We start from the raw sequence: 115,343 nt of genomic DNA, 5'->3' as shown, positions 1-115,343 counted from the left end.
TAGGTTGCGGGCCTCGGACTGTCAAGGAACGCGGGTTTGACGCACATTGCGGTGCTTGCTTATTGTCGGGCGGTTGAGTAAAATCCGCGCCCTGAGATAAGGCATCCCTGTTTTGACAATGGCAAGGTCGATTTCGATAGGCGAAGTCACTTGCAGCCATGCCAGCCAATAACCATTCCTCTAAAGCGCTGGGTGAGCAGGATTACGGAGAAAGCAACATGTACGCAGTCATTGTTACCGGCGGCAAGCAATACAAGGTCGCTGAAGGCGAGTTCCTGAAAGTAGAGAAACTGGACGTTGAAACCGGCGCCAGCATTGAGTTTGACAAGGTGCTGCTGGTTGCAGACGGCGACGACGTCAAGATCGGTGCTCCGGTGGTTGAAGGTGCCAAGGTGACTGCAGAAGTCAGCGCGCACGGTCGTGGTGATAAAGTTCGCATCATCAAGTTCCGTCGCCGCAAGCACCACATGAAACGTCAGGGCCACCGTCAGTGGTACACCGAAATCAAGATCACCGGCATCTCTGCCTAAGCTGATTCAGGAGAGTAAAGACTCATGGCACACAAAAAAGCAGGCGGTTCCACACGTAACGGCCGCGATTCAGAATCCAAACGACTTGGTGTGAAAATGTACGGTGGTCAGGCCATCGTTCCGGGCAACATCATCGTTCGCCAGCGCGGCACCGAGTTCCATCCCGGCAAGAACGTTGGCATGGGCAAGGATCACACTCTGTTCGCCAAGGTTGAAGGTGTGGTCAAGTTTGAAGTCAAAGGTAAATTCGGTCGTCGTTACGTTAGTGTCGTAACTGCCTGATAAGCCCCAGCTTCTGAAAAGCCCTGTCTTGCGACGGGGCTTTTTTGTTTGTAGCGTATCTTTTCCAATAGCCCGTCCCGCCTGGGAAGGGGAGATAAATGAAATTTGTTGATGAGGTAGCCATTACGGTCAAGGCCGGTGATGGTGGTAATGGCTGTATGAGCTTCCGTCGCGAGAAGTTCATTCCCAAGGGTGGTCCGGATGGTGGTGACGGCGGTGACGGCGGCTCCATCTATCTTGAGGCTGATCCCAATCTGAACACGCTGGTTGACTACCGCTATACGCGTCGCTTCAATGCGCAGCGTGGCGAGAATGGTCGTGGCAGTGACTGTACTGGTGCCAAGGGTGAGGATATGGTGCTTCCGGTGCCGGTCGGCACTACGATCATCGATGCCGGCACCCAAGAGATCATTGGCGATCTGACCGAGGCTGGTCAGCGTCTGCTGGTGGCCCAGGGTGGTTTTCACGGTCTGGGCAACACCCGTTTCAAGTCCAGTGTGAACCGGGCGCCGCGCCAGACCACGCAGGGTTCGCTGGGCGAGCTGCGTGACCTGAAACTGGAGCTGAAGGTGCTCGCCGATGTGGGGCTGCTGGGCTTGCCGAATGCGGGTAAGAGTACCTTTATCCGCTCAGTCTCTGCGGCCAAGCCGAAGGTGGCTGATTATCCGTTCACTACCATGGTGCCGAACCTGGGAGTAGTTGATGTCGGGCAGTTACGCAGCTTTGTGATTGCGGATATCCCGGGCGTTATTGCCGGTGCTGCTGACGGTGCTGGTCTTGGTACGCGCTTCCTCAAGCACCTGTCGCGCACCCGCCTGTTGCTGCACCTGGTTGACATGGCGCCGCTGGATCAGTCCGATCCGGTGGAAGCGGTTGAAACCATCATCCATGAGCTGGGCAAGTTCAGTCCTTCGCTGACGCTGCGTGAGCGCTGGCTGGTGTTGAACAAGTGCGACCAGCTGCTGGAGGATGAGCAGCAAGCGATTCTGGATGATGTGGTCGAGCGTCTGGAGTGGGAAGGTCCGGTGTATGTCATTTCCGCCTCTGAGCGCATGGGTACCGCGGAGCTTGCCAAGGATGTGATGAACTGGCTGGATGAGCGTGAGCATCGCCTGGTTGAGGATGAAGAGTACGCCGAAGAGATGGCCGAGCTGGATCAGCGTATCGAGGACGAGGCGCGCGCGCATATTCAGGCGCTGGATGACCGTCGTGCGCTGCGCAAGCAGGGTATTTCGGCGGATGATCTGGATGATGACGACGACGAGGATGATGAGGACGGTCCGGAGATCTTCTACGTCCACTGATTGCTCTGCGTTGGCAGGTGATGAACTCCGCGGTGGCCGCCGCTGCCGCCGCGGTTTGTCTTTAGCATTTTGTTGATGGGATCAGCATGCGTGAAAAGGTAACCGGGGCCCGTCGCTGGGTGGTCAAGATTGGCAGTGCGCTGCTGACTGGCGACGGACGTGGTCTCGATCAGGCGGCGATGGCGGTATGGGTAGAGCAGTTGGCGGCATTGCGTGCTTCTGGTGCTCAGGTGGTGCTGGTGTCGTCCGGTGCGGTCGCGGCGGGTATGAGTCGGCTGGGTTGGCGCGAGCGGCCAAAGACGACGCATGATCTGCAGGCAGCGGCAGCCATTGGTCAGATGGGGCTGGTGCAGGCGTGGGAATCGAGCTTCCAGCGTCATGGTTTGTCTACTGCCCAGATTCTGCTTACCCATGACGACCTCTCTGATCGCAAGCGTTACCTCAATGCACGCAGCACCTTGCGCGCGCTGCTGGACCTGGGTGTTATTCCGGTTATCAATGAAAACGATACGGTGATCACGGATGAGATCCGCTTTGGTGATAACGACACGCTGGGTGCGCTGGTAACCAATCTGGTCGAGGCTGATCTGCTGGTTATTCTGACGGATCGTGATGGCTTGTTTACTGCTGATCCGCGCAGCAATCCGGGCGCCGAGCTGGTTTCGTCGGCGATGGCTGACGACCCGGCGCTGGATGCGATGGCGGGTGGCAGCTCTGGGGCGCTCGGTCGGGGTGGTATGGCAACCAAGCTGCGAGCGGCACGCCTGGCGGCCCGTTCCGGCGCTGCAACCGTTATTGTGGGTGGTCGTCTGGATCGGGTGATTGACCGCCTGCATGCTGGTGAGTCGCTGGGTACGTTGCTGTTGTCGGAAAAGGGTATGCTGGTGGCGCGCAAGCAGTGGTTGGCGGGGCATCTGCAGACGCGTGGCCGCTTGCTGCTGGACGCGGGTGCGGTTCGGGCTTTACGTTCGGGTAGAACCAGTTTGTTGCCTGTCGGTGTGACCGCCGTTGAGGGTGGTTTTCGGCGTGGCGAGATGGTGGTCTGCGTGGGGCCTGACGGGCGAGAGGTTGCGCGCGGGCTTGCCAACTACGCGGCGCAGGATGCGTCACGCATTGCTGGTAAATCGACTGATGAGATTGCTGGTATTCTCGGCTATATCGACGACCCGGAGATGGTGCACAAGGATAATCTCGTTCTGGTGTGATCTGTGCGGCCACGGCATGCCGTGGCCCCGCAAGGGTCAGGTCGTGTTGGTGTTTGATATGGCGCGGCTTGATGCGTAACCCATGTGTCCGGCTAGTACCCGCCACCCCGTCATTTCCGCGCAGGCGGGAATCCAGTGATGCGTTGGAGTACGTATGGATCCTCGCCTGCGCGAGGATGACCGTGGTGGCGGGGGTGTTTGTTGGTCACTTGTAGGGACGCGACATGTTGCGTCCGCAATATTGCATATTTTCTGCAGGCACAAAAAAAACCGGCCAAGGCCGGTTTTTTTATTCAGCAAGAACAGCGAATCAGGCGGCTTCAGCCATTGCCTTGATGTGCGCGTTCAGGCGGCTCTTGTGGCGAGCAGCCTTGTTCTTGTTGATGATGCCTTTGTCAGCCATACGGTCAATGACCGGAACAGCAGCGGTGTAGGCTGCCTTGGCTTTGTCGAGGTCCTTGGCGTCGATCGCCTTGACTACGTTTTTGATGTAGGTACGGACCATGGAGCGCAGGCTTGCATTGTGGTTGCGGCGCTTCTCGGCCTGCTTGGCGCGTTTCTTGGCTTGAGGTGAGTTGGCCACCGTCTTGCTCCTCAGAAAATCTGGATGAATTAGGTACAAACAAGGCCGCGTACTATGCCGCCGGTCTTGCGGATTGTCAAGCATGTGTGAGCTTGCTTGAACGGCTCTGTTGACCGGTGGTCACAGTGGCCGAAGTGGCGGCATTTTACACACGTGCAGCCTGACAAGGGCAAGTGCTCGCCGCTATCATGGCGCTTTTATTTTGGTGCGATATTACATGTCTCAACCTGCTGTCCCTGAACCTGCTGCACCAAAGGCCCCAAGTCTGCTTAGATCCGGCTTGGTTGTCAGTGTCATGACGCTGTTGTCGCGGGTGCTGGGCATGGTGCGAGATATTGTTGTCGCTGCCTATTTCGGCTCGCAGTCTGAAGCAGATGCCTTCTTCATCGCCTTCAAGATTCCCAACTTTCTGCGTCGATTGTTTGCCGAAGGTGCCTTTGCCCAGGCCTTTGTGCCGGTGTTGTCGGAGTATCGCACCAAGTGCACGCTGGCGGAGGTCAGGCAGCTGGTTGATCGAGTGACCGGTACGCTTGGGCTGACGCTGGCCGGGATCACCGCGCTTGGCGTCGCCGGCGCGCCCGTCATCATCACCCTGTTTGCTCCGGGCTTTCATGGGGATGACGCCAAGCTGGCGCTGGCGACCGACATGCTGCGCATCACCTTTCCCTATCTGTTTCTGATTTCGTTGACAGCACTGTGCGGGTCGATCCTCAACAGCTATGGCCGTTTTGCAGTGCCAGCCTTCACGCCGGTGCTGCTGAACGTCTGCATGATCGGTGCGACCCTGTTCCTGACACCCTATTTCGCACAACCGATTATGGCGCTGGCCTGGGGCGTGTTTATCGCGGGTGTTGCCCAGCTGCTGTTTCAGTTGCCGTTTCTGGCGCAGATCAAGTTGCTGCCGGTGCCGCGGCCCAATCGCCGTGATCCTGGCGTAAAGCGCATCATGACGCTGATGGTGCCGGCGCTGTTCGGCGTGTCGGTCAGCCAGATCAACCTGTTGCTCGATACTGTGCTGGCGTCCTTTCTGCAGACCGGCAGCATTTCCTGGCTGTATTACGCCGATCGGCTGTCGGAGCTGCCGCTGGGTGCATTCGGTATTGCCATCGGTACGGTCATTCTGCCGGCGCTGTCGCGCCAGCATGCCGGTGAGGACCTCAAGGCATTCGGTCGCACACTGGACTGGGCGGTGCGCATGGTGCTGCTGGTGGGCGTGCCGGCTGCGCTGGCGCTGCTGTTGCTGGCCGAGCCGCTGATTGCCACGCTGTTTCACTATGGCGCGATGACCGGCGATGACGTCAGCCAGTCAGCCGCTGCACTGCGAGCTTACTCCGTTGGTGTGATGACCTTCATGCTGATCAAGGTGCTGGCCCCCGGCTACTTTGCCCGCCAGGACACCAAAACACCGGTGCGTATCGCCATTATCTGCATGGTCTCCAATATGGGGCTCAACCTGCTGCTGATCTGGCCGCTGCAGCACGTGGGGCTGGCCTTGGCTACCTCGCTGTCAGCCCTGCTCAATGCCGGGTTGCTGTGGTGGGGGTTGCGCCGTGACGGTGTCTATCATGCGCAGCCAGGGTGGCCGCGATTTGCGTTGCGCCTGCTTGCCGCGACTGTCGCGATGGCTGCGCTGCTGTTGTGGCTGGTGCCAGCAACAGCAGATTGGCTGGCTTGGGGCTGGCAGCGCAAGGCCTGGGAGATGGCATTGCTGGTGGTCGGGGGGATGGTGGTCTACCTTGGCGTACTGTTTGCGCTGGGGTTGCGTCTGCGCGATCTGCGCGGCGCACGGGGTTGAACGGCATGACGAGCAACCCCGCAAGCCTGTATACTGCGGCGTTTCGATTTACCCACCACTGACGAGCATTATGGAACTGGTCCGCGGTTTACATAACCTGCGGCCCCGGCACCGGGGCTGCGTCGCCACTATCGGCAACTTTGATGGTGTACATGTTGGACATCAGGCTATTCTTTCGCGCCTGCGAGCGCATTCAGAACGTCTAGGTCTGCCCGGCTGCGTGGTGATCTTTGAACCGCAACCCCGCGAGTTCTTCGCACCCGATGCTGCGCCGCCCAGGCTGACCCGCTTGCGCGAGAAGCTGACGCTGCTGCAACAGAACGGGGTGGACCGGGTATTGTGCCTGGCGTTCAATCGCAGGCTGCGCGAGCTCAGCGCCGAGCAGTTTGTGCAGCAGGTGTTGATTGATGGCCTGGGTGTGCGTCACCTCGAGGTGGGTGACGACTTCCGCTTTGGCTGTGATCGTTCCGGCGATTTTGCCTTCTTGCAACAAAGTGGTCGCGCTCATGGCTTTACGGTCGAGGCGGCCAACACGGTTGCAGAGAGCGGCGAGCGGATCAGTAGCAGCCGCCTGCGCCAGGTGCTGGCCGACGGCGATTTTATTCTTGCCTCGCTGTTGCTTGGTCGCCCGTTCAGCATCACCGGGCGGGTGGTTTATGGGCAACAGCTGGGACGCACCATCGGTGCGCCGACCGCCAATATTCAGCTCAAGCGGGTGAATCCGCCGCTGCATGGCGTGTACCGCGTCAGCGTTGAGCTGGACGGCGTGGTGCGCAAGGGCGTGGCCAATATCGGCAAGCGCCCCTCGGTCAGTGGGGATGGCAAGGCGCACCTGGAGGTGCATCTGTTTGATTTTTCCGGCGATCTGTATGGTCGCCGGCTGACCGTCGTTTTTCACCAGAAGTTGCGGGACGAAAAGCGTTTCGACTCGCTGGACGCATTGCAGGCGGCGATCAAGGCCGATTTTGCTGCCGCCAGGGCCCAGTGGGGTCTGTAAATTTTTCGAGAGCCTGATAGAAAATGACCGACTACAAAGCGACATTGAATCTGCCCGCCACGGATTTCCCGATGAAGGCCGGGCTGCCGAACCGCGAACCGCAGACGCTCAAGCGTCTGGACGGCCTGTACCAGCGGATTCGGGAAGTCAGCCAGGGGCGGCCGCAGTTTGTCCTGCACGATGGCCCCCCGTACGCCAACGGCGTTATTCATATCGGTCATGCGCTCAACAAGATCATCAAGGACATGATCGTCCGCTCCAAGACCCTGTCGGGTTTTGATGCCCCCTATGTGCCGGGTTGGGACTGCCACGGTCTGCCGATTGAGCACAAGGTGGAAACGACCCACGGCAAGCATCTGCCGGCCGATCAGGTCCGCGCGCTCTGCCGCGAGTACGCGGGCGAGCAGGTTGCGCTGCAGAAGGCCGACTTCATTCGCTTGGGCGTGCTGGGTGACTGGGACAATCCCTATCTGACCATGAACTATGCCAACGAGGCGGGCGAGATTCGCGCGCTGGGCCGTATGGTCGAACAGGGCGTGGTGTTCAAGGGCCTCAAACCGGTCAACTGGTGCTTTGACTGTGGCTCGGCGCTGGCCGAGGCCGAGGTCGAGTATCAGGACAAGAAGTCCGACGCCATTGATGTTGCCTTCCCGGTCGAGGATGCCGACAAGCTGGCGGCAGCCTTCGGTCTGGATACGCTGCCCAAGCCGGCAGCCATGGTTATCTGGACCACAACTCCCTGGACCATTCCCGCCAACCAGGCGCTGAATGCCCATCCGGAATTCAATTACGCGCTGGTTGATACCGGTGAGCGCCTGCTGGTGCTGGCCGAGGATCTGGTTGCCGACTGTCTGGCGCGTTATGGCCTGGAAGGCGAGGTGATCGCCACTACCACCGGTGCGACGCTGGAGTTGATCAACTTCCGTCACCCGCTGTATGACCGTCTGTCGCCGGTTTACCTGGCTGACTATGTCGAGCTTGATGCCGGCACCGGTATCGTTCACTCCGCTCCGGCCTATGGTGAAGAGGACTTCCGTACCTGCAAGCAGTACGGCATGCACAACGATGACATTCTCAGCCCGGTGCAGAGCAACGGTGTCTACGTTCAGGACCTGCCGTTCTTCGGCGGCCAGTTTATCTGGAAGGCCAACCCGGCCATCGTTGCCAAGCTGGAGGAGGTGGGCGCGCTGCTCAAGCATCAGAGCATTCAGCACAGTTACATGCATTGCTGGCGCCACAAGACGCCGCTGATCTACCGCGCTACCGCCCAGTGGTTTGTCGGCATGGACGTGCCAGTCGCCGGTGGCGAGACTTTGCGCAAGCGCTCGCTCAAGGCCATTGAAGAGACTGACTTTGTCCCCGCTTGGGGCAAGCAGCGCCTGCACAACATGATCGCCGGTCGCCCGGACTGGTGTATCTCCCGTCAGCGTAACTGGGGCGTACCGATTCCGTTCTTCCTGCATCGCGAGTCGGGCGAACTGCATCCGCGCACCGTTGCGCTTATCGAGCAGGTTGCCCAGCGCGTAGAGCAGCAGGGTATCGATGCCTGGTTCAACCTGGATGCGGCCGAACTGCTGGGCGACGAAGCCGCCCAGTATGAAAAGATCAGCGATACCCTGGACGTCTGGTTCGACTCCGGCACCACCCACTGGCACGTGATGCGCGGCTCGCACCCGATGGGCCACGATCAGGGGCCACGCGCTGATCTGTACTTGGAAGGCTCTGACCAGCACCGCGGCTGGTTCCACTCGTCGCTGCTGACCGGTTGTGCGATCGACGGTCATGCACCTTATCGTGGCCTGCTGACCCATGGTTTCACGGTCGACGAGAAAGGCCGCAAGATGTCCAAGTCGCTGGGTAACACCATCGCGCCGCAGAAGGTCAACGATACCCTGGGTGCCGACATTCTGCGTCTGTGGGTGTCTTCGACCGATTACACCGCCGAGATTGCCGTCTCCGATCAGATCCTGCAGCGCAGCGCCGATGCCTATCGCCGTATCCGCAATACCGCGCGCTTCCTGCTGTCCAACCTAAGCGGCTTCGACCCGGCGACCGACGCGCTGCCGGCTGAGCAGATGCTGGATCTGGACCGTTGGGCAGTTGACCGTGCTCTGCTGCTGCAGCAGGAGATCGTCGAGGCCTACGAGACCTATCGCTTCTGGAACGTTTATCAGAAGGTACATAACTTCTGCGTGCAGGAGCTGGGTGGCTTCTATCTCGATATCATCAAGGACCGCCAGTACACCACACAGGCCAATAGCGTGGCGCGTCGTTCCTGCCAGACTGCGCTGTATCACATTGCCGAGGCGCTGGTACGCTGGGTTGCTCCGATCCTGTGCTTCACTGCTGAAGAGCTGTGGCAGTACCTACCGGGTGAGCGCAGTGACTCGGTCATGCTCAACACCTGGTACGAAGGGCTTGAGGCGCTTCCGGAAGGGCAGGCCCTGGGCCGTGAGTTCTGGGCTCAGGTAATGGGTGTGAAAGAAGCGGTCAACAAGGAAATGGAAAATCTGCGCAATGCCAAGGTGCTGCGCGGTAACTTGGAAGCCGAAGTTACCCTCTACGCCGACGACAGCTTGCGCGCTGCGCTGGCCCAGCTGGGCGACGAGCTACGCTTCGTGCTGATCACGTCGCAGGCCACTTTGGCACCGCTGGCCGAGGCGGGCGAGCAGGCGGTAGAGACCGACGTGGCTGGGCTGAAGCTGCAGATCGTCAAGTCTGGCGCTGCCAAGTGCGCGCGCTGCTGGCACCTGCGCGCCGACGTCGGTAGCCACGCCGCTCACCCGGATATCTGTGGTCGCTGCGTCGAGAATATCGAAGGCGCCGGTGAGGTACGCAAGCATGCCTGATGTCCGCAAGGGCAGTTTGATCTGGCTGGTGCTGTCGGTACTGGTCATCGTGCTCGACCAGCTGACCAAATGGGTGGCTGTGTCGGAGCTGCAGCTGTATCAGCAGGTGCCGATCATCGATGACCTGTTCAGCTTTACGCTGGCCTACAACACCGGTGCTGCATTCAGCTTTCTGGCTGACGCCAGTGGCTGGCAGCGCTGGCTGTTTGCCGTCATCGCAGTCGTTGTGAGCGTAGTGCTGTGTGTCTGGCTTGCGCGGCTGGATCGCAGCAAAAAGCTAGAAGCCATCGCGTTGGCACTGATTTTGGGTGGCGCCATCGGTAATCTGTATGACCGGGTGATTCACGGCAAGGTCACTGACTTCATTCTGGTGCACTGGCAGCAGAGCTGGTTCTTTCCGGCCTTCAATATTGCCGACAGCGCCATTACCGTTGGTGCGGCATTGCTGCTGTTCGACATGTTTTTCGGCAGGAAGCCGGAGCAAAATTGACCGTTGGTCCGCTTAAGCGGGCCCGGCTTTCCAGGCGAGATTCCCATGACAGAAACGCGTATTGGTCACGAGTCCGAAGTAACCCTGCACTTTACCCTCAAGCTGCCTAATGGCGACGTGGTCGACACCACAACCGACAAGCAGCCAGCGACATTCAAGGTCGGCGACGGTAGCCTGCTGCCTGGTTTCGAACAGGTGCTGTTCGGTCTCAAGGCCGGCGACTGCCGCAGTTTCGACATCGAGCCCGAGCGCGGCTTCGGGCCGGGCAACGAGCAGAACATCCAGGCCATTGCCCGCGATCAGTTTGACGAAATAGAGCTGGAGCCGGGTCTGCTGGTGATCTTTGCCGACGCCGCCGGCGGTGAGTTGCCCGGCGTGGTCAAGCAGGTGCATGATTCGGTAGTCGAGGTTGACTTCAATCATCCGCTGGCCGGCAAGGTCATCACCTTTGACGTCGAGATCGTCGACGTTCGCTGATCGCGCTACCGGTCAGTCCATTCTTTTGATACTCCAGCGAGGCTTTTCATGCAGATCAAACTGGCCAACCCCCGCGGCTTTTGCGCTGGCGTCGATCGAGCCATCGAGATCGTCAATCGCGCGCTGGAAGTGTTCGGTCCACCAATCTACGTGCGGCACGAGGTCGTCCATAACAAGTTTGTGGTCGAGGATCTGCGCAATCGCGGCGCGGTGTTTGTTGAAGAGATCGATCAGGTACCGGATGATGTGATCGTCATTTTCAGCGCCCATGGTGTATCCCAGGTGGTGCGCCAGGAGGCAGCGGATCGCGGCCTCAAAGTGTTCGATGCCACCTGTCCTCTGGTGACCAAGGTGCATATGGAAGTGAGCCGCTACAGCCGTGACGGACGCGAATGCATCCTCATCGGTCACGCTGGTCACCCTGAAGTTGAAGGCACCATGGGGCAGTACGACGCCAGCAACGGCGGCGCAATCTATCTGGTTGAGGATGAGGCAGATGTCGCGCGACTGGACGTCAAGGACCCGGAGCGTCTGGCCTTCGTAACCCAAACCACCTTGTCGATGGACGATACAGCGCGGGTGATTGACGCCCTTCGGGCGCGCTTCCCTGCGATTGACGGGCCGCGCAAGGATGACATCTGCTATGCCACTCAGAATCGTCAGGATGCGGTCAAGCAGTTGGCGAGTTCCTGTGATGTGGTGCTGGTGGTGGGTAGCCCAAACAGTTCCAACTCCAATCGTCTGCGTGAGCTTTCCGAGCGCATGGGTACGCCCGCCTATTTGATTGATGGTGCTGAAGAGATTCAGGCGAGCTGGCTTGAAGGTGTGCAAAATGTCGGCGTCACCGCTGGTGCATCAGCGCCTGATGTGTTGGTACGTCAGGTCATCGCGCACTTGCATGCACAGGGGGCTACGGGGGCTGAAGAGCTGGCCGGCAAGGAAGAGAACATCGTTTTCAGTATGCCGAAAGAGCTGCGGGTGGTACAGCTATAGGGGCGCGGCATGCCGCGCCCGCAGGCGTTGCACTGTCGTTGACTGAACGCTTACTGGCTGCTCGGCCACAGCCCCCTGATACCGGCAATGCCCTGTGCGCCAGCGTGGTGGGCGGTATTCAGCTCGGCCAGCGTCAGCCCACCCATCAGGTAGGTTGGTAGGCGGCAGCGCCTTAGCATGGCATGGGCGCTTTCCCAGCCGAGGGGTAGGGCGTCGGGATGAGTCTTCGTGGGTAAAACCGGCGACAGCGTTACAAAATCCACCTCCAGCATTTCCGCCATCTGCAGCTCTTCTGCATTGTGGCAGGAAGCCGCTAACCAGCGACCCTTTGGCAGCGGACGAACTGGTGTTGGCTGCTGGACAAGCTCGCGAAGCTGGGCGGCGGTCAGGTGCCAGCCAGTTTTGCTCTCGGTAGGGGGGCTTTCGCCTTTGAGCATGAAGGTCGCCTGCTCTCCCCAGCGTGCAAGCACCTGCTTGCTGAGTTCGTTGTACTGGTCAGCGTTGAGCTGGGTTTGACGCAGTTGAATTAGTTGAATGCCCGAGTCGATTGCACGTTCAATGCCACTGAATAGCTCGTGCTCGTTGCAGTCCGGGGTGATCAGATAGCGATCAGGCAGCTGTGCAGCCGTGACGATCGGCTGATTGGCAGCGGGAAAGCTGAATTGGGGCAGTTGGGATTCGCTCACCCACAGCACTGGCTGACCCTCGGCGCCGTGTGCCGAGCCCCTGAATGAGCTGACTTCCCATACATCCAGCTGAATATGCTTGTCGGGGTAGTCGTGATGCAGGTCGATCAGTGGGCGGGCGTCGTCAATTTCAATGCCCAGTTCTTCGCGCAGCTCACGCCGAAGCGCCTCATGACGTGATTCGCCCTTTTCAAGTTTGCCGCCGGGGAACTCCCATAGGCCGCCTTGATGCGCACTGTCCGGGCGCTTGGCAATTAGAATTCGGCGATCTGCGTCGCGAATGACTGCTGCCATGACGTGAATGCGGCGCATGCTCAGCGCTCCGGCAAGTCTTCGGAAAAGACGTCCTGCTCGTCGTCGGCGCGACCCTCGATGACGTGCTCCTCTGCCGCCCAGGCTCCAAGGTCGATCAATCGGCACCGGTGGCTGCAGAAAGGCCGCTCCGGGAAACTGTCGTCCCAGGTTACCGGCGCCTTGCAAGTGGGGCAGTTGACGGTGAGTGTCATGATTGTGTCTCCAGCAATTGAAGGTAACGCTGGTGAAGCGCGTCTACCTGCGCATGCAAGGCTGCCAGGTCGCTGCCGTTGGTCAGTACGTCGTGAGCGTGACGGAGGCGCTCCTCACGCTGTGCCTGAGCCTGCATGATGGCGCGTACCTGGGCTTCCGGCACGGCGTCGCGTTGTACCGTGCGACTCAGTTGCATGGTCTCGGGCACGTCGACGACGATTACGCGCTTGGTCAGTGCGTTCTGCCCCGATTCAACCAGCAACGGCGACACCAGTAGCGCGTATGGCGAGCTGGCGGACTTCAGATCGGTGATGATCTCGTCTCGAATCAGCGGATGGAGAAGTTGTTCCAGCCACTGGCGCTCCGCGGGCGCGGCAAAAACCTGTTCGCGCAGCGCTGCGCGGTTGAGGCTGCCGTCCTCCAGCAGAATGGCGTCACCGAAACGATCAACAATGTGTTGCAGAGCTGGCTTGCCGGGTTGAACTACGACGCGGGATTTTTCGTCAGCGTCGACGACGTGGATGCCGTGTGCGGTGGCAAAGCGATTAGCGGCAGCGGTTTTGCCGCTGCCGATACCGCCAGTCAGGCCAATGATCATCGGGTACTGCTCCTCGGGTTTGCTGCGCGGCCGGGTTAGAAGCTGAAGATGGGGATTGTCTCACCCCAGATCAGTGCTATCCAGCCGGCAATCGCCAGATAGGGCCCGAAGGGCAGAGGCGTGCTGTTGTCTGCTCCCCGTGTCTTGAGGATGATAATGCCGAGGATGGCGCCAACCAGTGAAGACAGCAGAATCGTCAGTGGCAAAATTTGCCAGCCGCCCCAGGCGCCCAGCATGGCGAGCAGCTTGAAGTCGCCATAGCCCATGCCTTCCTTGCCGGTAATCAGCTTGAATACCCAATAAACTGACCAGAGACTCAGATAACCTGCGATGGCTCCCCACAAAGCCGTATTGAGATCCGTGTAGAGCCCAAAGCTATTGGCAATCAGGCCGAGCCAGAGCAAGGGGAGTACCAGTGCATCCGGCAGTAGCTGGGTGTCGGCGTCGATCATGCTGAGGCTGATCAAGCCCCAGGTCAGCAGGATCATGCCACCTGCAGCCCAGTTGAAGCCGTACTGCCACGCAACCACCATTGAGAGGGCGGCGGTCAAGGCTTCCACCAGCGGGTAGCGGGCGCTGATCGGATGGCGGCACTGGCCGCAGCGGCCGCGGAGAATCAGGTAGCTGATGATTGGCAGGTTTTGCCAGGCCTTGATCTCGGTTTTGCAGTGCGGGCAGTGTGAGTGCGGCAACAGCAGATTATAGGTTTCCGCCGCAGGGTGTTCTGTGTCGGGTTCGAGTAGTTCGAGGGCCTGTTGACGCCATTCCCGCTCCATCATATGTGGCAGGCGGTGAATGACGACGTTGAGGAAGCTGCCGACAATCAGGCCCAGCAGGCCTGCGAGCAAAACAAAGGCCAGCGCATGGCTGGCCAGATAGTCAATGAGCGGCATGTGCTAAACGACGTTACCCAGCTGGAAGATCGGCAGGTACATGGCGACAATCAGGCCGCCGACGAGAATACCCAGCACCGACATGATCATCGGCTCCAGCAGAGTGGTCAGGTTGTCTACCTTGTTGTCTACCTCTGCCTCATAATAGTCGGCGACTTTTTCCAGCATGCCGTCCAGGTTACCGGACTCTTCGCCAATCCCGGTCATCTGGGTCGCCAGAGAGGGGAAAACTTTGGTGGCGCGCATGGAGAAGTTGAGCTGTGAGCCAGCTGACACGTCTTCTTTGATCTTCATTACCGCGTTGTAGAACACCACGTTACCGGAAGCACCGGCGACCGAATCCAGTGCATCCACCAGCGGTACACCCGCAGCAAAGGTCGTGGACAGGGTGCGTGCGTAACGGGCCACGGCAGCCTGATAAACGATATCGCCAACGATTGGTGCTTTTAAAAGTGTGCGGTCTTCGAAGTCCCGGAAGGGTTTTGATCGAAGGTGGGCTTGTGAGTAGATGTACCCAGTCGCGATTATTATTGCGAGCAATATGAACCACCATGACTGCAACCACTCAGATAGGCCGATCACAAATAACGTGAAAGCGGGTAACTCGGCGCCGAAGTTGGCAAAAACTTCCTGAAAGCTGGGTACTACTTTCAGCAACATGATGGCCGTCACGATGATCGCAACCACAACTACCGCGATCGGGTAGGTCATTGCCTTCTTGATTTTTGCTTTGAGAGCTTCTGTTTTCTCTTTGTAGGTCGCGATCCGGTCCAGCAGCGACTCCAGTCGACCAGATTGCTCGCCGGACTCAACCAGGTTGCAGAACAGATCGTCGAAGTATTTAGGGTGCTGTCGCAAAGAGTCCGCCAAGGTGTTACCGGCAGCAACATCGGTCTTGATCTCGGTGACCAGCTTGCCGACGCTCGGGTTTTCTGCGCCTTCGGCGATAATTTCGAAGGACTGGATAATGGGGACGCCGGATTCCATCATGGTCGCCAACTGGCGAGTGAAGAAAGCGATGTCCAGCGGTTTGATCGGCTTGGGGCGTTTTCCGAACAGCGCCGACTCGCGCTTGATTTTGGTAACCAGGATGCCCTGTTTGCGCAGCTGGGTCTTCACCAGCGCGGCATTTTCACCCTGCAGGACGCCATCGATTCTGGTGCCCTTGCGATCCTTGCCCTCCCATTTGAAGGGATACAATTTCTCTTCTTTTTTCTTTGCCTTCCTGGCGGGATTCTTCTTCAATGCGGCTTGTTGCGCCATGACTTAATCCTTGGTCACTCGGTTGACTTCCGCCAGGCTGGTGACACCCTCTGTTACTTTCATAAGGGCGGACTGGCGCAGGTTTCTGAAACCTTCACTCTGGGCTACGTCAGAGATCTGAATAGAGTTGCCGTCTTCCATGATGATGCGCTGCATCGCCGGGGTGATCTTGACGACCTCATAGATACCAACACGTCCTTTATAACCGTCTTTGCAGTTTTCGCAACCCACGGGCCCGTAAATTGTTAGGCCTGCATCAATTTTTTCTGGAGTGAAGCCCTCTTCAAGCAGTACTTCGCGAGGGACATCCATCTTGGTCTTACAGGTCTTGCACAGGCGACGCGCCAACCGCTGGGCGATGATCAGGTTTACGGAGGTGGCAATATTGAACGATGGTACGCCCATATTGCGCATGCGCGTCAGGGTTTCGGCTGCGCTGTTGGTGTGCAGCGTCGACATAACCATGTGGCCGGTCTGGGCGGCTTTGATTGCAATCTCGGCGGTTTCCAGGTCGCGGATCTCGCCCACCATGATGATATCGGGGTCCTGGCGCAGGAAGGCGCGCAGCGCCTGGGCAAAATCTAGGCCCTGCTTGGGGTTGACGTTGACTTGGTTAATGCCTTCAAGGTTGATTTCAACCGGATCCTCGGCGGTGGAGATATTTCGCTCCATGGTGTTGAGGATGTTCAGGCCGGTATACAGCGACACGGTTTTGCCTGAGCCGGTCGGGCCGGTCACCAGAATCATGCCCTGCGGTCTGGCCAAGGCTGCCAGATACATCTGCTTCTGGTCCTCCTCGTAACCCAAGGCGTCGATGCCCATCTTGGCGCTTTCCGAGTCGAGGATACGTAGCACCACTTTTTCACCCCATAGGGTTGGCAGCGTGTTAACCCGGAAGTCGATTGCCTTGTTCTTGGATATTTTCAGCTTGATGCGGCCATCCTGTGGCTTGCGTCGCTCGGCGAGGTCCATGGACGACATAACCTTCAGGCGCGCTGCAATCCGGACGCCTAGCTGTACCGGCGGTTTTGCGACTTCGTGCAACACCCCGTCAGTGCGGAACCGGACTCGATATGTCTTCTCATAGGGTTCGAAGTGCAAGTCAGATGAGCCCATGCGGACGGCGTCGAGCAGCATTTTGTTGACGAAGCGCACAATGGGGGCGTCGTCTGCCTCGGAGCCGCCGTCTGACTGGTTGTCGTCCTTAACCGCTTGTACATCTAGGTCATCAAGGTCTGCATCGGCCATGTCACCCAATCCACCGGTCGGGCTGTCCAGATACTTCTCTATGGCGTTGAGCAGTTTGTCATCTTCGACAATGACGGCATCGGTCATCAGGCCTGTGTGAAACTGAACGTCACTCAGTGCCTGCTGGTTGGTCGGGTCTGATATACCGAGGTACAGGCGCGATCCGCGCTTGAATAGCGGTAGAACGTTGTGCTGACGGACCAGCTTTTCACTGACCAACTCTTTGGGCTGGGCCTCTTTGTCCAGAGCACCCAGGTCGAAATAGGGGTAGCCGAACTCCTCGGCGCAGGTCATGGCGAGGGATTTGGCGTCGGCTAGCTTTTTCTGTACTAGGTGCGTGATGAGCGGAATTTTGTCCTGGTTTGCCTGCTGGCATGCCTTGGCAGCCACGTCAGCCTCGATGAGGCCTTCCTGCACGATTCGTCGTGCGAGCCCTGAAAGAGCGGGGGTTTCCATGTGGCGATAGTCCCAATCTGCAAAAACGTCAATGCTGCAGACTATAGTACAGACGACGCAGGGATTGAACTGTCCGCATCAGCCAGCTGTGCGCGGGTTGCCAGTATTTGCCCTGATTACCGGTATAAGTGCTAGGGGTGACAAAAAATGTCACTTTTTGTCGTACACCGTTCAGTTCGCGCGCCGGTCTGGCGACTGAGAGCCAGTGCACAGGCTGTAAAACAGTTCTTTGCATGTTGGTCTGATATTTGCTTTGATCCTGTCAGCCGCACGGCTATTACACTTAAAGGAGTACATCATGAAAGCTCAAAAGGGTTTTACCTTGATCGAACTGATGATCGTTGTTGCGATCATCGGTATTCTGGCTGCTATCGCACTGCCGGCTTATCAGGACTACACCAACCGCGCCAAGGTTTCTGAAATCGTTCTGGCTGCCAGCTCTGCTCGCACCTGCGTAACTGAAATCGTGCAGTCTGACGGCTTCTCCAGCCTGGATAGCTGCTCCACTGGCTTCGTTGCTACCCAGTACGTTTCTGCTATGACCGTTGCCGCAAATACTGGTGTTGTTACTGCAAATGGGGCTGGTTTTGGCGAGGCCGTAACTGTCACTCTTAAACCGTCTGACACCGGTCCCAACCGTATTGGCGAGTGGGTTTGCTCTGGTACTCCGGTCAAGTGGATGCCGGGCTCTTGCCGTTGATACTTGCTTAATAAAAAACCCCGGCGTGTCCCGCCGGGGTTTTTTGTTTTCAGCCAATACCAATAAGGATGTTTTTGTCGGTGAGAATCTCGATCAGACTGGCGTTGGTGCTGTTGTGCGCCGCTGCCGTGTTTTTACTGTATCTGCCGGCTACCTCCGGTGCGCTCTATTATGATGATTACTCCAACCTGCGAGGGTTGGATCAGATAACCGATTGGCACTCGGCTTGGCAGTTTATCTCTGGCGGGCAAGCCGGTCCTTTGGGCAGGCCGCTGGCGTTATTGAGCTTTTTACCCTTCAGCGCCGGATGGCCGGAGAACGCGCAAGCGATTTTGACGGCTAACGTTCTCCTGCATTGCGGCAACTTCATTCTCCTGCTGATTCTCGGGCATTCCATACTTGCACGGTGCCCTTCAGTGGACGCCAATCTACGGTTCAGGATTGCGCTAGGGGCGGCGTTGGTCTGGGCCGTGATGCCGTTGCTGGCATCTACCTCACTGATTGCTATTCAGCGCATGACCGGACTTGCCACCTTTTTTGGTCTGTTGGGCCTTATCGGCTTTGTGCGTGGTTACGCCTTAGCTGAGCAGCGCCCGTTGCTGGGTTACGTCTGGCAGATGGCGGCGCTGGGCGCTGGGACCCTGCTTTCGATTTTTTCCAAGGAAAGCGGTGCTCTATTCCCGGTGTTTGCGCTTATTATCGATTTCCTCCTACGCCCCGCAGTTGGGGGTGGGTATTCAGGCAAGGTGGCGCTGTTGCGTCGCGTAACGCTACTTTTGCCGTTGTTGTTTGTGATTGTTTATATCTCGCCACTGCGCATGGACTGGTTCCGGTTTAATGATTACCGGGGGTTAACGCCGTTTAACCGGTTCATGACCGAGCAGGTGGTGTTGTGGGAGTATTTACAGCGTGCCTTTTTGCCGCAGTCACCGACGGCCTTCGGCCCGTTCCACGATTATTACGCGGCCAAGCCGGTTGGTCTGCAAACCATTGCTGCAGCACTGGCCTGGTTGCTCGTGTTGGGCTTGGCCTTTGCCTGGAGGCACCGCTACAAATGGTTCGCGCTGGCTGTTTTTTGGTTTCTTGCCGGGCATTTGATCGAGTCTACGAGCGTTTTGCTGGAGCTGTATTTCGAGCACCGCAATTACATTGCCGTTTACGGTATCTGCCTCTTTCTTAGTGTCGGGGCTTTCACGGCCAAGGGGCGTTTGGCGGCGGTCGCACCCTATTTGCTGGGTGGTTACATCGTTCTGTTGTCGACAGTTCTGTTGGCCATGACTGTGCTCTGGGGGCAGCCGGGTAAGGCCGCAGAAAGCTGGAATGCTCGCCATCCAGGCTCCGCACGTGCCGCTTTACATGCGGTGTTTGTGGAGATGAATAGCGACTTCAAAGGGCTTGAAGAGTCGAACAACGAGTATATAAGTCGCGAGCGTCAGGCCTTCGCGATGAAAGTGCTGGACAGAACGAAGGCTGCCTGCCCTGATTGTCTGGACGTGCGAGTGCAGGCGCTTATGTACTCATGCTCGTTGACACCGCCTGAGGATACGCGAGCCCGGATGGTGGAGGTTCTGAACGTCGCGCGTCTAGGCAGAATCAACGTAGCCGTTGTCGATCAGTTGTTCAATCTGCAGGAGCTGATCAAGTCAAATGCGTGTGCGCCGTTGAATTACTCCGATTTGCTGGCGCTTATCGACGGTATGCGCGATAGCAGCAAAATGAATGTGCAGGTGTACGGTGCAAAAATCTATTTTGTCCGAGCTATTGCTGCGCAGGAGTTGGGTGACGTTCAGGAGGTTTGGGCCTCGCTGGCGGCGGCTGAAAAGATTGCCCCCGAGGCGCTGCCGGTGCTGCAATACCAAGTCTATTATGGGCTCGAGCAGGGTGACGTCGAGCGAGCGGCTCAGGCTTTGGCGCGCCGAGAAAAGCTTCCAGACGTCATTAGGCAGCTGCCCGAAGAACAACTATCTGCGATGCGCGAAGCGGTCGCCACCGCGATGAAGGAGACCCAGCAGTGAAAGCCAGTGTGGTCATGCCTGCCAAGAACGAGGCTGCGACAGTTGCAACGGTGGTCAGTGCCATTAGGGCGCGCTATCCAGACTTTGAAGTCATTGTGGTGGACGATGGATCCGCCGACCGCACTGCGGAGTTGGCTAGAGAAGCGGGAGCGAAGGTTGTGTCGCATCCCTATAGCAAGGGGAATGGTGCGGCAATTAAGTCAGGCGCTCGCGCCGCAGCCGGTGATGTGATCGTTTTCATGGATGCCGATGGGCAACACGACCCTGAGGATATTGCGCGCCTGCTTGCTCGCATTGGTGAGGGATACGACCTTGTTGTCGGTGCCCGGCAGCAAGGCTCTCAAGCCAGCGTTGGGCGAGGGTTGGCAAACGGTTTCTACAACAGATTGGCGACCTATATGACAGGTCACGAAGTCGAGGACCTGACCTCAGGCTTTCGCGCTGTGCGGGCCGATAAGTTCCGGGAGTTCCTGTACCTGCTACCTAACGGATTTTCCTACCCGACTACGTCAACTATGGCGTTTTTTCGAGCTGGTTATTCAGTCGCATACGAGCCGATCCACGCCGCTCAGCGTGTTGGTAAAAGCCATATCAAGCCATTGAAGGATGGTGTGCGATTTCTGTTGATTATATTCAAGATTGGTACCTTGTATTCACCGTTGAAGTTGTTTGCACCAGTATCTATGTTGGCATTTTTCATCGCTACACTCTGGTATGGCTACACTCTGGTTATGGAAGGGCGGTTCACGAATATGAGTGCACTTCTTTACACTGGTAGCGTGATGGTCTTTTTGATGGGGCTTATTTCTGAGCAGATCACCGCGTTAATGTATAAAGAAAGTCGTTGACGTTTCGCGTGCTGAAGGGAACGATAGCTCGTTCAACTATTCGTACGGCGATAGTGCTGGGAGGGCGCTTGTTTGTGCAAGCCGCCACTTTGCTGTTGCTTGTATCTGTTCTCGGTCCTGAAGAATTTGGTCTATATGCTGGCGTTGGTGCTACAGCAGTTTTGGTGGGCACTCTCGCGACTTTTGGTACCCATTTGACGTTGTTGCGTGATGTTTCACGCAACTTATCTGCTGATTCATTGCTATCCAGGACCTTAGGCACCACTTTATTCTGTTCCCTAGCTCTTTTTGCTGTATACGTGCCACTGGTTCATCTTTATTTGCCGGCGTTAAGTGATATAGGTTGGCTGGTATTGGGTTTTGGTATTTCAGAAATATTATTGCAGCCATTTATCTTGGTTGCTGCGATGGAGTTACATGGGCGAGGTAAGGTCGCCAGCTCTCAGCTCTTACTGATGCAGCCGTTGTTTATCCGTCTTTTGTCAATTTTTATCATATGGAATTTACAGCTTGATAATGGCTTGGCTTGGTATTTGCCGTGCCATATCTTGGCCACATTGTTTCCGTTGGCGTTTGTTGTTGCTTTAGCTTCGGCCCCCCAGTGGCGAACACCTTGGAATTGGACTCTGGTAAAGCGACCGGAGTGGCGACAACTCAGTGGCTATGCATTGATGAGCACTAGCGCGAATGGGTTGGCTGAGTTGGATAAGGTGGCTGCAACGCGTTTTCTTTCCAGTGAGGCTGCAGGAATTTACTCTGCTGGTTCAAGAATTGTTGGATCGCTTGTAATCCCGGTTATTGCATTAGTCTTGGCTGCAATGCCCAGGTTGTTTAGGGCAGAGGCCCAATCAGTGCGAAAGTTGCATTTTTGGCTTTTCATATCTGCAGGGTTGTACGGTCTGACTGCTGCAGTAGGTATAGCAGTTATTTCCCCGTGGATAGAGTCTCTGCTAGGAGACGCGTACAAGGGGATCGGGGGGGTTGTGTACCTGCTCTCATTTTCTGTACCTGCAGTGAGTTTGCGTGCCACGGCTATGAATGTACTCACTACCCTCGAGAGGCCATGGTTACGAATTACGCTCGAAATTGTCGGGTGGTGTTGTATCTTTGTGTTCGCATTTTTTCTTTTTCAACAAGGTGTAAGTTCGGGGATGGCTATTGCCATCGTGGTAACAGAGTGGTTGCTGGCCGCGGTAGCTGTTTTTTCTGTCATAACTATCTCTACGTGCTCATCAGAACTATACGGGGCGGATATAAATGAATAGGTCTCCACTGCCGCGGCAGGCTCATCTAGATTTTCTTGATAAGGTTCGAGTGTTTGAGCTGCATAAGGCAATGAAGTTCTTTCCTTCAGTTGGTTTGGGTGAGAAAGTTTACCAGATCATGGAGTTGGGTTCAGGTACTGGTAAGCAAGCGAAAATCCTATCTGATGCTGGTTATGAAGTAGTTGCTCTGGATGTGGATAGTAGTAGTTATCGTTCTGTTAGGTGCTTTGATGTTGTTGAATATGATGGTAAAAGCATTCCTTTACCTTCGCTATCTCAAGATGTGGTTTTTAGCTCTAATGTACTCGAGCATGTTGTTGATCTTGATGACGTGTTGAGTGAAACTTGTCGAGTGTTGAGGGATGGTGGTGTTTGTGTTCACCTTATTCCAACGCCTTCCTGCCGATTTTGGACATTATTCGCTCACTATCTTTGGTTTGCTCGGCGTATTCTTCAACGTGTTATTCTTTCAAAAGGCAATGCTAATGCTCTTGATTTTCCTCGTGCACCAACTACTTTTAAAAGCTTGATATGGACGTTGTTTCCGCCAAAGCATGGGGAGCGGGGTAATACGATATCCGAGATGTACTACTATTCAACTCGGTTTTGGGTTGGAAAGTTTGAGTCCTCAGGGTTTGAAGTTGATGTGCTCGAATCAAATGATCTTTTTTACACAATGGCTAATTCCCTAGGGTCTTATCTAAGTATTTCATCGCGACAGTTTTTATCTAGGCTATTCGGTAGTGCGTGTCGTGTTTATGTTCTTAAGAAAAAGGCTCGAATTGATGGCTGAGAATCTATTTTTGCACTTTCTCAAATTTTTGCGCAATTCGGGAAGTTTATTATCTCTAGGAGGGCGTTTTACCTTGCCGCAGTCTTTGCTTAGAAGGCTGTTTCGTTACTCAACTGCTAATGTCTGTGTTGATGATTTTGATGGTGGGTTGAAGGTTTGGCTTAGTCTTTCCGAGCACATGCAGCGCCGAATTTTTTGGATGGGTTACTATAGTAATGACATCATTAGGCTGTTGGACTGCATATTGAAGCCAGGTATGGTTGTCGTCGATGTAGGAGCAAATATTGGCGAGATATCAATGGTGGCCGCTCGCCGGGTAGGCGTTTCCGGTAAGGTTGTTTCTTTTGAGCCGGTGACAGCTATAGCCAATCAGCTAACTGATCATGTAAACATCAATAATCTTTCTCAGATAATAGTTGTGAGAAAGGCTTTAGGGCATTTTGCTCGCGAACATATTCCGATTTATGCATCCTGCGGACAAAACGTGTCTGATGAGAATCATGGCCTCGCAAGCTTGTACGGTGAAGGTCAAGGCTCCTCTGTAATCGACTATGTGACGATGACGACATTAGACAGTACTCTGTCAGAGCTTACGATTGATCGTATTGATCTGTTGAAAATCGATATTGAAGGAGGGGAGTTACCTTGCCTCAAAGGTGCTGAACAGCTTTTGCGCCGTTGTCACCCGATGATTATTGTCGAGGTTCAGGGGTTCTCCGCTAAGAAGGCCGGTTGGAGTGTAGATGAGTTGTTCTCCTATCTTGAAGGATTCGGTTATGAGTTTTTTACTATTGGTAAAAAAGGAAGGTTGGCGCGACTTAGTCCTACAGCAGTGACTGAGTTTCAGAACGTATTTTGCCGTATTCCAAGGCAGCAAGTTGAATAGGGTTTCGGTCTATTGTATCTTGCCCCGTTTCGAAGTTGGGGGGCTTGAGCGCGTTCATATGAGTATCCTGCCAAATTTAAGCGAGGCTGGTTATACTTCCTATATCGTTTCGAGAACTTTAGATCCAAATGCGCGTTCGTTAATTGATGAAAGAATAAAGTTTTGTTTGCTAGGTGGAGGGCGATTGGCTTTCCTCTTCAAGCTATTTTTTCTTCTCCGGAAAGAGCAATGCGATGTAATTATTTCCAGCGCCAATGATATCGGATGCTTTGCTCTTCTTCTTCGTGGATTGTTTTTTTCTAGCTCTAAGGTTGTCTGGTCTCAGCATCTTTCTATCTCTGGTCCCTTGAAAGCGTCGCGGGGATTTAAACGAGCACGACTTGTCTTGGAACGATGGCTGATGCGCCGGCTTCTTTTAAGAGCGGATGCTGTAATTGCGGTATCCGCAGCTGTAGCTGAAGATATTAGCCATTCTGTAGTTGCTCATCCCAACCTTCAGGTAATTCACAACCCGGTGGTCTCCGATGGTTTTGCTGAACGCTGTGGCGCCGAGGTTGAGTGGCCTTGGCCGGATTACTCTGTACCTACGGTGATCTTTGTCGGACGTTTGGCGCCAGTTAAACGGGTTGATTTGCTGATAGAGGCGTTTTCCAAGGTTAAGAGTTCAATGGCTGCGCGTCTGCTTATACTGGGCGAGGGGCCGGAGGCGAGCAAGCTGAAACTACTCGCTCGTGAACATGGCCTGACCGGAGTCTGCTCCTTTGTCGGTCATCAGGATGACGCGTTGCCCTGGATCCAGCGATCAGATCTGCTGGTGTTGTGCTCCGAGTCTGAGGGATTTGGTTTGGTATTGGTTGAGGCGATGGCTTGTGGGGTGCAGGTGGTATCAACTGATTGTCCTGATGGCCCATCCGAAGTTCTTGCCGGGGGGCGCTTCGGTCGTTTGGTACCTACAAACGATGTTGGTTCGTTGGCTCAAGCTATAGAGCAAAGTTTGAACGCGCCATTAGTGGATAGGGAGGAATTGCAGACACGTGCTGCTGACTTCAGTGTCGAGCGTGCGGTTTCCCAGTACCTTGAGGTACTGGAAGCGGTGGTGAGGCAGTGACGTGAATATTCTGTTCGTATGCAAGCGTTATTACACCGGAAAGGACGTTATTCGTGACCAATTCGGTCGCTTGTACGAGATCCCCAGACAGCTCTCGGCGCTAGGCCATCAGGTAACAGTCCTCTGTCTTGATTACCGCGGCAATAAGCCTGTAGAGAGCGTTGGCCAAACGTTGGGCGGGCATGGCGTTCGGTGGCTCGTTGTGTCCTTACGCGATGTATTGCGTATGAGGGTTCAGGCTATACACAAACAGCTGAAAGGCCTTGGGCTGGATGTTGTGGTTGGCTCATCGGATATCCCCTGCCTATGGCTGTCGCGACTGCTTGCCCGTCGTGAGCGTATGCCCTATGTCATTGATCTTTATGATAACTACGAGAGTTTTGGGCAGGCACGTATTCCCGGGTTTCGCTATGCCTTGAGGCTAAGTATCAGAGATGCAAGCGGTGTACTCGCCGTCAGTGGGCCATTGAAAGAAAAGGTCGTGATGGATTTTGCGCCCAAGGCTCCTGTGGTGGTCTTGAATAACGGTATATCGAGGTCTGTTTTTTGTGAGGGCGACCGCCTGAAGGCGCGAAATGCGTTTGGGTTGCCTTTGGGAGCTCGCTTGATCGGAACTGCGGGCAATCTGTCAGCGATGAAGGGGCTCGATACGCTTTATGCAGCCTGGCCCGCGCTGGAGTCCGTTGCTGATGATTTGTATCTGGTGCTCGCCGGAAAGGTAGACCGTCAGCTACCGGTCCCTTCCAGCGCGCGAGTGATTTATCTCGGCGAACTCGCAGAGCATCAGGTCGCAGAGCTGTTCAGGGCTTTGGATCTTGGGATCATCCTTGCGCACGACTCAGAGTTCGGACGCTATTGCTTTCCCCAAAAGTTGTTTGAAATGGTGGGGTGTGGTTTGCCTGTGGTTGCGGCCAGAGTGGGCGCGATTGCCGAGACGCTGCAGGCCTTTCCCGAGCTTCTCTTTACTCCGGGGGATGCGGATAGCCTGCGTTTGGCTGTGACGTCCCAACTAGCGGGGGAGCATCATGTTCCTGTCGCAGTTGATGAATGGCCTGACCTTGTGAAGCGCATTGATCAACTGATTTCGCAAGTGGTGTAGCCAGGGGGCATTGACTAATCCAGGCTCAGTCCTCGTTTAAGGACAGGAGAGTTTGTTCCCTTACCTGTCGGTTTTTAATGACCTGTGGACGCCCGCCCCGAAATGCCCCCAGGCAAAGCCGGCTGCAAAGTCGGCAATCGCTTGGCGCTGCTGGTCCTGCTGCAAAAGCTGCACGGTGTGTTGTGTTAATTCCTCATAACGCAAACTTTCGGCTAAAAGACCAGACTTTCCGTGCTGCACCGCATCAATGATCCCTCCCGTAGCGAACGCGGCCGTCGGCAACCCATGCGCAGCCGCTTCAATAGCTACCATCCCAAAGCCCTCAGGATCATCCGGAATGTGGCGGACAGGGAATACATGCACGTCAGCTGCTTCATAGGCCGTGGCCAGTTCAGTCGGATCGGTAATAACGCCAAGGAAGATGACATTTGCACTAACACCAGCCTTTGCTGCGGTCGCCTGGATGCTTTCGACGGTCTGAATGCCCGCACCGAGGGAGTTTCTGGGCGTTTCCCCGACCACCACCAGCATTGCATCGGGTTCTGCGTTTACAACTGCGGGTAGGCCCAAATCAACAAATTCGCGCAGCCCTTTTCTGGTAGTAAGGCGGCCAACAGAGAGCAGGATTTTTTTCCCCGTTAGGCGGTGTTTTTCCCTGAATGCGGCGATGCGCTCGGCGGGCTGCGGCGCTACAGGGATGCTGACGCCTGGGAACACGATACTGAGTTGCGCCTCGTTCACGCCTGCCGCCAACGCCAGCTGTTTTGTGGGGGTGCTATTGACGATGACGTGATCCAGCCGCTTGAACGTGGGGCGCCATAGTCTGCGATAGAAAGCATGGTCCACGGTGATGTCGAAGCCATGCAGGTAAGCGGCAGACTTGGCTCCGGCGAGCTTGCCAAGGATCCATGCTATGGGCGCGGTTAGCCCACTGCCGGCAAGAATGGCGTCGGGCCGCCACCGAAGGGTAGCCCACAGGCCTTTGATAAACGCAACTATTAGAAACAGCGGCAGAGGCTTAAGTGGCGCTTCAGTAATCTGGACGTTGTCGGGCTTTTGGGCGGCCGAGCCGCGTGGCCCAACGACTCGCACCTCTGCGTATTTGGACAACTCATCCGCCATGTGCCAGTTCAGCCGCTCCATTCCGCCCACCAGGGGGGGGAGGTTGCGGGTGATGATGAGTATTCGGCGTCGCGGAGTATCCAAGTGTGGTGTCGCTCTGTAGTCGTGTTAGGCCAGGGGGCTGATGCTGTGCATTGAGCGCTACGGCACGCCCAGTGCGTCTCTCATGTTGTCTGCCAAGCTCAATGCAAAACTGGCCGTGAGGTGCTGATTGTCTCTGAAGACGATTAGGTCGCCGCTAATCGCATTGCATCGCTGGCCCGGGCAAACCGCGTCGTTTAGGTCAACCAAGGCTGTATTGAGTAATGAGTCGACTGCTCGCTGCAAGCCCTTTATGGCACTCGATCGCCGTTTATCGTCGGCAGGACTGCTGCATGTATCTTTGCTAGACGCCTGGACCCGAGCTACGCCGCCATGCTCCATCAAGCAGGTTACGCCATTGAAGCCAAGCGCGTAGGTTGGTGCAATTATTGCGATCCGTTTTGCTGACGTGATCTGTTCTTCAACTATTCGTGTGGTTCCCTCTGTCCATTGTTCCTCGGTCAGGTCATAGGTACCTGCAGACCCAATCAACAACAGGTCAGGTTCGAGCTTGTTCAGGTAGGCGGCAGCGGTCTTTTTCCACTCGCTGCACTCACTGTAAATACGGCCAATGCGTCGGTAAAAAATGGGTTGATCAACGATCGGGCAGCCAGATTTTGTGATGACTTCTAGGCGCCATTCGCCACTGTCCAAGTGTAATGCCTGTTTGATTGCAGGAAGCCACTGTAGCCCAATACTGTCGCCCCACACTGCTGCAACTTTAGGGGCACCTCTTGATCCAGCATGGCAGGCTTTCAGGTCCGCCGATTTGTACCAGTCATCACAGCCAAGGCGATATATCCCAGGCTTGTCTGTGCGTGCAGCGATTAGCTCAGGCGATGTCTCGGCTACGATTCTGTCTGACGCTGTGCTATGCCAATTCATTAGCTGCACATTGATCAGTACGATAACAACAAGGCTGGCAACAATTTGCCACTTGGGGCTGATTCTTGCGTTTTGATATTGCCGAATGGGGTTTTCAACCAGTCGGTAAGATAGATGGGCAAGAAGGAGCGCAGTTAATACGAGAGCTGCCTGGGTATAGAGTGTCTTCTCTGTCAGCAGGTGCTGGCCGATAACGAGTACAGGCCAGTGCCACAGGTAGAGTGAATACGATATGTCGCCAATGTACTTTAGTGGGCCGCGCGCGAGCGGCGTTGCTGCCATGCACTGGGAGCCCGGTGATACCGCAAGCAGGCAGAGCGATGTTGCCAGGGTGGGTATAAGGCTGATCCAGTCTGGATAACGTGTGTTTTCACCGATTAACACCGCGCTGACGAGAATGGCGGCAAGCCCTATGACAAGCTGTATCGTAGTGGCGACGGACGAGGGCGATACTAACCGTCTTGCCAGCAGCCAAGTGATTGCGCCTAAACCAAATTGCCAGATGCGTGCAGGCATTAGATAGAAAGCTTGGACCGGGTTGCTGTGGGCAAGCCACATGCATAGGACCAAGCTTAGCAGGGTTATGGCCAGCAGCAGAGGCAGGCGGTATTTACTCGCAAGGCTGCAGACCAGCATGACCATCAGGGGCCAAAGCAGATAGAACTGTTCTTCCACTCCGAGCGACCAGGTGTGGAGAAAGGCATTCGCCAGAGAAGTACTCTCGAAATAGTTCTGTTCGGCAAAGATGAAGTAAAAATTACTGACCCAGGCTGCGGCGCTTGCTGCGGCGGATGCTTGGGCGGGGTGTTCGGTGACGGGCGTTAAGGCAAATATCGCCGCTGCCGAGACGATCAGCATGAGCATCAGTGCGGGCATCAGCCGTTTTAGTCGGCGGGCATAAAAGCGTGATAACGACAGTCCTCCTTCCTTCTCAATTTCAGTGATCAGCAGGCCCGTGATCAGATATCCGGAGATGACAAAAAAGACGTCCACTCCGATAAACCCGCCGTACAGGAAGGGGACTCCGGTGTGCGCAGCCAAAACCAGCAGAATGGCGACAGCTCTGAGGCCCTGGATGCTTGGGTTATACGGCAGTTGCTTGATTTGCTGACTCAAGGTGCGTCCTTGCAGCTGGGTTGGCTGATATTCGGTTTGGCGTGAAAGACCCGTTCAATAATTTCATGTTGCCGTTGGTGTCTACCGTTCGCGTTCAGGCATTAACCACATTCTCCCCGTGCAGGCGGCCGCGAGTGTCGACGATCACGGCGGCATGCTGTTGCAGGGCGTTGTAGTCGAAGGCGTCGTGGTCGGTGGCGAGGACGAGACAGTCGTAGTCGGCCATGGTTTCGGCGGTCAGGGTGACTGATTTCAGGTCGAAATGGTAATCCCGTTTGTGCGGGAAGCTGGGTACGTGTGGATCTGCATAGGCGACGATGGCGCCTTTGTCCTGCAGCAGTGACATGATTTCCACTGCGGGTGATTCCCGGGTGTCGTCGATGTTCTTTTTGTAGGCGAGGCCCAGCACGAGGATGCGGCTGCCGTTGATGGCTTTGCTTTTGCTGTTGAGGGCGTCAGCGACTTTCTGCACTACCCAGTGCGGCATGTAGTGGTTTATCTCGCCTGCCAGCTCGATAAACCGAGTGTTGACGCCGTATTCCTTGGCCTTCCAGGTCAGGTAGAACGGGTCAATCGGGATGCAGTGGCCGCCGAGGCCCGGGCCAGGGGTATAGGGCACGAAGCCGAACGGTTTGGTGGCGGCGGCCTTGATGACTTCGTGGATGTCGATGCCCATGCGGTCGGCGACAATTTTCATTTCATTGACCAGGCCGATGTTGACGGCGCGGTGGATATTTTCCAGCAGCTTGGTCATTTCGGCTGCGCGTGTGGTGCTGACGGGCACGAGGCGATCGATGGCTTTTGCATAGAGGGCAGTGCCGAGTTCAAGGCATTGTGGTGTCATGCCGCCAATAACCTTGGGAATCTGCGCGGTGGTGAAGTGCGCGTTGCCCGGGTCTTCACGTTCGGGGGAGTAGACCAGCGCGCAGTCGAGGCCGGGGGTGAAGCCGCCTTCTGCGAGTCGGGGCGCGAGAAGTTCGTCGGTGGTGCCCGGCCAGGTGGTGCTCTCCAGGCTCATCAGTTGCCCCGCCTTGAAGTAGGGCAGTATGGCGTCGACGGTATTGGTGACGTAGCTGAGGTCGGGCTGATGGTGGCTGTCCAGCGGGGTCGGGACGCAGATGATCTGGGCGTCGACCTCGCGGGTGAGGGCAAAGTCGGTAGTGGCGACGAATCCAGCGGCCCTGGCGCGCTCGATTTCGCTGGCCGTTATGCGCTCGATGTAACTTTGGCCGCTATTGAGACTGGTGACCTTGGCAGGGTCGATATCAAAGCCGATGACCCGAATGCCAACCTCGGCAAAGCGCAGGGCCAGTGGCAGGCCGACGTAGCCCAGCCCGTAGATGCCAACGACGCACTGGCCTGACTGAATGCGGCTGAGTAGGCCGTCCATTGCGCTACTGGTTTGGGGGGAGGTGGGCATTCTGTGAGCGGTCCCTGTTCTCGGATATTAGGTGGCGATGATTGCAAATGCCCGAAGTGCGGGCAAGGCTGATGTGCGGCGCTGTGCTGTCGGTCACTGGCCGGTTGGCAGCAAGCCCCGCAGCACTATCTCCCCTTTTTGCCACAACATCCATTCACCCGACTGATATGCCTCCCATTGCTCATTGCTGGTCAGGGGTTCGGTGGCGATGACGGTGACGATGTCGTTGGCGGTGGTGTGCTGCTTGAAGTCGACCTCCAGTTCCAGGTCGCTGAGCTGTGCCGGGCCGAAGGGCGCGCGGCGGGTGATCCAGTGGAGTTTACTGGTGCAGAGGGTGAACAGCCATTCGCCGTTGCTGAGCATCAGGTTGCACACCCCGAGCGGCAGGAGTGGGGCGCAGCATTCGCTTAGGGTTTGAGTCAGTTCATCCAGTCTGGGCGGGGCGCTGTAGCGGCTTGCCAGGGTGTTGAGCAGGTGGCAGAAGATACGCTCGCTGTCGGTATCGCCTACGGCGCTATAGGGGCCGGCGGCGGGATGAAAACCGGCAAGCTGGCCGTTGTGGGCGAAGGCCCAGTAGTGGCCCCATAGTTCGCGGGTGAATGGGTGGGTATTGGCGAGGCTGACGCCACCGACGTTGGCCTGCCGGATGTGGCAGATGACGTTTTCGGACTTGATCGGGTATTGCTCAATCAGTCGGGCAATGGCAGAGCTGTGACAGGGGGAGGCGTCGTGGAAGCAGCGCAGGCCCTTGCCTTCGTAGAAGGCAACGCCCCAGCCGTCCTTGTGCGGCCCGATTTCACCACCGCGGCGCATCAGGCCGGCAAAGCTGAAGCAGATGTCGGTGGGTACATTGGCGCTCATGCCGAGCAGCTCACACATATGCTGGCTCCTGATGGTGTTGGTAGGTGGTGATGATAGCGCGGGGCGGATGTGAAACGAAAACGATCGGCGCGCGGCTGGTGATGCTTGCCGAATCCAGCAGTTCCTGTGAGCCTACGCTGGGCGTTGCCTGGCAGGCAACGAAGTCTGCTGCCGTTAAGTCCAACCCGCTGGGGCAATAATCAGGCGGGCGTCGTTATTTGAGGGGCACAGCTGGGTGACGGGGTTTCGCTTGATGGCTTTCGAACGATTCCAGCATGGCGGCCGCCAAGAGGCTGTTTGCCGCCGCGAGTTTAACCCTGGTTTTGCAGCGAGATGAGCATCAATGTCGGGACGGTGCCTACATTCTTGGTGTGGTAAGGCTGGCAAGGGAATGGGGCTGCCTTCCAAGCGGCCCCAGACAGGACGCTATTTGCCTTGTGTTTTCATGATCATCCCTGTTTCCGGCCTGATTAGCCCGTTCAGGGTATCCAGGTAGGCCTGCTTCATTGCCTCGCCGCCTTCGACGGTTCTTATCTCCATCCAGCTCCCGACTGACGCAGCCAAGGGTGACCAAAGCGTGGCAAAGCGGCCCATCAACTGGACTGTGCCGATGTCCTTGCTGCGCTGCGCCCAGTAGCCGGGGGCGAAAAACACCTCCGGTCTGGCACCGGGAAGGTTTTTCTCGCTCTGCCGCTGATCCCAATGCGCAGCGCCTACCAATGCACTGTATTTCAGTTTCTCTTGCAGCCGCTGATGGACCGCAGCGAGCACTGCGCCGTTGCCAGCAAAGTCGATCAGCACGCTTGGAGTGTCGGCGTTCAGCTCATCCAGTTGGTCATAGGTGATGGTTTGGTCATAGTAGCCAAGGCCAGTGACGAAGCCAGCGTTGGCTGCCGAGGTCAGCGCAACGATCTGCAGCGGTTTGCCGCCTCGGCTTGAGCGCTGGTGGTTGAGCATGAAGGCCAGGCCAAGGGCGGTCTTGCTGGAGGCGCTGGTAAGAATGATCTGCCGGGCGCCGAAATAGTCGTTTTCGTTAAGAAAGTCATCCAGCAGAAATGACGTTAGCAACAACGGCCGCAGCAGCATCTGCAGCGCTTCCAGTTCCGGGCGATAGGCAGGGTCGGCGGCGGTGAACTGATACTGGTTGTAGGCCAGAGCAAGGTGGCTGCGATGGCTGGCGATGTCGGTGAAGCTGCTGGCGGTAATGTCGCCCGGTTGTACACGCAGTTGCTCGGCCATCGGCAGGTAGCCGTACACCCGGGCGCCTTCCTTGATAGCGGGGTGGCGGCTGGCGCTGACATCGGCGAAGCCCCAGACCGGTACCTGGCCCCAGAAGGCCTCGGCCGGGAAGAAGTCCCAGTAGCCGAATCGGTCGCCCAGCGTTGCGTAGGTAATGTTGTTTGCAGTGAACGCGAAGTGGTCAATGTCCAGCAGCACCTCGCCGTCCTGCAGGTCCTGCTCTTGCAGTCTGGGCACCTCCTGCAGCGTGCACTCGTGGATGTTGCCTTTGTTAACCAGCAGGCGGGTGCAAGTGGTGGTCATGGTCTGGTCCCCAGGCTGTGATGTCAGAGGCTAGCTTGCCGTGATTGCACCGCGCTGTCAGCGTTCAATCATTGTTCAAATGCCGCCTGATAAGAGGGCACGATTGGAGTGGTTGCCGATGTCCTGCACTGCAATGAACACTTTTGTGTTTTGCCTCATTCCTTATTTTTTCTTGCTTCCCTTTTGAATGGATGCGTCTGGCGCGCGGGTCTCAAGATTATTGGGATATGACGGCAGGGAAATGGCTGTATTTTCCTGTGACTTATTGGTCATAAAATTGCATTATCCTGTTTTGAATCAATTAAAATCGCTTTCTTTTTGCATATAAAATCGGGGCGATTTTACTTTTTGATTCGTCTGTTGGTGCTCCGGATCAAGGCCTGACTTGTGAAGTACGTGGCGCATACACCCAATCGGTATGAGGACCTCTACCATGAAACAGCTGACCCCGATGGACTCCCACTTCTTCTATTTCGAGGCGCCGAACCAGCCGATGATGATCGGTAGCCTCTGGCTGTGTGATCAGAGCACGGCGCCGGGTGGATTGGTGCGGCACAAGGATATTCTTCAGTACGTTTCGGATCGCTTGAATACAACGTCTTACTTTCGTCGCCGACTGGAAACCGCTCCTTTCCAGCTTGACGACCCTTACTGGCTGGATGACGAGAACTTCGATCTGGAGTATCACGTGCGTCATGTTGGTCTGCCGCAGCCTGGCGACTGGCGGCAACTCTGCATCTTCACCGCACGGACCATGTCGCGCAGTGTCGATATGGAACGCGCGCCGTGGGAGATCTACATTATTGAAGGCGTGAACAACGTACCGGGCATTCCTCCGAACAGCTTTGCGGTGCTGATTCGATTCCACCACGCCTACGTTGATGGCAAGGCCAGTCTTGAGCTGACCACCGCGATGATGGAAGAGACAGCCGACCACGAATATGGGCGGCGTGATCGGGTTGAAGTGGCCGAGCGTGCGCCGACCCGGCTGGAAATGTGGTCGCGCACCACACCGCGGATGATGGGGCAGGCCTGGCGCAGCATGCGCGCCGGGCTGACCGCCGGGCGAAAAGGGGTGGAGCTGGTCAGACGTCTGCGTGCCGAGGCCAAGCCGGAGCAGCGCCGGGTACCGCGCACCATCTTCAATGTGCAGATCTCACCACATCGTTCGTACGGTGCGCTGACCTGGAACATTCCTGAACTCAAGCGTATGCGTCAGCTATGCCCAGGGGCCACGCTGAACGACGTGGTTATTGCCATCATTGCCGGAGGCATGCGCCGCTATCTATCGCACCACAACCAACTGCCTGCCAACGAATCGCTGGTATCGATGTGCCCGGTGTCGGTCCGGCCTAACGAAGCGGTGAAGGATTGTGGCAATCTGATTTCGGCGATGTTTATCGGCATCGGAACCGATATTGACGATGCCCACGAGCGTCTCTCGGCGGTGCGTCGCCGAACCGCGCGGGGCGTGCCGCTGGCCCGCGACGTTCTGTGTGATCTCAACAACGCGGTCGGAGATATGGTGCCGCCTTACGTTCGTGCGCTGGGCGCGTGGATTCAGAACAAGTCCAAACTGGTTAGTGCGGTGCCGTTGGTGAACACTCTGATTACCAATGTGCCCGGGATTCCCGGTCTGCTGCCCCGCTATTTTGCCGGGGCCCGCATCGTCAATGTGTTTCCGCTGGCGCCGGTCAGCGACGGGATGGCTATCAGCCACTGCCTGACCGGTATCTACGATGATCTCAATGTCGGTGTACTGGCGGACCGCAACATTGTCTCCGACATGGACTTCTACATCAGCTGCATTCAGGCCTCCACCGAAGAATACCGCGCGTTGTTGGCCGACCTGGAAAAAACTGCAGCCGCTGCGGCTCCCGGGCGCATCGAGGCACCGCGGCCGGCGACCAACGATGAGGCAACGACAGAAAAAACGGCCGAAAAGGCTGCGCCAGTGGCAGCCGGTGCGCGGAAGAAGGCCGCAGCCAAGACAGCTGAACCCGCCGCTGCTGAAGGGAAGCAAGCCAAGTCCGCTGGCGCTGCCTGACGCTGCAACGTAACTATTGGTAAGGCGCCTGTGGGCGCCATGGGAGTTGAATATGGTAGCCAATCTCTTTCAGCGTGGCAGAAGCAAGGCGCTGCTGCAGTCGATGGAAAAGGCAGAAAGCTACGAGCAGTGGAGCGAGCTGGCTGCAGCCTGGGATCACGAGGAAGGGCTGGACGAGTGGAAGCAGGATGACGCCTGCGAAAGCTACGACTACCGTTCAATTCGTCAGCGCCTGGACGTGTTGCGGGATTTGCGCTTTCGCAAGGATTATCATCAGTTGCTGTTCGTACTCAACGAGGGTGTTCATGGCAACCTGGGCGGCATGGGCAAGCCGTCGCTATATAACAAGGCGCGGCTGGGAACGAAAAACCTCATCACCCGTTATATCGATGAGTTGTGTGGTGCACTGAACGACCTGAACGAGGTGGACGACAACGTCATTTCGCTGGCCGAGAAGCAGGATTTCTTTCTGCGTGCCAGCCATTGCAATGGTCGGACCGCCTTGATGCTGAGTGGTGGCGCGGTGCTCGGCTTCTTCCACGCCGGGGTTTTGAAGGCGCTGTTCGAGCAGGGTTTGCTGCCGGAGATCATTTCGGGCAGCAGCGCGGGTTCGATTCTCGCTGCAACGGCGTGCACCCACGTTGATGAGGAGTTGCGCGAGCGTCTTGCCATCGACAATCTGCATCACGAGATCGAAGAAACCAGTGCCATTCGCCCGTCGCTCAGCCTGTTCGGTGGCGGTCGGGCGATGGATGCTGACAACCTGCGTGATTACCTCAGCAAGATCATCCCGGATTTGACCTTCCAGGAGGCCTTTGAGCTGACCGGCCGCAAGCTCAATATTACGGTCACCGGGCTCTCTACCCAGCAGGCGCCGCGGCTGCTCAATGCTATTACTTCACCCAACGTGCTGATTCGCACCGCCGTCATGGCGTCGTGTGCGATCTACGGTGTCTACCCGCCGGTGACGCTGATGTGTCGCAACGCGGCAGGCGAGACGGTGCCTTATCTGCCCGGCATGAAGTGGATCGACGGTTCATTCGCCGATGACCTGCCGGCCAAGCGCCTGGCGCGGCTGTATGGCGTCAACCATTTCATTTCCAGCATGACCAATCCGGCGGCGCTGGCCATTACCCCGGACCCTGATGCGCCGCGCAGTCGTTTGCGTAATCTGGCGCACTTCCAGGCGCGCTTCCTCAAACTGGGCGCAGCCGAGGCCATGCGTTTCAGTCGCGACAATATCCGTATCAAGTCTCCGGTAATCAGTTTGATGCAGCATCTGACCTATGGGGTATTGGCACAGGAATACACCGCGGACATCAACATCTTCCTGCGTAACCGCTGGGATCATCCGCTGCGCTTGCTGGCGCCGCCGAGCCGCGAGGCTATGCACCGGCTGATTCATGAGGGCGAACGCTCGACCTGGGAGAAGATCGAGATGGTGCGCAACTGCACGGCAGTCAGCCGTACGCTGGACCATATCCTGCACACCCGTGAATGGGAGAAGTAGCGGCTGCAGGTTTCAGAAACGAAGTCTGATCCGGTCGGGTGTGTGAAGGAGGGGGCAGACGAGCAGCTCATTGCCCCTTCCGTGTTGCGCGTCGGGCAGTGGGCCCCTGCCTGCGCCATGGCCTCGGTGCCTTTTCATTCGCCCTGGCAATGCGCACAATGCTCACATTGCCCAGCCACGAATTGAAACACCATGACACCTGACGAAATGCCGCTGACTGGCCGCCGTATTGCCCTGCCGGAGAGCCGCGAACTCGACTTGTTTGCCGATATGCTGACCAAGCGCGGGGCTGAGGTAGTGCGCTGCCCGCTGGTCTCAATCCACGATGCGCCGGATCCGCAGCCGGTGCTGGCCTGGATGCGCGAGCTGATTGCCAATCCCTTTGATCAATTGATCTTGCTGACCGGCGAAGGGTTGCGTCGGATGCTGGCGCTGGCTGCGCGTCAGGGCGGTAGCCTGCATGATGAATTTGTTGCAGCGCTGGGGGCGACCCCCAAACTGACCCGCGGGCCAAAGCCGGGGGCTGCGCTGCGCAAGGCAGGCTTGCGCCCGGATCGGGTTGCGGTTGCGCCGACCACTGAAGGCGTGATCGAAACGCTGAAAGGCCAGAACTTGAAGGGTCTGCGCATTGGCGTTCAACTTTACGGAACTGATCCGAATCGGCGACTGGTCGACTTTTTGACCGATGCGGGCGCCAGCGTCAGCACGGTTGCGCCTTATATCTATGCGGACGATGTCGAGGATGCGCAGGTTGATCAACTGATTGACACCCTGCTGGCGATCGACGTCGATGCGATTGCCTTTACCAGTGCTACCCAGGTACGGCGCCTGCTGCAGATTGCCCGGCGGCGGGAACAGGGCGAACCCGCACTGTTGGCCGCGCTGGCGCAGATCAAGGTGGCGGCGGTCGGCCCGGTGGTCGCTGATGAGCTGCGTGCTCGCGGTATCCAGGTCGACCTGATGCCGGAAAGCAGCTTCTTTATGAAGCCACTGGTGCGTGAGCTGGTGAAGGTGCTGGGCTGACCGCGCCGGCCATGGCGGGCCAATGGTCTTTCCACGGCTGTGCCGTTTCCAGCTGGGTAGCCAACTGCAGTAACAGTGCTTCACCGCCGCTGGGGGCACAGAATTGAACGCCGAGGGGCAGGCCGTCGGCGGTCCAGTGCAGCGGCACACTCATGGCGGGTGTGCCGGTCAGGTTGGCCAACTGGGTGAAGGGCACGTAGGTCAGGTTATCTAGCGCCATGCCTTCAATCATCGTGTCCAGCCAGCCGCGTCTGGCCATGAATGACAGCAGTCCGCTGTCGAGCATCAGGCGCAGAATTTGCTGTTGTCTGCTTGGTAGTTCGGCCTGTTCGTGACGGATTGGCGGGTGCGCCAGCGTCGGTGTCAGATACAGGTCGTAGCGCTGGTAGAAGGTGCCCAGCGCTTGGCCGAACTGGTTCCAGTCGCGATGACGACTGACGTATTCGCCGCTGCTCTGGGCTCGACCGAGCGCCGCAAGGATTCGGGTCAGCAGCTCAAACTCACCCTCGCTTGCACCCATATCCCGAGCTTGCTGCAGGGTGGCGGCTACCTGACCGAAATACAGACTGAGGTAGCTGCGAGCGAGTGCATGGCCATCGTACTCGGGCTGAGCTTCCTCTACGTCGTGGCCCAGTGAGTGCAGCAGTGCGATAGTACGTTGCACTGCTTCGATGGCCTCGGGGTGAACGGGCCGGTCTACCGGAGAGCGGGTGCTAAAACCGATGCGCAGCCTGCCCGGCTCACGTTTGGCCAAGGTGCGGAAGTCCTGCTCCGGGGCCGCAATGATAAATGGATCGCCCGGGTTGCCGCCGGCCATCAGGTCCAACGAAAGTGCGGCGTCACGCACGCTGCGTGAGAGCACCAGATCGCTTGAGGCACCTTCCCATATCTCGGCATAGGCAGGCCCTGGAGAGACGCGACCGCGACTTGGGCGCAGACCGAACAGGCCGCAGCAGGCAGCGGGGATGCGGATCGAACCGCCGCCGTCGTTGGCACCGGCCAGCGGTACCAGACCTGCTGCCACTGCGGCTGCCGAGCCGCCGCTGGAGCCGCCCGGAGTGTGTTCGGGGTTCCACGGGTTGCGAGTCAGGCCGAACGCCTTGGGGTCGGTGACCCCTTTTAGGGCGAGTTCCGGGGTGTTGGTCTTGCCGATAATCACGGCACCGGCATCAAGCAGGCGGCGGACAATGTGGGAGTGCTGGGTGGCCGGTAGCCGATTGAACGCCTGATTACCGTTGCTGGTAGGCAGTCCGGCGTAGTCCTGTACCGCGTCCTTGATAAGAATGGGGACGCCGGCCAGCGGGCCACTCAGCGGCTGTTTGATGCGTTCGCGGGCGATGTCGTACATCGGCCGACAGATGGCGTTGATCGACGGATTGAGTTGCTCGCAGCGACTGATAGCGATATCCAACAACTCTGTTGCGCTGGTGTCGCCCTGACTGACCATGTTAGCCAGGCCGGTGGCGTCGTTGTTGAGGTACTGCTGCTGATCGATCGGCATCGCACGTCCCTGTTCTTGTTGTTTTGAGCTTTTGCTCTATTTAAGCCCGAAGCCGGCGACTGGCGTCAAGTCGGGGCACCTCGACACTTGTCAGCAGATGTTGGCGGGGCAACAATGCAGCCTTGTCTGAATCCGCGAGCCCAAGGAAGCTGGATGACCAACGAATCCGCAGCGCTACGTCTTACCCCGGACCAACTCACCGCCCCCATCGATCTCGACAGTCTTGGCTTTACCACCACCGATGACCTTGAACCTTTCCGCGGCATTCTTGGCCAGGAACGCGCCGTAGAGGCACTGCAATTCGGCGTGGCAATGCATCGCCCAGGGTATAACGTGTTTGTCATGGGCGATCCCGGAACCGGCCGCTTCTCCTACGTGCAGCGCTATCTGCGTACCGAGGCCAAGCGCCAGATCACGCCGCAGGACTATGTCTACGTCAACAATTTCGATGATCCGCGAGAGCCCTGGGTGATCAGCCTGACGCCGGGCTCGGCGGGTGAGCTGATCGAAACCATCGACCGCTTTATCGACAACCTGCTGGCGACCTTTCCGGCGGTCTTTGAGCATCCCGCCTATCAGCAGAAAAAGAGCGCCATTGATCGCGCCTTCAACCAGCGTTATGACCGCGCGCTGGATTCGGTTGAGCGCCGAGCCCACGATAAGAGCATTGCTCTGTACCGTGATTCACAGAACATCGCCTTTACGCCAATGAAAGAGGGTAAGGCGCTGGACGAGGCCGATTTCGCCCAGTTGCCGGAGGAAGAGCGCGAACGCTTCCACAGCGATATCTCGGAGCTGGAAGAGGTGCTCAATCAGGAACTGGCGAGTTTGCCGCAGTGGAAGCGCGAGTCCAGCAACCAGTTGCGCGAGCTTAATGAGGAAACCATCACCGAGGCACTGCAGCCGTTGTTGGAACCGCTGCTGGAGCAGTACAGCGGGAATCAGGCGATCTGCGACTATCTGCAGGCGATGCGTCAGAATCTGTTGAAAACCGTGATCGATCAGTTGGTTGAGGAGCGTCAGCTGGAGGCGCGACCGGACGCTTTCAAGAAGCAGCTATTGATAGAGCAGTACAGTCCAAGTCTGGTCGTTGGTCACCATACAAATGGCGGCGCGCCGGTGGTGCACGAACCGCACCCGTCTTATGACAACCTGTTCGGCCGGATCGAGTATACGCCGGAGCAGGGCGCCTTGATCACCAGCTACCGGCATATCCGCTCAGGCGCCTTGCATCGTGCCAACGGCGGCTTTCTGCTGCTGGAAGCAGAAAAACTGCTGGGTGAGCCCTTCGTCTGGGATGCACTCAAGCGTGCGCTGCACTCGCGTCAGCTGAAGATGGAATCACCCTGGGCCGATATGGGCCGGCTGGCAACGGTCAGCCTGACGCCGCAGGTCATTCCGCTGGATGTGAAGGTGGTGATCATCGGCTCACGCCAAGTTTATTATGCGCTGCAGGATCTGGATCCGGACTTTCAGGAGATGTTCCGCGTACTGGTCGACTTTGATGAAGACCTCGCGCGCACGCCAGAAAGCATTGAGGGAATGGCGCAGTTGTTGAAGACCCGGACCTCGGAAGAAGGGCTGGCGCCGCTCACGGCAGCTGCTGTCGCCCGGGTGCTGACCTACAGTACCCGATTGGCCGAGCACCAGAAGCGCTTGTCGGCGCGCATCAGCGACATCTTCCAGTTGGTCGCTGAAGCAGATTTTACCCGCCAGCTGGCCGGCGACCCGGTTACGGATACGGCGCATATTGAACGCGCGCTGCGCGCCAAGGAAACTCGCACAGGGCGAGTCAGTGCGCGTATTCACGAAGATATGCTGTCGGGCGTGATTCTGATCGACACCGATGGCGCTGCGGTGGGCAAGTGTAACGGTCTGACCGTGCTGGAAGTTGGTGACTCGGTGTTTGGTCTGCCGGCGCGAATCAGCGCCACCGTCTACCCTGGCGGCAGTGGCATTGTCGATATCGAACGTGAGGTAAACCTCGGCCAACCGATCCACTCCAAGGGCGTGATGATTCTGACGGGTTTCCTGGGCAGCCGATATGCTCAGAAGCATCCGCTGGAGATCTCGGCCAGTATCGCGCTGGAGCAGTCCTACGGCTATGTCGATGGTGACAGTGCCTCGCTCGGCGAGGTCTGTACGCTGATTTCCGCATTGTCACGCACACCACTCAAGCAGTGCTTTGCGATTACCGGTTCGATCAACCAGTTTGGTGAAGTGCAGGCGGTCGGCGGGGTCAATGAGAAGATCGAAGGATTCTTCCGCCTGTGCCAGGCCCGTGGTCTGACCGGAGCGCAGGGGGTTATCATTCCGCGCTCCAATGTGCCGAACCTGATGCTTGGTGAAGAAGTGTTGCAGGCCGTGCGGGCAGGCCAGTTCTCGGTCTACGGCGTATCGCGAGTTGATGAGGCGCTGGCGCTGCTCGCCGGAGAGCCGGCGGGCGATATGAATGACGAGGGCGACTTCGCCGAAGGCAGCATCAACGCGCGGGTGGTCGCACGGTTGGCCGAGATTGCCGAGCGTGACCGCGAAGAAGAGGAGGCCGACACCGAGTCGGCTGACGACGCCCAAGGCTGAGCCGTGCGCCATTCCCGTTGGCGCCTTGAAACATAAGCGCCAACGGCATCTGTCTACAGGGTTATCCACAGGTCTTGCTGCGACACACTGTCGCAAATAGGCGGTGGATAACACAATAAGGTCTTGACTGTAGCCGCTGTATCTGACCTTTCAGCAATCTTGCCTGCTTCTGGAAGGTGCATGGTTGCTGGTCTGCAGGCGAAGTGATGGCACATCGTAAGCAATCTTGGCAACTGAGCAAAATTTGTGCGGAGCGCATGAGCGCCCGTGCTGACAGGGTCGCAGTGAGTTATCAGTTCACTGCTCACAGAGTTATCCACAGTTACTGTGAACAATCGCTGTGCCCCAAAACTGAGTCTATGTAAATTGAGGTAATGCGCTTCATGGAACGCCTTCTGGAAAACATGATGTATTCGGCGCGCTGGATTCTGGCGCCCATTTATTTCGGTCTGTCTCTGGCGCTGCTGGCGCTGGCGGTGAAGTTCTTTCAGGAGCTGATTCATCTGGCGCCGCACTTGCTTGAGACCAAGGAAGCTGACTTGATTCTGGTCGTGCTGTCGCTGGTCGACATGGCGCTGGTAGGCGGGCTGCTGGTGATGGTGATGATTTCGGGCTACGAGAACTTCGTGTCTCAGCTCGATATCGACGAGGGCAAGGAAAAGCTCAGCTGGCTGGGCAAGATGGACTCGGGCTCGCTGAAGATGAAGGTGGCCGCTTCTATTGTGGCGATCTCATCTATTCACCTGCTCAAGGTGTTTATGAATGCGGTCAATATCGATAACGACAAGCTCATGTGGTACGTGCTGATCCACCTGACCTTCGTTGTCTCGGCCTTCGCCATGGGACTGCTGGACAAGCTCGCCAAGGACAAGCGCCACGCTGATTGACAGCGTTGTACATTTCGGTTGGATTTTGCGTTGTGATGTATAGTCTCTGTATAAGTTTTTGGAGGCGTACGCATGACTCTGGAACAATTGCAGTTGGCCGCAGAGCAGGGACGTCTGCAGCGCCTGGCGCTACTTTCGCACGAAGGCAGTCTCTATCTGGTTGAGATCCAGGTGGATGGTCAGCGTGCGTTGCTGCACGGCGATGGTCTACCAGTACCCCGGCACTTTCGCTCTCTTGAGGACGTGCGCCGGGCTCTGGCCGATGTGCCCTGGCCGACGATTGAGCTGGTTCATCTGAATGTGGCTGATGAGGCTGGTGCCACCGGCCCGGTAGCCGGGTCGGCGGATGCGGCCGCTATGCGCCTTACTGTGCCATTGCACCCATGAGTGTGCGCAACCTGATTCTGCTGCTGGGTGATCAGCTCGACCCCGCGATCAGCAGTCTCGCTGGTGCTGATCCGGTCAGCGACCACATTCTCCTGATCGAAGCGGATGAAGAGGGACGCTACGTGCCCCACCATCCGCAGAAGATTGTCTTCATTCTTTCTGCCATGCGGCATTTCGCCGAGAACCTGCGTTCAAGGGGATTCTCTGTTGTCTACATTCGCCTGGACGACCCGGCCAATACGGGTTCGCTGGACGGCGAATTGGCGCGCGCACGCGCTCGGTTGGCCCCTGAGCGCATTCTGCTGACCGAGCCGGGTGAATGGCGGTTGCTTGAGCGCTTTCGTCAGCGTCAGGACGACTGGCCCGAGCTGGAGCTATGTCCGGATACGCGTTTTTTCTGCAGCAGTGAACGCTTCGCTCGCTGGGCAGAGGGGCGCAAGCAGTTGCGCATGGAGTATTTCTATCGAGAAATGCGCCGGGAAAGCGGGCTGCTGATGACGGCTGAGGGACAGCCTGAAGGGGGGAGCTGGAACTACGATGAGGACAATCGCAAACCGCTGCCAACGGGGCATGCGGTACCGGACCAACCGCATTTCCCTGCGGACGCGATTACCCAGGCGGTGTGTGCATTGGTGGCAACGCGCTTTACCGACCACTACGGCGCTCTCGACGGTTTTGACTACCCGGTAACCCATGCCGAAGCAGAGCAACTCTGGCAGTGCTTTCGCCGTCAGGCGCTGGCACAGTTTGGTGATTTTCAGGACGCCATGGCGGTCGACCAGCGCTGGCTGTTTCATGCGCGCATTGCCGCGGCGCTGAATATCGGCCTGCTGGACCCGCGCCGGGTCTGCCTGGATGTGCAGGCAGACTGGCAGGCCGGGGTGATTCCATTGAATGCCGCCGAGGGGTTTATTCGCCAGATACTCGGCTGGCGTGAGTATGTGCGCGGCATCTACTGGCTGATGATGCCGGACTATGCCGAGCGCAACACGTTCGGCAATCAACGTGCGTTACCCGAGTTCTACTGGACTGGTCAGACCCGCATGCGCTGCATGCAGCAGGCCATTGGTCAGACCCTTGAGCATGCCTATGCACACCACATCCAGCGGCTGATGGTGACGGGCAACTTCGCCTTGTTGGCGGGCATTGAACCAAAGCAGATCTGCGACTGGTATCTGGCGGTGTATATGGATGCCTTTGACTGGGTCGAGCTGCCCAATACGTTGGGCATGGTGATGCATGCCGATGGCGGCTTTCTTGGCTCCAAGCCCTATTGTGCCAGTGGTCAGTACATCAAGCGAATGTCCAACTATTGCAGCGGGTGTAGCTACAAGGTGAGCGAGCAGACGGGCGCTAGGGCGTGCCCGTTCAATGCACTGTATTGGCATTTCATCATGCGTCATCGCGATCAGCTCAGCAGCAACCCGCGCATGGGGCTGGTGTACCGCAATCTGCAGCGCATGCCGGAGGCGAAGCAGCAGGCGCTTTGGGACTGGGGTGAGCATCTGTTGGTTCGGTTGGACGCTGGCGAGGCGTTATGAGGCGCAAGGGCGATTTGCCGCAGAAGGTCTGCGCGGTCTGTGGTCGCCCCTTCAGCTGGCGGCGCAAATGGGCCGCATGCTGGGATGAGGTGCGTTACTGCTCGGAACGCTGCCGACGAACGCGCCGCAACTGATGCTCAGCTGGCGGCTAGCACCACGAACTTGGGCGCCGCGGCCACTTGCTCAACCGTGCCAACGTAGCGCTTCAGCGTCTGGGGATAGCCCAGATGGCGATTGCCGACGATCAGCAGCTGGCCGCCCGGCGCCAGTGCGTGGCGGCTCTGGCGAAACAGCCGTCGGGCGATCTGGTCGCCGACCACCTGTTGCTGGTGGAACGGCGGGTTGCAGAGGATCAGGTCTGCGCAGCCAGCTTCGGCCTCGCTCAGCCCGTCGCTGACGATAAAGCACGCGCTGCGTCCGGGGAAGGCGGCGCGGAAGTTGTTTTGTGCCGACGCCACCGCCGCCCATGACTCGTCGACGAAGGTCAGTTGCACATCTGGATTGCGCTGGGCAGCCATCAAGCCGAGCGCGCCATTGCCACAGCCCAGGTCGATCACGCGAGCGTTGCCTTGGTCGGCCGGAATGCAGGGCAGTAGCACGCGGGTGCCGATATCCAGTTTCTCGCGGGAGAATACGCCGGGGCGGTTGCTCAGCTGCAGCGAAGTCCCTTCCAGTGGGTAGCTGCTGGTCAGGTCGGCAATTCGTGGTTGCAGCGCTGGATCATGCCGGCACTGCAACAGGCGCGCCTTTTTCCAGCCAAGCGAGGCCTGATATGGGCCGATGTGTGCTGCCAGCAGGTCACCAGCGCTGGGTGGCAGATGTTTGATCATGCTGCCGCCCAGCAGCAATGCATTGTCCGCGAGTTGCGGACGCAGGCGCTGCAGTTGGTCTTGCAGCAGGCTGAGACTCTTCGGAATGCGCAGCAGCACCTGTTGGTACTGGCCGTCTGGGGTTTGCGTGCTGTTAAAGAAGCGCACGTTGGCTGGGTCGAGGCCGTTTACAGCGAGGTTGTCCTGCAGGGCACGCCAGCTCATCCACGAATCACCCCAGCTGTGCACCTCAATATTTGCCGATGCCAGCGCGGTGGCGAGGGTGCCGAAGCTGTCGTTGATGATCAACACCGGCTGGTTGCTCGCGGGTTCCTCCTGAAGGCGTTGCAGCAGGTACAGGTCGGCCGCGTCGAAGGCCTGCAGGGAGGCATCGCGGGAAGCGGGGTAGCGCTGTAATTGCAGCGTGCCGTAGGACGTATCGCAGGAAAGCATGGTGGGCCAGAGCGGTTGAAAGTGCCGCGCAGTATAGCATCGCGCGGTACTGTGACAGCGAGGTGCCGCGCGATTTAGAGTAGGGCTCAGCCTTGCTTCTGCTCCTTGAGCAGGTCACGGATCTCGCCGAGCAGGACTTCTTCTTTCGAGGGGGCAGGTGGAGCCGCAGGCGCAGCGTCTTCTTTCTTCTTCATGCTGTTCATGACTTTTACGGCAATGAAAACTGCGTTGGCGATGATCATGAAGTCGACCACGCTCTGAATAAACAGGCCGTAACTAGTGGCCACTTCAGTCGCCTCACCTTCAGCTTCCTTCAGCACAATAGACAGGTCGGTACAGTTCACGCCTCTAATCAACACACCCAACGGTGGCATGACCACATTTATTGACGAAGGAGGAAACGACCTTGCCGAAAGCGGCGCCAATAATGCTACCCACGGCCATGTCGACAACATTACCGCGCATGGCAAAAGCCTTGAATTCATCCAGTAATTTCATTGCGTATTTACCGAATGGCGCCGACATGGCGTGAGCTGGTCATAGCGCCGCGTTCATGCCAGACCAACTATTTCAACTCTTCATCCAGTGCTTCACAGAGAATACGCAGGGCCTGGATTCGGGCATGCCGTTTGTCCTCTGCGGGAATAAGATGCCAGGGGGCCGAACGGGTAGAGGTGTGCTCGACCATGTCGTTCATTGCCTGAACGTAGGCGGGCCAGCGCTTGCGGTTGCGCCAATCCTCGTCCGTCAGTTTGTAGCGCTTGACCGGGGATTGCTCGCGGTCCTTGAAACGCTTGAGCTGCTCCTCTTCGGTGATAGCCAGCCAGAACTTGATTAACAGGGTGCCGCTGTCAGTCAGTTGCTGTTCGAAGTCGTTGATTTCGGCGTATGCGCGCTGCCATTCGGCGTCGGCGGCGAAGCCTTCGACACGTTCTACCAGCACCCGGCCGTAGTAACTGCGATCAAACACAACGACGTTGCCCGGCGCGGGAATGCGGCGCCAGAAGCGCCACAGATAGGGCATGCGCCGTTCTTCATCGCTGGGTGCTCTGGTGCCGTGTACGCGCAGGATACGCGGGTCAAGGCACTGGGTGATGCGACGGATGGTGCCACCCTTGCCAGCGGCATCGCTACCTTCAAAGACCAGCATCAGGCTGCGTCGGGCAAAGCGCGGGTGCTGTATCAAATCGCGCAGGCGGTTTTGCCAGTGTTCCAACTGCTGCTGGTAATCGTCTTTGGACAGTTGCAGGCTGTAATCCAGCTGGGCGAGGTAGTCGCGCTGGGCCGGTTGCCAGCCGTAGATCGGTCGCGGTTTGGGTGTATTTTTGAGGCGTTCGCGCATGGCTTCCAGCACGATCTGACCAATGCGCTGATCGCGTTCATGCGGGTCCGCTGCCGGAACCCGTATCCAGGGCGACTCGTTGCTGGAGGTTAGCTCGGTCATCAGGCGGGCGCTCTCGCGGACCTTCTCGTAGTCTGCCGCACTGAAGTCGCCCCACTCGCGCATCGCCACCGTTTGCCTGAGCAGGCTTGGGTCAATGCGCTGGCGTGCGCCGCGTTCGTCATCGGTCAGATGCAGCCAGACTTTCACCAAGATGATGCCCTCGTCGTTGAGCATCCGTTCGAAATGCAGGATTTCCTGCATCTGTGCGGTAAAACGGTTGATGCTGATCTGCCCGCGGCTCAGTTTCATCAGTGGCTGGTGATACCAGGAACCTAGATAAAATCCCAGCTCGCCGGTGGGTGGTAGGGTGCGCCAGTAACGCCACATGCGTGGCATGCGCTTGTCGACCCCTTTTGGCAGGCCAAAGGCCCGGGTGTTGAGATAGCGGTTATCGAGCCATTCATAGAAGCTGTGAATGACCTCGGCCTTGCCGGCGAAGTCATTCCCGCTGATCAGTACCAGCACCGAGCCGCGTTCAAGGGTGCGGAGTTCAAACTGGGTTTCAAGCAGCTCTTCGCGCAGCGCTTCACGTTCGGCTTTGCGTTTCTTGTTTGTATCCTTGCTGTTACTCATCGGCGATGGCGGTCCAGTTGATATCGGGTACATGCTCAAAGGCGGGGCGGGCCAACAGGTAGCCCTGGATCAGATAGATGCCGATAGAGCGCAGGAAGGCTAGCTCCTCGGAGGTTTCTACTCCTTCGGCGATGACCTCGATGTTCAGGGTTTGGCAGACGCCCAGAATGCCACGCACGATGGCCTGGCGCACCGGGTCGCGATCAATGTTACGCAGTAGCGCCATATCCAGCTTGATGATGTCTGGCTGAAATTCCGCCAACAGGTTCAGCCCGGAGTAGCCTGCACCAAAGTCATCAATTGCTGTCTTGAACCCCCGGCGGGTGTATTCGCCGAGAATGCTCTTGAGGTGAGCGTGGTCGGTAACCTGTTCCCCTTCTGTCACCTCGAACAGCAGCCGCTCCGGCGGAAAATTGTGGCGCTTGGCTGCTTCCAGGGTGGCCCTGATACAGGTTGCCGGCTCGTAGACGGCGTTGGGCAGGAAATTGATGCTGACATAGCCGGGTATGTCCAGGCGCGCTGCCAGCTCAACCGCCTTGACCCGACAGGCCTGATCAAATTGATACCGGTTCTCGTCTGTCACCTGTGCCAGAATGGCGGCCGCGCCACTGCCGTCAGTACCTCGCACCAGCGCCTCGCAGGCGAAGATCTCGCGACTGCGCACGTCGATGATGGGCTGAAACGCCATGCTGAACTCAAAATCGAGCGGGGGGCGGTCGGTGCAGGCCCGGCAGGGCGGCGGTGTTTGTGGCTCGGTGGTCATTTTTTGGATCCTTGCGCCTCTGGACCGCCAGTATAGAAGATAATGTTCTCCTGATATCAAGCGGCATGCACGGTGCCGCTCCCTGAGGTTGATTGAACGCATATGGCTAAACAGAAGCGCGTATACGGCTGCACCGAGTGTGGCGCCACCTTTTCCAAATGGGCCGGGCAGTGCCCGGAGTGCCAGGCCTGGAACAGCATGGTTGAGACCGTGGTGGACACCACGCCTACCGGTGGCAGCCCGTCGCGTACGAGCAACTGGACCGGCCAGCAAGCCGCGGTGAAGACGCTGGCTGAGGTCACCACTGAGGAGATGCCCCGCCAACCCAGTGGTTCTTCCGAACTGGATCGGGTATTGGGCGGCGGCCTGGTCGCCGGCTCTGTCGTGCTGATCGGCGGTGATCCCGGGATTGGCAAGTCGACTATTCTGCTGCAGACCCTGTGCCGCCTGGCGCAGGGCATGCCCGCGCTTTATGTGACCGGTGAGGAGTCGCAGCAGCAGGTAGCGATGCGCGCGCGCCGGCTCGGCTTGCCGGAAGATCAGCTAAAGGTGATGACCGAGACCTGCATTGAGAGCATCGTCGCCACTGCACGGCAGGAACAGCCGAGGGTCATGGTGGTCGACTCGATCCAGACCATTTTTACCGAACAACTGCAGTCGGCTCCCGGCGGCGTTGCCCAGGTGCGCGAAAGTGCAGCCTTGCTGGTGCGTTACGCCAAGCAGAGTGGAGCGGCAATCTTTCTGGTCGGTCACGTGACCAAGGAAGGGTCGCTGGCCGGGCCGCGGGTGCTTGAGCACATGGTTGATACGGTGCTGTATTTCGAGGGTGAGGCCGACGGCCGTTACCGTATGCTGCGGGCGGTCAAGAACCGTTTTGGCGCGGTCAACGAGCTAGGGGTGTTCGCCATGACCGACAAGGGCCTGAAGGAAGTGGCCAACCCGTCCGCGATTTTCCTCTCCCGTTACGACGCGCCGATCCCCGGCAGTGTGGTGATGGCCACCTGGGAGGGCTCGCGGCCGATGCTGGTGGAAGTGCAGGCGCTGGTCGACACCAGTCATCTGGGTAACCCGCGGCGGGTGACGTTGGGTCTGGATCAGAACCGGTTGGCGATGCTGCTGGCCGTACTGCACCGCCACGGCGGCGTTGCTACCTATGACCAGGATGTCTTTGTCAACGTGGTCGGTGGCGTCAAGGTGCTGGAGACGGCAGCCGATCTGGCGCTGCTGGCCGCAGTCATGTCGAGCCTGCGCAACCGGCCGCTGCCGATGGATCTGATGGTATTTGGTGAGTTGGGGCTGTCGGGTGAAATTCGCCCGGTGCCAAGCGGACAGGAACGCTTGAAAGAAGCCGCCAAACACGGCTTTACCCGCGCCATCGTGCCTAAGGCCAATGCGCCCAAGGAAGCACCTAAAGGAATGCAGGTGATTGCCGTGACCCGGCTGGATCAGGCGCTGGCGGCGATATTTGAGTAGCAGCGGCAGAGCCGCTGTACAGCTGCAAGCTGCAAGCGAAAAGCAAAACCTCCGGGGCTAGTCGCTGGGGGGGAGTTGGGAGGCACTCTCAGCTTGAAGCTTGCCGCTGCGGCGCGTGGCGCCGCCTAAAGCAAAGCCGCCAGCTCCCGCTCCAGCATCGTCTCGTCACCCAGATTTAGGGCAACCAGCCGACGCAGGTGGCTGATTGAGTCCAGATCAATGTGTTCGCACTGAAAGCCGAGCAGGTTTTCCTCGGCGTGAGCGAGGGTGACTTCCATGCGAATCTGACTGCCTTCGGACAGTTCGATAATCGCAATAAAAGGCGTCTGCGCGCGCGCCGGGTCCCAGCTTTCGGGCTGCATGACCAGCAGGCCACGCAGGGATATGTCGATCAATTGTGCTGCGACGCACCAGCCGTCCTGTTGCAGCATGGTCTGGGCATCGAACGGAATGCGGCTGAAGCGCCGTCTGTCATCGTGCATCCGATGGCTCCCGGGTGTCGTGGTCATCGATGCCCTCACTATAGCGCTTTTTGTTGCTTACACCACGCCCTGGGCTAGCATTGCGTCGGCTACTTTGACGAAGCCGGCGATGTTGGCGCCCTTGACGTAGTTGATGTGGCCGTCTTCTTCCTTGCCGTAGTATTCGCAGGCTGAGTGGATCGATTGCATGATGCAGTGCAGTTTTTCGTCCACTTCGCCGGCGCTCCAGTGTAGGCGCATGGCGTTCTGGCTCATTTCCAGACCGCTCACGGCAACACCACCCGCGTTGGCGGCTTTGCCCGGCGCAAACAGAATCCGATGCTCCTGAAACAGGTCGACCGCCTCCAGGGTGCACGGCATGTTGGCGCCCTCGGCGATGGCAATGCAGCCGTTCTCGATCAGGTGGCGAGCGTCCTCGGCGTCCAACTCGTTCTGGGTTGCGCAGGGCAGGGCAATGTCGCAGGACAAATGCCAAGGGCGCTGACCGACGATGAATTCGCAGCCATCACCATGCAGCGATTCCAGGCGTCCACGCTGCTCGTTTTTCAGCGTCATCAGTGCGTCCCACTGGGCCTGCGTCATGCCGTCTGGATAGTACAGGGTGCCACCGGAGTCTGAGACAGAGATAACCCGTCCGCCCAGCTCCAGAACTTTCTGTGCGGCGTACTGAGCGACGTTCCCGGAGCCGGAAATGGCCACCCGCTTGCCGTCAATTTGTTGGTCACGCTGCTTGAGCATCTGTTCAGCAAAGTACACGCAGCCATACCCGGTGGCTTCGGGGCGGATCAGGCTGCCGCCATAACTGATGCCCTTGCCGGTCAGGACCGAGGTGAACTCATTGCGCAAGCGCTTGTACTGGCCATACATGAAACCGATCTCGCGGGCACCGACGCCGATGTCGCCGGCAGGGATATCCAGGTCGGCACCGATATGCCGTGACAGCTCGGTCATGAACGACTGGCAGAAACGCATGATCTCGCCGTTGCTCTTGCCTTTGGGGTCGAAGTCGGCGCCGCCCTTGCCGCCGCCCATTGGCAGTGAGGTCAGAGCGTTCTTGAATACCTGCTCGAACGCCAGGAATTTGAGTACGCCAAGGTTGACCGATGGATGAAACCGCAGGCCGCCCTTGTAAGGGCCAATTGCACTGTTCATCTGGATTCGGTAGCCACGATTGACGCGTACCTGGCCGTGATCGTCGACCCAAGGTACGCGGAACATGATGACGCGCTCAGGCTCAATCAGTCGCTCGATGATGCCGTTGTTCAGGTATTTGGGGTTGGCCTCAAGGAAGGGCCATAGACTGCCAAGTACCTCTTCGGCAGCTTGATGGAATTCCGGCTGGTCCGGATCGCGGCGCTTGAGGTGGGCGAGGCAACTGTCGAGGGTATCGGTCATCGGTGCGGGCTATCCTTGAAATCGAGCGAAAGGCGTCGAATCTAGCAAAGCGCGCTTTGCACATAAATGATGCATTGCGTCATTTTGGTGCAATATGTAACAAGGCGTAAAAAATAGGCGCAAAAAAGCGGCCCGAGGGCCGCCTTTTCAACTGCCTAGTATCAGGCGAGCTTCTTGTAGCGTACGCGGTGCGGCTGGGCTGCAGCGTCACCCAGACGTTTCTTACGATCAGCTTCGTACTCGGTGTAGTTGCCTTCGAAGAAGGTCACCTGCGAATCGTCTTCATACGCCAGGATGTGGGTAGCGATGCGGTCGAGGAACCAGCGATCGTGGGAGATCACGATGGCGGAGCCGGGGAAGTCCAGCAGCGCCTCTTCCAGTGCACGCAGGGTCTCGACGTCAAGGTCGTTGGACGGTTCGTCGAGCAGCAGCACGTTGGCGCCCTGTTTGAGTGTCAGGGCCAGATGCAGGCGGCCACGCTCACCACCGGAGAGATCCTTGACGAACTTCTGCTGGTCGGAGCCCTTGAAGTTGAAACGGCCGACGTAACCGCGAGAAGGCATTTCGTAGTTGCCGACCTTGATCAGGTCGAAGCCATCGGAAACCTGCTCCCAGACGGTTTTGTTGCCGTCCAGATCATCGCGGCTCTGGTCGACACTGGCGATCTGAACGGTGTCGCCGATATCGATGCTGCCGCTGTCCGGTTGTTCCTTGCCGGTGATCATGCGGAACAAGGTTGATTTACCTGCGCCGTTACCACCGATCACGCCGATAATAGCGCCCTTGGGCACGGCAAATGACAGGTTGTCGATCAGTACACGGTCACCAAATCCTTTGCTTACACCGTTGAACTCGATGACCTTGTCGCCCAGGCGCGGGCCCGCCGGGATGTAGATCTCGTTGGTCTCGCTGCGCTTCTGGAATTCCTGCGATTGCAGTTCCTCAAAGCGCTGCAGGCGAGCCTTGGATTTGGCCTGCCGGCCTTTGGCGCCCTGGCGAACCCACTCCAGCTCTGCCTTCATGGCCTTGGCGTGGGAGGCCTCCTGCTTGGCTTCAGTTGCCAGGCGAGCCGCCTTGGATTCCAGCCACTGGGAGTAGTTGCCTTCGAACGGAATGCCCTGACCGCGGTCCAGTTCGAGGATCCAGCCAGCGACGTTGTCGAGGAAGTAGCGGTCGTGGGTAATCGCTACCACGGTCCCGGGGAAATCGTGCAGGAACTGCTCCAGCCAGGCGACGGAGTCGGCGTCCAGATGGTTGGTCGGTTCGTCTAGCAGCAGCATGTCGGGAGCGGACAGCAGCAGGCGGCAGAGTGCCACACGGCGCTTCTCGCCGCCGGACAGGTGTTCAATCTTGGCGTCCCACGCTGGCAGACGCAGGGCATCGGCGGCCACTTCCAACTGACGCTCGAGATTGTGGCCGTCGGCGGCCTGCAGGATGGCTTCGAGCTTGCCTTGCTCGGCGGCCAGCGCATCGAAGTCGGCGTCGGGCTCGGCGTAGGCGGCGTAGACTTCGTCCAACCGGGCTTGGGCATCCTTGATTTCGCTGACTGCTTCTTCAACGATGTCACGTACGGTTTTGCTGTTATCAAGTTCCGGTTCTTGCGGCAGATAACCTACTTTGATACCCGGCATCGGCCGGGCTTCACCTTCGATCTCGGTGTCTACGCCGGCCATGATGCGCAGCAGGGTGGATTTACCGGCCCCGTTGAGACCCAGTACACCAATTTTGGCGCCGGGGAAGAAAGACAGGGAGATATCCTTGAGAATTTGGCGCTTCGGGGGGACGACTTTCCCGACCCGATGCATGCTATAAACATATTGAGCCATGGTGGCAGAACCTGTTGAATGGGAGTGTGCGAAAAGGGCTTCGCCAGAGGGGCGAAATGTGGTGGCAAGGCTAGCCCAACTGACCTGCGAGGGCAAACCGTTTGCGTAGTGCCCGACGCCTGCTGCCACTGCGCCAGATGGTATTTTTGCTGACCGCAAACCGACAAGTGATACGCCTTGAAGAAGAATAAAAACGAATCTACGCCCGAGCAGCAAGCGCCTGCCGCAGTACCGGTCACCCTGCAACCTGCGGTCAATCGCCTGGGTATTGCGATGTTTGCGGTAGCCAGCGGTTTGCTTATGGCGCTGCTTGGCTGGCAGACCTATCTCGACTTTCACATGCTTAAACGGCAGCACCAGACGCTGGTGGAAGAGGCGGTCTGGCTTACTGCTGACCAGATGGAACTCAATCTGGCAACCACTTCTCTTGCCTTGACGGCGCTACTCGACAGCCTGGAAGACCAGCCCGCAAACACGGTTGCGATGGCGGCGCAGGCGCTGTTGCCCGGCGTCTACGATGTTCATCGTGTGGACCCGGGGCAGCCGCCGACAAGCAGTCGGGAGCCCTGGGCGCAAAGTGTGCGCCGCCTGCAGATCAGTGGGGAAGCTTTTGCCCTGGTATCGGATACCGAGCGTAACCTGTTGTTCTGGACATTGAGCAGTCAGCAAGACGGTCGTTATTGGGTTCTCCGCCTGGATGAACGCGTGTTGTCGGCACTGGTATCGGCCCGCCGTGGGCGCGGCTATCTCTGGTTGCTGGAAGACACCGGGCAAGGGCGGGTACTGGCACGCCAGCAGCAGGATAGACTGGCATTTCTGGGTGGTGCCGCGATGACCACCGGGGAGCGTGAGCGCGTGGTGGTGAGTGCGCCTGTCTCTGGCACGCTTTGGCAGGTGCGAGGGCTGGTTGAGCCGCATTACTACGGCCGTCAGTTGGCACCGCTGTTGCTGCGTAAGGTGCTGCTCTTTTGCGGCTGCCTGCTGATCCTGCTGGCGGCGCTCTGGTTCATGGGGCGGCAGGCTCGGGTCAATCGCTTGATGCAGGTGGATCAGGATCGCTCGACTCGCAGTCTGCTGGATACCGAGCGGCGTTACCGGGATATTTTCCAGGGCGTGGACATGGCGCTTTGCCTGGTTGATTTGGTCGACATCAAGCAGGCTCTGATGCGTGAGGGGATCTTTAACGCAGAACAGCTGGACCGCTGGTTGCTGGACAACCCGCAGCGGCACGCTGAGCTGCTGAAGACAATCCGTATCCTGGAAGCCAATCAGGTTGCGCTGGAGTTGCTGGGACTGCCAGATGTGGCGTCGCTTGAACGGGTGCTGCAGGGCGACAGGCATCTGCGCCCCGGCGGTGGGCGTTACCGGCTGTTGAGGGCGCTGGTCAATGGGGAAGAGCGCTTTGAGCTGGAAACGCCACTGCGCCGCGCCGACGGCAGCACCATCTACGTCTGGGTCGTCATGCGCTTACCGAATAGCACGGACGCGCTGCATGCGGTGCCCATGAGCATCACCGATCTCAGCCAGCGTCGGGCGACGGAGCTGACCCTGCGCCAGAGCCGCGAGTTCTGGGCGGAGGTGGTCCGCTCGGTGCCTGATCTGATTTATATCCGCGATGGCAAGTGGATGGGCGCAGGTGACTTTCTGTTCAGCAACCGAACGCTGGCTGAGCTGCTCGGCTATAGCGCGGAAGAAGAGTCGAGCATGGGCGCCGATTACCGGACCCGGCTGTTGCACCCGGATGATCTTGAATACATGCAGACCAACCGTCGGTTGCAACTGACTCTGGGCGACGATCAGGTTCTGGAGTGGCGGATTCGCTGGCATCACCGAACCGATGGTTGGCGCTGGTTCAGCGTGCGCTCCAAGGTGTTCAAGCGCTCGCCCGATGGCCGGGTGTCTCAGGTGATCGGCTTTGTCCGTGATATTCATGAACAGACACTGGCGAATGAGCTGATCCAGCGCTCCGAGGCGCGTTACCGGCAGTTGACAGAAAGCATCAGTGACATCGTCTGGTCTACGGACAGTGATTTTAGAACCGACTACATAAGCCCCTCGGTTCAGCGCCTGCTTGGCTACAGCCCGGAATTCATGCTCAGCAAGGCGTATGTTGAAACGCTGGCGGACGAGCGTTTTCTTGAGTTCATGGAGCGCATTCGCGAGGAGTTGCGCGATCAGGTTCATGTGCCCGAGCGTGCGGCAGCCCTGCGTGAGCATGGCTATCAGCGGCAGGTGACCTTTGATGGTATTAAGGCAGATGGGCGCAAGTGTCCGCTGGAGGTGCGTATCACCCTGATGTGGTCAGCGCAGGGACGCTTCCTCGGGTTGCTTGGGCTGGCCCGTGACATCAGCGAGCAGCGGCGGACGGAAAACCGGCTGCGCATGGCGGCCACGGTGTTCGAAAACACCACAGGCGGTATTCTGGTCACCGATCCGGCTGGATACATAGTGCAGGTCAACGAGAACTTCTCGCGGATTACCGGCTATCTGCCGGAGCAGGTGATCGATCAGACCCCCTCCATGTTGGTGTCGCAGGGGTATGAGTCGCAATTTTCCAGCTCTGTTCTGACAACATTGCAGGCTCAGGGGCACTGGGAAGGGGAGGTATGGCAACGCCGCGCTTCAGGTGAGGTATTTCCCAGTTGGGCGGGGATTACCGCAGTGCATGACAACGATGGTGATCTGGTCAGCTATGTTTGCTTTTTTGTCGACATCAGCGAGCGCAAGGCCTCGGAGGAGCGGATTCAAAGCCTGGCCTATTACGATGTGCTGACCGGTCTGGCCAATCGAACGTTGTTTCAGGACCGGTTGCAGGCTTCCCTGCAGCTGGCTGCCCGCAAGGGAGAGTGGGTTGCGGTGCTCTTCCTTGATCTGGACCGCTTCAAGCCGATCAACGATAGCCTGGGTCACGCGGCTGGTGATCAGGTGCTCAAGGAGGTGGCGCAGCGTCTGCGCGCCTGCGTGCGCGAGAGCGACACGGTTGCGCGCATGGGCGGGGATGAGTTCACCATGCTGTTGACCGGGTTGGCCAATCGGGAGGTTGCGCTCTCAACTGCCATGCATGTGGCTGAAAAGGTACTGAATGCGCTGGCGGGTGCCTTCGTGCTGCAGGGCCGCGATTTCTTTGTTACCGCAAGCCTTGGTGTTGCGCTTTATCCCCAGGACGGCGCTGAAAGCAGCATTCTGCTGAAAAATGCCGATACTGCGATGTATCACGCCAAGGGGGCAGGCAAGGCCACTTTCCAGTTTTACCAGCGTGACATGAATGCCAAGGCGCTTGAGCGGCTGGCACTGGAGAACGATTTGCGCCGCGCGGTACAGGATCAGGCTTTTGAACTGGTTTATCAGCCGCAGTTCAGTTGCCGTGACGGCCAGTTGACCGGGGCCGAGGCGTTGTTGCGTTGGCGCGATCCGGAGCGCGGTACGGTGTCGCCTGCAGAGTTTATTCCCATTGCTGAGGAGTTGGGACTGATCCGCGGGCTGGGTGAGTGGGTACTGGATGAGGCTTGCCGACAGGTTTCCAGCTGGCGGGCCAAGGGGCTGCAGTTACCGCGTCTTGCGGTCAACCTGTCGGCTATGCAATTTGAAGACGGTACGCTGGCGGTGCAGATTGCTGCTGTACTGGAGCGGCACGGCCTAGCGCCAGAGGCGCTGGAGCTTGAGCTGACCGAGAGCATCCTGCTGCGCAACATTGATGAGACCATGCGCACGCTGGAAGAGCTGAAGCAGCGCGGCATGCAGATCGCCATTGACGATTTTGGTACGGGGTACTCTGCGTTGAATTACCTGCGCGATTTCCCGATTGATACGCTGAAGATTGACCGCGGCTTCATTCAGACCATGCTGCCCGGTAGTCGCGATGCGCTGCTGGCTCAGGCGATCGTGGCGATGGGGCGCAGTTTGCAGTTGCGGGTAATCGCCGAGGGTATCGAAACCGAAGAGCAGTACCAGTTGGTCAGCAGTTTTGGGTGTGACGAGGTGCAGGGTTACCACCTCGGGCGGCCGGTCGCTGCGGAGGAGTTCGAGCGGCGCTGGCTGTGGCGAACTGAATGAATGCTTTTTGTCGCTTCCTGAACGCTTTTCAAGTGCCAGTCTGTGACGCTTGCGTTAAAATGCGTCCTCTTTTTTCATCAGAACGACCTAGCAGGGGGCCGTTACATGTTTAGCCGTTCCAACGATATTGCCACATTCGATGCCGATCTGTGGGCTGCCATGGAGCAGGAAGCCGTGCGTCAGGAAGAGCACATCGAACTGATTGCCTCGGAGAACTACACCAGCCCGGCAGTCATGCAGGCGCAGGGCTCCGTACTGACCAACAAGTACGCTGAAGGCTATCCGGGCAAGCGCTACTACGGTGGTTGCGAGTACGTTGATGTTGTGGAACAGCTGGCCATTGATCGTGCCAAGGAACTGTTCGGTGCCGACTATGCCAACGTTCAGCCGCACGCAGGCTCGCAAGCCAACTCCGCCGTGTATCTGGCGCTGTTGCAGGCTGGCGACACCATTCTGGGCATGAGCCTGGCGCACGGCGGTCACCTGACCCACGGCGCGTCGGTTTCGTCCTCCGGCAAGCTGTACAACGCGGTTCAGTACGGCATCAACGATCAGGGCCTGATCGACTATGACGAGGTTGAGCGTCTGGCGGTTGAGCACAAGCCGAAGATGATCGTGGCCGGTTTCAGTGCCTATTCTCAGGTGCTGGATTTTGCCCGCTTCCGCGCTATCGCCGATAAGGTCGGCGCCTATCTGTTTGTTGATATGGCCCACGTTGCCGGTCTGGTTGCTGCGGGTGTCTACCCGAACCCGGTGCCGTTCGCTGATGTGGTTACCACCACCACCCACAAGACCCTGCGCGGCCCGCGTGGCGGCCTGATCCTGGCTCGTGCCAACGAAGAGATCGAGAAAAAGCTGAACTCGGCGGTTTTCCCTGGAGCCCAGGGCGGCCCGCTGGAGCACGTCATCGCGGCCAAAGCGATCTGCTTCAAGGAAGCATTGCAGCCTGAGTTCAAGGCTTATCAGCAGCAGGTTGTGAAGAACGCCCAGGCGATGGCCAAGGTGTTCATCGAGCGTGGTTTCGATGTGGTATCCGGTGGTACCCAGAACCATCTGTTCTTGCTGTCACTGATCAAGCAGGATATTACCGGCAAGGACGCTGACGCTGCTCTGGGGCGCGCGTTTATCACCGTGAACAAAAACAGTGTGCCGAATGACCCGCGTTCTCCATTTGTGACCTCTGGTCTGCGCATTGGTACGCCGGCGGTCACTACCCGTGGTTTTGTTGAAGCGGACTGCGAAGCGCTGGCTGGCTGGATCTGCGACATTCTCGACAACATGGGTGATGAATCCGTGATTGATCGGGTACGTGAGCAGGTCAAGGCCATCTGCGCGCGGCTGCCGGTATACGGCGCCTGATAGCAGTAAGTACTAAAAAAAGCCCACGACCGCTGTCGTGGGTTTTTTTTTGTCCGTAGTACGTGGCATTCTGGTGACAAGAGTAGCCGCAGTTGGTGTCCGGCATGGCTGCGCGGGCAGCAGAGGGTGATGTGCATAGAATAAGAATAACGACCAGAGTGTTTCTGCGATCGCTGTGGCTGCTGGTGCTGCTGGCGTCATCCGACATCAGTGCGCAGCAGCTGCCACCGCTGAAAGTCGTGCTGCTTGCTTACCCGGGTTACGCGGAATACGACGCCCAGGGACAGGTTGTTGGTCGGACGGTGGATCTGCTGGATCGGCTGTTCGAGCGCGCCGAGTTGGATTATGAGATTGAGCTGTTACCTATTGCCCGTGTCCGGCGCGGACTGGTCTCGGGGGACGTCGACCTCTGGCTTGGGCTCAATAACCAGGTCGGGCTGGAGGCATACGCCATTCAGAGTCTTTCCAGCTTCGGGTCTGTGCCCATTCACCTTTATTACCGTCCTGGCGAACCCGCGCCTACCTGGCCTGACAGTCTTCAGGGCAAGGCGTTGATCCTGATTACCAACTACAACTACAGCTTGCCGGTGTCGCGTGTGCTGCAGGACCCGCGGCTGGCCATTGAACTGCGTTCGAGCAGTTCTCACGTTGGCGCAATACGGATGTTGATGCGCAACCGCGGGGACTATCTGCTCGACTATCGGGGGCAGACGGCATCGGCCATGGCTGAGCTGAACCTGGATCAACTGCCTTACATCGTCGTTGATGATCCGCCGATGCGCTTGTTTGCGTCACGCAGCAGGCCGGATGCGGCGGTGCTTATCAATAGGCTCGACGGCGCTTTCGACTCGCTGGTTGCTGAAGGGGTCAACATGACTATCTCGCGGCAGTAGGTCGCAGGGCGGAAAGCGAGCACTTGCGCTGGCTGCTGGCAGTTGCTTGAATAGCGCCGACACTTGGTGGCTGAAGCTGAGTCTGGGCGAGCCGCCAGGGAATCATGTAGACAGGGACGGCAGTGATATGCGTGAGTTGTTCAAGGTGGTTTTCAGGGGGCAGCAGACCGGCGAGTTTGAGGGGACGCAGCTCAAGCAGAACCTGTTGCAGCTGGGCTTTGGCAGCAAACAGGTCGAGACGCTGCTGGCGGGGCGGTCGGTAACCATCAAGTCAGGATTGACCGCAGCGCTGGCCGAGCGGTACCGCCAGCGTTTGCATGATGCTGGCCTGGTGACGGAAATCCTCCCGGATGGCTCCGCGGTTAAAGCGACCACGCCACAACCTTCGCCTGCATCGCCGGGTCAGCAGGCGGAGGACAACGGAGGCGAGCCGGCAAGCGGCGGCATCGACACAACCCATCCCGCACCTCCGTCTCCGGCTCCCGAGCGGCGCCTGTCGCAGTTGCAGTTTACCGGTACCGGTAGCGAGTACTTTGGCATCTGGATCGTCAACATCCTGCTGTTGGTGGTAACCTTTGGTTTCTATGCGCCTTGGGCCAAGGTACGCAATCTGCAGTATTTTTATGGGCACACCGTGCTCGAAGCAGGCAGCTTTCAGTACCTTGCCGATCCCTGGGTGATATTTCGTGGTCGCTTGGTGGCGCTGGTGGCGGTGATCATCTGGTCGGTGGCGTCCAGTTTCTTTCCGCTGGTCGCCAGCGTGCTGGTGCTACTCTTCCTGCCGCTGATACCCTGGATCATCACGCGTTCGCTGAAGTTTCACGCGATTAACAGCGCCTATCGCAATATCCGTTTTGACTTTGCGGGCTCATATTGGCAAGCCTTTCAGGTGGTCTATCTGTGGCCGCTGGTGGGGATTCTGAGTCTCGGTCTGTTGCTGCCGCTTGCCGCCCAGCGCTGGTATAGCTTCCTGGTCAACAATACCCGCTTCGGCACCAGTGCGTTTCAGCTGTCGTTGACGGTGGGACAGGTCTACCTGTTCTTCCTGCGCATGATCCTGGTGTTTGTCGGCTTTGCCTTGCTCGGCGGTCTGGCCTCGATGCTCCACTCGGCGCTCGGCATGATTGGGGTGGTCCTGGCGTATCTGGCCCTGTTTGGTTACATGATGGCTGGCGTTACCAACCTGGTGACCAATGCGACTCGGCTCGATCAACATGGGTTTGTCTCTACCCTCGGCAAGCGCCGCATGGTCTGGATCTTTGTGACCAACTCCATACTGATTGCCCTGACCATGGGCTTCTATACGGCCTGGGCCAAGGTGCGCATGGCACGTTATCGAGCCAGCTGTACGCAGATGGAGATCGCTGGCGACCTGGACGGTTTTGTTGCAGGTGAAGCCCAACGCGCCGGTGCTGTCGGCATGGAGTTGGGGGATGCCTTTGATGTCGGTTTCTCCTTCGGCTGACCCTGTGGTGCGCGGGCGCTTCTTCGACGGTGAGTCGAGTGGCGCCCTGGCCGCTTCTGCCCGCGTGCGGGAGGGTGAGCTGAGGCTTGAGCTCGCTGACGGTCGTGTTGAGTGCTTTGCCGGCAAGGACGTGCGCCTGGGGCTGCAGGTGGGGAGTGCCCACAGCTATCTGCATCTGGGGGAGCGGGCTGCGCTGGAATCGGCCGACGTAGCCGGGCTGCAGGCCATTGCCGCCAGTCTCAAGGCAGCCGACGGCGGCACGGTCTGGTTGCGGCGGCTGGAGCTGAATATTCCGCTGGTGCTGGTATCGCTGGTCGTTGTCCTGGCAATGCTGCTGGGCGGTGTGGTCTGGGGTGTGCCGTGGCTGTCAGAGCGGGTGGCGTACCTGGTCCCGGTGACGCTGGAGGAGCGTGCTGGCGATGAGGGCATGAGTACCCTGGATCAGTTCTGGACTGCGCCCAGTGCCCTCAGCGAAGAGCGTCAGCAGGCGTTGCTGGGGATGATGCAGCCCTATTTAGTAGCGCTGGAGGAGCGTTATCCGGAGCACCGCTTGAAAGTGCACTTTCGTGCCAGCGAGTCGCTGGGCGCCAACGCTTTTGCGTTGCCTGGTGGCAATCTGGTGTTTACCGACAAGATGATTGCGTTGGCTCAACATGACGAGGAGCTGATCGCCGTGCTGGCCCATGAAGTGGGGCACGCGGTGCATCGCCACAGTATGCGTAACCTTGTGCAGGGGTCGTTGCTGGTGTTCGTTATGGTGTCGTTGACGGGGGATGTGTCGGCGGCGTCGGACCTGGTCACAGGCGTACCGGCTTTGCTGGCGACCTTGAGTTATCAGCGGGGGATGGAGCAGGAAGCGGACGACTTTGCGCTGGCATTTATGCAGGAGCAGAAAATTTCACCGCAACGCTTTGCCGATATCATGCTCAGGCTGGACCCGCCCTCCGAGGAAGAGGGCGAGCTGGATGAGCTGAGTGGTTTTCTCTCAACCCATCCACCCACACCAGAGCGAATCGAGCGCTTTCAAACCGGTTACTAGACCAGTTGGAGGGTGCTCAGTGTGCGCTGACGTACCTGCTTGAGCAGTTCGGCATCCTTGACCAGAGACTGTCCATAGGATGGAACCAGGGTCTTCATGCGTGCTTGCCACTCGGGGCTGGCGATGCGGTCTTTAAAGCAGCGCTCAAGCACGTCGATCATGGCCTGTACCGCCGTTGAAGCGCCTGGCGAGGCGCCGAGCAGCGCTGCCAGTGTGCCGTCTTTGGCGGCGACGATCTCGGTACCGAATTCCAGCTTGCCGTGACCCTTGGCGTCCTTCTTGATGATCTGTACGCGCATGCCGGCATTCTGCAGTTTCCAGTTCTTCTCTTGGGCATCCGGGAAGAAGTTGCGCAATGACGCAACGCGATCCTTGTGGGACTGGAACGACTCGGCGATCAGGTACTTGGTCAGGTCCATGTTGTCCCGGCCGACCGCCATCATCGGTGCGACGTTGTACGGTTTGACCGAGGAGAACAGATCAAATATCGAGCCTTTTTTCAGGAACTTGGTGGTGAAGCCGGCGAACGGGCCAAACAGCAGTGCAGGTTGGCCATTGATGATACGGGTATCCAGATGAGGAACCGACATGGGTGGGGCGCCGACCGGAGCCTTGCCGTAGACCTTGGAGCTGTGGCGCTTGACCACCTCCTGATCCTGGCAGACCAGCCATTGGCCGCTGACCGGGAAGCCGCCGTAGCCTTGGCTTTCGTCGATGTTTGATTTCTGCAGTAGCGGCAACGAACCACCACCGGCGCCGAGGAAAACAAACTTGGCGCAGAGTTCTGCCTCCTTGCCAGTTTTTTCATCTTCAACTATGACACGCCAGTGGCCTCGTTTGCTCTTGCGCAGGCTTTTGACCGAGTGACTCAGGCGCAGATCAAACCCATCCTGCTGTTCCAGATGAGCAATCATGCGACGGGTGAGTGAGCCAAAGTCCACGTCCGAACCGTGATCAATGCGGGTAGCGGCAATCGGCTGACTGGTGTCGCGACTGGACATGATCAGCGGCATCCATTCGCGTAGCTGATCCGGCGACTCGCTGTACTGCATCTCGGCGAACAGGTGGTGCTGGCTCAGCAGTTCATGCCGCTTGCGCAGGAACGCAACGTCTTTCTCTCCCCAGACGAAGCTCTGGTGGGGGGTGGCGTTGATGAAGTCAGAGGGGTTCTGGATGATGCCCTGTTCTACCAGGTAGCTCCAGAACTGCAGGGTTACTTCGAAAGATGCATTGATGGCTAGGGCGCGTTCGATCGCGACATTGCCATTCTGGTCTTCGGGAGTGTAGTTCAGCTCACAGTAGCCGGCGTGTCCGGTACCAGCGTTATTCCAGCCGTCGGTGCTTTCGTGAGCCACGTGGTCCAGACGCTCGACCAGGGTAATGGTCATGGCGGGATCCAACTGTTTGAGCAACATTCCCAGCGTAGCGCTCATGACACCACCACCGACCAGCAATACATCTACGTTCGTTGCTGTCATTTACATGTCGCCTCTTTGGTAAAAATCAAGGAGCCTCTTGAGCTCTCCAGTGATCATACTGGCCAATGTCGGGGCGGCTAGCAAACGGGCTTGATCCCGACTGTCGCTTTTGGCTGTGTCGAGAGCGCGGCAAGCAATGTGTGCTGTCTGCTCCGAACGCCCCGGCACGTGGGTATCAGTTGTTGGCTGATGAGAAAGCGGCGGCACTTCGTGTGGAACTGCCTGCCGGGGCTCAATGGTCTGACGGTGATCGGCCATTGGAGTAGTTCAGAGAGGGGGTATCATACCGGTTTCTGCAGGGCGGGGACAGAAGCATAATTCGGCTTATGCTGCCTTTGTAGCGGCTTTTTTGGCCGACTTTGGTCTAAATCAGGCCAATTGTGCGGTAGTCTTTTGCGCGCCGCGACGACGGCGGTTGCTGTATGCCGTTTTAATCAGAAACGACCTGATATCAGGTCGGCGAGGGGACGAGTGGATGCATGATGTAGTGCTGGTTGGGGGCGGGGTAATGGGGTGTCTGAGTGCGCTTGAGCTGCTGCATGCGGGCTGCCGGGTAACGCTGCTGGAGCGTGGCGAGCTGGGGCGCGAGGCATCCTGGGCTGGCGGCGGTATTGTTTCTCCTCTCTATCCCTGGCGCTATTGCGAAGCGGTCAGCGCGCTTGCTGACTGGTCTCAGGGCTATTATCCCCCCCTGGCTGACACCTTGCTGGCGCAGACCGGACTGGATCCGGAGGTACATGACTGCGGACTGCTGTGGCTGGATCACGACGAGCAGGATCAGGCACTGGGGTGGGCTGCAGCCCATGACAAGCCGCTGCAGCGGGTTGATACCGATTTTATCTACCGGCAGGTGCCGCAGTTGGCCAGCGGTTACAGCGGTGCGCTTTGGCAAGCCGGTCTTGCCAATGTTCGTAACCCGCGACTGATGCAGTCCTTGCGTGCACGCTTGAGCCAGTTTGAACACTTTGTACTGCATGAGCACTGTGCGGTCGACTCGCTGTTGCAAGAGGGTGATGCGGTGGTTGGTGTGCAGTGCCCTGCCGGACGCATCGAAGCTGATGCGGTTGTGCTTTGTGCTGGTGCCTGGAGTGGTGACTGGTTGGGGCAGGCTGGGCTTTCCCTGCCGGTCGAGCCGGTCAAGGGGCAGATGCTGTTGTACAAGATGGCGCCGGGCTGGCTGCCGTCGATGGTCATGGCGCAGGGGCGTTACGCCATTCCCCGACGTGATGGTCATATCCTGATCGGTAGCACGTTGGAGTACGAAGGCTACGACAAGCGCACTACCGAGCAGGCGCTGGCGTCGCTGCAGGCAAGCGCAGAGGCTCTGCTGCCGGACCTGGCGCGGCAGTCACCGGTTGCTCAATGGGCAGGTTTGCGCCCTGGGTCGCCGGACGGTGTGCCCTATATCGGCCCGGTGTCCTCTCTGCCAGGCTTGTGGCTGAACGCCGGGCATTTCCGCAACGGTCTTGTGCTGGCGCCGGCGTCCTGCCGGCTGTTGGTCGATCTGATGCTGGACAGAACGCCGGAGATCGACCCTGCGCCCTATCTGCCGGACGCGCGCCTGCGTTAGCAGGCGCTCCAGGGCTCAGTCGTCGAGGCCGAGCTTTTTCAAGCGGTAGCGCAGTGAGCGGAAGGTGAGACCCAGGCGCTTGGCTGCTGCGGTCTTGTTCCAGCGGGTTTCTTCCAGCGCCTGGGTAATCGCCTGGCGTTCGATGTTGTCCAGGTAGTCCTCCAGATGGTCGATCTGGCTAAAGTCGGGCGCATCGTCCTGGGAAGCACTCGGGCACGCGCTTAGCCACAGGTCGTGAGCATCAATCTGCTGGCCTTCGCAAAGGGTGAAGGCGCGCTCAAGTGCGTTTTCCAGTTCGCGCACGTTGCCTGGGAAACGGTAGTTGAGCAAGCGCTCCATCCCGGCCTCGGTGACCTCTGGTACAGGCTGGTTGGCGCGTTCGGCCAGTCTGCCAAGGATACTTTGGACCAGTAGCGGCAGGTCCTCGCGACGGGCCCTGAGTGGCGGTACCTGCAGTTCGATGACGTTGATCCGGTAGAACAGATCCTGGCGGAAGCGGCCCTGAGCTACTTCGTTGGCGAGATCCTTGTGGGTGGCGCACAGCAGGCGCACGTCGACGGCTTCTTCGCGCTGGCTGCCGACGGCGCGGATGGCTTTCTCCTGAATGGCACGCAGCAACTTGACCTGCATGGCCATTGGCAGGTCGGCTACCTCGTCAAGAAACAGCGTACCGTGGTTGGCGGCCTGGAACAGACCGGGTTTGTCTGCCACTGCGCCAGAGAAGCTGCCCTTGCGGTGACCGAAGAACTCACTTTCCATCAGCTCGGAGGGAATGGCACCACAGTTGACCGGCACAAACGGCTGTTCGGCGCGGGGGCTGAGTGCATGGATACGGCGGGCGACCAGTTCCTTGCCGCTGCCGGATTCGCCGCTGATATACAAAGGCGCCTGGCTGCGAGCGAGTTTGCTGATCTGGTTGCGCAGCCGCTCGATCGGTGGTGATATCCCCAATATAGGGTCCCGGTCCCGTGGATCGGCGTCAGCTTGCGCGGTGTTGAGGCGCAGTGCGGTTGAAACCAGCTCTCGCAAGCGGGTCAGGTCCACCGGCTTGGTCAAAAAGTCGAACGCGCCAGCTTTGAGCGCGTTGATTGCCGTATCCAGGCTGCCATAGGCGGTGATCATCGCCACCGGCGTGCTGGTGAAATGCTGCTGAATATGGCGCACGATGCTCATGCCGTCGCCGTCCGGCAGTCGCATGTCCGTCAGGCACAAGTCAAAGTGCTGGGACTGCAGCAGTGTCATGGCCTCGCGCAGCGTGCTGGCGCTGCGCGTCTGTAATGACATGCGGCCAAGCGTCAGCTCCAGCAGTTCGAGAATATCCGGCTCGTCGTCGATGATCAGCACGGTGGGTTGCGTCATGGCTTGCTGCTTGACTCCTGTCCTTCAGTTCCGGGCATCATACCAGTCGTTTCGGGTGTGCAAAGGTAATGCGCATGCAGCAGCCGTGAGGCTGCACGCGTTCGCATTCCAGTCTGGCCTGGTTGCTCTCGCAGAGTTCGCGGGAAATATACAGGCCCAATCCGGTCCCGGTCGCTTCGGTGGTGTAGAAGGGTTCGAAAATGTGACCCAGGTGTTCTTCTGCCACTCCCGGGCCGTAATCGATCACTTCAAGTACCGGCAATTGGGTGTCTGCGCGGACGTAGAGCTTCAGTTCGATGGTGCGTGGGCGGCCGGCTTCTCCGCTGTAACGCAGGGCGTTATTGCACAGGTTGTTGAGCACCTGGGTCATCTGATTCGGATCCATCCGGGTCAGGATGCCCTCTTTCTCTATTTCACAGTCGATGGTATCGGTGGCCGGGTGGGATGCTCGGAAGTCGGTCATAAAACTCGATACCCACAGGGCCAGGTCCACCAGCTGGGGTTCGCTTGGGCGGCGTCTGGACAGTTCCAGCACGGTTTCAATCACCCGGTTCATGCGCTGCGAGTGTTGCTGGATGATTTCGGTCAGGCGCAGATCCTGGCGGGTCAGCTGGTCGGACTCGGCTAGCAGCTGGGCCGCATGACTGATGGCGCCGAGCGGGTTACGTATTTCATGGGCAATACTCGCGGTCAGTCGTCCCAGTGACGCCAGTTTCAGCTGTTGCGCTTGCTGGGCGACCTGGGTGTTGTCGTCGAGGAAGACCAGGATGTTGTCCTGCGCCTTGCTGCCCAGCGGTTTGAAGTTGGCCATCAGTTCGGTGCTACCACTGAAGCTGTGGAACGAGGTGGCGCGCAGCGAGGGGTTGCGCTGCCATTGGCGCAGGCGCTGGTCCAGCTCGGGAGCGACCCGGTCTAGCAGCTCATCCGGTGGGACGTCTCGGTTGAGCATTTGCGCACACGCCTCGTTGCTGGTCAGGATCCGGTTGTCTGCGCTGACCACCATGATGCCGGTACGCATGCGCTGAATGATCAACTGGTTCAGTTGCTCCAGCCGGGCCAGGCTGGCGGCCTGCTGCTTGGCCAAAATCTCTGACAGGTAGAGGCGGCGACTGACGCGCTGAACGAACAGGGCAACAGCAAAATAGATAGCCCCCAGTACCCCGGCCTGCAGGTAGTTCTGCCCGATGTACGGATGGGTCAGGCTGAGGAAAAACGTCAGGTAGATCAATACCAGGCTGGACAATGCCGGCAACACCAGGCCAATGCGCCCGTGCAGCAGGACGTTGCCGATGGCAACCGGGATGATCAGCAGGTTGCCAAAGCCGCTGCCGATACCGCCGGCGGCGTAGAAGATGATGCCAAGCAGGGAAATGTCGAGAATGGCCAGCACAAACAGGTGGATGTCGCGCCGTCCCTTGTGCAGCGACAGCGCAATCAGCACATTGATGAAGAGATAGATCCAGCTGGCCTTGGCATAGACATCGGGGTTGCTCAGCGAAAGCACACCCTCGCGCAGGTCTGAGCTGGTGAGCAGGGTCAGGCCGAACCCGAGAATCACTCGATACAGATTGTACAGCCGCAGGATCCGCGGACGTTGTGAATCGATTCGCTCAGCTGTTGCCGTGTTCATCTCGGTGTTCCGCGCAGCAGTACCATTGATCGCCGGCGCGCAGGGCGCGTGACTGGGGCAGGTGAACCTGACATTGCGCACAGCGAACCATGACCGGAGCATCGGTTTGTGGCTGCTGTGAGGAGTGTTGCGGTGTCCGTTGCTGTTGCAGAGCGCGCCAGAAACGCAGGGCTGCCCATACCAGGGCAGCCAGAATTATCAGTTTGATCAGTCCCATGGTATCGCTGTGTTCCGTGCAGGGGGTTCCAGTGTAGCCCAAGGCCGTAGTGCACCAAAGCATGTTGCGATTGCGAGGCACAGGCGCTTGCCGGACAATAGGCGCATCTTGAGTCAGGAGAAGCGACATGACGGCAACCTTGCGCATCGTGATGGCCCAGCTGAATATGCGGGTGGGCGACATCCCGGGCAATCTGGAGCGGATCATCGAGGCATCCAGGCACGCCCGCGACGAGCTGGGTGCCCGGGTTATCGTATTTCCGGAACTGTCGCTGTGCGGCTATCCACCAGAGGACCTGCTGCTACGCTCCAGCATGCAGGCACGCATCAGCCGGGCACTGGACAGGCTCTGCGCCGAGGTGCACGGCATCTACGTCGTGGTGGGGTATCCGTGGCAGGACGGTGCGCTCTGCTACAACATGGCGGCTGTTATCGCCGACGGCCGCATTCTGGCTTCCTACGCCAAACAGCAGTTACCCAATTACCGGGTATTTGACGAGAAACGTTATTTCACCGAAGGGCAGGATGCCTGCTGCCTGGAAATCGATGGTCTGTCTGTGGCGATCACCGTCTGTGAAGATATTTGGCATCCGCAGCCGATGGCGCAGGCGCGTGACGCAGGGGCCCGGCTGATGCTGAACCTGAACGCTTCGCCATTTCACATGGACAAGCAGCGTGAGCGCGAAGCCATGCTGGCCGAGCGCGCCGCCGAGGGGGCTATGCCGATCATCTATGTCAACCAGGTCGGTGGGCAGGATGAGCTGGTGTTTGATGGCGGTTCGGTTGCGGTTGATACGGACGGCCAGATTGCCTGTCGGGTGGCGCCCTTCTGCGAGGGGCTATACCCGGTTGATGTGCAGTTTGACGCTGCGCAGGTTCGCCTGCGTCAGGGCGCGCTGGCGGCAATGCCTGAGGTCGAAGCCAGTGTCTATCAGGCGCTGGTTACCGGGGTGCGTGACTACGTCAACAAGAACCGCTTCAAGGGTGTGGTTCTTGGCCTGTCTGGCGGTATCGATTCGGCTCTGACGCTGGCGGTTGCTGTCGACGCGCTCGGTGCCGAGCGGGTGGAGGCGGTAATGATGCCGTATCACTACACCTCCGGCATGAGTCTGGAAGATGCCGAGGCTCAGGCGCGCACCATGCATGTGACCTACCGGGTGCTGCCGATCGCGCCGATGGTCGAAGCGTTTATGCAGACGCTGGAGCCGGTGTTTGAAGGGTTGCCGCGCGACACCACCGAAGAGAACCTACAGGCACGCTGTCGCGGCACGCTGCTGATGGCGCTGTCGAACAAGACTGGCTCGTTGGTACTGACTACTGGCAACAAAAGTGAGATGGCGGTGGGTTATGCCACGCTGTATGGCGATATGGCGGGTGGTTTTGATGTGCTCAAGGATGTACCCAAGACCCTGGTGTTCCGTCTGGCCGAATACCGCAACACGCTGGGCGCGGTTATTCCGCAGCGGGTAATCGACCGTCCGCCGTCCGCCGAACTAGCGCCTGATCAGAAAGACGAAGACTCGCTGCCGCCGTATCCGGTGCTGGACGAGATTCTGCGTCTGTATATCGAACACGACCTGTCGGCCAGCGCTATCATTGCCGCCGGCTTTGACGAGGACCAGGTCAAGCGCGTGGTGCGACTGGTGGATTTGAACGAATACAAACGCCGTCAGGCTGCGGTAGGGGCGCGAGTAACCCAGCGTGGCTTCGGTCGTGATCGTCGTTACCCTATTACTTCAGGGTGGGCGATGGAGGACTAGCCGGCCTTGGGCCGGCAGCGGCAAGCTTCAAGCTGCAAGCGTAAACCGGCGGGAGGTTTGGTCGGCTGAGAGGGTAATCAGACGTTGTCGCTACACCCCCCCCGCCTGAACTAGAGCACGTAGGCCGATTTGGCGCGGGTTTTACTTGCAGCTTGTGGCTTGAAGCTTGCGGCTCGCCCACAAAAAAGCCCGCCATGGTGAATGCCGTGGCGGGCTTTTTTGTGGGGCGAAGCTCAGTCGAGCAGGCCGAAGGTGATGCGGCTCCAGAAACTGCGGTGTGGCTCGCCAGTGGTGTTGGCGCGAATCTCGCGTGGCAGCGCAGCCACAGCGTCTTGATACTGACGCTCCATCTCGCGCTCCATCTGGGTCTGTGCCATCCGCGGCGGCGGAGCGGTAACAGCGTCGATGACGCCGACGGACGCAGCTTCCAGCCAGTCCATGTCGGCCACAGCGGGCTCGACGTGATGCTTGAACTTACCGTCGACCAGTGCTGGGTGTTCGGGGTAGTTGAGCTTCAGGGTTTCCAGCGCGCTGTCGGCCAGGTCGTGCATGGCAAGGCGGCTGTAACCCGCGACCATGAGGGCCAGGCCGTCTCCCACCGAGGGGGTCTGCTGGTAGTTTTCCACCACATAGCGGCCGCGGTTGGCGGCGGCTAGATAGGCGCCACGCCTGAGATAGTAATGGCCAACGTGCACGTCGTAGGCAGCCAGCAAATTACGCAGATAGATCATGCGTGCGCGGGCATCAGGGGCGTACTGGCTGTTCGGGTAGCGGTTGATCAACTGGGCGAAGTCGTTGAACGAGTCACGTGCTGCACCCGGATCGCGACGGGTCATGTCGAGCGGCAGGAAACGCTCAAGAATGCCCTGGTCACGGGTAAAGGATGCGAGGCCGCGAATGTAGTAGGCATAGTCAACGTTCGGGTGGGTCGGGTGCAGACGGATGAAACGGTCGGCGGACGCCGTGGCAGCCTCCGGCTCGTAATTCTGATAGTAGGCGTAGATCAGTTCCAGCTGAGCCTGCTCGGCGTAGCGGCCGAACGGATAGCGGGCCTCAAGGGCGCGCAGGGTTTCGACTGCGGAACCGAAGTTTTCTGCGTCCAGATCGGTCTGGGCCTTGCGATACAGCTCCGACTCGCTGAGCGACTCGTCAATCACCGGTGCGTTAGAAGAGCACGCGGCCAGCAGTGCCAGTACTCCGACCAGCAGCAGATGTTTCATCGACATATCATGACATCCGAATGGTTGGCGTGCGCTGTTTCCAGTGCGGCCGTCCTGTTATAGTTTGGGCCTTTGCAGCCTTGTCCGGACTTCCCGGACCAGCCGTATTTAACCACAGCGTCCGGTCGATTCCAAAAGGGATTGCGGCCGGTTCCGGCGCACGACGCCTTCCAGTGAGTTCCCCATGTCAGATCGTATTCGTTTGTCCGCACAGGTCAGCCCGGAGTCGGGTGGTCAACGCCTAGACCAGGTGGCCGCCCAATTGTTCCCAGACTACTCCCGCTCTCGCCTGCAGGGCTGGATCAAGGATGGCAGCCTGCTGGTCGATGGTGAGCGCAAGCGCACCCGCGACATACTGCTGGGCGGCGAACAGCTGGAACTGGATGCTGAGCGTGAAGTGCAGGGCGAGTGGCAGGCCGAAGCCATCGATCTGGATATCATTTATGAAGACGACGCGCTGCTGGTAATCAACAAGCCCGCCGGTCTGGTTGTGCATCCAGCTGCCGGCCATCAAGACGGCACCCTGCTAAATGCCTTGCTGCATCATGCACCTGAGCTGTCCAAGGTGCCGCGTGCCGGCATCGTCCACCGGCTCGATAAGGACACAACCGGTTTGATGGTGGTTGCCAAGACCATTGAGGCACAGACCGATCTGGTTGCCCAGCTGCAGGCGCGTACGGTCAGCCGTGAATACGAATGCGTGGTGGTGGGCGTGATGACCTCCGGCGGCAAGGTTGACCAGCCGATTGCTCGACACGGCACCCAGCGGCAGAAAATGGCGGTGGTCGCCGGCGGCAAGACGGCCATCAGTCATTACCGGGTGATCAATCGTTTCCGTGCGCACACTCACGTCAAGGTCAAGCTGGAGACGGGTCGCACGCACCAGATCCGGGTGCACATGAGCTACATCCACTTTCCGCTGGTCGGTGATCCGGTCTACGGCGGCCGTCTGCGTATTCCGCCGGGGGCCAGCCCGGAATTGATCAAGGAGCTGCGCGAGTTTCCGCGTCAGGCGCTGCATGCGCGCCGGCTTGAGCTGGAGCATCCGGCCGACGGCCGGCATATGAGCTGGCAAGTGCCCCTGCCGGAAGACATGCAGCATTTGCTGGCGCTACTGCGTGAGGACGGTGAGATCGGCGAATGAGCACCCTCTGGTTGACCGCCGACTGGCCCGCGCCAGTCAATGTCCGCACCTGCATCACCACGCGTCTGGGTGGTTGCAGCCAGGGCGTATGGAAGGGATTCAACCTTGGCGATCATGTGGGGGACGACCCGGTCCATGTTGCGGCCAATCGCGCCGAGCTGGAACGCGTTCTGTGCTGCCGCCCGGCCTGGTTGACTCAGGTGCATGGCACCGAGGTGTGTAAGGCCAACCCTGCCCAAGTGCTGGAGGCCGACGCCAGTTGGACGGATCAGCCGGGCATCGCCTGCACTATCATGACCGCCGACTGTCTACCCGCGTTGTTCTGCACCCGTGACGGGCAGCGCGTAGCGGCCGCGCACGCGGGTTGGCGCGGCCTGCTCGACGGAGTGCTGGAACAGACGGTCGCGACACTTGGCGGCTCGCCTGCTGACGTGCTGGTCTGGCTTGGTCCGGCCATCGGTCCGGCGGCGTTCGAAGTGGGCGCCGAGGTGCGCGATGCGTTCATCAAGGTTGATCCGCAGGCTGCTGCTGCGTTTGTGCCGTCCGAACGCGATGGCCACTGGTTGGCGGATATCTATCAACTGGCGCGCCAGCGCCTTGCAGCGTCAGATGTTACGTCGGTTTATGGTGGTGGCGAATGCACCTTTTCCGATGCCGAGCGCTTCTATTCCTACCGTCGTGACGGGCAGACGGGGCGGCTTGCGTCCTTGATTTGGCTTACTGAGTGACAAAAAATTGACCCCAATCATCATGGGGTCACTTGAAAGCGCAATAATCGACCTCATAACTGTGTCATCGCAGATGAATACGCCCGCTTCGAACTGTTCGGCCGGGCTCAGACTAGAGGACTTTTATTCATGCGCATTGACCGTATGACCAGCAAGCTTCAGGTCGCCCTGTCCGACGCACAATCCATGGCCGTCGGCCGCGACCATTCCCAGATCGACCCGCTGCACCTGGTGCTGGCATTGATCGAGCAGCAGCATGGCTCAATCAAGCCGCTGCTGATGCAGGTCGGCTTCGATATTGCCGCCCTGCGCGCAGCCCTTAGCGAGGCCATCGATAAACTGGCGACCGTCAGCAATCCGACCGGTGACGTCAGCCTGTCCACCGAGCTGGCGCGGCTGCTCAACCAGGCTGACCGGCTGGCGCAGAAGCAGGGCGACCAATTCATCTCCAGCGAACTCGTGCTGCTGGCGGCGATGGACGACAACACCACTGCAGGCAAAATTCTGCTGGGGCAGGGCGTGTCCAAGAAGGCGCTGGAAAACGCCATCAACAACCTGCGCGGCGGCGAGTCGGTCAACGACCCGAATGCCGAAGAGTCACGTCAGGCGCTGGACAAGTACACCGTCGACCTGACCAAGCGGGCCGAAGAGGGCAAGCTGGACCCGGTGATCGGCCGTGACGACGAGATTCGCCGTACCGTGCAGGTGCTGCAGCGTCGTACCAAGAACAACCCGGTGCTGATCGGCGAGCCCGGCGTGGGCAAGACCGCCATTGTTGAGGGACTGGCCCAACGCATCGTCAACGGTGAAGTGCCGGATGGCCTGAAAGACAAGCGCCTGCTGTCACTCGATATGGGGGCGCTGATCGCCGGTGCCAAGTTCCGTGGCGAGTTTGAAGAGCGCCTGAAGGCGGTGCTGAACGAGCTCTCCAAGCAGGAAGGTCGCGTCATTCTGTTTATCGACGAGCTACACACCATGGTTGGCGCTGGCAAGGCCGAAGGCTCCATGGATGCGGGCAACATGCTCAAGCCGGCGCTAGCGCGCGGCGAGCTACACTGCGTCGGCGCAACCACGCTGGACGAATACCGCCAGTACATCGAAAAGGATGCCGCACTGGAGCGCCGCTTCCAGAAAGTGCTGGTTGATGAGCCGTCGGAAGAGGACACCATCGCGATTCTGCGGGGCCTGAAGGAGCGCTACGAGCTGCACCACAAGATCACCATCACCGATGGCGCGATCATTGCCGCAGCCAAGCTGTCGCACCGCTACATCACCGACCGTCAGCTGCCGGACAAGGCCATCGACCTGATTGACGAAGCGGCCAGCCGTATTCGCATGGAGATCGACTCCAAGCCGGAAGCACTGGACCGTCTGGAGCGTCGCCTGATTCAGCTCAAGGTGGAACGCGAGGCGCTGAAGAAGGAAGACGACGACGCGGCGCTCAAGCGGCTGGAGAAGTTGAAGGAAGACATCGCCAAGCTCGAGCGCGAGTACGCTGATCTGGAAGAAATCTGGAAGGCTGAGAAGGCTGATGTGCAGGGTTCTGCGCAGATTCAGGAGAAGATCGAGCAGGCCAAGGCCGAGCTGGATCAGGCCCGTCGCAAGGGCGATCTGAACCGCATGGCCGAGCTGCAGTACGGCGTGATCCCGGATCTGGAGCGCAGCCAGCAGATGGCCGAGCAGCACACCAAGCCGGAAAACCAGTTGCTGCGCAACAAGGTAACCGACGAGGAGATTGCCGAGGTCGTCTCCAAGTGGACCGGGATTCCGGTGGCCAAGATGCTCGAAGGCGAGCGTGACAAGCTGCTGCGTATGGAAGAAGCCCTGCATAAGCGGGTTATCGGCCAGAACGAAGCGGTGGTGGCGGTTTCCAACGCGGTGCGCCGTTCGCGGGCCGGTCTGGCCGACCCGAACCGTCCCAGTGGCTCGTTCATGTTCCTTGGCCCGACCGGTGTCGGTAAAACCGAGCTGTGCAAGGCGCTGGCCGAGTTTCTGTTCGATACCGAAGACGCCATGGTGCGGATCGACATGTCCGAGTTCATGGAGAAGCATTCGGTGGCTCGTCTGATCGGTGCGCCTCCGGGCTATGTCGGCTATGAAGAAGGCGGTTATCTGACCGAAGCGGTACGTCGCAAGCCGTACTCGGTGATCCTGATGGATGAGGTCGAAAAGGCGCATCCGGATGTGTTCAACGTGCTGCTGCAGGTGCTGGAAGACGGTCGTCTGACCGACAGCCAGGGCCGCACCGTCGACTTCCGCAACACCGTGGTGGTGATGACCTCCAACCTGGGTTCCGCGCAGATTCAGGAGCTGGTGGGTGATCGCGAGGCGCAGCATGCGGCGGTGATGGACGCCCTGACCCAGCACTTCCGGCCGGAGTTTATCAACCGGGTTGACGAGGTGGTTGTGTTCGAGCCGCTCGGCAAGGATCAGATCGCCGGTATCGCTGATATCCAGCTCAGCCGTTTGCGTCAGCGTCTGGCCGAACGCGAACTGGATCTGCAGCTCAGCGATGAGGCTCTGGAGAAGCTGATCTCGGTTGGCTACGACCCGGTGTATGGCGCGCGGCCGCTCAAGCGCGCGATCCAGCGCTGGATCGAAAACCCGCTGGCCCAGCGTATCCTGGCTGGCGACTTTGCCCCGGGCGTGACTATTCACGCCAAGGTCGAAGGCGACGAGTTTGTGTTTACGGCCTGATTGATGTTGTGGCGATGAAAAACCCCGCACGGGAAACCGTGCGGGGTTTTTGTTTGTGTGTTGATTTGTTTGGTGCCCTGCATTGTTCAAGTCTGCTTTTCGCCTCTACGGCGAGCAGGGGGAAATGCTTGGCCATTTCCCCCTGCACCCCCTAGGCCACCCCGGCTACGCGGCCCTTCGGGTTCGCTGCGTTGCTCGGCCTGACGGGGAGGCCTCGCCGGCCACCCGAAAACTCGGGGCTACGCCCCTCAGACATCCTACGGCTCTTTTTCCCGCCAGCCCTGCGCTACTCGCCCGCGTAAACGGGGATCCGGGTCCGCGCCGAATTCGCCGTCCAGTGGCAGAATCTGCAGCTTCCTTGTTAGTGAACAGAAAAAAGCCCCGGGAATATCCGAGGCCTTTTCTTACCGCTCGATCCAACGCTTACAGCAACATCGTGCGAATATCCCCCAACAACTCACCCAGACGTCTGGTGAACTGCGCGGCCGCTGCGCCGTTGATGGCGCGGTGGTCGTAGGAGAGGGACAGTGGCAGCATCAACTGCGGCTGGAAGCTGGCGCCATCCCAGACCGGCTGCATGGTCGCCTTGGAGACGCCAAGAATCGCCACTTCCGGGCTGTTGACGATCGGCGTGAAGTAGGTGCCGCCGATGTGGCCCAGGCTGGAGATGGTGAAGCAGGCGCCCTGCATGGCGTCGGCTCCGAGCTTTTTGTTGCGCGCCTTGTCGGCGAGCTCGGCCGCTTCGGCAGCCAGCTGCAGCAGACTCTTTTTGTCGACATCACGGATAACCGGCACCAGCAGGCCGTCCGGGGTGTCGACGGCGAAGCCGATGTGCACGTACTTCTTCTGAATCAGCTGCTTGCCATTGGCCGCCAACGAGACATTGAAGTTCGGCTGCTCACGCAGCAGATGGGCACAGGCCTTGAGCAGGAACGGCAGTACGGTCAGCTTGACGCCGGCCTTTTCGGCTGCCGCTTTTTGCTCCTTGCGGAAGGCTTCCAGCGCGCTGATATCGGCCAGGTCGAACTGGGTGACATGCGGCACGTTGAGCCAGCTGCGGTGCAGGTTGCTGGCGCCGACCTGCTGCAGGCGGGTCATGTCGACGGTTTCGATCTCGCCAAAACGGGAGAAGTCGACTTCCGGTACCGCAGGGATACCGCTGCCGCCAGCCGCGCCGGCTGGTGCTGCCTTGCGCTGTTGCATGACCGCCTGCACGTGCTTCTGCACATCTTCCTTGAGGATGCGCTCGCGCGGGCCAGTCGGCTTGACCTCGGTCAGATCAATACCGAACTCGCGGGCCAGCATGCGTACGGCCGGACCGGCATGGACCTTGGCGCCTTCGCGGCTGGGGCCACCGACGGGCGGCGGGCTGGCTGGCTTGGAATCGGCCTTGCTGGCTGCGGAGGCTTGCTGCTTGTCTTCGCGTTGCTCACTCTGCTGCGCGGCGGGCTGTGCCTCTTCGCTGGCCGAGCTATCGCCGCCCTTGACCTGCATGTACATGATCACGTCGCCGGTCTTGACGTCCTGTTCCAGCTTGACGTCGATCGACTCGATCACGCCAGAGAGGGGCGCGGGCAGCTCCATGCTGGCCTTGTCCGACTCCAGCACCAGCAGCGACTGGTCGGCTTCGACCTGATCGCCCTTGCTGACCAGAATTTCGATGACGCGGGCGCTGTCGGTGCCCAGATCCGGCACCTTGACGGCTTCGCTGCGGCTGCTGGCGCTGGCGGCAGGCTTGCTGTCTTCGGTTTTCGGCTCTTGCTTCTGCGCAGCCTCGGGCTCGGTTTTGGCGGGCTTTTCGTCGCTGTTGGCCTGCTTGGGTTGTTCGTCGCCCTCGACCTCCAGTTCGATCAGCGGGTCGCCTTCTTTCAGGCTGTCGCCCAGCTTGAACTTGATGGCTTTGACCTTGCCAGCCTTGGGCGAGGGGATTTCCATGCTTGCCTTGTCGGACTCGACAACGGCCAGCGATTGTTCGGCTTCTACCTGATCACCTTCCTTGATCAGAATTTCAATGACCTCGCCTTCACCACCGAGGTCGGGCACCTTGATGAGTTCACTCATGGCGTCGCTCCTCAGCAGTCCAGCGGGTTGGTTTTGTCAGCGTCCAGGCCAAAGGCCTTGAGCGCATCAGTCAGCACCTTGGGCTTGAGCTTGCCCTGTTCGACTAGCGCACTGAGAGCGGTGTAGGCCACCCAGTAGCGATCCACTTCAAAGAAATAGCGCAGCTTGCGGCGGCTGTCACTGCGGCCGAAGCCGTCGGTGCCGAGCACCTTGTAGGGTGCAGGAACCCACTGGCGAATCTGGTCGGCGTACAGCTTCATGTAGTCGGTAGCAGCGATGACCGGGCCTTGACGCTTGTCCAGACACTGCTCAACGAAGCTGGTCTTGGCCTTGCGGGTCGGGTGCAGACGGTTGTCGCGTTCGACCGCCAGGCCGTCTCGGCGCAGCTCGTTGAAGCTGGTGACGCTCCAGATGTCGGCGCTGACGCCGAAGTCTTCCTTGAGGATAGCGGCGGCTTCGCGTACTTCGCGCAAAATGGTGCCGGAGCCCATCAGTTGCACGTGCAGGTCACCCGGCTTGCCGGTGGAGTCGAGCAGGTACATGCCGCGCATGATGCCGTCTTCGACCCCTTTGCCCTTGGGCATGGCCGGTTGGGCGTAGGCTTCGTTCATGACAGTGAGGTAGTAGTAGACGTTCTCCTGCTCGTCCATCATGCGGCGCGCGCCTTCGCGGATGATCACCGCCAGCTCGTAGCCGTAGGTCGGGTCGTAGCTGCGGCAGTTGGGGATGGTTGACGCCAGCAAGTGGCTGTGACCGTCCTCGTGCTGCAGGCCCTCACCGTTTAGGGTGGTGCGGCCGGCGGTGCCGCCGATCAAGAAGCCCTTGGCGCGGCTGTCGCCGGCGGCCCAGGCCAGATCGCCGATACGCTGGAAGCCGAACATCGAATAGAAGATGTAGAACGGCAGCATTGGTTGGTTATGGGTGCTGTAAGCGGTACCGGCTGCAATCCAGCTGGACATGGCGCCAGCCTCGTTGATGCCTTCCTCGAGGATCTGGCCTTTCTTGTCCTCGCGGTAGAACATCACCTGATCCTTGTCGACCGGCTCATACAGCTGGCCGACTGAGGAGTAGATGCCGAGCTGGCGGAACATGCCTTCCATGCCGAAGGTGCGGGCTTCGTCCGGCACGATCGGCACGATGCGCGGGCCGAGTTCCTTGTCCTTGACCAGTTGTGACAGGATGCGCACGAAGGCCATGGTGGTCGAAATTTCGCGGTCGCCGGTGCCGTCCAGGATTGCTTTCAGGGTGTCTAGCGGCGGAACAGGAATGCGCTTGCTCTCGACGCGGCGCTGGGGCATGTAGCCGCCCAGGGCTTCGCGGCGGGCGTGCAGGTACTTGTATTCGGCGCTGCCTTCCTCGGGGCGGAAGAACGGCAGTTTCTCCAGTTCATCGTCGTTGACCGGGATGTCGAAGCGGTCGCGGAATTTCTTCAGACTCTCGATATCGACTTTCTTGGTGTTGTGCGCAGTGTTCTGGCCCTGGCCGGCGCCAGTGCCGTAGCCCTTGATGGTCTTGGCCAGAATGACCGATGGCTGGCCTTCATGGTTGACTGCGTCATGGTAGGCTGCATAGACCTTGTACGGGTCGTGGCCGCCACGGTTGAGCTTCCAGATTTCCTCGTCGGAGAGGTCCTTGACCATCTCCTGGAGTTCGGGGCGGGTGCCGAAGAAGTGCTCGCGCACGAACGCCCCGTCCTTGGCCTTGTAGTTCTGGTAGTCGCCGTCGACGGCTTCTTCCATGCGCTGCTGCAGCAGGCCGTTGTCGTCCTTGGCGAACAGCGGGTCCCACATGCGGCCCCAGATGACCTTGATGACGTTCCAGTCGGCCCCGCGGAAACTGCCTTCGAGTTCCTGGATGATCTTGCCGTTGCCGCGCACCGGGCCGTCCAGACGCTGCAGGTTACAGTTGATTACGAAGATCAGGTTGTCGAGCTTTTCGCGGCCGGCCAGGGAGATGGCGCCCAAGGTTTCCGGCTCATCGGTCTCACCGTCACCAACAAAGCACCAGACCTTCTGTTTGCCGGGTTCGATGTAGCCGCGGTGCTCCAGATACTTCATGAAGCGGGCCTGGTAGATGGCCTGAATCGGACCCAGGCCCATGGATACGGTCGGGAACTGCCAGAAGTCAGGCATCAGCCACGGGTGCGGGTAGGAGGACAAGCCTTTGCCGTCGACCTCCTGGCGGAAATTTTCCATCTGCTCTTCGCTGATGCGGCCTTCCATGAAGGCGCGGGCGTAGATGCCGGGGGAGGCGTGACCCTGGAAGAACACCAGGTCGCCGCCGTGCTCCTCGGTTGGCGCCTTGAAGAAGTAGTTGAAGCCGATGTCGTACAGTGTCGCGCTGGAGGCGAAGGTGGAAATGTGGCCACCCAGGTCCGGGTCCTGCTGGTTGGTACGCATGACCATGGCCAGCGCATTCCAGCGTACCAGCGAGCGAATGCGACGTTCCATGAACAGGTCGCCGGGCATGCGTGCTTCGTGGGTCACCGGAATGGTGTTGCGATACGGCGTGGTAATGGCGTAGGGCAGTGGTGTGCCAGTTCGACTGGCTAGCTCGCTGAGACGCGTCATCAGATAGTGCGCGCGGTCTTCACCCTCGTTGTCGAGGACGGACTCCAGCGCATCGAGCCATTCCTGGGTTTCGAGCGGATCAATATCGTCGTGCTTCATTATGGTCTCCAGACCTTGTGGGCCTTGCAAGTGCCGGAAGCGGTCGTCAGCCTGCCGATCAACGCGGTTGCGACCAAAGCTTGCCAAACACCTGTGGGTGTTGTGACAGGGTGGGGTGGAATTGGTTCTGTAGTTTTACTACATAAAGTCGGCTTTATCCAGTCGTTTAATAGTCTAATTTGTAGTCGAACTACATTTAGACTATATGGTCATTCGCCACCGCTTCCCCGTCGGCAGCCGTCATGGCAAGCTGCTGTTTCGGTTCATGAACAGGATAGACCATGCCCTCCACACTGCCCTCGCTGCCATCCTCTCTTCAGGCACTCCGTGATCACCATTTGGCGCAGTGGCTTGCTGCTCTGGAGCAGGCCGGCCTTGCCGAGCGCAGGGCGGAGCTCGGTGAGGTTTTTGAAGCAGAGCTGGCGCAGGTGCTGGCGGCCAGTGACTTCGTGGCAGAACAGCTGCGCCGTGATCCTGCGCTGGCCTGGCGGCTGATCGAAGACGGGCGTTTGACCCGGTCTTTGGCAGCGGGTGAGCTGCGGACGCTGTTGCAGCAGGCGCTAGTCGATACTGGCAGCGAGGAGCAACTGGCACAGCGTCTGCGTCGTTTCCGCCAGTGGCAGCAGGTGCGCATTATCTGGCGTGACCTGACCCGCCGGGCCGCATTGCAGGAAACCACCCGGGACCTCTCGGATATGGCCGATGCCTGCATAGACGAGGCGTATCGGTGGTTGTATCAGCTGTGCTGTACCAGCTTCGGTGAGCCGGTCAACGCCGAAGGTGTGCCACAGCACATGGTGGTGCTGGGGATGGGCAAGCTGGGCGCGGTCGAGCTTAACCTGTCGTCCGATATCGATCTGATCTTTGCCTATCCCGAGGCAGGGGAGACCCGCGGCGGACGTCGCAGCCTGTCGAATCAGGAGTTCTTTATTCGCCTTGGTCAGAAATTGATCAAGGCGCTGGATGCGCCGACGGTCGATGGCTTCGTGTTTCGCGTCGACATGCGCCTGCGCCCCTACGGAGACAGCGGTGCGCTGGTGTTCAGCTTTGATGCGCTAGAACAGTATTACCAGAGCCAGGGGCGCGACTGGGAACGCTACGCCATGATCAAGGCGCGGGTCGTGGCCGGTGACCAGGCGGCTGGTGCCGAGCTGCTGGCGATGCTGCGGCCGTTTGTCTATCGCCGTTATCTCGACTTTGCTGCCATTGATGCCCTGCGTTCCCTTAAGCAGATGATTCAGCGTGAGGTGCAGCGCAAGGGGCTGCAGGACAACGTCAAGCTTGGCTCCGGTGGTATTCGCGAGGTGGAGTTTATTGGTCAGGCGTTCCAGCTGATCCATGGTGGCCGCGATCGCAGCCTGCAACAGCGGCCGATTCTCGGTGTGCTGCAGACCTTGGCTGATAACAACTATCTGCCCGCCGAGGCGGTGCAGGAGCTGACGGATGCCTACTGCTTTCTGCGTGACACCGAACACGCCCTGCAGGCCATTGATGATCGGCAGACGCAGATGCTGCCGACCGACCCTCAGGGCCAGGCGCGCATCGCCTGGATGCTGGGTTTTGCCGACTGGGAAGCTTTTCGGCAGCGGCTGGATGCTGAACGCGGGCGAGTCGCTCGGCACTTTGCTGGAGTAATTGCGGATCCCGATGAGGATGAGGAAGAGCCGCTATCGGCGCAGAGCGACTGGGTGCCGGTGTGGGATGGCACGCTGGACGAGCCGCAGGTGCTGGAGCAACTGATCGCCGCCGGGTACGCCGATGCACCTGGCGCCTGGAAGCGGTTGCAGGATCTGCAGGGCTCGGCGCGGGTCCGCGCTATGCAGCGCGCTGGTCGCGAACGGCTGGACATTTTCATGCCGCGACTGCTGTCGATGGCCTGCGAACAGGACAATCCCGACCTGGCGTTGCAACGGGTGCTGCCCTTGGTCGAGGCGGTTGCACGTCGCTCCGCCTACCTGGTCTTGCTGACCGAAAATCCGGGTGCTCTGCGCGAACTGTTGGTGCTGTGCGCCGCCAGCCCCTGGATCGCCGAACAGATTGCCCGCTACCCGGTAGTGCTGGATGAGCTGCTGAACGCCGGGCGACTGTACCGGCCGCCGGTCGCAGAGGAACTGGCCGACGAGCTGCGTCAGCAGTTGCTGCGTATCCCCGAGGACGACCTTGAGCAGCAGATGGAAACCCTGCGTTACTTCAAGCGTGCGCATGTGTTGCGCATTGCTGCCTCGGAAATCGCGGGCACCTTGCCGCTGATGAAGGTAAGTGATTACCTGACCTGGATGGCGGAGGCGATTCTGCAGCAGGTGCTGGTGTTGGCCTGGCGCGAGATGGTTGCCCGTCACGGCCGCCCGGCGCGAGCCGATGGTTCGCGCTGCGATCTGGATTTCATCATCGTTGGCTACGGCAAGGTCGGCGGCATCGAGCTTGGACACGGCTCCGATCTGGATCTGGTGTTTATCCACGACGGTGATCCGCAGGCCGATACCGACGGCGAGCGGCCTATCGAGGGCAGCAAGTTCTTTACCCGGCTGGGGCAGCGGGTGATTCACATGCTCAACACCCAGACCGTTTCCGGTGCATTGTACGAAGTGGACATGCGGCTGCGGCCGTCCGGCGATTCGGGGCTGCTGGTCAGCTCTCTGGCGTCGTTTTCGCGTTATCAGTTGGAAGAGGCCTGGACTTGGGAGCATCAGGCGCTGGTGCGAGCGCGCGCACTGGTCGGCTGTGAACGACTCACCGAGCGCTTCCAGGTGTTGCGAGCACAGGTGTTGGGGCGTCAGCGCGACGAGCGACAACTGCTGCGCGAGGTCAGCGATATGCGCCAGAAGATGCGCGACAACCTCGGTACCAAGGCAACAAGGGCCGGTACAACCGAGGACGCCTTCACCGCGGCGCAATTGTTTGATCTCAAGCAGGACGCAGGTGGTATCGTTGACATCGAATTTATGGTGCAATATGCGGTTCTTGCCTGGTCGTGCCGGTACCCCGAATTACTGCGCTACACCGACAACATCAGGATTCTTGATGAGCTGCAAAACGCCGGTCTGATCGCCGGTGAGGATGTCACCAGCCTGCAGGAGGCTTACAAAGCCTACCGGGCTGCAGCTCATCGCCTGGCTCTACAGAATCAGCCGGGCAAAGTAAGCGGCGACCAGTTTCATGATTTCCGACACGGGGTCATCAAGCTCTGGCAGCAGGTGCTGCCTCCCCAGGAGCCGATCCCCGATACGCGGTTATGATCGGCTAGGGCGCGCTCAGGCAGAAACCAAGAACGCAAGACTGATTGAATAGATACGTATGGAGCTGGCTGCTATGTCGATGGCCGATCGTGATGGTCTAATCTGGTTTGATGGTGAAATGATTCCCTGGCGTGAAGCCAATGTTCACGTGCTCACGCACTCGCTGCACTACGGCATGGGTGTTTTCGAAGGCGTCCGCGCCTACAAGACGCCGGATGGCACCGCCATCTTCCGTCTGGATGCGCACACTGATCGCTTGTTCGATTCTGCCCACATCATGGGTATGAAGATTCCCTTTACCAAGGAACAGCTGAACGAGGCGCAGCGCGCCGTGGTTCGCGAGAACAACCTGGAAACCGCCTATATTCGTCCGCTGGTATTTTACGGATCCGAAGGCATGGGCATCCGCGCTGACAACCTGAAGGTACATGTTGTCATCGCTGCGTGGCACTGGGGCGCCTATATGGGCGAAGAAGCGCTGGAACGCGGCATCAAGATCCGCACCAGTTCCTTTACCCGTCACCACGTCAACATCACCATGACGCGTGCCAAGGCCAGCGGTGCCTACATGAACTCCATGCTGGCGCTGCAGGAAGCGGTCTCCGCTGGTGCTGACGAAGCACTGTTGCTGGATCCGGAAGGCTATGTTGCCGAAGGTTCGGGTGAGAACGTGTTCATCGTCAAGAACGGCACTATCTACACCCCGGAAGTGACTGCCTGTCTGAACGGTATCACCCGCGCAACCGTGCTGGCGCTGGCGTCGAAGTTCAATATCCCGGTTGTCGAGAAGCGCATCACCCGTGACGAGGTCTACATCGCTGATGAAGCCTTCTTCACCGGCACCGCCGCTGAAGTCACGCCGATTCGCGAGCTGGACGGTCGTCAGATCGGTGCTGGTCGTCGCGGTCCGATCACTGAAAAACTGCAAAAGGCGTACTTCGATCTGGTCACTGGCCAGACCGCAGAGCACGCCGAATGGCGGACGCTGGTCGGTTGATAGCCGCAAGCGGCAAGCCTCACGCGGCAAGCAGTCATGCGCCGTTCGGGGTTTGTCGCTTGAAGCTTGACGCGTGAAGCTTATGAATATCCTGATTATCGGTCCCAGCTGGGTCGGCGACATGGTGATGGCGCAGACGCTGTTCACCTGTCTGAAGCAACGCCACGGCGACGACTGCATGATCGATGTGCTAGCGCCCGACTGGAGCCGGCCAATTCTCGAACGTATGCCGGAAGTCCGCAGCGCGCTGAGCTTTCCGCTCGGTCATGGCGCGCTGGAACTCGCTACCCGGCGGCGTATTGGTCGCAGCCTAGCTGGTCAGTATGACCAAGCCATCCTGCTGCCCAATTCCCTCAAGTCAGCGCTGGTTCCGTTCTTTGCCCAGATTCCGCTGCGCACCGGTTGGCGTGGCGAAATGCGCTATGGCCTGCTCAACGACGTGCGCAAGCTGAACAAGGACGCCTACCCGCTGATGATCGAGCGCTTTATGGCGCTGGCCTATGAGCCGGGTGCCGAGCTGCCGAAACCCTACCCACGCCCGTCGCTGCAAATTGATCCGGCATCGCGCGATGCGGCATTGGCGCATTTTGGCCTAGAACGTGATCGTCCGGTGCTGGCGCTGTGCCCGGGTGCCGAATTTGGCGAGGCCAAGCGCTGGCCGTCGGAGCACTATGCTGCCGTGGCCGAAGCGCGCATTCGGCAGGGCTGGCAGGTCTGGTTGTTTGGTTCGAAAAACGACCACGCCGTCGCGGAACAGATCCGTGGCCGGCTGATTCCGGGGCTGCGTGAAGAGTCGACCAACCTGTGTGGCGATACCAGTCTGGCCCAGGCGATTGACCTGCTGTCGTGCGCTGACGCGGTGGTCAGTAATGACTCGGGGCTGATGCATGTGGCTGCGGCGCTGAATCGGCCGTTGGTGGCTGTCTACGGCTCGACCTCACCTGGTTTTACGCCGCCGCTGGCTGACCAGGTAGAAATGGTGCAGCTGGGGCTGGATTGCAGCCCCTGCTTTGATCGGACTTGCCGGTTTGGTCATTACAACTGCCTGCGTGATCTGGCTCCTGCCCAGGTGGACGCAGCGCTGGATCGGCTGGTAGGCGATCTGCTGCCCGACCCGCAGGACAATTGATCCTGATGCGGGTACTGCTGATCAAGACGTCCTCGCTCGGGGACGTCATTCATACTCTCCCGGCATTGACCGATGCTGCGCGCGCTATCCCAGGCATCCGTTTTGACTGGGTGGTGGAAGAGGGCTTTGCCGAAATTCCGTCCTGGCATCCGGCCGTGGAGAGTGTAATTCCGGTGGCCATTCGTCGTTGGCGCAAGAAGCCGTTTCAGGCAGTGCGCAGCGGTGAGTGGGGCAACTTCAAGCGCCGCCTGCGCGAGACCGACTATGATTTGGTGATCGATGCTCAGGGTCTGCTCAAGAGCGCCTGGCTGACCCGCTATGCCAGCGCCGAGGTGGTAGGGCTGGATCGGGATTCGGCCCGTGAGCCGCTGGCCGCACGCTTCTATCAACGTCGGCTGCCGGTACCCTGGGGGCAGCATGCGGTGGAGCGGACGCGTCAGCTGTTTGCCCAGGCGCTTGGCTACACGCTGGAGGAAGGGCTGGGGGATTACGGCCTGGACCGCGCGGCATTGGGCGCTGAATTGGCCAGCACGCCTTATGTGGTGCTGTTGCATGGCACCACCTGGGTGACTAAGCACTGGCCGGAGCTGTATTGGCGGCAACTGGCCGAGCGGCTGGTTGCCAGCGGGGTTGATGTGCGCCTGCCGTGGGGTAGTCTGGACGAACAGGCCCGTGCGCTGCGCATCGCCGAAGGGCTGGAAGGCGCGCTGGTATTGCCCCGTTTGCCCCTGCGTGATGTCGCCCGTCAGTTGGCCGGGGCTAGTGCCTGCGTGGCGGTGGATACCGGGCTTGGGCATCTGGCCGCGGCGCTGGATGTACCGACCCTGTCGCTGTTCGGACCAACCAATCCGGGCTTTACCGGCGCCTACGGTCGCGCGCAGCAGCATCTGGCCAGCGACTTCGCCTGTGCGCCCTGTCTGCGCAAGCAATGTACCTATAAGCCGACCCCTGAGGATGCTCGCCGGTTCGACCTGACCCGCGAGCAACCACTGTGCTTTACTCGACTTGACCCCGACAGGGTCATGCAGCACCTGCGACCGCTGCTGTCCAACAAGAGAATCGTCTGATGCAGCTGGCTTTTGTGCTTTACAAGTATTTTCCCTTTGGCGGCTTGCAGCGCGACTTCATGCGCATCGCCAGGGTTTGTCAGGAGCGCGGACACAGCATTCGTGTCTATACCCTGATCTGGGAAGGCGATATTCCCGAGGGGTTTGAAGTGTTGGTGGCCCCCGTCAAAGCCCTGAGTAATCATCGCCGTAACGAGAAATTCACCGCGTGGGTCGAGGCCGATCTGGCCAGGCGCCCGGTCGATCGGGTGGTTGGCTTCAACAAGATGCCGGGGCTGGACGTTTACTATGCCGCCGATCCCTGCTTCGAAGACAAGGCGCAGACCCTGCGTAACCCGCTGTATCGCATCTCCAGCCGTTACCGCCACTTTGCCGAGTACGAGCGGGCGGTATTCTCGCCTGCTGGCAAGACGCAGATTCTGATGATCTCCGAGGTACAGCAGCCGCTGTTCACCAAACACTATAAAACCCCGCTGGATCGCTTCCATCTACTCCCGCCGGGCATCGCGCCAGATCGTCGGGCACCGGCCAACGCGGCTGAGATTCGCGCCGAGTTTCGCGCTGAGTTCGGTCTGGCAGACGATGACCTGCTGCTGGTGCAGATCGGCTCCGGGTTTATTACCAAGGGTGTCGACCGCTCCATTCGCGCGCTGGCGGCGCTGCCTGTCGAATTGCGTAAGCGCACCCGGCTGATGGTCATCGGCCAGGATGATCCGAGTACCTTCCAGCGCATTGCGCGCTCGCTGGCGGTGGAGGATCAGGTGGTCTTTATGAAGGGCCGTAGCGATATTCCCCGTTTCCTGCTGGGGGCCGACCTGTTGATTCATCCCGCCTACAACGAGAACACCGGCACCGTGCTGCTGGAAGCGCTGGTGGCCGGTTTGCCGGTGCTGGTGACCGATGTCTGCGGTTATGCCCACTACATCAGCGAGGCGGACTGTGGCCTGGTTGTGCCGTCACCGTTCAGGCAGGGCGAACTGGATCGGATGCTGGCCGACATGCTGCGTAATCCGGTTCAGCGCCGGGAATGGCATGCCAACGCGCTGCGGTATGCCGATCAGGCCGACCTATACAGCCTGCCGGAGCGGGCTGCCGATGTGATCCTGGGAGCTGGCGCGTGAGCAATACCCTGATTCTGCGCGAGCCGTTCCTTAGCCTGTGGGCCAATACAGATGCCTTCGATGCGGTCGAAGCGCTGCAAGGCGAGGTGTTTCGTGAGCTGGAAGCGCGCCGTACCCTGCGTACCGAAGTCGACGGCAAGGGCTATTTCGTCAAGATTCATCGTGGCGTCGGTTGGGGCGAGATTTTCAAGAACTGGTCCACCCTCAAACGCCCGGTGCTGGGCGCAGGTCAGGAGTGGCAGGCGATTCAAGCACTGACCGCTGCCGGCATTAATACCATGACCGCGGTGGCCTTTGGTGAGCGTGGCAGTAACCCTGCCGCACAGCACTCGTTCATCATTACCGAAGAATTGGCGCCGACCATCAGCCTGGAAGATTATAGCCGTGACTGGCTGGATAAACCGCCGGCTCCGGGCATCAAGTGGGCGCTGATCCGTCGGGTGGCCGAGATGGCCGCCGCCATGCACCGGGCTGGCGTCAATCATCGTGACTGCTATATCTGTCACTTCCTGCTGCATACCGACAAGCCGATGAGCGCACATGACTTCAAATTGTCGATCATTGATCTGCATCGTGCTCAGATTCGACCGACTGTGCCTCGGCGCTGGCGCGACAAGGACCTAGCCGGGCTGTACTTCTCGGCACTCGAGATCGGTCTTACCCAACGTGACAAGCTGCGCTTTCTGCGCGCCTATTTTGCGACTCCGCTGCGTGACACCTTGCGGCTAGAGGCGCCGCTGCTGGCGCTGCTTGAGCGCAAGGCGCAGAAGCTGCAGGCCCGTTTTGAGCGCAAGTACGCGCCGGGGGCTGATGAATGAAGCGTTGGACCCTGAACCCCGAGTACGCCACCGGGGAGAGTGGTCGGCTGTTTGCCGATCTGGATACGGTGTTTGCGCTGGAGGGTGAAAAGATCACCCAGGACCCGCTCAGTACCGTGCATCGGATCTGGGTTGCTGACCGCTATTACTACGTTAAGCGCTACACCGGCGCGGGCAAGAACCTCCGCCGCTACCTTGGTCGACCGCGAATTCAGGCAGAGTGGGAAAATTTGCTGAACTTTCATGCCTGGGGCATCCCGTCGGCAACAGTCGTCGGGTTCGGGCAGGAGCGGCTTAATGGTGCATTCGTGCGCGGCGCGCTGATCACCGAGGAGTTGCCCGATACCTGTGATCTGGCGCGTATTGCTGCGCAGCGTGACGCACGCTTGCAGGATCGGGCATGGGTGGCGCATGTCTCACGCCAGGTCGCGTGGGCGACTCGGATGATGCATGATCAGGGCTTCACCCATAATGATCTGAAGTGGCGAAACCTGCTCGTCGACAATCAAGCGCTTGGAAATGTGTACTTTATCGACTGTCCTGGCGGCAGCTTCTGGTGGGGCCCCATGCTGAGCTACCGGATCATCAAGGATCTGGCCTGCCTCGACAAAATTGCCAAACACCACCTCAGCCGCAGCCAGCGGATGGCGTTCTTCAAGCTGTACCTTGGCAAGCAGCAGCTTGACAGCGCGGACCGCAAGCAGGCGCGCGCGATACTGAATTTCTTCAAGGGTCGAGAATGACACGTAACCCCTTTATTGCAGTCAACGCACGGGATGTGTTGTCCCGCCACGGGCTTGATAGCTTCGAAGCGCTCTGGGCGCTGAAGGTCGATGCTGTTGATGCACCAAATACTGGGCGTGGAGGGTGGAGTAGCGTTTACCGTCTGGAGCTGGAAGACGCTAATGGTCAGCAGCAGTGTTTCTTTCTGAAGCGGCAAGACAATCACCGCACCCGCACGCTGCATAGCCCCTTCGGCGAGCCTACCTTTGCTCGTGAATTTCGTGCGATTCAGGTCTATGCAAGACAAGGCATTCCGGCGCTGGAAGCGGCATTTTTTGGTCAGCGTAACGAGCGCGGTCACGCCCAGGCGGTGCTGCTGACGCGGGCCCTGGATGACTATGCGCCACTGGACGAGTGGTTTGAGCGCTGGAATCAGTTGTCTGCCAGTGAAATCCGTACGTTGATTCAGTCGGCTGCTGCGCTGGTGCGTGCGCTGCATAATGCCGACCGTATTCACAACTGTCTGTATCCGAAGCACGTATTTATCAAACTGCATGGCGACGGTGCCGGGGCGCGTTTTATCGATCTGGAGAAAACCCGGCGGGCTATTTTTGGCCGGCGTGATCTGATCCGTGATTTGGAAACCCTGCATCGACGAAGCAAGGAGCCGACGCGCAGCCAGCGCTTGCGCTTCGTGTTGGCGTATATGGGCAAGAGTCGGGTTGATACCGAGGCTCGTACCTTTATCAGCGAATTGCTGCGCCGTACTGCGGGCAAGGGCAAAGGGCGATGAGTCTCAGCGCCGAGCTACGTAGTGCCGGGCGCGAGCCACCACTGCCGTTGATCCTGCCACTGGAGCAGGGTGAGACCCGGGTGGTGCGCTGGCTGCGAGTGTTGCCGGGCAAGCGGCTGGTGGGGCAGGTCGAAGCCGGTGGCCAGCAGCAGTTGCTTAAGCTGTTTATCGCATCGGGCGCTGACCGTCACTGTGAGCGTGAGGCGTCAGGTATTCGTGCCCTGCAAACGCAGGGCATTGCCACGCCAGAGCTGCTGGGCGAGGGCGAGATAGAGGGAGGCGGTCGTTATTTGCTGAGTGCCTACCTCAGCGACGCCGAGACCCTGCAGCAGCGCTGGGAGGCACTGCCCAGTTGGCAGCCCGGCGAGGCCGAGGCGCTCACTCTGCTTGGCCAAGCCCTCAGCCTGATTGGCACCATGCACCAACGTGGTCTGGTACAGACCGATTTGCATCTGGGCAACTTCCTGCTTCACGAAGCGCAGCTTTACGTCATTGATGGCGATGCGGTTGAGGCCTTGAGTCCTGGCGCTCCGGTTACTCCTGCACAAGCTGAAGACAACCTGGCGATCTTCTTTGCCCAGCTTGATCCCGAGTGGGATGAACTCTGCGAGCTGCTGCTGATCGGCTACCTGCAGCACAATCCGTTGGCGCTCAACCCTGATCGGCTGGCCGCGCAGATTAAGCGCGTTCGTCAGCGCAGGCTGGATGACTTTCTCGGCAAGACTCTGCGTGATTGCACCCAGTTCTCTGTCAGACGCAGCTGGACGCGGTTTACTGCTGTCGTGCGCAGCGAGTGCCAGCGGTTGGCATCGCTGCTTGCTGCGCCTGACGAGGCTTTGGCCGCAGAGCCGCTGTTCAAGGACGGTGGTAGCAGCACGGTCGGTTGTGCTGTCGTTGATGGCAACACGGTGGTCATCAAACGCTACAACATTAAAGGCTTTGGCCACTGGCTAAAGCGCTTTTGGCGCCCGAGCAGAGCCTGGCACTCCTGGCTCGCCGCGCATCGGCTGCAGTTTCTCGGCATCCCCACTCCGGCACCGCTGGCCATGATTGAGCAGCGTTTCGGTCCGTTGCGGCGGCGGGCTTGGCTGGTCACTGAATACTGTTCCGGGGTCGACCTGCTGCGCCATCTCGGCGAAGATGGTCAAAGACTGCCGGACGATGCTACCGCCGCAGCGTTGCTCAGGCTGTTTACCCAACTTGTTCGGGCCAGAATAAGCCACGGTGACTTCAAGGCAACGAATCTGCTGTGGCTGGATGGGCGGGTTATTCTTATCGATCTGGACGCGATGCAGGCGCACACAGGTAATGCTGGCTGGCAGCGTGCCTGGCAGAAGGATCGACAACGGTTCATCCGTAACTGGCCAGCGGGAAGTCCGCTTGCTGGCTGGTTGGAAGAGCGCTTGCCGCGCTTGTAAATTTACTTTGATTTCAGAAAAGAGGACTACCGTGGGACTTACAGTACTTGGCCTTTCTGGCGCCTTGAGTCACGACCCATCTGCCGCCTTGTATGTTGACGGTAAACTGATTGCTGCCGTCGAAGAAGAGCGTTTTGTGCGTGACAAGCACGCCAAGAACCGTATGCCCTACGAGTCGGCCAAGTTCTGCCTGGAGCAGGCGGGTATCACACCGGCTGATGTCGATGTTGTCTGTATTCCGTTCGCACCGATCAGCCTGTTTGGTAGTAAGGCCCGTTGGCACTACGCCAAGCGTTACTGGTACGCCCCTGATCGTTCCCTGGATGCGTTGCTGACTGGCAACCGCCGCTTCAAACGCTATCGCAAGAAGATTCTCTGGTGCCTGGAGCAGCTCGGCTTTGATGCCAAGAAGGTCCGTTTGGAACCAGTGGAACATCACCTGGCGCATGCATCCAGTGCCTATCACTGCTCGGGCTTTAGCGAGAAGACCGCGATTCTCGGCATCGACGGCAAGGGCGAATACGCTACAACATTCTTCGGCTGGGGCGAAAACGGCAAGATCCACAAAATCAAGGAATTCTACGATCCGGATTCGCTGGGCGGTCTGTACGGTGCAATTACCGAATACCTCGGCTTCGAGATGCTCGACGGCGAGTTCAAGGTCATGGGTATGGCTCCCTATGGTGACGCCGCCAAGTACGACTTCTCCCGGCTGGCCAAGTTTGAAAATGGCGAGCTGATCATCAACACCGACTATGCCAACGTTATCGGCTTCCGTCGCTACAAGGAAAAGGGCAAGGGCTACTACTTCTCGCCCAAGCTGATCGAATGGCTGGGGCCGAAGCGTGAAGGCGACATCGCCGATGACCCCTACATTCATTACGCAGCGGCGATGCAGGCGCTGTTTGAAAAGCTGGCGCTGGAGATGATCGACTACTATCTCGGCGATATCCTGAAAGAAACCGGTCGGCTTGCCTTTGCTGGCGGTTGTGCGCTGAACGTGAAGCTCAACCAGCGCATCATCGCGCGTCCGGACGTTAAGGAGCTGTTTGTGCAGCCGGCTTCCGGTGACGCTGGCACCGCTGTGGGGGCCGCTGCCTTTATATCGGTCAAGAACGGCGTGCCGATCGAAAAGATGGAGCACGTTTACCTCGGCCCGTCCTACAGCAATGAAGACATCATTGCCGCCTGTGCTCGACACCCGAATAAGCCTCAATGGCAAAAGATCGACGACGTGCCGCAAGAAATCGCCAAGGTGCTGGTTGAAGGCAATCCGGTTGCCTGGTTCCAGGGGCGCATGGAGTTTGGCCCCCGTGCACTGGGTGGTCGCTCAATCATCGGTTGTCCGAGTGTTGACGGTGTAGCTGACCGCATCAATGAACAGATCAAGTTCCGCGAGCGCTGGCGCCCGTTCTGTCCGTCTATGCTCGATACCGTAGCCCCGCAGATGCTGAGCGTTGATCACCCGTCGCCCTTCATGACGTTCACCTTCGATGTTAAGGAAGGCTGGGCCGAGCGTGTGCCCGAGGTCGTGCACGAGGACGGTACCGCGCGTGCCCAGGTGCTCAAGCGCGACTACAACCCGCGTTACTACGATCTGATGAAAGAACTGGAGGCCATGACGGGTAATGGTGTGGTGCTCAATACCTCGCTGAACCGCCGTGGTGAGCCGATGGTTTGCTCACCGACCGATGCGCTGAACATGTTTTATGGGTCTGATCTGCAGTTCTTGATCATGGAAGATATTTTGGTTGTGAAAAATAAGGCTGATGCTCGCTGATGACAAATCAGGATGTCGTCTATTTCTCCAAAATGTTCCAGGCTGTTCCTGCGTTGGCGCAGGTTGAAAGGGTGCTTCCTGGAACATTTGTAAGTAATCGCCGCTCCACTCTCCGTGCGGCAAAGCGCATTTATCCCGATTTGGAGACAGCACGATATTCGAAATATCTCGGGCGGTTTTCCCGAGGGAATCGGATGCTGCAAGACGCGGGTGTGATCGTTACCGGTTCGCCCTATAAAGGGTTTCTCGCTCCGTATGCTGCGAAGAAATGTACTGTATTTCATGGGACATATACGCTGCTGAGTCGAGAGGCACTGGAGCGCAATAGCCACTTTGATTTGCTTTGCATCATAGGGCCACGTATGCGTAGCATGATTGAGCGCTATGCTGGAGATATAGACTTGAACACGGTAGAAACTGGCTTTCTACCGTTTTGTGAGTTTCCGGACCGAACGGAGTCGTTTCGCTTAGAGATGCTGGGGCGCTTGGGCCTGAATAAGCAGTATAAAACGCTACTTTACACCCCAAGTAGGAGGGGGTACGGGTCCTGGGATAGCGTTGCGGAGCAGATTTTGATGACGGCACCGCGGGAGATGAATCTGATATTGCGGCCACACCCCAGCCAAGGGCTGACGCCGCGGCGAGCAGACAAACAATCCATACAGCGATTGTCATCCATTGCGAGAAAGCGCGGAAACGCGCTTATTGATTTGTCTGATTGGCCACTGTCATCGTATCTCGCGATTGCGGATGTGCTCGTGTCTGACGCGAACTCCCCTGCAGAAGAATCAATGTTTTATGATATTCCTTTGATCTTTACAGAGACAGAAGCCTTGGGCCGTAAGGCCGTTGTTGAAAATGGCAGAAAGGCGAAGCTAGATCAAGATCACATAGATATGCGCCTGTCACTTTTTGAGTCTGGAGTTTGTGTGGATGCAGCATCAGCACTTGATTTCACCAGTCTCGTAAGCGATGCACTGACGTCGTGTGATGTGTTTGCGAAAAAAAGGGATAACTATGCCAAGTGGGTTTTTGGTCATAGGGATCGACTTGCTAATGTCCGAGTTGTCGAGGCGATAAAGTCGTCATTTTTTAATTAGGTGCTATTGATATGTTTAACAACAAAACTATTCTGGTTACTGGTGGTACCGGTTCTTTCGGAAATACTTTTGTGCCGATGACGCTCGCAAAATATAATCCTAAGAAGATTATTATATTTTCAAGGGATGAGATGAAGCAGTGGGATATGGCCAAGAAGTTTGAAGATGATCCCCGTATCCGTTTTTTTATTGGTGATGTTCGTGATAAAGAGCGCCTCTATAGAGCGCTGGACGGTGTTGACTACGTGGTTCATGCGGCAGCCACCAAAATTGTACCTACCGCAGAGTACAATCCGTTTGAATGTGTAAAGACCAATATCAATGGTGCCATGAATCTTATTGATGCATGTATCGATAAGGGCGTAAAAGGCGTCGTCGCGCTTTCCACCGATAAGGCGAGTAGCCCGATTAATTTGTATGGGGCGACAAAGTTAGCGTCGGATAAGCTTTTTGTTTCAGGTAATTCGTATTCGGGGGAGCATGGCACCCGGTTCTCAGTCGTTCGGTACGGCAATGTCATGGGGTCGCGAGGATCTGTTATTCCGTTCTTTATGTCCATCAAGGACAAAGGGGTTCTTCCGATCACGGACGAGCGTATGACGCGCTTCATGATCTCTCTGGAGGAGGGGGTGGAGCTTGTCTGGCACGCATTCCAAGATATGGAAGGCGGCGAGATATACGTCAAAAAGATCCCCTCAATGAAAGTTGTAGACCTGGCGAGAGTCGTCGCACCTGACGCGAAACAAGAGGTGGTCGGTATTCGTCCTGGCGAAAAGCTACACGAGCAAATGATCAGCGCTGAGGACTCTTACTATACGTATGAGTACGACGAGCACTTCAAAATTCTTCCGAGTATCCACCAGTGGGCGGCGTGTCCCCAGCGCATAAAGGACGGCAAGCTCGTTCCAGAAGGGTTTGTGTATTCAAGCGATAATAATTCGGAATGGATGTCCGACGCGGATTTGAAAAGCTGGATCGCTTTGAATGAAAGCAAAATCGGAAAGATATGATGATCCCATATGGACGGCAGGATATTCGACCCGCTGACATTGATGCTGTTGTCGAGGTTTTGAATTCTGATTATCTAACTCAAGGGCCGGCTGTTCCGCGTTTTGAACAGGCTATGGCAGAACGTGTTGGCGTGAGCCATGCGGTGGCTGTTAATAGTGCTACCTCGGCTCTGCATATTGCCTGTCTCGCATTGGGGTTGGGCAATGGCGATCTTATGTGGACTAGCCCGATAACGTTTGTTGCTTCCGCCAACTGTGGCCTTTATTGCGGCGCTGAAATCGACTTTGTCGATATTGACCCGGTCAGCTATAACTTGGACCCCGTTGCTCTCGAAGAAAAGCTGAGGGCTGCCAAAGTGGCAGGGAGGCTCCCAAAGGTAGTTGTTGTCGTCCACCTTTGTGGACAGTCGGCAGACATGAAATCCATCAAAGCATTATCCGACGCATACGGGTTTCATCTCATCGAAGATGCATCTCACGCGGTCGGAGGAAAGTACGATGGCGGCTATGTCGGTAACTGCAGGTACAGCGATGTAACCGTTTTTAGCTTCCACCCGGTGAAGATTATTACTACTGGTGAAGGGGGGATGGCGTTGAGTAATGACAACGCCGTCGCCGAGCGGATGAGGCTTTTTGCCAGTCATGGCGTGACACGTAACACCGAGCAAATGACCAAGGAACCTGATGGGCCTTGGTATTATCAGCAAGTTGCGCTCGGCTTCAATTACCGTATGACAGACCTACAGGCGGCGCTCGGCTGTTCGCAGTTAAGTCGGCTAGACGAGTATATTGTACGCCGACAATACCTTGCCGACAGGTACGATCACCTCTTGGGCGACACTCCTGTGGTGACGCCTGTGCGGTCTGTAGATGCTTCCTCGAGTTTTCACCTGTACGTCATTCGAGTCGCCCCTTCTCATCGCCAAGCGTTGTTTGAGCATCTTCGAGGGAAAGACATCGGAGTCAATGTCCACTATATTCCAGTCCACACTCAGCCCTACTATGAGGCTTTGGGATTCAAAAGTGGTGATTTTCCGGAAGCTGAGCGTTATTACCAAGAGGCTATTTCACTGCCTTTGTACCCTGGGCTTTCGGAGTCCGATCAGGACTACGTGGTTGCGACTCTGAAGGAGTTCTTTTCGTCATGAGGTTGGCGGTAATACCCGCTAGAGGCGGTAGCAAGCGCATTCCGCGGAAGAACTGCCGTCTGTTTTTTGGTAAGCCGATGATCGCTTGGAGTATTGAGGCGGCGCTGCAGTCTGGCTTGTTCGATCATGTTGTTGTGTCGACTGATGACGAGGAGATCGCGAGCATAGCGCGAGATTTTGGTGCTGATGTTCCGTTTTTTAGGTCGCCCGACTTATCAGGTGACCTTGTTGCTACCAGACCGGTTGTCAACGACGCCATACATCGTATTGGAGCGCTGTACGGTCCCCCCTCACAGGTCTGCTGTCTTTACGCAACGGCTCCATTTGTCACGCCTGAGGACTTGGTTGCGGCACATGCAATGATGGCGCAGGGTGGGGTCGAGTTCGTTTTTTCGGTCGCCAAGTATTCGTACCACATTCAGCGTGCTTTGAGGGTCAACTCGAAAGGGTTTGTTGAGATGTGCGAGCCTGACTACGCGGCCAGCCGTTCACAAGATCTGGAGGATAGATTCCACGACGCTGGCCAGTTCTATTGGGGGCGCGCAGATGCGTTTCTTTCCAACAAGAGTGCGTTGCAAGCCGCATCTTTGCCATATGTGATGCCTCGCGAGCGGGTGCAGGATATCGACACTCCCGAAGACTGGAGGTTTGCAGAACTGTTGTTTCGACTGCTCCATGAGCAGCATGATTAGTCCGCGGGTTGTGTTTCGGTGTGATGCCAGCTCCCAAATAGGGATGGGGCACATGATGAGGTGTAGGGGCTTAGCCGAGGCTTTGGTTGATCTCGGTGTCCGTGTGCTGATGTGTGGGCCCTCATTGGAAATGAAGAGCTCGTTAGATGACGTTCTGTTTGAGGAGTGGCTGCCTCGCCGGTGGCATTCAGAGCAGGAAGAAGCACGATTCCTGTCGCAGTTGCCTGCAGTAAAATCTGGCGCTTGGGTAGTGGTGGATGACTACAGGGCTGGTGCCGATTTTCAGCGACATCTGTACGCTCGTGGCGTCAAGCAATGCCATTTTGTTCCGCCAAGTGTCGAAGGTGTTCTTGCAGAGGTGGCAATTTGTACCAACCCTGCCGTTCTCGCCCTTGATTACTCGCGTTTGCTCACTGTGCCCGGCGGGGTGTTTTTGGCAGGCGCTGACTATGCGGTTCTGAGGCAGTCGTTCCAAAAGGTGGGGCCCGCGCGTCAGCGAAGGGAGCTGAATTGCTTACTGATGACGTTTGGCGGCGGCGATGATCGAGGTGCGGTTAAGCTTGCTGCTTCTGCTTTGGATGTGCCGTTCATGTCATCGCTCAATGTGATCATTGTTTCCGGGCAAGGTAACCCGCGAAACTCAAGTAATGCTGGGTTGCTTCGACGGCTACAGTACTTGAATGCTGAGTACGTCGTTCAGCCGGAAAATTTCGTCGACTTGTTAGCTAAGGCTGACTTGGCGGTAATGGCCGCAGGCACGACCTGTTACGAGGCGGCTAGGATGGGATTGCCGATGTTGTTGTGCAGCATCGCGGATAATCAGGTAAGTCAAGGTGCGGCTTTCGAACGGCTGGGATGCGCCAAGTACTTGGGAGAGTTTGAACAGCTTGCTCCACAGGCGTTACAGGAAACTGTTATGCATCTCATGTCGGATCCGAGTCAGCTCGCAAGTATGAGTCTCTCCGCCAGTCGAGTGGTAGATGGTAACGGTGCTAAGCGCATAGCTGCTGTAATTTCGCAGCAGATGAGGTCAAGTTTATGAAGCGAGTAGTGATTCTTGGTGGGAATGGCGATGGCCTGGTCGCGGCAGAGGTGATACGAGACCTTGCCTTGGCAGGAGAGGCTGTTGAACTGTACGGTTTTTTGAATGACCACCAAGACGTTGGCAGTTTTATCGAGGGGTGGCCGGTTTTAGGTAGGACTTCTGACTGGCAATCGCTGGATGATGATGTGCTTTTTCATTTTTCATTGCTCAGTGTCGGGAAAATGAAAGAACGGTCCGAACTGATATCGAGTTTTGCCATCCCGCGAGAGCGAGTGATTAGCTTGATACATCCAACCGCGAAGGTCTCCTCTAGCTGTGAGGTGTCGGCCGGCGTGTTGATTACTGCGTATGCTGTGCTTCAGCCAGGTACGAAAGTGGGGTTCGGCTGCAGTATTCGATCCGGCGCCAATCTTGGGCACGATGTCGATGTTGGTGAGTTCTGCTATGTTGGCCCAAACGCCACACTATGTGGTTACGCCAAGCTTGGGAGCGGCTCTTACATCGCACCCAACGCGGTGGTGAGAGATAGAACCGAGGTGGGGGATTTTGCCGTTTTGGCAGCAGGCTCTGTGGCCTACAAACCGCTGCCTGAAGGCTCAACATGGATCGGAAATCCTGCCAGAAGGGCTGTCTAGAATGAGTTTTATAGAGAGTTTGGTACTAAAATTCAAAGGTGAAAGAGCCTATTTACACGGCACTGATATTTATCAGGCACTGTCCTCTGTTGCTGAGAAACAGGGCTGCGGACATGTAAAGAGAGTGGTGTTCAGGCGCGCTGCGATCAGGCAATTGGATGTTGTCGATCAGGCCCCAGTTGATCCTGCAGTTGTTGTGGCTCAGGCCGATATCGGTGGCTTCGAGAGCTGTTCTGCGTCTCGTAAGCTTTGGTTGATTGAGCGCGACGATGAAGTGTCTGAGCGCTACGGGTATCCTGAAGACCAGGTAGTTGCTGGTAGCGTCGTCAGCGAGCAAAAGAAAAGTATAACGAAGCACAGAAATAAAGAGTTTCTGCTTATCGAGGAAGTGGTTGCAATGCATAAAAAGCTTTGCAATGCGCTTTTTGGTTCCGGTAACTGGTTATTCTCTCAGCTTGACGTAGCTGATCGGCTCGTCGATGGGGCAGAAGAAATCCTGCTTGTGAATAAGAGCTGTCTTTCTGGTCGCTTGGTTGTTAGTGAGGTTTTTCTTGACCAAGAAAAGGTCGCTACCATACGTTTTGTCAGGAGTTGACATGATTGGAGTCAAGGCGGTTGCGTCCTACATTCCTGAGGCCTGCATCGACAACTTCGAACAGGCTTCACGGTTCGGTGAGCCAGAAAGTTTTGTTTCAAACAAGATAGGGGCTGAAAAGCTTCCGATTAAGTCTGATATGGAAGAAACGTCTGACTTGTGTGTTGGTGCGGTGCGTGCTTTGCAGAAGAAAGTACCGGGGTTTGATCTGAGCGCTATTGATGCTCTTGTTGTTGTCACGCAGAACGGTGATGGTGAGGGGCTCCCTCACACATCTGCCATCGTGCACGCTAAGCTCGGCCTCGGCCCGAGTGTCGCCGCCTTTGATATATCTCTTGGTTGCTCTGGCTATGTGTATGGGCTTCATGTGTTGAAGGCGTTCATGGAGGGTATCGGGCTCGAAAACGGCTTGCTTTTGACTGCCGATCCTTACTCGAAAATTGTCGATAAGGATGATCGTAATACCGCGATGTTGTTTGGTGATGCTGCAACAGCAACGTGGATGGCACATGAGCCGGAGTGGTTATTGGGTAAGGCTGATTTCGGTACCGATGGCGCTGGAGCAGAGTTTTTGCGAACGGAAAAGGGCCGGCTGCATATGAATGGCCGGCAAATATTTAATTTTGCTTCCATGAATGTTCCACGCCAGTTAAAGAAGGTTCTGGTGGAGTCGGGTTACACCAGCGCTGACGTTGATGCTTATCTACTTCATCAGGGTAGCGCAGCGATTATCGAGTCGATTTCGCGGCGTTTTGGTGAGGATGCATCAAAGTTTGTCTTGGATATGGGCTCTACGGGGAATACCGTGTCATCCTCTGTCCCGCTGCTTCTTGAAAAAAACTGGGATAGGCCATGGCATCGCTTGGTGCTTTGTGGCTTTGGGGTTGGGTTGTCTTGGGCTACTACTCTACTAGAGCGGGCTGACGGATAACTGCTGGTGGTCGTGAAATTTTTGGAGTTTTTATGATTGATATCTCTACTATCGACGCAGCAATGAAGGCCGCTGCGATTGAAGGGTCGGCTTTTGATTTGAATCCGGAGGTGAGCCTTGCAGAGCAAGGCCTGGATAGCCTCGACTCGTTCAATTTGTTGTTGGAACTGCAGGACCTCACTGGTGTTTCTGTTTCCGATGACGAGGTCGAAAAGCTTTCGACGCTTTCTCGTATTATTGAGTTCTTCAACGCCGCGTCAGGTTCATAATGGAAATAGGTGACTCTATGTTTTCCGCTGCGCGCCCACCCTTTATCATTGCGGAGATGTCGGGCAATCACAACCAGTCGCTTGAGCGCGCATTTGAGATTGTCGATGCTGCTGCGGAGGCGGGTGCACATGCGATCAAGCTGCAGACATTTACAGCGGAGACCATGACGCTGGACGTTAAGGAGGGTGAGTTTAATATCTCTGATCCTAACTCCTTATGGGCTGGGCAAAATTTGTATGCTCTGTATCAGAAGGCGTGTACGCCTTGGGAATGGCACAAGCCGATCATGGATCGCGCAGCTGAGCGGGGAATGGTGTGCTTCAGCTCTCCTTTTGATGAAAGCGCGGTCGATTTTCTCGAGTCGCTTGATGTGCCGTGTTACAAGATAGCGTCGTTTGAGTGCATTGACTTGCCCTTGATCAAACGCGTGGCAGCCACAGGGAAGCCGGTAATCATCTCGACAGGCATGGCCAGTCTTTCCGAGATTAATGACGCGGTTGAGGCCGCTCGCTCTGCTGGTTGCCAAGAGCTGGTTTTACTCAAGTGTACCAGTACTTATCCTGCCTCTCCCTCGAATACCAACCTCAGAACAATCGCGCATATGCGCGACTTGTTTGGCTGTAATATCGGGCTTTCAGATCACACGATGGGTGTGGGCGCAGCTATCGCAGCCGTTGCCATGGGAGCGACTGTCATAGAGAAGCACTTTACTTTGAGTCGTGCTGACGGAGGTGTTGACTCTGCCTTTTCACTTGAGCCGGCGGAGTTGAAGACGCTTGTAGAAGAAACGGCTCGCGCATGGGAAGCCTTGGGGAGCATTAAATACGGACCGACAGATGCAGAGAAAGTTGCTGTTACACGGCGGCGTTCGCTGTACATCGGTGAGGATATGAAAGCTGGGGACGTGTTTACCGCAGATAACTTGCGACGAATTCGACCGGGGCATGGTCTGCCGCCGAAGTACTACGAAACGCTGCTGGGTCGGCGAATATCGAAAGACGCCGCGAAAGGAACTCCTGTTGAGTGGTCTCTTCTGCTGTAATGTATCTGAAAGGCGCTTGGCCTGGGCAATATAACACCTAGGCCAGGTGCAGGCTTATCACTTGGGCCGAATGCTGTTCTCTTTGTGGGTGATGTAAACGCTGTTATCTGGAATATCTTTGTTTACGAAGCTCATGGCGCCAATATTGACGTTATTGCCTATTCGTAGGCCGTCTCCGATGATGCAGCTGTTAGCGCCGATGGAAACGCTGTCGCCGATGCTGATCCCTTTACTCCCGGGCCTTGAGCTGCCAATGGTTGTGCATTAGCGTATTGAGCAGTTCTTCCCCATTCTCAAGCCGGAGAACACGACAATGGCCGTCGGGTGTCCGAGCCAGAGTCCCTTGTCGATTTCGGCGCCGAGAGTGATTTCGACGCCGAACTTTCTCACGAGGGACTTGTTGATTCGCTTTCCCTAGGATTTCACTGTCCGGTTTTTCTTGTTGTATAGGTATTGGGAAAGGCGCAGCCAAAAGAGACAGTTGTGCGGATTGCTGCGATTCACCCGGCGAAGGATCTTTAGCCAGGAAATCTTCTTGTCTTCGCCAAGCAATTCAGCATGTCAAAATTCTTTAAGTTCAGCGAAATTGTTAAGCATGAGCTTCTATCTCGTTCAGTGGTGTTCGCGTAGCAAGTCTCGAGCTGCGGGGATGGCCAAGGAAAAGTCACTGTCATACCGTAACAGGTGGCGATAATTGCGTTTGCGCATGTTGCGGTTGAGCGACTTGCCCAAGCAACGCAGGTCTGAGATGTCGATCAGACCGAGCTGGCCATCAGGTGTGAGCACGATATTGCCGAGGTGTAAGGAGCGAAAATAGACACCCTTGTCGTGCAGTGAGGTTATAAAGGAAGCCAGTTGCGCGAATAGGTGTTGCTGATCCAGCGAGGGGTCAGTCTTGAGCAGGCTACGCAGAGTTTCGCCAGCAAGAGGGTGGTAGTGAACCACGCTTCGGTAGGGGGTCAGCAGCTTGTAGGTGGAAATTACCTGCGGGCAGGGGACGTCAAGCTTGCGCAGCGCAGCAGCGTTAGCTGCAAAGCGTTCGGCAGGCGGGAAGAACAGCGTCTTCGAGAACCAGCTCTTGCGGCGAAAAAGCTTGAGCATGGTGCCGTCGCTCAGTAGCAGCACCTTTTCTCCGTAGCGATCCTTTTCAAGAACGCGTGCATCCAGGCGCCACGACTCAAACTGCTCTTCACTTAGTAGCTGCATCATGCTTTTCCAGCTGAAAAACCCGAATTCTATCGTACTTTCAGCTCGCAAGCTTTGCTTCTCGGAGCTTGTGGTAGACTGCAGCGCACTCGTTTTACCTACTGAAGGTCACATGACTGACGCTGCCAAAGAAAGCTTTGCCCGCTCGAGCGTGCGCATATACGCGCGCCTGCTTGGCTACGTAAAACCCTATTGGAAGGCCTTTGCCTTGAGCATCATTGGCTTCGCGGTCTTTGCCTCCGCTCAGCCGGCGATGGCCTGGATGCTGAAGTATTTTGTCGATGGACTGCAGAGCGGTGAGAACGCGATGTTCCTCGGTGTACCGCTGATCTGGGGGTTTCCTGCGTTCATTGTGGGGATTGCCTTCTATCAGGGGGTCGGCTCCTATCTGGGTAATTACTTCATCGCCAAGGTCTCGCTGGGTGTGGTACACGACCTGCGCATCGCGTTGTTCAACAATCTGCTGACGCTGCCCAATCGTTACTTTGATCAGCACAACTCGGGCCATCTTGTTTCCCGCATTACCTTCAATGTCACCATGGTGACAGGCGCGGCTACTGACGCAATCAAGGTGGTGTTTCGGGAAGGGATGACGGTGATCTTTCTGTTCGCCTATCTGTTGTGGATGAACTGGATGTTGACGCTGGTTCTGATCGCAATTCTTCCGGTTATCGGCTTGATGGTCACCAGCGCAAGCAAGAAATTTCGCAAGCAAAGCAAGAAGATCCAGACCGCGATGGGGGATGTGACCCACGTGACGTCCGAAACGATCTCCGGCTTCCGGGTGGTGCGCAGCTTCGGTGGCGAGCGTTATGAGTCTGACCGATTTCTCAAGGCCAGCACTGAAAACCGACAGCGCGGCCTGAAGATGGTGCGCACGGGGGCGGTGTTCACGCCGTCACTGCAACTGGTGACTTACAGTGCGATGGCCACCGTGATGTTCCTCGTGCTGTTTCTGCGTGGCGATGCAACGGCGGGTGACCTGGTTGCCTACATTACGGCGGCTGGCCTGTTGCCAAAGCCGATCCGTCAGCTGTCCGAAGTTAGTGCCAACATTCAGAAGGGGATTGCGGCCGCCGAGAGCGTGTTCGAGCAACTGGACGAAGACCCTGAAGTGGATACCGGCCACCAGGATATCGGGCGGACACAGGGGCGTATTGAAGTGCGCAATCTGTCATTCAGTTATCCGGATACTGATAAACCGGTGCTCAGGGATATCAGCTTCAGTGTCGAGCCCGGTCAGATGGTCGCGCTGGTTGGCCGCTCAGGCAGCGGCAAGTCGACGCTGGCTAACCTGATCCCGCGTTTCTACCATCACTCGGAGGGGGACATCCTGCTTGATGGTACGCCCATTCAGGATATTACCCTGCGCAGCCTGCGTCGCCAGATTGCTCTGGTGAGCCAGAATGTCACCCTGTTCAATGACACCGTCGCCAACAATATTGCCTATGGTGATCTAGCAGACGCTCCGCGTGAGGCAGTGGTTTCCGCCGCGCAAGCAGCGTATGCCAAGGAGTTTATCGAAGTAATGCCTCAGGGATTTGACACCCTGGTGGGCGAGAACGGCGTGCTGCTGTCCGGTGGGCAGCGTCAGCGCCTGGCGATTGCCCGTGCCCTGCTCAAGGATGCGCCGGTGCTGATTCTCGATGAGGCGACCTCGGCGCTAGACACCGAGTCCGAGCGCCATATTCAGGGCGCACTGGATCATGTGATGGAGGGGCGGACTACGCTGGTGATCGCGCACCGTCTTTCGACCATCGAAAAGGCGGATGTCATCATGGTCATGGATCAGGGCCAGATCGTTGAACGCGGAACCCACAGCGAGCTGCTGGCGCTCAACGGTTATTACGCTCGGCTGCACAGTATGCAGTTCGAGGAAGAGAGTGACGAACAACACTAATTTCTGCGTGCGCTTCGGCGCGCGTTGCTGAAACAGGTAGGCGAAACAATGAAACTGAGCATGCCCCGATTTGATTCTGCGCCGGTCCTAGTGGTGGGGGACGTCATGCTGGATCGCTACTGGCATGGGCCGACCAATCGCATTTCGCCGGAGGCACCGGTACCGGTAGTCAAGGTCGACCAGATTGAAGACCGCCCCGGTGGGGCGGGTAACGTGGCGCTGAATATCGCCGCGTTGGGCGCGCCGGCCTGGCTGGTTGGTGTCACCGGCAAGGATGAAGCTGCCCACAGTTTGCAGCAACGTCTCAATGCCGCAGGTGTTTACTGCGATTTCCAGCAGCACGAGACGCTGCCAACCATTACCAAGCTACGGGTCATGAGCCGTCATCAGCAGCTCATTCGTCTGGATTTTGAAGAGCGTTTCGAGACTGACGCCGACGCCTTGCTGGCATCGGTCAGCGGCCTGCTGGATCGGGTTCGCGTGATGATTTTGTCAGACTACGGCAAGGGCGCGCTGGTTAACCATCAGGCGCTGATCGCTGCGGCACGTGAGCGTGGTGTCCCGGTGCTGGCTGACCCCAAAGGTAGCGATTTTTCGATCTACCGGGGAGCAAGCCTGATCACTCCGAACCTATCCGAGTTTGAGGCGGTCGTTGGTCATTGCGCCAGCGAACAGGAACTGGTTGAAAAAGGTCTGGCTCTGATAGATGAGCTGGAACTGGAAGCGCTGCTGGTCACCCGTAGCGAGCAAGGTATGACCCTGCTGCGTAAGGGGGAAGGCGCACTGCATCTGCCGGCGCGCGCGCGCGAAGTGTTTGACGTGACCGGGGCTGGCGATACGGTGATTTCTACTCTGGCCGCAGGCCTTGCGGCGGGCGAGGACTTGCCGCTGGCGGTGGCGCTGGCGAACCTGGCTGCAGGTATCGTGGTCGGCAAGCTGGGGACCGCTGCGATCAGTGCCCCAGAGCTGCGCCGTGCGGTGCAGCAGGAGCAGGGCAGTGGTCGCGGTGTGCTGGGTGTCGAACAACTGTTGCAGGCGCTTGAAGATGCCCGCGCCCACGGCGAAAAGGTCGTCTTTACCAATGGTTGCTTCGACATCATCCACGCGGGACACGTCGGCTATCTGGAAGAAGCACGCTCACTGGGAGACCGGTTGATTGTGGCGATCAACGATGATGCTTCGGTTACTCGTCTGAAGGGGCCAGGGCGCCCGATTAACAGCGTTGAGCGGCGGATGACAGTACTGGCCGGTCTCGGTGCCGTTGACTGGGTGATCAGCTTCAGCGAAGACACACCCGAGCGTCTGCTGGAACAGGTCAAACCGGATGTGCTGGTCAAGGGCGGTGACTACAGCGTTGATCAGGTGGTCGGCGGACAGATCGTGCAGGCCTACGGTGGTGAAGTGAAGGTGCTCAACTTCGTCGAGAGCTGCTCGACCACTGCCATTGTTGAGAAAATCCGCGAGCGCGGGGAAGGTTAAGCCTCCCGCGCCTGGATTGGGCGCTGTCAGTCTCGTGCCAGGCCTTGTTGCAGCGGGCAATTGGCTGCGGCCACCAGCCAGCCCTGCTGCGGCGCAAAGGCCTCACTGAGTAGCAGTCCGGCAGCCGGTTGTGCAACCAGCTCTCCGCGCTGCAGGTGATACAGCTCGCCCGTCGGCTCGGCATCCCGGTATTCAGCAAGGAACAGTTCAGGGCGCTGATGATCCATGCGGGCGATTAACTCGCCGCTGTCCTGATCGAGAAATTCGTCGGCGTGCAGCAGCGACGGGCTTTCAATGTCCTCCGGCAGGGTCAGTTCCATCCGGTAGACCAGTTGCAGCGAGCTGGTAGGCAAATGCACATACGCACGTGGCCGCTCCAGCAGGTTCAGTTCTCGACACAGCACTGGCCGCGCGTTGCCGGACCGGGTGGTCAGTGTAAAGTGGCGTTCCTCGTCCCGTATCAGGCTATCGGCGTAGGGCTCGGGCAGCCAGGTGTCCTGATAACGACCTTGCAGCCAGCCAGCGCTGCCCTCTATCAGCAGCTCTTCGGCAATTTCGGTCATTACGGTCAGCAGGGGGACGCGCAGTTCGTGTGAGGGTACGTAGCCGGACAGTAGCTTGAGCACTTGGTCGCCGTGGTCCGGGCGATCCTGGCGCACCAGCAAGCGGAAGTCGCGTTGTTGCCAGTGCAGACGGATGTCGACGGAAACGCCGAGGTTGGCCAGGGTAGTCTGAAATTGATGCGGGTCCTCCAGCTGCAGTGGTTTTCGCAACTGTTGCATCTGGTCAAAGCTCAGCGGGCTGCCGACCGGCTCGTAGCGCAGGACCTCGGGGCTGGCGGTAACCGCAATGGCCTGGGTCTTGAATGCAACGGGATTCTTCCGAGCGACAATCTGAGTCATGCCTTACTCCATGCTGGACAGTACCGACAGTGCTGCGCTGACATTCTGCGCAAGGTGTTTGGGTGTAATGGTGCCGATAATGGCGCTGGTGACCCCGGGGTGGCCGAGCACCAGTTCCAGGCTCTTGCGCACCGGGTCCTCGCCATCGAGGCAGAGGTGCCCGCTGGCCAGCGCCTTTTTGATCAGGATGCCCTTGTTGTGTTGCAGGGCGAAGTCGAGCACTGCGCGTTCGGTCTGCTCGCGCAGATTGTAGGTCACCATGGCGCAGTCACCTTGCTGCAGGGCGCGCAGGCCGCCTTCAACGGTCTTGCCGGAGAAGCCGTAAGCGAGAATCAGGCCTTCGCGCTTGAGCTGGTCCAGTGTCGGGTAGACGTCCTGTTCCAGTACCTCGAGATCGTTACCGTCGGAATGCACTAGCACCAGTTCCAGCCGATCGGTGTCCAGCCGCCGCAATGAGCGCTCGACGGACTGGCGGGTGTGCCTCGCCGAGAAGTCGAAGCGAGACTCACCGTTCTCAAACTCTTCACCCACCTTGCTGCAGATGACCCAGTTGTCGCGCTGGCCTTTCAGCAGCGGGCCGAGGCGTTCTTCGCTGGTCCCATAGGCCGGGGCGGTATCGAGCAGGTTGATTCCCAGATCGCGAGCCTGCGCGAGGAGATTCTGGACGGCAGCATCGTCGGGCAGCTCGAAACCACTGGGGTATTTGACCCCCTGATTGCGACCGATCTTGACTGTGCCGAGCCCCAGCGGCGAAAGGCGCAGTCCGGTATCGCCCAGTGAGCGGTAGTAGGGTTGCAGATTGTTCATCGGAAACAGACATCCCAAAGCGGTTCGGCTACTCGCGGACGGGGCAGGTCTGCGGTGGTTGCCTGACTCAATGCCGGTGCAACCTGCTGGCGTTCCAGCTCCTGAATCATCAGGTCGCTCAGGTTGGGTGCCAGTGCCAGCTTGGTAGGCCAACTGATCAGCGCGTTGCGTACCGGCTGAACGTAGGCGTTATCAGGCCGTACCAAGCCGCTCTGGGCAGGTTCGGCGCGGTTGACCGGTAAGGTGGTCCACTGACATTCGCTCAGGTCGATCCACGGCAGCAACTCACCGAGTTCGCGGCGGGCCTGTTCAATCAGTTGATCCGGTGCCTGATTGACTCCCTGCTCGGCCAGCTCGCCGCCCAGATACCAGCACCACTGGCCATCTTCGCAGGGATGGGTGGTGACCGTCAGGCGGGGTTTCGGGCTGGCACCCAGGCAGTGTGCATAGAGCGGAGGCAGGTCTGGGCCCTTGACCAGGACCATCTGCAGTGGGCGGCGCTGCATGGCTGGTTCTTTGACGCCCCAGTCCTGCAGCAGCGCTTCGGTACCCTCACCGGCTGTCAGCACGTAACGGCGGGCCTGAATGCGGGTATTGGCCAGTTGCACGCCGGCGATGTCGCCATTGTCGTCACGCAGGATGTGCGGGTTGTTGTCACTGAGCAGGCTGTCGCCAGCCAGCTCGGCCAGGCGCCGGATGACGTCAGGCACATCCAGCACCAGCTCGCCAAGTTGATAGACCTTGCCCTTGAAGCCGGGATCGTTGAAAACGGTGGGTAACGCCTTGCCCTTGAGCTGATCAACCCGGCCGCGCAGCGCCTTGCTGGCGAAAAAACCGGCCAAATTACTGATCAGGCTGCCCGGCGACCACAGATAGTGATGCTGTGAGAGAACGCGCACGCCGCTGAGGTCGAGCTCGCCGGTGCCGGCGAGACAGTCGCGCCAGCGGGAAGGCATATCGGCAATCGCTTCAGTTGCTGCATTGAGCTTGCCGCCCAGCGCGTACTTGATGCCACCATGAATGATGCCCTGGGATTTGACACTTTGGCCGCCGCCTAGGGCGCCGCGCTCTACCAGTAAGGTCGAGTAACCAGCCTTGCGCAGGCGGGCGTTGAGCCATAGCCCGGCGATGCCGCCGCCAATGATGCAGATATCGGTGTCCAGGGTTGTACTCATGTTCTCCCACAGCTCAGGTCAAAAAGGGCCTCTAGTATAGTCATTGCCGGCGCTGCGGGTCACATCTGTTACCCTATGGAAGTGCTGATGAACCCTACACGTACTCTGCGAGTGCTCAAGCGTGGAGATGCACGGCGCGCTGTTTGCCAATAGTGGTTCTATTGGCAAACAGCGCAACGCAGTCAGATGTATGCTTGAGCGCTAGCCCAGCGCTGCCTCAGTGCAGTCCCTACCGGACGCCTTGCTGCTACAGGATGCTTTCATGGCCCGTCGTCTCTATACCCTGTTTTTCTTCTTCTGCCTGCCGCTGATTCTGTTGCGTCTGTTGTACCGGGCGATCAAGGCCCCAGCGTACGCACGGCGCTGGGCCGAGCGCTTTGCGCTGGGTGGTGATGTTCGCCGCGGCGGCATCTGGGTGCACGCGGTGTCAGTCGGCGAGAGTATTGCCGCCGCGCCGATGGTACGAGAGCTGCTAGAGCGCTACCCGCAACTGCCGATTACCATCACCTGCATGACGCCCACCGGCTCAGAGCAGATTCGCAAGCTGTTTGGCGGGCAGGTGGGACATGCTTACCTGCCATACGATCTGCCTTGGTTGCAACGCCGGCTGCTGCGCCGTTTACAGCCAAAGGTGGGCATCATTATGGAGACGGAGCTGTGGCCAAATCTGGTAGCCGAAGCCAAACGGGCCCATGTGCCTTTGGTGCTGGCCAATGCTCGGCTGTCTGCGCGCTCGGCGCGCGGTTATCAGCGTGTTGGCGCGCTGGTGCGGCCGATGTTTTCTGCGCTGGACTGGGTGGCGGTGCAGAGTCAGGCAGAGGCCCTGCGCTTTGTTGAGCTGGGTGTCGCTCGCGAGCACATGCAGGTCACCGGAAGCATTAAGTTCGATTTCCGTCCGGACCCCGCACAGGTGCAGCAGGCTCGGGAGTTGCGCGCGCGCTGGGGCAGTGAGCGTCCTGTCTGGATTGCGGCCAGCACCCATGCGGGCGAGGATGAACAGGTACTGCGAGCGCATCGCCGGGTGCTGGAAGCCCTGCCTGATGCGTTGCTGATTCTGGTGCCGCGCCACCCCGAGCGTTTCGATTCGGTCGCCCGTCAGGTCAGTGAGGCTGGTTTCGGTATGGTGCGGCGTAGCAGTGGGGCGTTACCCGCAGCGGATCAGCAGGTGTTGGTCGGCGACACCATGGGCGAGCTGGTGTTTCTCTACGCCTGTGCTGACTTGGCTTTTGTTGGTGGTTCGCTGGTGCCGAACGGCGGGCACAATTATCTGGAGCCAGCCGCGTTGGGGCTGCCGGTACTGTCTGGGCCGCATCGTTTCAACTTTACCGAAATCAGCGAATTGCTGGAGGGGGCTGGTGCGTTGCAGGTGGTCGATGACGAAACCGCGTTGGCGGTTGCGGTGCAGGATTGGCTGCAGCAGGATACTGCTCGCCAACGTGCCGGTCAGGCTGGACAGGCTGTGGTGGCTGATAATCAGGGCGCTTTGGAGCGGCTGCTTGAGGGGATTGCGCGGCTGTTGAGCTGATCTGGCAACACAAACAAGAACAGCGCCCTTGGGCGCTGTTCTTGTTTGTGCACGATGGACCTAGAACGTGCTGCTGTCGCCGTTCGCCGGTGCGGACGGCTGCTGTGGCCGGCCGCCCATCGACATCTGCCGGGCTTCTTCTTCGGTAGCCTCGGGGATGAAGTCACGATCCGGATCGTAGTTCGGGTTCAACCACTGGGACAGGTCCTGCAGGTCTTGCGGGCTCAGGGTGCCTGCGGCTTGTTTCAGGCTCAGGTTGTTGATGATGTAGTTGTAGCGCAGGTTGTTGTAGTCGCGCACGGTGCGGAACAGGTTGCGCTGGGCTTCCAGTACGTCAACCACATTGCGGGTTCCTACTTCATAGCCGGTCTGGGTCGCATCAAGCGCTGCCTTGGCTGAGACAATAGCCTGGCGGCGTGCGGCCACCTCGTCGACGCTGGAGGTAACCGTGCGATACAGATTGCGGGTACTTTCAACCACGCGGCGGCGCTGTGACTCGCTGCTCTGCTCAGCTTGGGTCAGGCGGTAGGTCGACTCACGAACCCGTGAGGTCGTCAGGCCGCCAGTGAACAGTGGCATGCTGAGTTCAACGCCAAAGCTGGTCAGCTCGCTATCGGTGCTGTTCTGACCCGCTGCTGCGATGGAAGCACCGCCGTTGTCGTTGCTGTAGCGCACGAACGCGTCGACTACTGGGGCGTAGCCGGCTTTGCTGCTGCGCAGAGTATCTTCGGCGCTATCGATGGCGTAACGACTGGCCTGCAGGGTCAGGTTCTGCTCGGCAGCCGTTTCGACCCACTGCTGCATGCTGGCCGGTGTCGGTGGCAGGATCGGCAGCTCGTGGCTGATGCCGAACAGGCTGTCATAATCCTGATTAGTCAGGCGGGTCAGCGCCTGATAGCTGACGTCCAGATTGGTTTGCGCGGTCAATCTCGCGGCGCGCGCACTGTCGTAGCCTGCCTGTGCTTCCAGCACGTCGGTACGGGCTGACAAGCCGACTTCAAAGCGCTCCTGCGCTTGCTCAAGCTGACGGGAGAAGGCTTTCTCTTCCGCTTTGGCGGTTGCCAGATTGTCGGAGGCCCGCAGGACGTTGAAGTAGGCCTGCGACACCTCAAGGATAAGGTTCTGCTGGGTAGCAGAGAACTCCAGTTGGGCCTGCTGGCTGACGGCCTTGGCTGCCTGGTAAGTGAACCAGCGGTCAGCGCGGAACAACGGCTGGGTCAGGCTGGCCTGATAGTAGTGGGTGGAGTACTCGTCGCCACCAACCTTGTCTATCTCCAGATCCTGGCGAGAGGCGCCAGCGGCTACTCCAATGTTTGGCAGCAGTTGGGAGCGCGCCTGTGGCAACGCTTCCTGTCGGGCCATTGCGTCTGCTTCGGCAGCGGCCAGGTCAGCGCTGTTCAGCACAGCTTGCTGGTAGATGGTCATCAGATCGGTATTGGCGGCAGCCTGGGCGGACACACCGGCCAGCAGCAGTGCAACGGTAAGCGGGCGCAACATGCACAAATCCTTCGCATGAGAGGGGGTCAGGCAAGGCTAAAAGGCTCGGGGGCCGGGGTCAAGCTGCTTTGGGTGACACAATTGGGAACAATCTGTTGTAGCGACTTTTGCTGACGTTTTCGCGGATTTTGTCAGCCATCACGGGGAGCTTTGTTCTGAGTGTTGGAAAGGGATATCTGTCGTGGGCTTGAGACGGCAGCAGCATATCTCTAGACTGTGCGGACATCTTGACGGGGTGCCACCTGCTTGCAGGGGGCTGAGATGATACCCGTTGAACCTGAACCGGCTAGCACCGGCGTAGGAATCGAGATAGACGGCCAGCGTGAGTCCGCAAGGACTGGCGCAGCCGTGGCTTTTCGGTTCCCTGCGCGTCCCAACGCAGTGGAGCACAACAATGAACAGCAAGTTGCCTGATACCGCCATCGCCACCTCCGGTGCCGATAGCGCTGCCACCCAACCCTTCCCCAATTCTCGCAAAATCTATGTGACCGGGTCGCGCCCGGATATCCGTGTGCCCATGCGCGAGATCAGCCTGGCCGATACACCGACCGATTTCGGCGGTGAGAGCAATGCACCCGTGCTGGTGTATGACACCTCTGGCCCCTATACCGATCCGCAGGCGAGCATTGACCTGCGTGCCGGTCTCGCCGACGTGCGTGGTGTTTGGATCGACGAGCGCGGTGATACCGAGGTATTGCCAGGCCTTACTTCCGATTTTGGTGCCTCACGCCTAGCCGACAGTTCTCTTGATCACATGCGTTTTGCTCACGTGCGTACCCCGCGCCGCGCCAAGGCCGGCTGCAACGTGACGCAGATGCACTACGCGCGCCGTGGCATCATCACGCCGGAGATGGAGTACGTCGCGATTCGCGAGAACATGAAGCTGCAGGAAGCGCGCGAGGCGGGGCTGCTCCAGGAGCAACATGCCGGCCACAGTTTCGGCGCAGGCATTCCCCAGCAGATCACCCCCGAGTTCGTGCGCGAAGAGATCGCTCGCGGGCGGGCGATCATTCCGGCCAACATCAATCACCCAGAGCTGGAGCCGATGATTATCGGCCGCAACTTCCTGGTGAAGATCAACGGCAACATCGGTAACTCGGCGCTAGGCTCCTCCATTGAAGAAGAAGTCGAGAAGATGACCTGGGGGATTCGCTGGGGCTCCGACACGGTTATGGACCTGTCGACCGGCAAGAATATTCATGAAACCCGTGAATGGATCATCCGTAACTCGCCGGTACCGATCGGCACCGTGCCGATCTATCAGGCGCTGGAGAAGGTGGGCGGTGTCGCCGAGGATCTGACCTGGGAGATTTTCCGTGACACCCTGATCGAGCAGGCAGAGCAGGGCGTGGACTACTTCACTATCCACGCGGGTGTGTTGCTGCGCTACGTGCCGATGACCGCCAAGCGGGTTACCGGCATCGTATCGCGTGGCGGCTCGATCATGGCTAAGTGGTGTCTGGCGCACCATCAGGAGAATTTCCTCTACACCCATTTCGAGGACATCTGCGAAATCATGAAGGCCTACGACGTCAGCTTCTCGCTTGGCGATGGCCTGCGTCCCGGCTCCATTGCCGATGCCAATGACGAAGCCCAGTTCGGTGAGCTGGAAACCCTCGGAGAGCTGACCAAAGTTGCCTGGAAACACGATGTGCAGGTGATGATCGAGGGCCCGGGTCACGTGCCGATGCAGCTGATCAAGGAGAACATGGACAAGCAGCTGGAATGCTGCGACGAAGCACCGTTCTATACCCTTGGCCCGCTGACCACTGACATCGCGCCCGGTTATGACCACATCACCAGTGGCATCGGTGCTGCCATGATCGGCTGGTTCGGCTGCGCCATGCTCTGCTACGTCACGCCCAAGGAGCATCTCGGGCTGCCGAACCGGGATGATGTCAAGACCGGCATTATTACCTACAAGATCGCCGCCCACGCGGCCGATCTGGCCAAGGGGCACCCGGGCGCGCAGATTCGCGATAACGCCCTGAGCAAGGCGCGCTTCGAGTTTCGCTGGGAAGATCAGTTCAATCTGGGGCTCGACCCGGATACCGCACGGGCCTACCACGACGAAACGCTGCCGAAGGAGTCGGCCAAGGTGGCGCACTTCTGTTCGATGTGCGGTCCCAAGTTCTGCTCGATGAAAATTACCCAGGAAGTTCGTGAGTACGCCGCCGAGCAGCGCATTGCCGCGGTAGATCTGGCGGTTGAAGAGGGTATGAAGGCCAAGTCGGAGGAGTTCCGCACTACCGGCTCCCAGCTGTACCACAAGCTTTAAGGAAGCACTGATCCGTTTCGCGCGCGTCTTTCGGCTGCGGGTCTGGCACGTCCGGACCCTTGCCGTCTGCCGGTCAGATATGCGAGCTTAAG

Annotated in this window: 92 protein-coding genes, 1 pseudogene and 1 riboswitch; of the genes and pseudogenes, 61 read left to right on the top strand and 32 right to left on the bottom strand. The window is 58.4% G+C overall.

The genetic code is table 11. The features are described 5' to 3' along the window. Positions 1 to 218: 218 nt before the first annotated feature. The 4 genes from rplU to proB all read left to right on the top strand — a co-directional run bounded on the left by rplU (position 219) and on the right by proB (position 3,321). Positions 219 to 530 carry a 50S ribosomal protein L21 gene (rplU, locus tag ACKPCU_RS17210; protein ID WP_104737410.1) on the top strand — a complete coding sequence of 104 codons (312 nt, stop codon included), beginning with the start codon at positions 219 to 221 and terminating at the stop codon, positions 528 to 530. 24 nt (positions 531 to 554) lie between these two features. Further along, entirely contained in the window at positions 555 to 812 is a 258-nt protein-coding gene (rpmA, locus tag ACKPCU_RS17205; protein WP_088274866.1) for a 50S ribosomal protein L27, read from the top strand. 98 nt (positions 813 to 910) lie between these two features. Continuing rightward, the gene (gene cgtA / locus ACKPCU_RS17200) at positions 911 to 2,116 is read left to right on the top strand and encodes an Obg family GTPase CgtA (RefSeq protein WP_321348603.1); all 1,206 of its coding nucleotides are present in this window, start codon (positions 911 to 913) and stop codon (positions 2,114 to 2,116) included. Positions 2,117 to 2,202: 86 nt separating this feature from the next. Continuing rightward, positions 2,203 to 3,321: a glutamate 5-kinase gene (gene proB, locus ACKPCU_RS17195; protein ID WP_321348601.1), complete on the top strand. Its 1,119-nt coding sequence runs from the start codon at positions 2,203 to 2,205 to the stop codon at positions 3,319 to 3,321. 310 nt (positions 3,322 to 3,631) lie between these two features. Here proB and rpsT read toward each other — a convergent pair whose 3' ends face one another. Further along, a complete protein-coding gene (rpsT, locus tag ACKPCU_RS17190) occupies positions 3,632 to 3,904 on the bottom strand; it encodes a 30S ribosomal protein S20 (protein ID WP_083725310.1) in 273 nt (90 codons plus the stop codon). Between the two features lie 217 nt (positions 3,905 to 4,121). Between rpsT and murJ the strand changes: the two genes are divergently transcribed. From murJ to ispH, 6 genes are all read left to right on the top strand, one after another. Then, the gene (murJ, locus tag ACKPCU_RS17185; protein ID WP_321348597.1) at positions 4,122 to 5,699 is read left to right on the top strand and encodes a murein biosynthesis integral membrane protein MurJ; all 1,578 of its coding nucleotides are present in this window, start codon (positions 4,122 to 4,124) and stop codon (positions 5,697 to 5,699) included. Between the two features lie 70 nt (positions 5,700 to 5,769). Next, the gene (gene ribF, locus ACKPCU_RS17180; protein ID WP_321348596.1) at positions 5,770 to 6,696 is read left to right on the top strand and encodes a bifunctional riboflavin kinase/FAD synthetase; all 927 of its coding nucleotides are present in this window, start codon (positions 5,770 to 5,772) and stop codon (positions 6,694 to 6,696) included. Between the two features lie 23 nt (positions 6,697 to 6,719). Further along, a complete protein-coding gene (gene ileS / locus ACKPCU_RS17175; RefSeq protein ID WP_321348594.1) occupies positions 6,720 to 9,545 on the top strand; it encodes an isoleucine--tRNA ligase in 2,826 nt (941 codons plus the stop codon). Next, positions 9,538 to 10,035, top strand: a complete 498-nt coding sequence (lspA, locus tag ACKPCU_RS17170; protein WP_321348593.1) for a signal peptidase II — start codon at positions 9,538 to 9,540, stop codon at positions 10,033 to 10,035. Before ileS ends, lspA begins: the two co-directional genes overlap by 8 nt. 45 nt (positions 10,036 to 10,080) lie before the next feature. Continuing rightward, positions 10,081 to 10,512: an FKBP-type peptidyl-prolyl cis-trans isomerase gene (fkpB, locus tag ACKPCU_RS17165; RefSeq protein ID WP_321348591.1), complete on the top strand. Its 432-nt coding sequence runs from the start codon at positions 10,081 to 10,083 to the stop codon at positions 10,510 to 10,512. A gap of 48 nt (positions 10,513 to 10,560) precedes the next feature. Further along, positions 10,561 to 11,505 carry a 4-hydroxy-3-methylbut-2-enyl diphosphate reductase gene (gene ispH, locus ACKPCU_RS17160; protein ID WP_321348589.1) on the top strand — a complete coding sequence of 315 codons (945 nt, stop codon included), beginning with the start codon at positions 10,561 to 10,563 and terminating at the stop codon, positions 11,503 to 11,505. A 50-nt stretch (positions 11,506 to 11,555) separates the two neighbouring features. Here ispH and ACKPCU_RS17155 read toward each other — a convergent pair whose 3' ends face one another. From ACKPCU_RS17155 to pilB, 6 genes are read right to left on the bottom strand one after another with little or no spacing between them, the layout of a single operon-like run. Continuing rightward, positions 11,556 to 12,503, bottom strand: a complete 948-nt coding sequence (locus ACKPCU_RS17155) for a Nudix family hydrolase (protein ID WP_321348587.1) — start codon at positions 12,501 to 12,503, stop codon at positions 11,556 to 11,558. Between the two features lie 2 nt (positions 12,504 to 12,505). Beyond that, on the bottom strand, positions 12,506 to 12,697 hold the full coding sequence (gene yacG, locus ACKPCU_RS17150) for a DNA gyrase inhibitor YacG (RefSeq protein WP_104737400.1): 192 nt from the start codon (positions 12,695 to 12,697) through the stop codon (positions 12,506 to 12,508). After that, positions 12,694 to 13,296: a dephospho-CoA kinase gene (coaE, locus tag ACKPCU_RS17145; RefSeq protein WP_321348583.1), complete on the bottom strand. Its 603-nt coding sequence runs from the start codon at positions 13,294 to 13,296 to the stop codon at positions 12,694 to 12,696. Before coaE ends, yacG begins: the two co-directional genes overlap by 4 nt. Before the next feature lie 35 nt (positions 13,297 to 13,331). After that, positions 13,332 to 14,189: a prepilin peptidase gene (locus tag ACKPCU_RS17140; protein ID WP_321348581.1), complete on the bottom strand. Its 858-nt coding sequence runs from the start codon at positions 14,187 to 14,189 to the stop codon at positions 13,332 to 13,334. Positions 14,190 to 14,192: 3 nt separating this feature from the next. Next, a complete protein-coding gene (locus ACKPCU_RS17135) occupies positions 14,193 to 15,452 on the bottom strand; it encodes a type II secretion system F family protein (protein ID WP_321348579.1) in 1,260 nt (419 codons plus the stop codon). Between the two features lie 3 nt (positions 15,453 to 15,455). Beyond that, positions 15,456 to 17,156 carry a type IV-A pilus assembly ATPase PilB gene (pilB, locus tag ACKPCU_RS17130; protein WP_321348577.1) on the bottom strand — a complete coding sequence of 567 codons (1,701 nt, stop codon included), beginning with the start codon at positions 17,154 to 17,156 and terminating at the stop codon, positions 15,456 to 15,458. A 298-nt stretch (positions 17,157 to 17,454) separates the two neighbouring features. Between pilB and ACKPCU_RS17125 the strand changes: the two genes are divergently transcribed. From ACKPCU_RS17125 to ACKPCU_RS17090, 8 genes are all read left to right on the top strand, one after another. Continuing rightward, positions 17,455 to 17,856: a pilin gene (locus ACKPCU_RS17125; protein WP_321348573.1), complete on the top strand. Its 402-nt coding sequence runs from the start codon at positions 17,455 to 17,457 to the stop codon at positions 17,854 to 17,856. 80 nt (positions 17,857 to 17,936) lie between these two features. Then, positions 17,937 to 19,871, top strand: a complete 1,935-nt coding sequence (locus tag ACKPCU_RS17120) for a hypothetical protein (protein ID WP_321348571.1) — start codon at positions 17,937 to 17,939, stop codon at positions 19,869 to 19,871. After that, entirely contained in the window at positions 19,868 to 20,719 is an 852-nt protein-coding gene (locus tag ACKPCU_RS17115; protein ID WP_321348570.1) for a glycosyltransferase family 2 protein, read from the top strand. Before ACKPCU_RS17120 ends, ACKPCU_RS17115 begins: the two co-directional genes overlap by 4 nt. A gap of 74 nt (positions 20,720 to 20,793) precedes the next feature. Beyond that, positions 20,794 to 21,984 (top strand): lipopolysaccharide biosynthesis protein, encoded by a 1,191-nt coding sequence (locus tag ACKPCU_RS17110; protein WP_321351873.1) that lies wholly within the window; start codon positions 20,794 to 20,796, stop codon positions 21,982 to 21,984. Next, positions 21,977 to 22,777 carry a class I SAM-dependent methyltransferase gene (locus ACKPCU_RS17105; RefSeq protein ID WP_321348568.1) on the top strand — a complete coding sequence of 267 codons (801 nt, stop codon included), beginning with the start codon at positions 21,977 to 21,979 and terminating at the stop codon, positions 22,775 to 22,777. Before ACKPCU_RS17110 ends, ACKPCU_RS17105 begins: the two co-directional genes overlap by 8 nt. Further along, complete coding sequence (locus tag ACKPCU_RS17100; RefSeq protein ID WP_321348567.1) at positions 22,770 to 23,663, top strand: FkbM family methyltransferase; 894 nt, start codon at positions 22,770 to 22,772, stop codon at positions 23,661 to 23,663. Before ACKPCU_RS17105 ends, ACKPCU_RS17100 begins: the two co-directional genes overlap by 8 nt. Before the next feature lie 58 nt (positions 23,664 to 23,721). Continuing rightward, on the top strand, positions 23,722 to 24,771 hold the full coding sequence (locus ACKPCU_RS17095; protein WP_321348565.1) for a glycosyltransferase: 1,050 nt from the start codon (positions 23,722 to 23,724) through the stop codon (positions 24,769 to 24,771). 1 nt (position 24,772) lies between these two features. After that, positions 24,773 to 25,870: a glycosyltransferase family 4 protein gene (locus ACKPCU_RS17090; protein WP_321348563.1), complete on the top strand. Its 1,098-nt coding sequence runs from the start codon at positions 24,773 to 24,775 to the stop codon at positions 25,868 to 25,870. A gap of 60 nt (positions 25,871 to 25,930) precedes the next feature. Here the strand turns inward: ACKPCU_RS17090 and ACKPCU_RS17085 are convergent, their stop codons facing one another. The 5 genes from ACKPCU_RS17085 to ACKPCU_RS17065 all read right to left on the bottom strand — a co-directional run bounded on the left by ACKPCU_RS17085 (position 25,931) and on the right by ACKPCU_RS17065 (position 32,897). Then, entirely contained in the window at positions 25,931 to 27,013 is a 1,083-nt protein-coding gene (locus ACKPCU_RS17085) for a glycosyltransferase family 4 protein (RefSeq protein WP_321348561.1), read from the bottom strand. A 120-nt stretch (positions 27,014 to 27,133) separates the two neighbouring features. Then, positions 27,134 to 29,074: an acyltransferase family protein gene (locus ACKPCU_RS17080; RefSeq protein ID WP_321348559.1), complete on the bottom strand. Its 1,941-nt coding sequence runs from the start codon at positions 29,072 to 29,074 to the stop codon at positions 27,134 to 27,136. 94 nt (positions 29,075 to 29,168) lie between these two features. Further along, positions 29,169 to 30,494: a nucleotide sugar dehydrogenase gene (locus tag ACKPCU_RS17075; RefSeq protein ID WP_407651771.1), complete on the bottom strand. Its 1,326-nt coding sequence runs from the start codon at positions 30,492 to 30,494 to the stop codon at positions 29,169 to 29,171. Positions 30,495 to 30,587: 93 nt separating this feature from the next. Next, positions 30,588 to 31,373, bottom strand: coding sequence for a class II glutamine amidotransferase (locus ACKPCU_RS17070; protein ID WP_321348557.1), 786 nt, complete (start codon positions 31,371 to 31,373; stop codon positions 30,588 to 30,590). Positions 31,374 to 31,781: 408 nt separating this feature from the next. Beyond that, positions 31,782 to 32,897 carry a DUF2855 family protein gene (locus ACKPCU_RS17065; RefSeq protein WP_321348555.1) on the bottom strand — a complete coding sequence of 372 codons (1,116 nt, stop codon included), beginning with the start codon at positions 32,895 to 32,897 and terminating at the stop codon, positions 31,782 to 31,784. 433 nt (positions 32,898 to 33,330) lie between these two features. Between ACKPCU_RS17065 and ACKPCU_RS17060 the strand changes: the two genes are divergently transcribed. The 3 genes from ACKPCU_RS17060 (at position 33,331) to ACKPCU_RS17050 (ending at position 37,477) form a co-directional block, all read left to right on the top strand. Continuing rightward, positions 33,331 to 34,944, top strand: coding sequence for a wax ester/triacylglycerol synthase family O-acyltransferase (locus ACKPCU_RS17060; RefSeq protein ID WP_321348553.1), 1,614 nt, complete (start codon positions 33,331 to 33,333; stop codon positions 34,942 to 34,944). A gap of 52 nt (positions 34,945 to 34,996) precedes the next feature. Then, positions 34,997 to 36,454 carry a DUF3336 domain-containing protein gene (locus tag ACKPCU_RS17055; RefSeq protein ID WP_104737381.1) on the top strand — a complete coding sequence of 486 codons (1,458 nt, stop codon included), beginning with the start codon at positions 34,997 to 34,999 and terminating at the stop codon, positions 36,452 to 36,454. Positions 36,455 to 36,646: 192 nt separating this feature from the next. Then, entirely contained in the window at positions 36,647 to 37,477 is an 831-nt protein-coding gene (locus tag ACKPCU_RS17050; protein ID WP_321348550.1) for a uroporphyrinogen-III synthase, read from the top strand. Here the strand turns inward: ACKPCU_RS17050 and ACKPCU_RS17045 are convergent. After that, a complete protein-coding gene (locus ACKPCU_RS17045) occupies positions 37,434 to 38,978 on the bottom strand; it encodes an amidase (protein WP_321348548.1) in 1,545 nt (514 codons plus the stop codon). The genes ACKPCU_RS17050 and ACKPCU_RS17045 overlap by 44 nt on opposite strands. 153 nt (positions 38,979 to 39,131) lie before the next feature. On the opposite strand from ACKPCU_RS17045, the gene ACKPCU_RS17040 reads away from it, so the two are divergent. The 5 genes from ACKPCU_RS17040 to ACKPCU_RS17020 all read left to right on the top strand — a co-directional run bounded on the left by ACKPCU_RS17040 (position 39,132) and on the right by ACKPCU_RS17020 (position 44,507). After that, positions 39,132 to 41,558 (top strand): Lon protease family protein, encoded by a 2,427-nt coding sequence (locus ACKPCU_RS17040; RefSeq protein WP_321348546.1) that lies wholly within the window; start codon positions 39,132 to 39,134, stop codon positions 41,556 to 41,558. A gap of 383 nt (positions 41,559 to 41,941) precedes the next feature. Then, positions 41,942 to 42,445, top strand: a complete 504-nt coding sequence (locus ACKPCU_RS17035; protein WP_104737490.1) for a TIGR00645 family protein — start codon at positions 41,942 to 41,944, stop codon at positions 42,443 to 42,445. 72 nt (positions 42,446 to 42,517) lie between these two features. After that, the gene (locus ACKPCU_RS17030) at positions 42,518 to 42,832 is read left to right on the top strand and encodes a DUF6482 family protein (protein WP_321348542.1); all 315 of its coding nucleotides are present in this window, start codon (positions 42,518 to 42,520) and stop codon (positions 42,830 to 42,832) included. Next, complete coding sequence (locus ACKPCU_RS17025) at positions 42,829 to 44,373, top strand: cryptochrome/photolyase family protein (RefSeq protein ID WP_321348539.1); 1,545 nt, start codon at positions 42,829 to 42,831, stop codon at positions 44,371 to 44,373. Before ACKPCU_RS17030 ends, ACKPCU_RS17025 begins: the two co-directional genes overlap by 4 nt. Continuing rightward, positions 44,370 to 44,507, top strand: a complete 138-nt coding sequence (locus tag ACKPCU_RS17020; RefSeq protein ID WP_407651770.1) for a DUF2256 domain-containing protein — start codon at positions 44,370 to 44,372, stop codon at positions 44,505 to 44,507. Before ACKPCU_RS17025 ends, ACKPCU_RS17020 begins: the two co-directional genes overlap by 4 nt. A gap of 3 nt (positions 44,508 to 44,510) precedes the next feature. Here ACKPCU_RS17020 and ACKPCU_RS17015 read toward each other — a convergent pair whose 3' ends face one another. The 4 genes and pseudogenes from ACKPCU_RS17015 to ACKPCU_RS17000 all read right to left on the bottom strand — a co-directional run bounded on the left by ACKPCU_RS17015 (position 44,511) and on the right by ACKPCU_RS17000 (position 48,415). Further along, positions 44,511 to 45,635 carry a methyltransferase gene (locus ACKPCU_RS17015; RefSeq protein WP_321348537.1) on the bottom strand — a complete coding sequence of 375 codons (1,125 nt, stop codon included), beginning with the start codon at positions 45,633 to 45,635 and terminating at the stop codon, positions 44,511 to 44,513. Positions 45,636 to 45,721: 86 nt separating this feature from the next. Next, positions 45,722 to 46,133 (bottom strand): annotated as a pseudogene (mscL, locus tag ACKPCU_RS17010) (large-conductance mechanosensitive channel protein MscL). A 67-nt stretch (positions 46,134 to 46,200) separates the two neighbouring features. Further along, positions 46,201 to 47,652: a polyphosphate:AMP phosphotransferase gene (gene pap / locus ACKPCU_RS17005; protein ID WP_321348536.1), complete on the bottom strand. Its 1,452-nt coding sequence runs from the start codon at positions 47,650 to 47,652 to the stop codon at positions 46,201 to 46,203. Beyond that, positions 47,645 to 48,415, bottom strand: a complete 771-nt coding sequence (locus ACKPCU_RS17000; protein ID WP_211287074.1) for an EAL domain-containing protein — start codon at positions 48,413 to 48,415, stop codon at positions 47,645 to 47,647. The genes pap and ACKPCU_RS17000 overlap by 8 nt, the downstream gene beginning before the upstream one ends. A 102-nt stretch (positions 48,416 to 48,517) precedes the next feature. On the opposite strand from ACKPCU_RS17000, the gene radA reads away from it, so the two are divergent. Then, positions 48,518 to 49,888, top strand: coding sequence for a DNA repair protein RadA (radA, locus tag ACKPCU_RS16995; protein WP_321348533.1), 1,371 nt, complete (start codon positions 48,518 to 48,520; stop codon positions 49,886 to 49,888). A 125-nt stretch (positions 49,889 to 50,013) separates the two neighbouring features. On the opposite strand, the gene ACKPCU_RS16990 is transcribed toward radA, so the two are convergent. The 3 genes from ACKPCU_RS16990 to ettA form a co-directional block, all read right to left on the bottom strand. After that, positions 50,014 to 50,370: a PilZ domain-containing protein gene (locus tag ACKPCU_RS16990; protein ID WP_104737370.1), complete on the bottom strand. Its 357-nt coding sequence runs from the start codon at positions 50,368 to 50,370 to the stop codon at positions 50,014 to 50,016. A 57-nt stretch (positions 50,371 to 50,427) separates the two neighbouring features. Next, complete coding sequence (gene gdhA / locus ACKPCU_RS16985; RefSeq protein WP_321348531.1) at positions 50,428 to 51,765, bottom strand: NADP-specific glutamate dehydrogenase; 1,338 nt, start codon at positions 51,763 to 51,765, stop codon at positions 50,428 to 50,430. Between the two features lie 161 nt (positions 51,766 to 51,926). After that, complete coding sequence (gene ettA, locus ACKPCU_RS16980) at positions 51,927 to 53,591, bottom strand: energy-dependent translational throttle protein EttA (protein ID WP_104737368.1); 1,665 nt, start codon at positions 53,589 to 53,591, stop codon at positions 51,927 to 51,929. Between the two features lie 177 nt (positions 53,592 to 53,768). Here ettA and ACKPCU_RS16975 point away from each other — a divergent pair, with 177 nt between their 5' ends. The 5 genes from ACKPCU_RS16975 to ACKPCU_RS16955 all read left to right on the top strand — a co-directional run bounded on the left by ACKPCU_RS16975 (position 53,769) and on the right by ACKPCU_RS16955 (position 62,400). Beyond that, entirely contained in the window at positions 53,769 to 57,644 is a 3,876-nt protein-coding gene (locus ACKPCU_RS16975) for an EAL domain-containing protein (protein ID WP_321348527.1), read from the top strand. A 105-nt stretch (positions 57,645 to 57,749) separates the two neighbouring features. Continuing rightward, entirely contained in the window at positions 57,750 to 59,003 is a 1,254-nt protein-coding gene (gene glyA / locus ACKPCU_RS16970) for a serine hydroxymethyltransferase (RefSeq protein WP_321348525.1), read from the top strand. A 158-nt stretch (positions 59,004 to 59,161) separates the two neighbouring features. Continuing rightward, positions 59,162 to 59,896 (top strand): substrate-binding periplasmic protein, encoded by a 735-nt coding sequence (locus ACKPCU_RS16965; RefSeq protein ID WP_321348523.1) that lies wholly within the window; start codon positions 59,162 to 59,164, stop codon positions 59,894 to 59,896. Positions 59,897 to 60,023: 127 nt separating this feature from the next. Further along, positions 60,024 to 61,361 carry a YjgN family protein gene (locus ACKPCU_RS16960; protein WP_321348521.1) on the top strand — a complete coding sequence of 446 codons (1,338 nt, stop codon included), beginning with the start codon at positions 60,024 to 60,026 and terminating at the stop codon, positions 61,359 to 61,361. Beyond that, entirely contained in the window at positions 61,339 to 62,400 is a 1,062-nt protein-coding gene (locus ACKPCU_RS16955) for a M48 family metallopeptidase (protein WP_321348518.1), read from the top strand. The genes ACKPCU_RS16960 and ACKPCU_RS16955 overlap by 23 nt, the downstream gene beginning before the upstream one ends. Here the strand turns inward: ACKPCU_RS16955 and mqo are convergent. Next, positions 62,397 to 63,878, bottom strand: a complete 1,482-nt coding sequence (mqo, locus tag ACKPCU_RS16950) for a malate dehydrogenase (quinone) (protein ID WP_321348516.1) — start codon at positions 63,876 to 63,878, stop codon at positions 62,397 to 62,399. The two genes, ACKPCU_RS16955 and mqo, sit on opposite strands and share 4 nt — an antisense overlap. Positions 63,879 to 64,353: 475 nt before the next feature. Between mqo and thiO the strand changes: the two genes are divergently transcribed. Next, positions 64,354 to 65,448 carry a glycine oxidase ThiO gene (thiO, locus tag ACKPCU_RS16945; protein WP_104737361.1) on the top strand — a complete coding sequence of 365 codons (1,095 nt, stop codon included), beginning with the start codon at positions 64,354 to 64,356 and terminating at the stop codon, positions 65,446 to 65,448. 15 nt (positions 65,449 to 65,463) lie between these two features. Here the strand turns inward: thiO and ACKPCU_RS16940 are convergent, their stop codons facing one another. The 3 genes from ACKPCU_RS16940 to ACKPCU_RS16930 are packed head-to-tail and all read right to left on the bottom strand — an operon-like array spanning position 65,464 to position 68,654. Next, the gene (locus ACKPCU_RS16940; RefSeq protein ID WP_321348514.1) at positions 65,464 to 66,807 is read right to left on the bottom strand and encodes a sigma-54-dependent transcriptional regulator; all 1,344 of its coding nucleotides are present in this window, start codon (positions 66,805 to 66,807) and stop codon (positions 65,464 to 65,466) included. Positions 66,808 to 66,844: 37 nt separating this feature from the next. Next, the gene (locus ACKPCU_RS16935) at positions 66,845 to 68,437 is read right to left on the bottom strand and encodes an ATP-binding protein (protein ID WP_321348510.1); all 1,593 of its coding nucleotides are present in this window, start codon (positions 68,435 to 68,437) and stop codon (positions 66,845 to 66,847) included. After that, entirely contained in the window at positions 68,418 to 68,654 is a 237-nt protein-coding gene (locus ACKPCU_RS16930; protein WP_104737358.1) for a PP0621 family protein, read from the bottom strand. Before ACKPCU_RS16930 ends, ACKPCU_RS16935 begins: the two co-directional genes overlap by 20 nt. A gap of 127 nt (positions 68,655 to 68,781) precedes the next feature. Between ACKPCU_RS16930 and ACKPCU_RS16925 the strand changes: the two genes are divergently transcribed. Next, positions 68,782 to 70,413 carry an NAD+ synthase gene (locus tag ACKPCU_RS16925; protein ID WP_321348506.1) on the top strand — a complete coding sequence of 544 codons (1,632 nt, stop codon included), beginning with the start codon at positions 68,782 to 68,784 and terminating at the stop codon, positions 70,411 to 70,413. 233 nt (positions 70,414 to 70,646) lie between these two features. On the opposite strand, the gene ACKPCU_RS16920 is transcribed toward ACKPCU_RS16925, so the two are convergent. Continuing rightward, on the bottom strand, positions 70,647 to 71,639 hold the full coding sequence (locus ACKPCU_RS16920; protein ID WP_321348503.1) for an outer membrane protein assembly factor BamD: 993 nt from the start codon (positions 71,637 to 71,639) through the stop codon (positions 70,647 to 70,649). Between the two features lie 178 nt (positions 71,640 to 71,817). On the opposite strand from ACKPCU_RS16920, the gene rluD reads away from it, so the two are divergent. The 3 genes from rluD (at position 71,818) to clpB (ending at position 76,202) form a co-directional block, all read left to right on the top strand. Further along, complete coding sequence (rluD, locus tag ACKPCU_RS16915; protein WP_104737355.1) at positions 71,818 to 72,777, top strand: 23S rRNA pseudouridine(1911/1915/1917) synthase RluD; 960 nt, start codon at positions 71,818 to 71,820, stop codon at positions 72,775 to 72,777. Further along, complete coding sequence (pgeF, locus tag ACKPCU_RS16910) at positions 72,774 to 73,505, top strand: peptidoglycan editing factor PgeF (RefSeq protein WP_321348501.1); 732 nt, start codon at positions 72,774 to 72,776, stop codon at positions 73,503 to 73,505. The genes rluD and pgeF overlap by 4 nt, the downstream gene beginning before the upstream one ends. A 129-nt stretch (positions 73,506 to 73,634) precedes the next feature. Then, entirely contained in the window at positions 73,635 to 76,202 is a 2,568-nt protein-coding gene (gene clpB, locus ACKPCU_RS16905) for an ATP-dependent chaperone ClpB (protein WP_321348499.1), read from the top strand. Positions 76,203 to 76,625: 423 nt separating this feature from the next. Here clpB and aceF read toward each other — a convergent pair whose 3' ends face one another. After that, the gene (gene aceF / locus ACKPCU_RS16900) at positions 76,626 to 78,263 is read right to left on the bottom strand and encodes a dihydrolipoyllysine-residue acetyltransferase (RefSeq protein WP_321348497.1); all 1,638 of its coding nucleotides are present in this window, start codon (positions 78,261 to 78,263) and stop codon (positions 76,626 to 76,628) included. Positions 78,264 to 78,274: 11 nt separating this feature from the next. After that, positions 78,275 to 80,932 carry a pyruvate dehydrogenase (acetyl-transferring), homodimeric type gene (gene aceE, locus ACKPCU_RS16895; protein WP_321348495.1) on the bottom strand — a complete coding sequence of 886 codons (2,658 nt, stop codon included), beginning with the start codon at positions 80,930 to 80,932 and terminating at the stop codon, positions 78,275 to 78,277. Between the two features lie 281 nt (positions 80,933 to 81,213). Between aceE and glnE the strand changes: the two genes are divergently transcribed. From glnE to pseI, 20 genes are all read left to right on the top strand, one after another. Next, positions 81,214 to 84,168, top strand: a complete 2,955-nt coding sequence (gene glnE / locus ACKPCU_RS16890; protein ID WP_321348493.1) for a bifunctional [glutamate--ammonia ligase]-adenylyl-L-tyrosine phosphorylase/[glutamate--ammonia-ligase] adenylyltransferase — start codon at positions 81,214 to 81,216, stop codon at positions 84,166 to 84,168. A 73-nt stretch (positions 84,169 to 84,241) separates the two neighbouring features. Beyond that, positions 84,242 to 85,165, top strand: a complete 924-nt coding sequence (locus tag ACKPCU_RS16885) for a branched-chain amino acid transaminase (protein ID WP_104737488.1) — start codon at positions 84,242 to 84,244, stop codon at positions 85,163 to 85,165. Between the two features lie 82 nt (positions 85,166 to 85,247). Beyond that, a complete protein-coding gene (gene waaF / locus ACKPCU_RS16880) occupies positions 85,248 to 86,294 on the top strand; it encodes a lipopolysaccharide heptosyltransferase II (protein WP_321348491.1) in 1,047 nt (348 codons plus the stop codon). A gap of 5 nt (positions 86,295 to 86,299) precedes the next feature. Next, on the top strand, positions 86,300 to 87,361 hold the full coding sequence (gene waaC, locus ACKPCU_RS16875; RefSeq protein ID WP_321348490.1) for a lipopolysaccharide heptosyltransferase I: 1,062 nt from the start codon (positions 86,300 to 86,302) through the stop codon (positions 87,359 to 87,361). Beyond that, on the top strand, positions 87,361 to 88,482 hold the full coding sequence (locus tag ACKPCU_RS16870; RefSeq protein ID WP_321348488.1) for a glycosyltransferase family 4 protein: 1,122 nt from the start codon (positions 87,361 to 87,363) through the stop codon (positions 88,480 to 88,482). The genes waaC and ACKPCU_RS16870 overlap by 1 nt, the downstream gene beginning before the upstream one ends. Beyond that, positions 88,479 to 89,300, top strand: a complete 822-nt coding sequence (rfaP, locus tag ACKPCU_RS16865; RefSeq protein WP_321348486.1) for a lipopolysaccharide core heptose(I) kinase RfaP — start codon at positions 88,479 to 88,481, stop codon at positions 89,298 to 89,300. The genes ACKPCU_RS16870 and rfaP overlap by 4 nt, the downstream gene beginning before the upstream one ends. Beyond that, a complete protein-coding gene (locus ACKPCU_RS16860; protein ID WP_104737346.1) occupies positions 89,297 to 90,043 on the top strand; it encodes a lipopolysaccharide kinase InaA family protein in 747 nt (248 codons plus the stop codon). Before rfaP ends, ACKPCU_RS16860 begins: the two co-directional genes overlap by 4 nt. Continuing rightward, positions 90,040 to 90,816: a lipopolysaccharide kinase InaA family protein gene (locus tag ACKPCU_RS16855; protein ID WP_104737345.1), complete on the top strand. Its 777-nt coding sequence runs from the start codon at positions 90,040 to 90,042 to the stop codon at positions 90,814 to 90,816. Before ACKPCU_RS16860 ends, ACKPCU_RS16855 begins: the two co-directional genes overlap by 4 nt. After that, entirely contained in the window at positions 90,813 to 92,234 is a 1,422-nt protein-coding gene (locus ACKPCU_RS16850) for a lipopolysaccharide kinase InaA family protein (protein ID WP_321348482.1), read from the top strand. The genes ACKPCU_RS16855 and ACKPCU_RS16850 overlap by 4 nt, the downstream gene beginning before the upstream one ends. A gap of 31 nt (positions 92,235 to 92,265) precedes the next feature. Beyond that, positions 92,266 to 94,014 (top strand): carbamoyltransferase family protein, encoded by a 1,749-nt coding sequence (locus ACKPCU_RS16845; protein WP_321348481.1) that lies wholly within the window; start codon positions 92,266 to 92,268, stop codon positions 94,012 to 94,014. After that, on the top strand, positions 94,014 to 95,114 hold the full coding sequence (locus tag ACKPCU_RS16840; protein WP_321348478.1) for a hypothetical protein: 1,101 nt from the start codon (positions 94,014 to 94,016) through the stop codon (positions 95,112 to 95,114). The genes ACKPCU_RS16845 and ACKPCU_RS16840 overlap by 1 nt, the downstream gene beginning before the upstream one ends. Positions 95,115 to 95,125: 11 nt before the next feature. Further along, a complete protein-coding gene (pseB, locus tag ACKPCU_RS16835; protein ID WP_104737341.1) occupies positions 95,126 to 96,124 on the top strand; it encodes a UDP-N-acetylglucosamine 4,6-dehydratase (inverting) in 999 nt (332 codons plus the stop codon). After that, on the top strand, positions 96,124 to 97,272 hold the full coding sequence (gene pseC, locus ACKPCU_RS16830) for a UDP-4-amino-4,6-dideoxy-N-acetyl-beta-L-altrosamine transaminase (protein WP_104737486.1): 1,149 nt from the start codon (positions 96,124 to 96,126) through the stop codon (positions 97,270 to 97,272). The genes pseB and pseC overlap by 1 nt, the downstream gene beginning before the upstream one ends. After that, on the top strand, positions 97,269 to 97,964 hold the full coding sequence (gene pseF / locus ACKPCU_RS16825; protein WP_228245868.1) for a pseudaminic acid cytidylyltransferase: 696 nt from the start codon (positions 97,269 to 97,271) through the stop codon (positions 97,962 to 97,964). The genes pseC and pseF overlap by 4 nt, the downstream gene beginning before the upstream one ends. Before the next feature lie 130 nt (positions 97,965 to 98,094). Further along, positions 98,095 to 99,006, top strand: coding sequence for a glycosyltransferase (locus ACKPCU_RS16820; protein WP_321351869.1), 912 nt, complete (start codon positions 98,095 to 98,097; stop codon positions 99,004 to 99,006). Continuing rightward, positions 99,003 to 99,644, top strand: coding sequence for an LbetaH domain-containing protein (locus ACKPCU_RS16815; protein ID WP_104737338.1), 642 nt, complete (start codon positions 99,003 to 99,005; stop codon positions 99,642 to 99,644). Before ACKPCU_RS16820 ends, ACKPCU_RS16815 begins: the two co-directional genes overlap by 4 nt. 1 nt (position 99,645) lies before the next feature. Next, complete coding sequence (locus tag ACKPCU_RS16810; protein ID WP_228245870.1) at positions 99,646 to 100,239, top strand: hypothetical protein; 594 nt, start codon at positions 99,646 to 99,648, stop codon at positions 100,237 to 100,239. Position 100,240: 1 nt separating this feature from the next. Further along, positions 100,241 to 101,170 (top strand): ketoacyl-ACP synthase III, encoded by a 930-nt coding sequence (locus tag ACKPCU_RS16805; protein ID WP_321348475.1) that lies wholly within the window; start codon positions 100,241 to 100,243, stop codon positions 101,168 to 101,170. A gap of 32 nt (positions 101,171 to 101,202) precedes the next feature. Further along, the gene (locus ACKPCU_RS16800; protein WP_104737335.1) at positions 101,203 to 101,439 is read left to right on the top strand and encodes an acyl carrier protein; all 237 of its coding nucleotides are present in this window, start codon (positions 101,203 to 101,205) and stop codon (positions 101,437 to 101,439) included. Continuing rightward, complete coding sequence (gene pseI, locus ACKPCU_RS16795; RefSeq protein WP_104737334.1) at positions 101,439 to 102,482, top strand: pseudaminic acid synthase; 1,044 nt, start codon at positions 101,439 to 101,441, stop codon at positions 102,480 to 102,482. The genes ACKPCU_RS16800 and pseI overlap by 1 nt, the downstream gene beginning before the upstream one ends. A 612-nt stretch (positions 102,483 to 103,094) precedes the next feature. Here the strand turns inward: pseI and ACKPCU_RS16790 are convergent. Then, positions 103,095 to 103,691, bottom strand: coding sequence for a lipopolysaccharide kinase InaA family protein (locus ACKPCU_RS16790; protein ID WP_321348470.1), 597 nt, complete (start codon positions 103,689 to 103,691; stop codon positions 103,095 to 103,097). A gap of 109 nt (positions 103,692 to 103,800) precedes the next feature. On the opposite strand from ACKPCU_RS16790, the gene msbA reads away from it, so the two are divergent. Both msbA and hldE read left to right on the top strand, forming a co-directional pair. Beyond that, positions 103,801 to 105,588: a lipid A export permease/ATP-binding protein MsbA gene (gene msbA / locus ACKPCU_RS16785; RefSeq protein WP_321348468.1), complete on the top strand. Its 1,788-nt coding sequence runs from the start codon at positions 103,801 to 103,803 to the stop codon at positions 105,586 to 105,588. Positions 105,589 to 105,636: 48 nt separating this feature from the next. Continuing rightward, positions 105,637 to 107,067 carry a bifunctional D-glycero-beta-D-manno-heptose-7-phosphate kinase/D-glycero-beta-D-manno-heptose 1-phosphate adenylyltransferase HldE gene (gene hldE / locus ACKPCU_RS16780; protein WP_104737329.1) on the top strand — a complete coding sequence of 477 codons (1,431 nt, stop codon included), beginning with the start codon at positions 105,637 to 105,639 and terminating at the stop codon, positions 107,065 to 107,067. Between the two features lie 26 nt (positions 107,068 to 107,093). On the opposite strand, the gene ACKPCU_RS16775 is transcribed toward hldE, so the two are convergent. From ACKPCU_RS16775 to ACKPCU_RS16765, 3 genes are read right to left on the bottom strand one after another with little or no spacing between them, the layout of a single operon-like run. Further along, positions 107,094 to 107,969: a metal ABC transporter ATPase gene (locus tag ACKPCU_RS16775; RefSeq protein WP_321348465.1), complete on the bottom strand. Its 876-nt coding sequence runs from the start codon at positions 107,967 to 107,969 to the stop codon at positions 107,094 to 107,096. A 3-nt stretch (positions 107,970 to 107,972) separates the two neighbouring features. After that, entirely contained in the window at positions 107,973 to 108,776 is an 804-nt protein-coding gene (locus ACKPCU_RS16770) for an aldo/keto reductase (RefSeq protein ID WP_321348463.1), read from the bottom strand. Next, complete coding sequence (locus tag ACKPCU_RS16765) at positions 108,773 to 109,951, bottom strand: FAD-dependent oxidoreductase (RefSeq protein ID WP_321348462.1); 1,179 nt, start codon at positions 109,949 to 109,951, stop codon at positions 108,773 to 108,775. The genes ACKPCU_RS16770 and ACKPCU_RS16765 overlap by 4 nt, the downstream gene beginning before the upstream one ends. Before the next feature lie 262 nt (positions 109,952 to 110,213). On the opposite strand from ACKPCU_RS16765, the gene waaA reads away from it, so the two are divergent. Beyond that, positions 110,214 to 111,476, top strand: a complete 1,263-nt coding sequence (gene waaA, locus ACKPCU_RS16760) for a lipid IV(A) 3-deoxy-D-manno-octulosonic acid transferase (RefSeq protein ID WP_321348459.1) — start codon at positions 110,214 to 110,216, stop codon at positions 111,474 to 111,476. 60 nt (positions 111,477 to 111,536) lie between these two features. Here the strand turns inward: waaA and ACKPCU_RS16755 are convergent, their stop codons facing one another. Continuing rightward, positions 111,537 to 112,973 (bottom strand): TolC family outer membrane protein, encoded by a 1,437-nt coding sequence (locus ACKPCU_RS16755; protein WP_321348456.1) that lies wholly within the window; start codon positions 112,971 to 112,973, stop codon positions 111,537 to 111,539. 221 nt (positions 112,974 to 113,194) lie between these two features. Further along, a riboswitch (TPP riboswitch) is annotated at positions 113,195 to 113,294 on the top strand. A 73-nt stretch (positions 113,295 to 113,367) separates the two neighbouring features. On the opposite strand from ACKPCU_RS16755, the gene thiC reads away from it, so the two are divergent. Further along, complete coding sequence (gene thiC, locus ACKPCU_RS16750) at positions 113,368 to 115,251, top strand: phosphomethylpyrimidine synthase ThiC (RefSeq protein ID WP_321348454.1); 1,884 nt, start codon at positions 113,368 to 113,370, stop codon at positions 115,249 to 115,251. Positions 115,252 to 115,343 lie beyond the last annotated feature (92 nt).

This window comes from Halopseudomonas oceani (assembly GCF_963677335.1).
In the GTDB taxonomy this organism is placed as follows: Bacteria; Pseudomonadota; Gammaproteobacteria; order Pseudomonadales; family Pseudomonadaceae; genus Halopseudomonas; species Halopseudomonas oceani.
The sequence above is the reverse complement of the archived record's forward strand: the minus strand, read 5'-3'. Positions and strand labels throughout refer to the sequence as shown.

What these genes read in the sequence shown, in the direction of transcription:
- rplU (WP_104737410.1), top strand. Translation starts at nt 219, where the DNA reads ATGTACGCAGTCATTGTTACCGGCGGCAAGCAATACAAGGTCGCTGAA.
- coaE (WP_321348583.1), bottom strand. Translation starts at nt 13,296, where the DNA reads ATGATCATTGGCCTGACTGGCGGTATCGGCAGCGGCAAAACCGCTGCC.
- waaA (WP_321348459.1), top strand. Translation starts at nt 110,214, where the DNA reads ATGGCCCGTCGTCTCTATACCCTGTTTTTCTTCTTCTGCCTGCCGCTG.
- waaF (WP_321348491.1), top strand. Translation starts at nt 85,248, where the DNA reads ATGAATATCCTGATTATCGGTCCCAGCTGGGTCGGCGACATGGTGATG.
- pgeF (WP_321348501.1), top strand. Translation starts at nt 72,774, where the DNA reads ATGAGCACCCTCTGGTTGACCGCCGACTGGCCCGCGCCAGTCAATGTC.
- ACKPCU_RS17100 (WP_321348567.1), top strand. Translation starts at nt 22,770, where the DNA reads ATGGCTGAGAATCTATTTTTGCACTTTCTCAAATTTTTGCGCAATTCG.
- ACKPCU_RS16860 (WP_104737346.1), top strand. Translation starts at nt 89,297, where the DNA reads ATGAAGCGTTGGACCCTGAACCCCGAGTACGCCACCGGGGAGAGTGGT.
- ACKPCU_RS16925 (WP_321348506.1), top strand. Translation starts at nt 68,782, where the DNA reads ATGACGGCAACCTTGCGCATCGTGATGGCCCAGCTGAATATGCGGGTG.
- lspA (WP_321348593.1), top strand. Translation starts at nt 9,538, where the DNA reads ATGCCTGATGTCCGCAAGGGCAGTTTGATCTGGCTGGTGCTGTCGGTA.
- ACKPCU_RS16850 (WP_321348482.1), top strand. Translation starts at nt 90,813, where the DNA reads ATGAGTCTCAGCGCCGAGCTACGTAGTGCCGGGCGCGAGCCACCACTG.
- ACKPCU_RS17035 (WP_104737490.1), top strand. Translation starts at nt 41,942, where the DNA reads ATGGAACGCCTTCTGGAAAACATGATGTATTCGGCGCGCTGGATTCTG.
- msbA (WP_321348468.1), top strand. Translation starts at nt 103,801, where the DNA reads ATGACTGACGCTGCCAAAGAAAGCTTTGCCCGCTCGAGCGTGCGCATA.
- ACKPCU_RS17135 (WP_321348579.1), bottom strand. Translation starts at nt 15,452, where the DNA reads ATGGCGCAACAAGCCGCATTGAAGAAGAATCCCGCCAGGAAGGCAAAG.
- ACKPCU_RS17000 (WP_211287074.1), bottom strand. Translation starts at nt 48,415, where the DNA reads ATGACCACCGAGCCACAAACACCGCCGCCCTGCCGGGCCTGCACCGAC.
- ACKPCU_RS16755 (WP_321348456.1), bottom strand. Translation starts at nt 112,973, where the DNA reads ATGTTGCGCCCGCTTACCGTTGCACTGCTGCTGGCCGGTGTGTCCGCC.
- ACKPCU_RS17075 (WP_407651771.1), bottom strand. Translation starts at nt 30,494, where the DNA reads ATGCCCACCTCCCCCCAAACCAGTAGCGCAATGGACGGCCTACTCAGC.
- pap (WP_321348536.1), bottom strand. Translation starts at nt 47,652, where the DNA reads ATGAGTAACAGCAAGGATACAAACAAGAAACGCAAAGCCGAACGTGAA.
- pseI (WP_104737334.1), top strand. Translation starts at nt 101,439, where the DNA reads ATGGAAATAGGTGACTCTATGTTTTCCGCTGCGCGCCCACCCTTTATC.
- ACKPCU_RS16840 (WP_321348478.1), top strand. Translation starts at nt 94,014, where the DNA reads ATGACAAATCAGGATGTCGTCTATTTCTCCAAAATGTTCCAGGCTGTT.
- ACKPCU_RS16800 (WP_104737335.1), top strand. Translation starts at nt 101,203, where the DNA reads ATGATTGATATCTCTACTATCGACGCAGCAATGAAGGCCGCTGCGATT.
- ACKPCU_RS16815 (WP_104737338.1), top strand. Translation starts at nt 99,003, where the DNA reads ATGAAGCGAGTAGTGATTCTTGGTGGGAATGGCGATGGCCTGGTCGCG.
- glnE (WP_321348493.1), top strand. Translation starts at nt 81,214, where the DNA reads ATGCCCTCCACACTGCCCTCGCTGCCATCCTCTCTTCAGGCACTCCGT.
- pseC (WP_104737486.1), top strand. Translation starts at nt 96,124, where the DNA reads ATGATCCCATATGGACGGCAGGATATTCGACCCGCTGACATTGATGCT.
- ACKPCU_RS16810 (WP_228245870.1), top strand. Translation starts at nt 99,646, where the DNA reads ATGAGTTTTATAGAGAGTTTGGTACTAAAATTCAAAGGTGAAAGAGCC.
- ettA (WP_104737368.1), bottom strand. Translation starts at nt 53,591, where the DNA reads ATGGCTCAATATGTTTATAGCATGCATCGGGTCGGGAAAGTCGTCCCC.
- pseF (WP_228245868.1), top strand. Translation starts at nt 97,269, where the DNA reads ATGAGGTTGGCGGTAATACCCGCTAGAGGCGGTAGCAAGCGCATTCCG.
- ACKPCU_RS16960 (WP_321348521.1), top strand. Translation starts at nt 60,024, where the DNA reads ATGCGTGAGTTGTTCAAGGTGGTTTTCAGGGGGCAGCAGACCGGCGAG.
- ispH (WP_321348589.1), top strand. Translation starts at nt 10,561, where the DNA reads ATGCAGATCAAACTGGCCAACCCCCGCGGCTTTTGCGCTGGCGTCGAT.
- ACKPCU_RS16940 (WP_321348514.1), bottom strand. Translation starts at nt 66,807, where the DNA reads ATGACGCAACCCACCGTGCTGATCATCGACGACGAGCCGGATATTCTC.
- pseB (WP_104737341.1), top strand. Translation starts at nt 95,126, where the DNA reads ATGTTTAACAACAAAACTATTCTGGTTACTGGTGGTACCGGTTCTTTC.
- ACKPCU_RS17040 (WP_321348546.1), top strand. Translation starts at nt 39,132, where the DNA reads ATGACCAACGAATCCGCAGCGCTACGTCTTACCCCGGACCAACTCACC.
- ACKPCU_RS17065 (WP_321348555.1), bottom strand. Translation starts at nt 32,897, where the DNA reads ATGACCACCACTTGCACCCGCCTGCTGGTTAACAAAGGCAACATCCAC.
- ACKPCU_RS16790 (WP_321348470.1), bottom strand. Translation starts at nt 103,691, where the DNA reads ATGATGCAGCTACTAAGTGAAGAGCAGTTTGAGTCGTGGCGCCTGGAT.
- murJ (WP_321348597.1), top strand. Translation starts at nt 4,122, where the DNA reads ATGTCTCAACCTGCTGTCCCTGAACCTGCTGCACCAAAGGCCCCAAGT.
- hldE (WP_104737329.1), top strand. Translation starts at nt 105,637, where the DNA reads ATGAAACTGAGCATGCCCCGATTTGATTCTGCGCCGGTCCTAGTGGTG.
- ACKPCU_RS17125 (WP_321348573.1), top strand. Translation starts at nt 17,455, where the DNA reads ATGAAAGCTCAAAAGGGTTTTACCTTGATCGAACTGATGATCGTTGTT.
- ileS (WP_321348594.1), top strand. Translation starts at nt 6,720, where the DNA reads ATGACCGACTACAAAGCGACATTGAATCTGCCCGCCACGGATTTCCCG.
- ACKPCU_RS17020 (WP_407651770.1), top strand. Translation starts at nt 44,370, where the DNA reads ATGAGGCGCAAGGGCGATTTGCCGCAGAAGGTCTGCGCGGTCTGTGGT.
- ACKPCU_RS16805 (WP_321348475.1), top strand. Translation starts at nt 100,241, where the DNA reads ATGATTGGAGTCAAGGCGGTTGCGTCCTACATTCCTGAGGCCTGCATC.
- ACKPCU_RS17055 (WP_104737381.1), top strand. Translation starts at nt 34,997, where the DNA reads ATGGTAGCCAATCTCTTTCAGCGTGGCAGAAGCAAGGCGCTGCTGCAG.
- fkpB (WP_321348591.1), top strand. Translation starts at nt 10,081, where the DNA reads ATGACAGAAACGCGTATTGGTCACGAGTCCGAAGTAACCCTGCACTTT.
- mqo (WP_321348516.1), bottom strand. Translation starts at nt 63,878, where the DNA reads ATGACAGCAACGAACGTAGATGTATTGCTGGTCGGTGGTGGTGTCATG.
- ACKPCU_RS16935 (WP_321348510.1), bottom strand. Translation starts at nt 68,437, where the DNA reads ATGAACACGGCAACAGCTGAGCGAATCGATTCACAACGTCCGCGGATC.
- ACKPCU_RS17070 (WP_321348557.1), bottom strand. Translation starts at nt 31,373, where the DNA reads ATGTGTGAGCTGCTCGGCATGAGCGCCAATGTACCCACCGACATCTGC.
- radA (WP_321348533.1), top strand. Translation starts at nt 48,518, where the DNA reads ATGGCTAAACAGAAGCGCGTATACGGCTGCACCGAGTGTGGCGCCACC.
- cgtA (WP_321348603.1), top strand. Translation starts at nt 911, where the DNA reads ATGAAATTTGTTGATGAGGTAGCCATTACGGTCAAGGCCGGTGATGGT.
- rpmA (WP_088274866.1), top strand. Translation starts at nt 555, where the DNA reads ATGGCACACAAAAAAGCAGGCGGTTCCACACGTAACGGCCGCGATTCA.
- ACKPCU_RS17050 (WP_321348550.1), top strand. Translation starts at nt 36,647, where the DNA reads ATGACACCTGACGAAATGCCGCTGACTGGCCGCCGTATTGCCCTGCCG.
- ACKPCU_RS17155 (WP_321348587.1), bottom strand. Translation starts at nt 12,503, where the DNA reads ATGCGCCGCATTCACGTCATGGCAGCAGTCATTCGCGACGCAGATCGC.
- ACKPCU_RS17015 (WP_321348537.1), bottom strand. Translation starts at nt 45,635, where the DNA reads ATGCTTTCCTGCGATACGTCCTACGGCACGCTGCAATTACAGCGCTAC.
- ACKPCU_RS17060 (WP_321348553.1), top strand. Translation starts at nt 33,331, where the DNA reads ATGAAACAGCTGACCCCGATGGACTCCCACTTCTTCTATTTCGAGGCG.
- gdhA (WP_321348531.1), bottom strand. Translation starts at nt 51,765, where the DNA reads ATGACCGATACCCTCGACAGTTGCCTCGCCCACCTCAAGCGCCGCGAT.
- ACKPCU_RS17030 (WP_321348542.1), top strand. Translation starts at nt 42,518, where the DNA reads ATGACTCTGGAACAATTGCAGTTGGCCGCAGAGCAGGGACGTCTGCAG.
- thiC (WP_321348454.1), top strand. Translation starts at nt 113,368, where the DNA reads ATGAACAGCAAGTTGCCTGATACCGCCATCGCCACCTCCGGTGCCGAT.
- ACKPCU_RS16855 (WP_104737345.1), top strand. Translation starts at nt 90,040, where the DNA reads ATGACACGTAACCCCTTTATTGCAGTCAACGCACGGGATGTGTTGTCC.
- ACKPCU_RS16885 (WP_104737488.1), top strand. Translation starts at nt 84,242, where the DNA reads ATGTCGATGGCCGATCGTGATGGTCTAATCTGGTTTGATGGTGAAATG.
- proB (WP_321348601.1), top strand. Translation starts at nt 2,203, where the DNA reads ATGCGTGAAAAGGTAACCGGGGCCCGTCGCTGGGTGGTCAAGATTGGC.
- pilB (WP_321348577.1), bottom strand. Translation starts at nt 17,156, where the DNA reads ATGGAAACCCCCGCTCTTTCAGGGCTCGCACGACGAATCGTGCAGGAA.
- ACKPCU_RS16775 (WP_321348465.1), bottom strand. Translation starts at nt 107,969, where the DNA reads ATGACTCAGATTGTCGCTCGGAAGAATCCCGTTGCATTCAAGACCCAG.
- ACKPCU_RS16870 (WP_321348488.1), top strand. Translation starts at nt 87,361, where the DNA reads ATGCAGCTGGCTTTTGTGCTTTACAAGTATTTTCCCTTTGGCGGCTTG.
- yacG (WP_104737400.1), bottom strand. Translation starts at nt 12,697, where the DNA reads ATGACACTCACCGTCAACTGCCCCACTTGCAAGGCGCCGGTAACCTGG.
- clpB (WP_321348499.1), top strand. Translation starts at nt 73,635, where the DNA reads ATGCGCATTGACCGTATGACCAGCAAGCTTCAGGTCGCCCTGTCCGAC.
- ACKPCU_RS17095 (WP_321348565.1), top strand. Translation starts at nt 23,722, where the DNA reads ATGAGTATCCTGCCAAATTTAAGCGAGGCTGGTTATACTTCCTATATC.
- ACKPCU_RS17085 (WP_321348561.1), bottom strand. Translation starts at nt 27,013, where the DNA reads ATGGAGCGGCTGAACTGGCACATGGCGGATGAGTTGTCCAAATACGCA.
- ACKPCU_RS16765 (WP_321348462.1), bottom strand. Translation starts at nt 109,951, where the DNA reads ATGAGTACAACCCTGGACACCGATATCTGCATCATTGGCGGCGGCATC.
- aceF (WP_321348497.1), bottom strand. Translation starts at nt 78,263, where the DNA reads ATGAGTGAACTCATCAAGGTGCCCGACCTCGGTGGTGAAGGCGAGGTC.
- ACKPCU_RS17105 (WP_321348568.1), top strand. Translation starts at nt 21,977, where the DNA reads ATGAATAGGTCTCCACTGCCGCGGCAGGCTCATCTAGATTTTCTTGAT.
- ACKPCU_RS16770 (WP_321348463.1), bottom strand. Translation starts at nt 108,776, where the DNA reads ATGAACAATCTGCAACCCTACTACCGCTCACTGGGCGATACCGGACTG.
- ACKPCU_RS16820 (WP_321351869.1), top strand. Translation starts at nt 98,095, where the DNA reads ATGAAGAGCTCGTTAGATGACGTTCTGTTTGAGGAGTGGCTGCCTCGC.
- thiO (WP_104737361.1), top strand. Translation starts at nt 64,354, where the DNA reads ATGCATGATGTAGTGCTGGTTGGGGGCGGGGTAATGGGGTGTCTGAGT.
- glyA (WP_321348525.1), top strand. Translation starts at nt 57,750, where the DNA reads ATGTTTAGCCGTTCCAACGATATTGCCACATTCGATGCCGATCTGTGG.
- waaC (WP_321348490.1), top strand. Translation starts at nt 86,300, where the DNA reads ATGCGGGTACTGCTGATCAAGACGTCCTCGCTCGGGGACGTCATTCAT.
- ACKPCU_RS17045 (WP_321348548.1), bottom strand. Translation starts at nt 38,978, where the DNA reads ATGCCGATCGATCAGCAGCAGTACCTCAACAACGACGCCACCGGCCTG.
- aceE (WP_321348495.1), bottom strand. Translation starts at nt 80,932, where the DNA reads ATGAAGCACGACGATATTGATCCGCTCGAAACCCAGGAATGGCTCGAT.
- ACKPCU_RS16930 (WP_104737358.1), bottom strand. Translation starts at nt 68,654, where the DNA reads ATGGGACTGATCAAACTGATAATTCTGGCTGCCCTGGTATGGGCAGCC.
- ribF (WP_321348596.1), top strand. Translation starts at nt 5,770, where the DNA reads ATGGAACTGGTCCGCGGTTTACATAACCTGCGGCCCCGGCACCGGGGC.
- ACKPCU_RS16955 (WP_321348518.1), top strand. Translation starts at nt 61,339, where the DNA reads ATGTCGGTTTCTCCTTCGGCTGACCCTGTGGTGCGCGGGCGCTTCTTC.
- rluD (WP_104737355.1), top strand. Translation starts at nt 71,818, where the DNA reads ATGTCAGATCGTATTCGTTTGTCCGCACAGGTCAGCCCGGAGTCGGGT.
- ACKPCU_RS16990 (WP_104737370.1), bottom strand. Translation starts at nt 50,370, where the DNA reads ATGCACGATGACAGACGGCGCTTCAGCCGCATTCCGTTCGATGCCCAG.
- ACKPCU_RS17140 (WP_321348581.1), bottom strand. Translation starts at nt 14,189, where the DNA reads ATGCCGCTCATTGACTATCTGGCCAGCCATGCGCTGGCCTTTGTTTTG.
- ACKPCU_RS17025 (WP_321348539.1), top strand. Translation starts at nt 42,829, where the DNA reads ATGAGTGTGCGCAACCTGATTCTGCTGCTGGGTGATCAGCTCGACCCC.
- ACKPCU_RS16920 (WP_321348503.1), bottom strand. Translation starts at nt 71,639, where the DNA reads ATGTCGATGAAACATCTGCTGCTGGTCGGAGTACTGGCACTGCTGGCC.